The organism is Lacinutrix venerupis (assembly GCF_003663945.1).
Lineage (GTDB): Bacteria > Bacteroidota > Bacteroidia > Flavobacteriales > Flavobacteriaceae > Lacinutrix > Lacinutrix venerupis.
The window spans coordinates 57,672-173,014 of record NZ_RCCH01000005.1 but is presented as its reverse complement, the minus strand read 5'-3'; the positions used below and the strand labels follow the sequence as shown (position 1 = coordinate 173,014).

Below are 115,343 nucleotides of genomic sequence, written 5' to 3'. Positions count from 1 at the left end.
GATTGATACGATATTAGTTTTATATATTGGTTTAGGACCAGTATTCTGGATAGGCCCTATAGGTGTTCCATATTTTAAAATAATTAAGTTTCTACTTTTCTTTTTTGCACTTATATGGGTAACACTTGAAGGTGTAAATAAACAAGACCTTAAGGTAAACAATACTTTTTTAGTTTTCATTTCTCTTTTGTTTTTAACTTCTATATTTGGTTTTATACAAACAGATGTTTCTGGAATTGTGTCTGTTTCAATGTCTTATATTCTTTTGTTTTTTGTGTTTGGAGTCTTTTATCAATACTTTAAAGACAAATCATTTGAGGATATTCTTAGTATTTTTCTAAAAGCGACTTCTATTATTGCCTACCTATGTATATTTATTATTATTAACCATGTATTAAATATTGTAGATTGGAAGTATATATCTAAAATAACAGAATCTTATGCTCATATGGTTAAACTTGCAGACACAGGCTTTTCTACTGGAAGAACAGCTTGGTCAAATAGTTTAGCGCTCTATTTTACAATAGCAGTTTATGGTTTTTTTAGAAGAAAAAACAAAACCCTTTTATTATATGCACTAATCATTTTTATTGCTCAAATATTAAGTGGGGGAAGAGGTGGATTAGTGATTTCGATAACTGTGTTTCTAACATATGTTTTATCAAGAGTAAACTTTAAAGTCTTAATAGTTTTGTTTATTACCGGTTCTGTTTTAATATATTCAAATCAAGAATATTTAAAGAAAAGATTAAGGTTTAATAAGCTAGAAAGGGCAGATGACAATGCATTAGATAAATTTACAGCAGGAAGATTAGGCCATTTTGTTTTTGCTTTTAAAAGTATAGGTGAAGATTTTAATTTCATTAAAGGAAACGGTTTCTTAAAAAAAGAAAATAAAATTGATAAAGAAACTGATATACATTTTTTATGGCTAAAAAAACTATTAGAAGGAGGAGTATTTTATTTATCAATTTATGTGCTTTTTGTCGTCTTTTTTATATATAGGCTTATTAATTTATACTTAAAGGATAAAAAATACGCTTTATTTTTATATGTTTTTTTAGCAGGATTGATAACTACATTATTTGAACCTAATGCCATTTTTGGGTCTTTACAATCGTCTTTAGTCTGGTGGGCAGTTATTGCATCATCTGAATCTTTGAGAATAAGCAATAATGTTTAGAAAAATTATATCTTTTGGAGCAATAGAAGGAGGTGCCAAAATCCTTAATATTGTTATGATGTTGGTTTTGCCTTTTTTTATTTCAACAGAATTCTATGGAGAGATTAGTATTATTATCTCGATTCAAAACCTAATGGTTAGTTTAATGGTTTTTGGTCTCGATAAAGCAATTTTAAGATTATATCCAGATTTTAAAAATAATATTTTTTGGGCTAGTTTTATAAGACTCTGGGTCAAAATTATTATGATATTGTTTCCTATATATATATTAGGGTTCTTATTTTGGAAAGGAAGTATATCTTATCTTTTTATTTCATTATTACTATTTGTTACAGTTCTTTTGCAATGTACTAGACAACTAAATATCGCTTTGTTTAAGGTCAATCAAGACGTGAAAAGTTTTTTTAGGCTAAGGTTTTTAGTTCAATTTGCGATATTCGTTTTGGTGATAATCGCTTTAAAGACTAATGAATCTATAAATTCATATCTGTTTGCATATTTAATTGCCCTAATTCCTTTTATTCTGTTTCTGTATAGAGGGAAAAAAAAATCCCTATATAAGAAAGAAAAAACTTTAGAAGTTCAAATTTTTAATTTTTCTTGGCCACTAGTTTTTCATACACTAGGTACTGTAATATTAATGTCTGTAGATAGATTAATGCTTGATTATTATTTATCCAAACATGATGTTGCTGTTTATTCTTTTGGTTATACTATTGGAGCATCAATTACATTCGTATATGCTATTCTAAATGCTTACTTTGAACCAAGGCTTATTAAATCAAGTGAAGAGAAGTCGTTAAAAGAGAAAGTGCTTAATAGTTATACTAGTGTTCTTTTTATTTTTGGAATTATTTTGGCAGTAATTATTATAGGAATTGCTCCAGTAATTATAGAAAATTTTTATAATACTATTTATCTAGAGTCGATTCCTATAATATCAATTATAATTTTGACTCATCTTATAAACCCAATTTATTTACAGTCCAATTTTAGGCTAATGAATTTGAAAAAAACGAGAATCATAGCTTTTTCTACTTTTTTATCAGGATTTTTTAATATTGTTCTCAATGCATTATTTCTTGAAAATGGATATGGTATTGCTGGAGCTGCTTATGCTACTTTTATATCTTATTTATTTTTATCAATTGTTATTTATTTTCTTTCATTAAAAAATCAGAAAGGATTAAAAACGATACAATCTGTAAGCTTTGTAATTATTAGCATTTCCTTATTAACAGTAGGGCTAATTTTTGTAGACTCAAAATTAAGTTTAATACTTCTATTGCTTATTTTAGCTCTTATTCATCTATTTAATGTTAAAGGCCTAAAATATAATGATTAAAGTTTTAAATAAATTAAAAGGAGAAAAGCTATACTTCTACATTACATTACTAATTGCTTGCACATTATTTATACCAAAATATTCTATTAATAGTTTTGCGATAATACTCTTAGTATTGGTATGGATAGTTAAAAGAGATTACAGATATATTGGTAATATTTATAAAAACAAGCAATATTTAGTTGTTATACTATTTTACTTTTCTTTTATTATTGGCATATTTTACTCTAAAGATATAAATGAAGCTTTAAAAATATTAAAGCTTCGATTGCCTATTCTAATCCTTCCATTAATATATTGCTCAATCAATAGTTTTTCCAAAGAACAAATCAATTTTTTTAAAAGGTCTTTTGTAGTAGCAACGTTAGTTGCGTGTTTATATTGTCAAAGTAATATAATTTTAGTTTGGTTAGATTCTGGAGAACCATTACGTAATGTAATTAGCAGTTATAAATACACATATACTTATTTAACCGATTTTATAGACCTTCATCCAACTTACTTTTCATACTTAATAATTATAGCATTAATTTTTTTAGAAAGTATTTTAAGAAATACTCTTGATAGATTTAAAAGAGTACTTTGGGTAATATTAGGTTTATATTTTCTCTTCTTTTTAATTCTCATCGCAAGTAGAATTGCAATTATAGGATTATTAATAATAGGTATATTAAAGGTTGTTAAAATATTAAAAACTAGGAGCTTAAAAAAAATAATAATAATGTTAATTGCTTTATTAACCATCATTCCTTTGATGTCTAAATTTGATTTTGCAGTTAAAAGATATAAACAAGTAGTAAATGTTTTTGTACCTCAAAAAGGAGTAGTACACAGTAGTGGAGGCTTTAGAATATATTCTATTAGAATATTTCAAGAAGAGTTTAAAAAAGCACCTGTTTTCGGTGTGGGGTTTGGTGATGGGCAGAAGAACTTAGATAATCATTATGCAAAAATAGGCTTCCCCCATATGCAAGGCCTAGACTATCATAATCAATACATACAAACAGCTATTGAGTTGGGTTTAGTGGGCTTATTATTAATGGTTTTAAATTTTACCATTCATTTTTTATTTAGTTTAAAAAGGAATGAGAAAGAGTATCTATATTTTTTGATAATTACAATGCTTTTCCTTTTAGTTGAAAATATGTTTATTAGGCATAAAGGAATCGTTTCTTATTCCTTATTCAATGCACTATTATTATTTAATTTTTATAAAGAATCTAAAAGACTTAATAAATAGGCAATGAATACGATTAAATTCAACTTATCTATTTATTATATTTGAATAAAATAACAGTAATATTATTAAATCGTTATTAATTGTGAAGTGATTTTTCTTGAGTTATTTTTGTGCGCAAGCATATATGTCAAAAAACATGAATTGGACAATGCTTGGTTTTAGGATTTTTAGAGATGGAGGTATTGTGTTATTATTTATATATTTGGCTAATCAAAACCAATCTGGAGCCGCATCTATGATTTATTCTAACCTGATTCTTGGTGCAGTATTTATGATGATAATGATATTGTTTTATAAATTGAAAACAAATACTATTAATCATGTTAAAGAGTAGAAATAGTACATTGATTAAAACAGGAATCTATTCTTTCTATATAGTCATACTATTTGATTTTATAACTAAAATCCTATTGACATATTCTATAGATACATTTAATAGATTTAGTTTTATTCCAAAATTTATAATAATAGTGTTTCTTTTATTAATAACATTAAAATTAGGGGAAAGAAAAAAAATTAATTTACTTATTCTTTATTTAGGTATGTTTATCTTAACGTTAATAGCATTTTTTTCTTTATATAGAGATTATAATTATATAATCGTTTTCAAACATTTATATAATTTATCACTATACTCTTATCCATTTATATTAGTTACTTTTTTTAGGGTGTTAAACAAGCAAGAAAAAAAGATTATAATACAAGCAATAGAAAAACCTATTTATATTATAGGTGTAATAAGTAGCATTTTAATTATATTAGGATTAATTACTAAAATTGAATTATTCAGAGCTTATAGTTTTTCTAATAGATTTGGATATAATGGAATATTCTTAAAAACATCTGAGGCAAGCTATTATTATATTTGTCTTTTAATACTTTCAACATATTATTTTTTTATTGAAAAAAAGAAAAAAATAGTTAGTTTATTATTTTTAACAACTTCATTATTAATTGGGACAAAAATAGTATGGTTATGTATTGCCTTATTAATATTTTTTTACTTGTTTGAAAAGAATAAAAAAATCACTACTACAACTATTTTAATTTTGGTTTTAGTATATTTTCTTTTTAGAAAGACTATTGATAATTTCTTAATAGTTTTGCTCCCAAATGGAGAAAAATTGTATAAGGAAAATGGAATGTTTACTGTTCTAACATCAACAAGAGATTTGTTATTAGAACAAACTATAATTTTTTCAAATGAGAATTGGAATTTTATAAACTACCTATTCGGAGGAAACAAATATGGCCTATATAAAGTAGAATTTGAATTTTTAGACTTGTTCTTTTTATTTGGGTTTTTAGGAATCGTTATATTCTATTTTTTTCTTAAAAACAATTTCTTTAAAAAAATCAAAGGAAAATTCAGTTGTTATCTTTTAATTGTAGTATTAACATGTGCTTTTTTCGCAGGAAATTTCTTTAAGAGTTTTTTAGTTTTTTCAGTTTTTTATTTCGTATTTCAAAATCTAATTTACAAAGAAGAAGTTCTTTTAGAAAATAATGAAGCTTACTAAAAATCACTTATAAATTATTTTAGTTTTTAAATCAATAATACCTCTTTTCAAAAGATAAATAAACTAATTTTTTTTTAAGATATATAATTATATTTGTTGCATTCAATTTGTTTAGTAAAAACTAGTTATAATTGAAAAATTTAGATGTTATGAAAAATGTGAAATTAGCAATAGTTTATCAAGTAATTTTCCATTATAGAGTGCCTTTCTATAAAGAAATAGAAAATGATAGTAGTATTAGCTCTATTTTGCTGCATGGAAATGGAGTTAAAAACACTAAGCTTCAAAATGCTTCCAACAACCTTAATTCAAAAAGGAAACTATTTACTTTAAAATTTCCTTATAAAAAAAATAATGAAAAAAAATATTTTACCTTTTTTCCCTTTTTATTTTTTTCTTTAGTTCGCGTAAATCCAGATGTAATATTACTTGAAGGCGCTTCATCATTAATAAATAATATTTCTTCTATTTTATATTCTAAAATGTTTAGAAAAAAAGTTATTTATTGGTCTTTGGGTAAATTAGAAAACACAGAAGTTTCAACACAAAGAAGTAAAGTAGACAAATTAATTAACTTTATGGAAAATAAAGTGAATTCCATTTTTACATATAGTACAATTGGCAGAAGTTATTTTGAAAATAGAGTTGATGATCCTAATAAAATTTTTGTTGGGGTTAATGTGTTAGACACGAGGGAAATATTAAAAAAAGAGAGCAAAAAGGTATTAAATTTCAATCGACCATTTACTATATTATTTGTCGGTAGTATAATCCCTGCAAAAAACTTAGAATTATTAATAGAAGTTTTTTTGGAGTTTGAAAAAAAATGTACCAATAGTCGCCTTGATATAATAGGTTCTGGTGCCGAATATTATAATAATTTAAAACAAACCTATCAAAGTGCGTCAGATAACATACACTTTCACGGAAGAATAACAGAAGGATTGGAGGAGTATTATTTTAACTCAGATATATTTGTTTTACCAGGTCTTGGTGGATTAGCCATTTGTGAGTCTATGGCTTATGGTTTGCCAGTTGTTTGTTCTTCTGCGGATGGAACAGAAAAAGATTTAATAGATAATAATAGTGGTTTTATAATTAATGATATGACTAAAGAAAACCTATTAAATCTTTTAAATAAATTATCTTCAGATAGATCTATTTTACAAGAATATGGTGTAAATGCAAAACAAAGAATTAAAACAAAATATAGCTTTGAGAGTTATTATGACACATTTAAAAAATCGTTAATCTACGCTTATGAGAATTGAATTAGTTTTATATAGAATAGGTTTTTTTTTAAATAAAATTAAACTAAAACCTATAGCTAAAATGTTATCATTTTTAAACAGGTTAATTTTTTCTGCATGGATACCATCTACTGCAAAAATCGGAAAAAATGTAAAACTTGGGTATTGGGGATTAGGGGTTGTAATACATTCAAACTCGGTTATTGGAAATAATTGTTTAATTGGACAAAATGTTACCATAGGTCGAAATTTTGGAGAAAAAAAAGTTCCTGTTTTGGGAAATGATGTTTATGTTGGAGCAGGATCAGTAATTTTCGGAGAGATAGAAATAGGTAATAATGTTATTATAGGCAGTAATTCTGTAATAAATAAAAGTATACCTGATAATTCCACAGTTGTCGGAAACCCTTTTAAAATAATCAAATCAGATAGAAAAGAAAGGTATTGGGAATATGATGAATAAATTGTATATTGATAATATAAAGCATGTTTTCGATCTTTTTAAAAACATGGGATTGCGATATGTTTTATTTAGAATCTATTATGCGATTTCAACAAAATTAGGATGGCAGAAAAAAGCATTTCCTATAAATCCTGAGTTTAAAACATTTATAACTCTAGAAGAGTGGAAAAATAATTTATCTCCATTTTTCTTCTACGGAAAAGATATACATAAGCTTCCAAAAGATAGAGATGAGAAGTTAAAATCTACTTTTCAAAAGATAGAGAATGGAACCTTTACTTTTTTTAGTAAACAAGAATTAAGCTTAGGAAAACATTACGACTGGATTACAAATCCAATAACAAATCACAAGTATGATATTTCAAAGCATTGGAGTGAAATACAAGATATTTCATTAGAAGCTGGAGATATAAAGTTTGTTTGGGAGAAAGCAAGATTTTCATTTTTATATGATGTTATTAGATACGATTATCATTTTGATGAAGATCAATCGCAATTGGTTTTTAATGAAATTAAAGATTTTATAGCTAAGAATCCTATAAATCAAGGTCCAAACTATAAATGTAGCCAAGAAATAAGCTTAAGGGTTTTAAATTGGACATTTGCTCTCTATTATTACAAAGATTCAGAGAATTTAAACGAAACACTGTATCAAGAAATAATGAATTCAATATACTGGCAATTGCACCATGTATATAATAATATTCACTTTTCAAGAATTGCTGTAAGAAATAACCATGCTATAACAGAAACCTTAATGTTATATTTATCTGCCAAACTATTTCCATTCATGGCAGACACAAAAAAATGGAGCATAAAAGGAAAAAAATGGTTTGAACAAGAAGTAGAATATCAAATATATAAAGACGGTACATTTCTTCAATATTCTATGAATTATCACCGTGTGACCGTGCAGTTATTAACATGGGCAATTCAATTATCTAAGTTAAATAACGAAAAATTTAAACCAGTTGTTTACGATAGAGCAGAAAAATCATTAAGTTTTTTAGAGACTTGTTTAGATCCGGTTTTTGGAGAGTTACCAAATTATGGATCTAACGATGGCGCTTTATTTTTTAAGCTAACAAATAAAGACTATAGAAACTATAAATCGCAATTAGACGATTTACGTTTAGCTCTAGGTAATAAATATTATTACAAGTCCGAAAGCCAGTTTTGGTATGGTTTTAAAAACGAAAAACAAGCGGATAATATTCAAATTCCAGATATAAATGTTTTTGATAAGGGTGGATATTATATTATTCAAGATCAAGATGTAAAAACATTTATACGTTGTGGGAAATATAAAGATAGGCCTGCACAGTCAGACAATTTGCATTTAGATATTTGGGTGAATGGCAATAATATTTTAAGAGATTCTGGTTCTTATAAATACAATACAGAAAAAGAACTTATAAATTTCTTTAATGGTTGCGAAGGTCATAATACTGTTGGTATTGAAGGCGAAAATCAAATGCTAAAAGGCAGTCGTTTTATATGGTATAATTGGGTTAAATATGCTAAGGCAACCTTAATTAAAAAGCAGGATAATTATATATTTAATGGTGAAATTAAGGCTTTTAAAAATTTAGGAAATAATATTTTCCACAACCGAAGGGTTGAAAAACCAGTTTCTAAGAATATTTGGAGTGTTACAGATGAGTTTAAAAACACTAATAATTTCACAAAAAACCAATATTGGCATATAAATCCAGAATTTTTAGATAAAATAACTATCGAAACAACCGATGCTACTGGAAATAAATTAAATCCTTTAATAGAAGAAAAATACTTTTCTAGTTACTACGGTGTAAAAGAAAAAAGTATTAGGCTTACCTTTGCCACTAAAACAAACACCTTTAATACCGAAATTAAAATAAAGTTATAATATGAAAATATTACTCATACATCAATATTTTTTAGAAAAAGGAGACGGTGGAGGCTCACGTTTTAATGAGATGACACAGGTATGGGCAAACCAAGGTCATGAAATTACGGTTTTAGCAGGGATGGTACATTATGCAACAGGTAAAAAACCTGAAAAATATAAAGGAAAGTATTTTTTTACTGATTTAGATTTTTATAATAATGTAGATGTCATTAGATCTCATGTATCCGAGAGTTATAATACTAATTTTTTAGGAAGACTATGGGCTTATTTTTCATTTGTTTTCTCAAGCATTTACGCTGGTTTATTTAAAACTAATAAAAAATTTGATGTTATTCTTGTTACATCTCCTCCACTATTTGTAGGTATCACCGCTTATGTTTTATCAAAAATAAAAAGTGTGCCGTTTGTTTTCGAAATTAGAGATTTGTGGCCAGAATCTGCAATAGATACAGGTGTATTAAAAAATAAAATGATAATTAAATTCGCTTATTGGTTTGAGCGCTTTATTTATAAAAAAGCTGCATTAATTAATGTGTTAACACCAGCGTTTAGAGAGAAGTTAATAGTAGATAAAAAAATTGATCCCAAGAAAGTTATTTTTATACCAAATGCAGCAGATTTTTCTTTAGCAGAAAGCATTCAGGAAAATTTTGACGCTACTGCTTTTAAGAAAGAACTTAATCTTCAAGATAAGTTTGTAATAACTTATGTTGGAGCTCATGGTGTTGCTAATCATTTAATTCAATTAATAGAAACTGCAGAGAGGTTAAAAGATACCAATGTTGTATTTCAATTAATTGGAGCAGGTATGCAAAAAGACATGCTAGTTGAAGAAGCTGCTAAAAGAAAATTGAATAATATAATTTTTAGAGATTCTGTTGCTAAAAAAGAAGTGTTTAAGTATATTTTAGCTTCAGATGCTGGTGCATCTGTCTTAAAAAAAGTTGATACTTTCAAAACAATATACTCTAATAAAACATTCGATTATATGTCTTGTAAAAAGCCAATTTTACTTGCGATAGATGGTGTTTCAAGAGATTTAGTTGAGCAGGCTAAATGCGGTTATTATGTTGAGCCTGAAAATCCAGAAGAAATAGAAAAAGGAATTAGGTTAATGTTGGCTAATAAAGAGTCTCTTAATATAATGGGAGAAAATGGTTTTAACCATGCTAAAAAATATTTTGACAGAAGGGATTTAGCTTCAAAATATACTAATAAAATAAAAGAAGTTTTAGAATAATGTATATCAGGTTAATTAAACCAAGTTTAGATTTTATAGCAGCATTAATAGCTTTAGTACTATTTAGTCCTTTTTTTATATTAGTTTTAATACTATTACTTTTTAATAATAACGGTAAACCTTTTTTCTTTCAAGAAAGACCAGGAAAAAAAGGAGAAATTTTTAAAGTCATTAAATTTAAAACAATGACAGATAAAAAAGATGCTAATGGAAATCTATTACCTGATGCAAAAAGATTAACACCTGTAGGGAAATTTGTTAGAAAAACATCTTTAGACGAGTTACCGCAACTTTTAAATGTGCTTAAAGGAGATATGAGTTTAGTAGGGCCAAGGCCTTTACTTCCAGAATATCTTCCATTGTATAACGAAACACAAAAAAAGAGACACGATGTAAAACCAGGAATAACTGGTTGGGCTCAAGTTAATGGAAGAAATGCAATTACATGGAAGAAGAAATTTGAATTAGACGTTTGGTACGTAGAAAATATTAGTATTATTTTAGATTTAAAAATAATTTTAAAAACCATAGGTAAGGTTATAAAATCTGAAGATATTAATACAGAAAATCAAGCAACTACATTTAAGTTTAATGGAAACAACTAATTTAGTATGGAAAATATAGAAAAAATAGCGATTATTGGAGCTGGCGGATTTGGAAGAGAGGTAAAGTGTTTAATTGATGATATTAATAGTAAAGAAAAACAATATGAAGTTATTGGTTTTTTTGATGATAATATTGAAGTAGGAAAATCCATTAATGGCATAAAAAATCTTGGTTCAATAGAATCTATAAATAATATAGACTATAATTTAAATATAGCTTTAGGTGTAGGTGTACCAGAAATAAAAAAGAAATTAATTTCTAGTATAAATAATACTAATATTAAGTTTCCAAACTTAATTCATCCTAATGTTATTAAATCTACCGACGATGTAGCAATAGGTATCGGAAACATTATTTGTGCAGGAAATATAATTACCTGCAATATCGATATCCAAGATTTTGTAACATTAAATCTTTCTTGTACAGTTGGTCATGATACAACAATAAAAAGCTATAGTTCATTTATGCCAAGTGTAAATATTTCTGGAGAAGTTATTATCGAGGAAAATGTATATGTTGGTACAGGAGCTAAAATAATTAATAACTTAAGTATTGGAACAAATACTATTGTAGGTGCTGGTGCTGTGGTATCTAAATCTTTACCAGAAAATTGTACAGCTGTAGGTATTCCTGCAAAACCAATTAAATTCCATAATTAATATTGTTATGAATCAAAAAATATGGCTATCCTCTCCACACATGGGAGGTAATGAGCAAACGTATATAAAGGAAGCTTTCGATACTAACTGGATTGCGCCGTTAGGACCAAATGTAACAGGTTTTGAAAAAGATTTAGAATCTTATTTAAAAGAAGATGTACATGTAGCAGCATTATCTTCTGGTACTGCAGCAATACACTTGGCATTAGTGCAATTGGGAGTAGGTTTAAACGATGAGGTATTATGCCAAAGTATGACGTTTTCTGCATCAGCAAATCCAATTGTTTATCAAGGTGCAAAACCATTATTTATAGACAGTGAAGAAGATACATGGAATATGTGCCCAATTCATTTAGAAACAGCTATAAAAGATAGAATAGCAAAAGGCAAAACACCAAAAGCAATAATTATAGTACATTTATATGGCATGCCAGCCAGAATAGACGAGTTATTAGCAATAGCCAAAATGTACAATATTCCGGTAGTAGAAGATGCTGCAGAAGCATTAGGCTCAACGTTTAAAGGTAGAAAATGTGGAACTTTCGGAGATTTTTCAATTTTATCATTTAATGGAAATAAAATTATTACAACCTCTGGTGGTGGAGCAATGGTTTGTAATAACATAGAAAAGAAACAAAATACTATTTTTCTTGCAACGCAAGCCAGAGATCAAGCAACTCACTATCAGCATTCTCAAATTGGTTATAATTATAGAATGAGTAACATTAGTGCAGGAATAGGAAGAGGTCAAATGGAGATCTTAGATAAGCATATAAACTTAAGACGCGAGATGAACAGTTTTTATAAAGAATTGTTTAGTGATGTTGAAGGTGTAGATGTATTTACAGAACCTAATGAGTATTCGTATTCAAATCATTGGTTAAGTTGCATCGTTGTTAATGAAAATGCACCATTTACTAAAGAAGAACTGTTTAATAAAATGCTAGAAGCTAATATAGAAACAAGACCGCTATGGAAACCTATGCATTTGCAACCTGTATTTAAAAATGCACCATTTTATGGAACTAATATTAGTGAAACATTGTTTGAAAAAGGACTTTGCTTACCAAGTGGCTCTAACCTTACAGAACAAGATAGAGATCGAATTTCTAAAGTTGTAAAAAGCCTTAAGTAAATTTAATTCTATCTAATTTAAACTGTAAAGTACAGTTATATTTCTATATTGTAATTATAATTATGATATTTGTACACTCAAATACAACATTTTAAATGCTTAGAAAATTAAAACAAGCTGTATTTCAAGTTTTAGAGTCTAGTCGAAAAAAAATAGATTTTAAAAACATTAACTATCTGCCAAGATGGGCAATATTGTGTTTTGATAGTGTAATTTTATTAACAGCATTAGTAGTTACTAAAATCATAATTGGTAATTTAAAAAGTGGAAACGTTTATTTTTCTTATTTGCCAACAGGACAGGAGTTAATAGTTGTTCTTGTTAATATATTATTTTTTATTTTTTTTAGAACCTATGCAGGTTTAATTAGGCACTCTACATTTATAGATGCTGTAAAACTGTTTTTAGCCTCTGCTACTACATTAGTAACAACATTAGCCATACATTATGTGTATTTCCTATTTACTGAAGAAAGCATTTTTTTAGTACCAGAAATTTTAGTGTATGCAATTGTTTCTTTTTGTGGATTATTTCTTTTCAGAATTTTAGTAAAACATGTTTTCGAAGAATACTTATCATATCAATATGAAGAAGACCAAATAAACGTATTAGTTTATGGAACTGGTGAAAATGCTATAGCGATTGCTTCGGCATTAAAATCAGAAAAACCATCACGTTATAAAGTATTGGGTTTTATAGATAGAGAGGGTAAAAATAAAAGTAAAGAAATATTAGGGCTTCCAATTGTTCAATTGCATAGAAAAGTTGCCGTAACATTAAGAGCATATGGAGCTCAAGCACTTATTATTGCAGATAATAAAATAACAAAAGAAGCAAGTATAGCTATTATAGATAACTGTTTAGAATATAATTTTAAAGTATTTAGAGCACCATTAATTTCGGATATTGAAAACAATAAAAGTTTATCTAATCAAATAGAAAAAATTCAAATTGAAGATATTCTAGAAAGAGATCCAATAAAACTAGACAATAAACTTGTTGCAAAAGAAATATACAATAAGTGCATTTTAGTTACTGGAGGAGCAGGATCCATAGGTAGTGAAATAGTTAGGCAAGTAGCAAACTATAATCCTAAAAAACTATTAATTTTAGATAATGCCGAAACTCCGCTTTATCGCATTCAACATGAAATTAATCAAAATTTTCCAAATCTAGATTTTGAAGCCATTATTTCCGATGTAAGGAATAGAGAAGTAATAGACGAAGTGTTTAGTAAACATAGGCCTAACGTTGTATACCATGCGGCAGCATATAAACACGTGCCATTAATGGAAAAACATCCATCGCAAGCCGTTTTTGCAAATGTAGTAGGTTCTAAAAACGTAGCAGATATGTCTAGCAAATACGAATCTGAAAAATTTGTTATGGTCTCTACAGATAAAGCTGTAAACCCAAGTAATGTTATGGGAGCATCCAAACGCATTGCCGAAATTTATGTTCAAGCCCTTCAAAGTAAATTAAAAAAAGAAAATAAAACAACCACACAGTTTGTAACAACAAGGTTTGGTAACGTTTTAGGCTCTAACGGCTCTGTAGTGCCTTTATTTAAAAAACAAATAGAAGAAGGCGGACCATTAACTATTACGCATCCAGACATTATTAGATATTTCATGACTATTCCAGAAGCTTGCCAACTAGTAATAGAAGCTGGTGCAATGGGAAATGGAGGAGAAGTATTTATTTTCGATATGGGAGAAGCAGTAAAAATTATAGATTTAGCTAAAAAAATAATTCGTTTAGCAGGATTTGTACCATATAAGGATATAGATATAAAAGTTATTGGTTTAAGACCTGGTGAAAAGTTATATGAAGAACTTCTAAACGATAAGTCTGAAACATTACCTACATACAATGAAAAAATAATGATAGCAAAAATCGAATGCTATGATTATGCAACAATAAATAAACTAATAACAGATCTTACCGCCTCAGCAAAAGATGGTAGTAAAAACGAAATTGTACTTAAAATGAAAGATATTGTTCCAGAATTTTTAAGTATGAATTCAGACTTTGAAAGACTAGATAAAAAAATAGTCTAAAAAAATATAAATCACTTTAAAGCGTTCTTTTAAAAAGAAGCGTTTTTATAGAAACAAGCATACAATTTTTAAATGAAAATAGCAGTAATAGGCACAGGATATGTGGGTTTAGTTACAGGAACATGTCTTGCAGAAACAGGTAATGATGTCCTTTGTATAGATATAGATAAAAATAAAGTAGAACAAATGCAAAGTGGTAAAGTACCTATATACGAGCCACACTTAGATGTTTTATTCGAAAGGAATATTAAAGCAAATCGCCTAAAATTTTCAACAAGTTTAGAAGAAGGTTTAGAGCATGGCGATATTGTATTTTTAGCTTTACCAACACCAGAAGACGAAGATGGTTCTGCCGATTTAAAGTATATATTAGGAGTAGCAAACCAAATAGGAAAACTTATTAAAGGTTATAAAGTTATAGTAGATAAAAGCACTGTTCCTGTTGGTACTTCCGAAAAAGTAAAAGCAGCAATTGCTAAAAATGCAACAGTAGATTTTGATGTAGTTTCTAATCCAGAATTTTTAAGAGAAGGTTTTGCCGTAGACGATTTTTTAAAACCAGAACGTATTGTTGTAGGATCCAGCAGCGAAAAAGCAATAAAGCTTATGGAAAAACTGTACAAACCTTACGTGCGTTCAGGAAATCCAATAATAGTAATGGACGAAAAATCTGCAGAGCTTACTAAATATGCTTCAAACGCTTTTTTAGCAGCCAAAATTACATTTATGAATGAGATAGCTAACTTTTGCGAAAAAGTAGGAGCAGATGTCGATAAAGTAAGAATTGGTATGGGAACAGATTCAAGAATAGGAAAACGTTTCCTTTTTCCAGGTATTGGTTATGGAGGTTCTTGTTTTCCTAAAGATGTAAAAGCGCTTCATAAATCTGGAAAAGATTCAAATTATAATTTTCAGATATTAGATGCTGTTATCAATGTAAATGCAAGACAAAAATTAGTTTTAATTCCTAAAATAGAGAATCATTTTAATAATAATTTAAAAGGAAAAAATATTGCTGTTTGGGGATTGGCATTTAAACCAGAAACAGACGATATACGTGAAGCTCCAGCACTTTATATGATAGATAGTTTACTAGAATCTGGAGCAAATATTACAGCTTTCGATCCAGAAGCAATGCCTAACGTAAAGCGAAAACTTGGCGATAAAATAAAATATGCAGACGGTATGTATAATGCTTTAGAAAATGCCGATGCATTAGTTATTTGTACAGAGTGGAGTATTTTTAGAACACCAGATATTGATAAAATGAAGGCAAATATGCAAAACAATATTATCTTTGATGGTAGAAATTTATACGATGTAAAAGATATAGAAAACGAAGGTTTTACATATATATCAATAGGAAGGTAATGGGTTTAAAAAAAGTACTAATAACAGGAGCTGCAGGATTTTTAGGGTCTCATTTATGTGATCGTTTTATTCATGAAGGTTATCAAGTTATTGGTATGGATAATTTTATAACTGGCGATAAAAAAAACCTTGCGCATCTTAAAACTCATGAAAACTTTAGTTTTATAGAACATGATGTTACTAAGTTTATAAAAATTGAAGGTACTTTAGATTATATATTACATTTTGCATCACCAGCTAGCCCTATAGATTATCTTAAAATACCAATTCAAACATTAAAAGTAGGCTCTTTAGGTACACATAATTTGTTAGGCTTAGCTAGAGCAAAAAAAGCAAGACTTTTAATTGCATCTACTTCAGAAGTATATGGAGATCCTTTAGTGCACCCTCAAACCGAAGAATATTACGGAAATGTAAACACCATTGGACCAAGAGGTGTTTATGATGAAGCTAAACGTTTTCAAGAGTCAATTACAATGGCTTATAATAGATTTCATGGTTTAGAAACACGTATTGTTAGAATATTTAATACTTACGGTCCAAGAATGAGGCTAAACGATGGTCGTGTAATTCCAGCATTTATGGGTCAAGCGTTAAGAGGAGAAGATTTAACTGTATTTGGAGATGGTAAGCAAACGCGCTCTTTTTGTTATGTAGACGATCAAATAGAAGGTATTTATCGTTTGTTATTAAGCGATTATAGTTATCCAGTTAATATTGGAAATCCTCACGAAATTACCATTAGTGATTTTGCAGAAGAGATTATAAAACTTACCGGTACAACTCAAAAAGTTATATATAAAGATTTACCAGTAGACGATCCTATGCAAAGACAGCCAGATATTACTTTAGCAAAAAAAATATTAGGTTGGGAGCCAAAAGTAAATCGTTCAGAAGGTATGAAAATAACATTCGATTATTTTAAAAGTTTAAGTGAGGAAGAACTTAATAAAAGTGAGCATAAAGATTTTTCAAGCTATAATAACAAATAGCAAATGGAATATAAACGTGGAAGATACTCTTGGTTATTAAGACCTTTTTTGGTGCTTTTTGATTTGTTAATTATAAATCTTTTAGCGTTTTATTCCTTTAATTTTAACGAAGAACATCTTCATTTTTTTTCATCAGCCTTTTTTAATAATAAGCATTTACTTTATATAATATATTCTATTATATTTTGGATTTTGTCTACAGCTTTTATAAATTTTTATCATGTATATAGGTATACATCTGCATTAAACATTATTACATTACTAATAAAACAGTTTCTAATATTTTCAATATTAGTATATGCTTTTATTGGTGTTTTTAGGAGTGTAAATATACAAGCCTTTGTTACAATTAATTATTTATTTTCTGCATTTGCTATTATTGGTTTTGTAAAACTTTTAAGTTATTACTTACTAAAAGCCTATCGTTTAAGACTAAAAGGAAATTTAAGGCGTGTAGTTATTATTGGTGATACAAATGGAGCTAAAGAGCTTAAAACTATTTTTACTAATAAAAAAGAGCTAGGATATAACTTATTAGCACGCTTTAGTAATAATAAATCTCCAGAAATTACAGGAAGTATAAGTGACAGTTTTTTATTTTTGGAAGCTAATAGCGGAATTGATGAAATTTACTGTGCAATGGACGAGCTTACAGAAAATCAAGTTAACGATTTTGTAAAGTACGCAAACAATCATCATTGTAATATTAAATTTATTCCAGAAACTAAAAAGCTATTTACCAAACGTTTAAAAACAGATTTTTATAGTTATCTTCCAGTGTTGTCTATACAGCAAGTTGCTTTAAATCAAGATTTTAATAAGTTGGTCAAGCGTGTGTTCGATGTTGTGTTTTCATTATTCATTATTGTTTTTATACTTTCTTGGGTATCGGTTATTTTATTTATTTTAATAAAATTAGAATCTAAAGGACCGTTATTTTATAAACATAAACGTAATGGAATAAATTATAAAGTATTTACATGCTATAAATTTAGATCTTTAAGAACGGTAAAAGAAGTAAAAGGCACTTACGTTAAAGAAAACGATAATAGATTAACTAAAATAGGTAAGTTTTTAAGAAAAACTAGTATAGACGAGTTACCACAATTTCTCAATGTAATATTAGGAGATATGTCTGTGGTTGGTCCAAGACCTCATATGCTTTCTTATACAGAAGACTACTCAAAAAAAATTGATAAGTATAACTTTATATTCCGTCATCATGTAAAACCAGGTATAACAGGATTAGCGCAAATAAAAGGTTATAGAGGAGAAATTAAAAGTGATGAAGATATAATAAACCGAATTAAATTCGATAATTTTTATATTGAAAACTGGTCGTTATTATTAGATATTAAAATAATTATTCAAACTATTTTAAACATCTTTAAAGGACAAAAACAAGCCTATTAATTGTGAAAGCACTCGTTTCTATAATAACACCACTATATAATTCTGAAACCTTTATTAGCGACACAATTACCTCTGTTATAAATCAAACCTACTCTAATTGGGAATTAATTTTGATAGACGATTGCTCAACAGATAATACCATTAAAATTGTAGAAAATTTTATTTCTAAAAATCATAGAATAAAATTACTTAAAAACGAAAGCAATCAAGGAGCAGCTATATCAAGAAATAAAGGTATAATGGCTTCAAAAGGAGATTATATTGCATTTTTAGATGCAGACGACCTTTGGAAACCTATTAAACTAGAAAAACAAGTAGCTTTTATGAAAGCTAATAATTGTTATGTTTGTTTTTCTAGTTACGAGCAAATAGACGAAGAAGGAAAACCATTAAATAAAATGGTTAAAGCGTTACCAGTTTTAACGTATAACAAATTTTTAAAAAGTAACTATATAGGTAATTTAACAGGAGTTTATAATGCCAATGTATTAGGAAAAATAACTTCAGCTAATTTACGTAAACGTCAAGATTGGTTATTGTGGTTAAACGCAATAAAAGCTTCAAGAAAACCGGCTCAAGGAGTACAAGAATCTTTAGCATTTTATCGCGTTCGTGAAAACTCAATTTCATCAAACAAAGTTGCTTTGTTAAAACATAATTATTGGGTTTACAAAAAAGGTTTAGGATACTCTACAATTAAGTCAATGTATTGTATGGTAATATTTTTATGGGAGCATTTTTTTGTAAAAAGTAAACAAATAGTTTCTATTTCTTAACATAAGAAATAAACTGTTTTACTTTACCACTTTTTGCGCGTTCTAAGCTTTCTTTTCTCTCAAAAGAAACATGTAAACCAGGTTCTAAATAATCGTCTAAAGCCTTTTTTATAGTTTCTTTTTGTATTTCTGAGAGTTCTTCTTCTGCAACATAACTTACTTTAAAGGTGTCAATTTTAAATTGTTCAATCATAAACTCTTTAATTTTAGAAGCATCTTCAATAATAGTTTTTGTAACATAATACATAGTAAAACCAGCTGCAGTTTTTCCGCTTGGCAAATTTAATGTGTCATTTGTTCTTCCTGCTAAAGACTCAAGAATAGGCTTGGTAAAAGTACTTTTTTTAGAGAGCGTTCCAATATCTCCTAAATCGTATCTAATAAATGGATGTGCTTTATTGTATAATGATGTAATTACAATTCTACCTTGTTCGCCGTAAGGTAAAATATTATCATTTTCGTCTAAAATTTCAACATATAAATCATCACTATTTATTAACCATTCGTTTTTAGTATTTTGAAAAGCAATTAAGCCTAATTCTGCACAACCATATTCGTTAATTACAGGCACACCAAATTGTGTTTCAAGTATTTTCTTATCTTCTTCAAATAAAGTTTCAGAAGTTGCAATACAAGCTTTTAAACTTTTACATACGTCTTTTAAAACAATAGTTTCTCGCTTTAAATATTTTGCAAAAAGAGTTAGTGCATTAGAGTAACCGTAGAGATATTCGTAATCAAATTTGCTAAATAATGTTACGTTTTTAGCAAGTTGTTTATCACTCATATCAAAAACCGAAAATCGAAACCGGTTACTTAATTTATCTTTTAAACGTTCTTTATAATAACTTTTTTTATCTAATGGAATACCATAAAAACGAGCTTGTTTAGAGGTGTTTATGTCTAAATCATGCCAGCCATATCTATCCATAAAAATAGACCAAGTTAAAGCGTGGCAAAATTTATCTTTAGCAAACGATAACGGATAACCAGAAGAACCAGAAGTGTTATTTACTTGGCAGTTTTTGGTTGTAAAGCCTTTAGATAATCTATTGTTTAATGGTTGTTGTAAGTTTTTTTTAGTTAAAATAGGAATACTATTCCAATCGTTCACGTTTACTTTATTTGCAAACGATTTATAAAATGTGTTTTGTTGTAAATGGTAATTTATAATTTCGGTTCTTTTATCAATAATATATTGAGCTTTGTCCTCAACAGATAAGCCTTTAATACGTTTTAAAGCAAGTTTTGCTTTTTGTATAGGAAAGCCTTTTAATTTTAGAGAAAGGTTAAATAGATTCAAAAGAAAAAATTATAAATATGAATTTGTAAAGTAAATAATTATTTTTGCGGAAACAATCACAACTATGAATATTTTAATACTAGGTTCTGGAGGAAGAGAACATACAATTACATGGAAATTAGCACAAAGTAACAAATGTAGAAATTTGTTTGTTGCACCAGGAAACTCTGGGACAGCTAATATAGCTACAAATGTACCAGTAAATGTTACCGATTTTCAAGCCATAAAAGAAGTGGTGTTAAATAATAAAATAACAATGGTTGTTGTTGGTCCCGAAGATCCTTTGGTACAAGGTATTCATGATTTTTTTCTTGAAGATGAGGCGCTTAAAAATGTTGCTGTTGTTGGACCGCAAAAGGCAGCTGCGGAATTAGAAGGAAGTAAAGAGTTTGCTAAAGAGTTTTTATTTAGACACAATATTCCAACAGCAGCTTACCAGAGTTTTAATGCAGAAACAGTAGAAGATGGCTATGCTTTTTTAGACACTTTAAAACCACCTTATGTACTTAAGGCAGATGGTTTAGCAGCAGGAAAAGGTGTTGTTATACTTGAAGATTTAAACGAAGCTAAAGCAGAGTTAAAAGCAATGTTAGTAGATGCTAAGTTTGGAAATGCAAGTACAAAAGTTGTTATAGAAGAATTTTTAGATGGAATAGAATTAAGTTGTTTTGTTCTAACCGATGGTAAAAATTATAAAATTTTACCAACCGCAAAAGATTATAAACGTATTGGAGAAGGAGATACCGGTTTAAACACTGGAGGAATGGGAGCAATTTCGCCTGTGCCTTTTGCAGATGAAGAATTTATGTCTAAAATCAAGGAGCGTATTGTAATACCTACAATTAATGGTTTTAAAAAAGATAATTTACCTTATAAAGGTTTTGTTTTTATTGGTTTAATAAAAGTAGGAAATAATCCTTTTGTAATAGAGTATAATGTGCGTTTAGGTGACCCAGAAACAGAAGTAGTTTTACCTCGTTTAAAAAATGATTTAGTTGAGGTATTTCAAGCAGTTGCTAACCAAACATTAGATACAATTGAAATAGAAATAGATGAGCAAGCAGCAGCAACAGTAATGTTAGTTTCTGGTGGCTATCCTGAAGCTTATGAGAAAGGAAAAGAAATTTCTGGAATAGATAACATAGAAGGCTCTATTGCATTTCATGCAGGTGCACAATTAAAAGATAATAAAGTTGTAACTTCTGGAGGAAGAGTAATGGCTATAACAAGCTATGGAAACACGTACAAAGAGGCCATAAAAAAATCTTACCAAAATATAGAAAAACTACATTTTGATAAGATGAATTATCGAAAAGATATTGGGTTCGATTTATAAGTAAGAATGAGAAGAAATACTCTTATCTTCTTCATTATTATCGTTAAAACCTTTTAATTGTATCATCCAGTAAACCATTGCTACAGCACCTATAATCATAAATAACCAATTAACACCGTTAGCTAAAAACCAGTTTTCTAATTCTAAAAATCTTAGCATATCTAAAGGTGCAAATGCAACATCTACAAAAAAGTCTTGTATAGCGTAAAATAAATCTTTCATAATAATAGTAGTAAATTTATAAAGCAAAAATACAAAAACAGATAATGATTACAAGCATTTTTAGTAAATCTAAACCAATTAATTTTTTAATTGTTTTTTCATTGTCTCTTTTGGCATTACTTATTGCTACCAATAAGTATAGCAATATTGTGTTAAATACCACTTCTGTTTTTAAATTAATAGCAGTTTTTGCGTGCTGTTTTTTATCTATTTTATTGGTAGATTTTATTGTTACAAAAAACTCGTTATCTCAAAAAGGAAATACAGAGGTGTTGCTGTTTAGTATCTTTCTTCTTACGGTACCACAAGTATTTTTAAAATGGGAAGTTGTATTATCTAATTTTTTAGTACTACTAGCATTAAGACGAATAATTAGTTTAAGAACCCAAAAAGAACATATAAAAAAATTGTTTGATGCAGGTTTTTTAATAGGCTTAGCCAGCTTGTTTTATTTTTGGTCGCTCCTCTTTTTTCTTCTCATATTTATAGCGTTATTATTCTATTCAGAATCTGAGATAAAAAAATGGATTACTCCTTTTCTTGGTTTATTAGCAATTATAATTTTATCCATATCCACATCTATAATAATAAAAGACGATTTCTTTTCGTACTTAAATATAAATCCTAAGGTAGGTTTTAACTTTACTGTATATAATTCTATTCAGTTTATTGTTGCAATTACGGTATTGTTGTCGTTTGGTCTATGGTCATCTTTATTCTATTTAAAAGATATTAATAAAAAGAAAAAAACATTTAGGCCATCTTATAAAGTTATCTTTATGGCGTGCGTTGTAGCATCTTTAATAGTTATAATTTCTCCTAAAAAAAATGGTAGTGAGTTTCTTTTTCTGTTTGGACCTTTAACTATTATTTTTTCAAACTATATAGAAACTATAGAAGAAAAATGGTTTAAAACACTTTTTGTTGTTTTGTTATTAATAGTACCAGTTGTATTATTAATGTTGTAGTTTTTGCCCAAAAGCCAAATCTCCTGCGTCACCCAAACCAGGTACAATATAACCTTTGTTGTTAAGGTCTTTATCTACAGTTGCAATCCATAAATGCGTGTTTTCTGGAAAATGTTTTGCAGCAAAATCTACACCTTCTTGAGCTCCAATAACAGCAGCTAAATGGATTTCTTTAGGAGTTCCAAATGGTTTTAAAGCTTCATAAGTAGCTAGTAAAGATTGTCCTGTTGCTACCATTGGATCTGCAAGTACTAATGTTTTACCTTCTAAATTTGGGCAAGCTAAATACTCTACCACAATTTCAAAAGTATCAGGATTTTCTTTGTGATGTCTGTAAGCAGATATAAAAGCATTTTCTGCCTTGTCAAAATAATTTAATAAACCATTATGTAAAGGTACACCTGCTCTTAAAATAGAGCATAAAACAACATCACTATCAATAGTTTTAACAGTAGTTTTTGCTAAAGGAGTTGTAATTTCTTGATTTTTAAATTTAAAGGATTTGCTCATTTCATAACTTAAAACCTCTCCAATACGTTCTATGTTTCTTCTAAAGCGCATACTGTCCTTTTGTATATTGACATCTCGTAGTTCGGAAATAAAAGTGTTTAAAATTGAATTATCTTCAGATAAGTTATGAATATGCATTATTGTGAATCTAAGTTATTGAATGGTAAAGTTAAATATTTATCCGTAATTTTACATTTCAAAAAATTAAATCAATATGTTTTCAACTAAAGCCAACGCTATTTTTCAAGAAGTAATAGCTAAATATCACGAAATTAACACTGTAGACCAGCCGTTTACAAATAAATATGAAAAATCAGATTTATTAGAGCACTTATTATATAGAAAATGTTGGATAGATACAGTACAGTGGCATTACGAAGACATTATTAGAGATCCACAAATAGATCCTGTTGCAGCTTTAGAATTAAAGCGTAAAATTGATGCATCTAACCAAGATAGAACAGATATGGTAGAGTATATTGATAGTTATTTTTTAGAGAAATATAAAGATGTTTCTCCAAAAAGTGATGCTACAATTAATACCGAAAGTCCTGCTTGGGGAGTAGACAGGCTATCAATTTTAGCATTAAAAGTTTATCATATGGAAGAAGAAGCAACAAGAAGTGATGCTTCTGCCGAACATAGAGCTACTTGCCAGAAAAAATTAGATATTTTGTTAGAGCAACGCGTAGATTTATCTACAGCAATAGACACTTTATTAGAAGATATTAGCAAAGGAGACAAATACATGAAAGTGTATAAGCAAATGAAAATGTATAATGATGATGAGCTTAATCCTGTTTTAAGAGGACAAAAGTAATTTTTGCAGTAACAGCAAGAGTTTCCATAACAAACCTATGGCATTTTCTTAATAATAAGTAAGTAAATTCTATATGCCAAAACCAAAGCACATTTTAGTAATTCGTCTCTCTGCAATGGGAGACGTTGCTATGTCTGTTCCTGTTTTAAGGGCTTTTATACAACAATACCCAAATGTTAAGGTAACAGTTTTAACACGAGAGTTTTTTAAGCCTTTTTTTAGAGATTTAAAAAATGTAACTATTTTTTCTCCCGATTTAAACGGAAAACATAAAGGTTTTTTAGGTCTTTATAAATTGTCTAAAGAATTAAAAAGTCTAGGCATTGATGAGGTTGCAGATTTACACAATGTATTAAGAACAAAGATTATTAAGTTTTTTTTCTTCGGAAAAACCTTTAAACAAATTGATAAAGGAAGAGAGGAAAAGAAAGCATTGGTAGTAGGACAAATATTTGAACAGTTAAAAACTACACACGAGCGTTATGCCGATGTTTTTAGAAAATTAGGTTATACAATTAATCTTTCTAATTCTAATTTTCCAGAACAAAAAATACTGGATCAAAGCACACAAGATTTAATTAAAAAAGATAATAAAAATTGGATTGGTATTGCGCCTTTTGCTCAATATCAATCTAAAATGTATCCTTTAGATTTATTAGAACGTGTAATATTTGAATTATCAAAATCTAATAAAATACTCTTATTTGGTGGTGGTAAAAAAGAGATTAAAATTCTAAACGCTTTTCAGGATAAATATAGTAATGTTATAAATCTAGCAGGAAAATTATCTTTAAGTCAAGAGTTAGATGTTATTTCTAATTTAGATGTTATGTTAGCTATGGATTCTGGTAACGCACACATAGCGGCAATGTTAGGTAAAAAAGTAGTTACTATTTGGAATGTTACACATCCTTTTGCTGGATTTTCTCCATTTAATCAACCAGAAGATTATTGTTTACTATCAAATAGAAGTCAGTTTCCTTTAATACCTACTTCTATTTATGGCAATAAATTTCCAGAAAATTATAAAGAAGCTTCAAGAACCATTGCTCCAGATACGGTAATAAAAAAAATAGATTTTATTTTAGCTAATAATAAATAAAAAGCCTCACTAAAAGTGAGGCTTATAAACTTGTAACGTATTAAAAATATCTACTGTTTTATCCCTTAAACTAACAAATTTTTAGCGTTACAATAATTACAAAGCTATGCAGTTAATCGAGATAATTATAATAAAAATGTAGTAGTATTCGGTAATTCGACAAAAAACTTAAAAAACAGATTAAAAACGTTTTTGTGTTATACGTCATCATAATCTACAACAATTTTAGAACTTTTAGGATGTGCCTGACAAGTTAAAATTAAACCTTCGGCTACTTCATTATCTGTTAAAATATTGTTTTGTCTCATAGTTGCTTCGCCTTCTGTAACTCTAGCAATACAGCTACTACAAATTCCACCTTGACAAGAATAAGGTGCGTCTAAATCTTTGTCTAAAGCAGCTTCTAAAATAGTTTGCGATTGTTTCATAATAAAAGTTTCCTCTTCATCATCAACAATAACTTTAATTTCGGTTTCTCCAGTATTTACAGCATTTTCTATAATTTGCTTTGTTTTGGCAACTTTAAAAAGCTCAAAAAATACATTGTCTTTATCTACATTATTTTCTGTTAAAACATCTTTTACTGTGTGTATCATTGCTTCTGGACCACAAAGATAAAATGCATTTATAGTAGTATGTTTATATTTGTTTTTTACAATTAAGTTTACGGTACTTTTCTCAATACGTCCAAATAAAGCGTCTGGTTCTTGAGATTGGCTATACACAAACTTAACATCGAAACGGTCTTTATATTGGTGGTGAAGATTTAATATTTCATTTAAAAAAATAGTGTCTTCTGTGGTTTTATTACCATAAACTAAAACAAATGTGCTGTTAGGTTCTTCTTCTAAAACAGTTTTTGCAATACTTAATATAGGAGTAATACCACTTCCAGCAGCAAAAGCAGCAATAGTTCTTGTTTTAGAACTGTCTGGTAAAAAGATAAACCGACCTTGAGGTTCTGCAACTTCTAAAACATCATTCTCTTTTAATGTGTTATTTGCATATTTTGAAAAAGTTCCATTTTCTACTTCTTTTACAGCTACAGTAATATCTCCACTTTTTGGAGAAGAGCATAAAGAGTAATCTCTTCGTATCTCTTCACTATTTATAGAGGTTTTAAGGGTAATATATTGTCCTGCTTTAAAGTTAAAGTTTTGCTTTAAAGTATCTGGTACATTAAAACTTAATGTAACAGATTTATTTGTTTGACGTGTTATTTTTTTTATTGATAATTTATGAAAATTAGCCATGTTTTTATTTTTTGTAAAAATAGTGAACAAGAAATTAATTTCATTTTGATTGTAACAAAAACTATGTTAATATTACTAACTATTAAACCAAAATAATAACTATGCTCAAACATTTTATTAGTTTAGAATGGAAATCCTTTTTTAGATCTGCTTCTTTTAAAGTTAATTTGTTTCTTAAAATATTAATGGCTATTGCAGCATTTTTTATGCTTATTTATGCTTTAGGAATTGGAATAGGCGCTTATTTTCTTATCGAAAAGTATGTAGATCCAGATCCGTTAAAAATTGTAAATAAGTTTTTAATTTTCTATTTGGTTGCAGATTTGGTTATGCGTTATTTTTTACAAAAAATGCCTATTGTAAATATAAAACCATTACTGTATCTACCTTTAAAAAAAGATCAAGTGGTAAGTTTTGGTATTAAAAAAACAATGATATCTTTTTTTAATATTCTGCACGCTTTCTTTTTTATACCGTTTTCTTTTGTATTAATTTTTAAAGGAGGATACGACGCTTTTGGAGTTATAGGGTGGCATTTGGCAATGTTAGGTCTTTTTTACTGTAATAATTTCATAAACATTTTTGTTAATAATAAAGATGTTGTTTTTTACTCGGTAATAGGTTTAGTAATTGCTTTTGCTGCTATGTATTATTATAATATTTTTAATATTACATTATTTACACAACCAATTTTTCAGGCATTTTACAATCAGCCTTATTTAGCAATAATTCCTTTGGCCTTAGCATTTATACTTTATAAAACAGCATTTACATATTTTAGAAATAACTTTTATTTAGATGCTGGTTTAGCAAAAAAAGTAAGTATTGCCGAAACAGATAATATGGGTTGGTTAGATCGTTTTGGTAGTGTTTCTACATTTTTGAAAAACGACATTAAACTTATTAAAAGAAATAAACGCTCAAAAACAACAGTTATAATGAGTGTTATTTTTATTTTTTACGGGCTACTTTTTTTTACTAATTCTATAGAGATGTACAATGGGCCTTTTTGGCGTGTTTTTGCAGGGATTTTTGTTTCCGGAGGTTTTCTATTTAGTTTTGGACAATTAGTACCGAGTTGGGATAGCGCTTATTATCCATTAATGATGAGCCAAAATATTCGTTACAAAGAATACTTAGAATCTAAATGGTATTTAATGGTTATTGCAACCGTTATTTCTACTATAATAGCATCATTTTACTTGTATTTTGGCTGGCAAGCATATGTTGCTGTTGTAGTTGGTGCAATTTATAATATAGGTGTAAACTCTCATGTAGTACTTTGGGGAGGTGCATATATAAAAACTCCTATCGATTTAACATCTAACAAAAAGGCGTTTGGAGATAAAAAAGCATTTAACGTAAAAACTTTATTATTAACCATTCCTAAATTAATATTACCAATTGTAATTTATGCTATAGGTCACTTTGCACATAGCGACATTTTAGGTTTTGCTTTAGTTGCAGTAGCAGGTGTTTTAGGGTTTTTATTTAAAAATAAAGTATTTAAAATAATAGAAAAAATATATAAAGCAGAAAAGTATAAAACTTTAGAAGCTTATAAACAAACAAATTAAAAAAGTTATGATTACAACATCAAACCTTTCAAAAACTTACAACGGAGTAACAGTTTTAAATATTGAAAATTTAGATATTCCAAAAGGACAAAGTTTTGGATTAGTAGGAAATAATGGTGCAGGAAAAACAACATATTTTAGTTTGTTATTAGACCTTATTCAACCAAGTACAGGACATATAAAAAATAACGATGTTTTAGTTAACAAAAGTGAAGATTGGAAGCCATTTACATCGGCTTTTATAGACGAGACATTTTTAATAGGTTACTTGACACCAGAGGAGTATTTTTATTTTATTGGAGAACTACGTAATCAAACTAAAGAACAGGTCGATACACTTTTAGCTCAGTTTGAAGACTTTTTTCACGGAGAAATTTTAAATAAGAAAAAATATTTAAGAGATTTAAGTAAAGGAAACCAAAAAAAAGCAGGAATTGTTGCTGCACTTATTGGTAACCCAGAAGTTATTATTCTCGATGAACCATTTGCTAATCTCGATCCAACAACACAAATTAGATTAAAAGGAATTATTAAAGACTTAGCACAAACCAAAGGAGTTACTGTATTAGTATCAAGCCACGATTTAATGCATGTTACGGATGTTTGCGAACGTATTGTTGTGTTAGAGAAAGGTCAAATAGTTAAAGATTTAGCAACTAATCCTGCAACTTTAAAAGAATTAGAAGCTCATTTTTCTGGAACAGCAGAGGTGTGATTTTTTATAAGCTAAAGTCTAAGTATAAATGTTAATTTTAACAATTACATTTATAAATGTATTTTAGTTATAGATTATAGTTTTTAATGCGTTATGGTAATCTAACTTTTTCAACTTTCAGCATATTTTTTACTAAAAACGTAAAAAGATGCTTATTTTTACAAGCTTATGTAGATAACTATACTAATTTCAAAAGTTTTTAGTTATCTAAATTAGACTAAACACTATAGCGTTGAAAACAGTAAAATACTTCATATTACTTACAGGCATTTCGGCATTGTTAATTACAGGTTGTTCGCGTAAAAACGACAGTTTTATTAGCCGTAATTATCATGCAGTAACAACCGAATATAATATATTATACAATGGTAATATTGCTTTCGAAAAAGGTAGAAAAAGCTTAAACGAAGCTTATAGAGACAACTATTGGGAAATTTTACCAATAGAGCGCATGCAAATATTAGATGAGGTAATTTTGCCAGGCCAATCTAAAAACGCAGATTTTACTCTTGCAGAAGAAAAAGCTGTAAAAGCCGTACAAAAGCACGGTATGAATATTCAAGGCAAAGAGCATAATCCACAAATAGACGAGGCTTATTTACTGTTAGGAAAATCACGTTATTTCGATCAACGTTTTGTGCCAGCCTTAGAGGCTTTTAATTATATTTTGTATAAATATCCAGCAAGTAGCAATATAAATCAAGCAAGAATTTGGAGAGAAAAAACCAACATGCGTTTAGAAAACGACGAGTTGGCAATTAAAAATTTAAAAACACTTATAGAACAAGTAGAGCCAAAAGGTCAAGATTTAGCAGATGCCACATCTACAATGGCACAAGCCTATATAAATATAAAATCTTTAGATAGTGCTTTAACACAAATTTCTATTGCTGCCGAAGCAACTAAAAATCGTTTCGAAGAAGGAAGATACTATTTTATTAAAGGTCAATTATATAATGCATTAGAAGATAAAGATAGTGCAAACATAGCATTTGATAAGGTTATAGATTTAAACCGAAAAATCCCACGTAAATACTTAATAAGTGCTCACGTAGAAAAAGCTAAAAATTTCAATTACGAAAAAGGAAATAAACAAGAGTTTTTAGAGCATTTAAAAAAGCTAGAAAAAGATAGAGAAAATAGACCTTTTTTAGATCACATATATCACCAAGTTGCTCAGTATTATATAAACCAAAAACAAGATTCTTTAGCTACAGTTTACTATAATAAGTCTATTAGAACAAACTCTTCAGACAAAATTCTAATGTCAAGAAACTACGAAATTCTAGGAGATATGAATTTCGATGTTAATAATTATAAGTTAGCAGGAGCATACTACGATAGTACAATGACTAAAATGGTTGAAAACAGTAAACCATACAGAATTATTAAACGTAAAAGAGAAAATTTAGATGATGTTATTTATTATGAAGGCGTAGCCGAAGTAAATGATAGTATTTTAAATCTTGTTAAAATGGGTGAATTTGATAGAGCACGTTTTTTCGAAGATTATGTAGCAAAATTAAAATTAGAAAGAGAAGCAGAAGCAGAACGTTTAGCTATACAAGAACAAAAAGCCATTTTATCTCAAAACAATTCTGGTCAAGCACAAAATAATAGCTTTAAGCCTAAAGGAAATTCGGCAAATGCCTCATCATTTTATTTCTATAATGACCAAACGGTTGCTTATGGAAAAAATGAATTCTTACGCATTTGGGGAGATAGAGAAAATACAGATAATTGGAGATGGTCAGATGGGTCAAAAGCCACACAATTTGCAACAACATCTAATGCTGAGAATTTAAATCCAGAAAATAATAAACTTTTAGATGTAGATTTTTATTTAGCACAAATTCCTTCAGACGAAAAAGAAATAGACAGTATCTCTAAAGAAAGAAATTTTGCATACTACCAATTAGGATTAATTTATAAGGAAAAATTTAAAGAGTACGATTTAGCAAAATCTAGATTTACAGACTTATTAAATAATAATCCAGAAAAACGATTAATACTTCCTGCAAAATATAACTTACTTAAAATGTATGAAACTTTAGGGAGAACTGCAGAAGTAAATATTCTTAAAAACGAAATAATTACAAATTATCCAGACTCACGTTATGCACAAATTTTAAGTAATCCAGAAGCTGCATTAGCAAAAGACGAAAGTAGTCCTAAAAGTATTTATGAGAATACATATAAGCAATTTGAAGCTCAGGAATTTGAAAGCGTTATAAAAAAATGCGTAGAATACATTAATACATTTGAAGGCGATGAAATAGTGCCAAAGTTCGAATTATTAAAGGCTTTTGCTGTAGGAAGGTTACACGGTTTTGAAGCTTATAAAAAAGCAATTAATGAAGTTGCTGTTAATTATGCAAATACAGAAGAAGGTATACAAGCACAATCTATTTTAGATACCTCTATAAAAGGATTAGAAAACTCAGAATTCGAAGACGATTTAACCGCTACTAAATGTAAGGTTGTTTATCAATTCCCAAGTGCATCAAAAACTGAAATTAATACATTTAAAAAGACATTAGACGAAACCATAGAATTAGCCAAATACAATAATTTATCTACATCAATAGATGTGTATAGTAAAGATAAAACATTTGTGGTAGTGCATGGTTTAAGAAGTATAGAAGCAGCAAAAGGCTTTACAGATATATTTCCATCAGAATTAAAATATAAAATCGATCGTCCGTTTTTTGGTATTTCAACTAACAATTATAGGACAGTTCAAATTCATAAAAACTTACAAGCCTACATGGCAAATAAATAATTTAAATTAATAACCATGTTTTCTGATAATAAAAAAAACAAACAAAACGAAAACTCATCAATTCAAAACATAATAGCTAAAGGCACAAAAATAGTAGGTACTTTTAGTAGTGAAGGAGATATTAGAATAGATGGCATTATAGAGGGAGACATTATTACACCTGGAAAAGTTGTTGTTGGAAAAACAGGAGAAATACACGGTTCTCTAGAAAGTAGTAATGCTTACTTTGAAGGTAAATTAATTGGTGAATTAAAACTAACAGGTACATTAACCTTAAGGTCTTCTGCTTATATTGAAGGAAATGTAGTTACAGAGAAATTAGCCGTAGAACCTGGTGCAACATTTAATGTATCTTGTGTTATGAAATCTACAGTAAAAGATATTAAAGGTGACCAAAAAACAAAAAAAACAGCTTAATCCATATGTAAGGTTTACATCTATTGCCATTCAAATGGGATTAACCATTTATCTAGGTAATCTATTAGGCGAATGGTTAGACGAAAAATATAATACAACATATTGGGAAACCTCTATTAGCTTATTAGCTGTATTTATTGCCATATATAGTGTAATAAAGCAAGTTATTAATTTTACAAACAAACAAAAGTAAATGGTAAAGCAAGTTTTAACCGCTTTTTTTTTATGCTTAATTTTAGCAGTTATATGTATTCTAATTAATACTCAATTATTAGTTACACCATTACGTTTCTCTATAAATGCTATTTATGGTTTTCATGCAATAGCTTCTTTTATAGTATATGTGTTAGTGTTTTTTATATATCAAAAAATGCCAAACCAAGCAGGATATATATATTTAACCAGCGTATTTGTAAAAATGGGCGTGTTTGTTTTAATGTTTAAAAATACTGTTTTTTCTATAGATGAGCTTACAAAACCAGAACGTATAACCTTGTTAGTTCCCCTAATATTGTTCTTAACTTTAGAAGCTGTTTTAGTATCAAAAATATTAAGCCAAGACAATAAGTAAATTAGCCTTTTTTTAAGGTAGAAAAACTTAGTTTAAAAAAGGGTTTGGAATTTTAATTTATTGTGTACCTTTGCACAAATTTTTAAGAGAGCATAAATTTCATATTTTTAACAAGAGTTATGGTGATTGCAAAAAAATCTATTAAGTTACTAGCTGTTTTATTCATGGTTTTTGGCATGTTTACTGTTCAGGCAGAAAACGATACGCCTCAGCATGGAGACGTTTCTGGAAATCAGGTAGATACGCCGGAAGAGATTAATTCATATATCCAGCATCACTTAAAAGACTCGCACGATTTTCATTTTTATACAGATAATTCAACTGGGAAGCATTATAGTTTTCCGTTACCGGTTATTGTTTGGACTAGTGAAGGTTTAAAAACTTTTATGTCTTCAGCTTTTCATCATGATGATGCTGGGCACGAGATTGTTGATGCAGGTGGAGTTAAGTTAACAAAAATACACTCTAAAATTTACGAGTTAAATCCTGGAGAAACAGAGGTTGCTTTCGATGAAGAGCATCACGCAACAAATGCAAGTAAAGTTATAGATTTTTCTATTACTAAAAGTGTATTTGGTATGTTGGTTACAGGACTTATTATGTTATTAGGTTTCGGAGCTTTAGCACGTGGTTATAAAAAAGGAAATACAATACCAAAAGGTGTTGGTCGTGTTTTAGAACCTTTAGTATTATATGTTAGAGACGAAATAGCAAGACCAAATATTGGAGAGAAAAAATATAAAAAATTCATGAGTTTTTTATTAACAGTGTTTTTCTTTATATGGATTTTAAATTTATTAGGTTTAACACCATTAGGTTTTAATGTAACAGGACAAATTGCTGTAACAGCTGCAATGGCGATATTTACAGTAGTTATTTATATGTTTAGTGGTACAAAAGATTTTTGGGCGCATACTTTATGGATGCCTGGTGTACCAGTAATCTTACGTCCTATATTAGCAGTTATAGAGTTAGTAGGTTTTGTAATAATCAAGCCATTCTCTTTATTAATACGTTTATTTGCAAACATTACAGCAGGTCACTTTGTTGTAATGAGTTTAGTAGCGTTAATGATAACAATGAAAGCATCTTTTGGTCCAGCAGCATCAACAGGTATGTCTTTAATTTTAACCTTATTTATTATGGTTATTGAGCTTTTAGTAGCTTTTTTACAAGCATTTATTTTCACGATGTTATCATCGTTATTTATAGGTATGGCAGTCGAGGAACACGACGACCATCATTAATAAGAATTTGTTTAATTAATATTTATAAAAACCAAATTAGTATGTACAATTTAATTGGAGCAGGATTAATCGTAATCGGAGGAGGAATCGGATTAGGTCAAATTGGAGGAAAAGCAATGGAAGGTATTGCTCGTCAACCTGAAGCAGCTGGAAAAATCCAAACTGCGATGATCATCATCGGTGCCTTATTAGAAGGTTTAGCATTCGGTGCATTAATCTTAGGAAAATAATATTTCCTTTAAAAAACAAGAGCATTTCTGCAACGGTTGGTTGCAGAAATGTTTTTAAAAAAATTAAACAAACAATAATTTATAATACATCATTATGGATCAGTTATTAAACGATTTTTCGCCAGGATTGTTTTTCATGCAAATCATTATATTAATTATATTAATAGTGTTAATGCGTGCCTTTGCTTGGAAACCAATATTAGGAGCTTTAAGTACTAGAGAAGAAGGTATTCAAAATGCATTAGATTCTGCAGAAAAAGCAAAATTAGAAATGCAAAATCTTCAAGCAGATAACCAAAAGTTATTAAACGAAGCACGTGCAGAACGTGAGGCTATGCTTAAAGAAGCTCGTGAAATGAAGAACACAATGATTGACGATGCTAAAACTGAAGCAGAAGCACAAGCAAGCGCAATGATTGCACAAGCACAAGCAGCTATAGAAAGTGAAAAGAAAGCAGCAATGGCAGAATTAAAAAGTCATGTAGCTGGTTTATCTGTTGATATAGCAGAAAAAGTAGTACGTCAAGAATTATCAAATAAAGACAAGCAATTAGCATTGGTAGATTCTTTATTAGGTGAAGCAAAATTAAACTAGTCTAAAAAATGGCAGGAGCAAGAGCAGCAATACGTTACGCAAAAGCAGTGTTAAGCTTAGCACAAGATCAAAATACAGCAGAAGCTGTAAATAACGATATGAAGCTAATAGCAAACACTATTGCAGGTAGTAAAGATTTACGCGACATGCTTAATAGTCCTGTAGTAAGTCCTTCAATAAAAAAAGCATCTTTATTAGAAATTTTTAAAAACACTAATGCGTTAACAGTTAATGCAATAGATACTTTGATTGCTAATAAAAGAATTGCTATATTAAACGACGTTGTAAAACAATATTCAATATTGTTCGATCAACATAAAGGAACTCAAGTTGCTACAGTAACAACAGCATTACCTTTAACAGACGATTTAAAGTCTAAAGTTTTAGCAAAGGTTAAAGAATTAACAGGTAAAGAAGCTGAAATTAAAAATATTATAGATGAAAGCATTATTGGTGGTTTCATTCTTAGAGTAGGTGATTTACAATATAATGCAAGTATTGCAAACCAGCTAAGCAAATTAAAAAGAGAATTTACATTAAACTAAGATATTTATATCTAAATAAATAATAAGATGGCAGAAGTAAAACCGGCTGAAGTATCAGCAATCTTAAAACAACAACTTTCAGGATTTGAAGCAAGTGCTTCGTTAGACGAAGTTGGAACAGTATTAACTGTAGGTGATGGTATCGTACGTGCTTATGGATTAGCTAACGCTCAATATGGAGAATTAGTAGAATTCGAAGGAGGTGCAGAAGGAATCGTACTTAACTTAGAAGAAGATAACGTAGGTATCGTACTTTTAGGAACTTCAATAGGAGTTAGAGAAGGTTCTACGGTAAAACGTACAGAACGTATTGCTTCTATAAAAGTAGGAGAAGGTATTGTTGGTCGTGTTGTAGATACTCTAGGAAACCCTATCGATGGAAAAGGACCAATTGCTGGAGATACTTACGAGATGCCTTTAGAGCGTAAAGCACCAGGTGTTATTTATAGAGAGCCAGTAACAGAGCCATTACAAACAGGTATTAAAGCAATTGATGCTATGATTCCAGTTGGTAGAGGACAACGTGAGTTAGTTATTGGAGATCGTCAAACAGGAAAAACAACTGTTTGTATTGATGCTATCTTAAATCAAAAAGAATTTTACGATGCTGGTAATCCAGTATATTGTATATATGTTGCTGTAGGTCAAAAAGCATCAACAGTAGCAAATATTGCTAAAACTTTAGAAGAAAAAGGAGCTTTAGCTTACACAACAATAGTAGCTGCAAATGCAAGTGATCCTGCTGCAATGCAAGTTTATGCACCAATGACTGGAGCATCTATTGGAGAGTACTTTAGAGATACTGGTAGACCAGCTTTAATTGTTTTTGATGATTTATCAAAACAAGCCGTTGCTTACCGTGAAGTATCTTTATTATTAAGACGTCCACCAGGACGTGAGGCATATCCTGGAGATGTATTTTACTTACACTCTCGTTTATTAGAGCGTTCGGCAAAAATAATCAATGACGATTCTATTGCTAAAGAAATGAATGATTTACCAGAAACTTTAAAACCAATGGTTAAAGGTGGTGGTTCTCTTACAGCTTTACCAATTATCGAAACACAAGCAGGAGATGTTTCGGCTTATATTCCAACAAACGTAATTTCTATTACAGACGGACAAATTTTCTTAGATGGAGATTTATTTAACTCTGGTGTACGTCCAGCAATTAACGTAGGTATTTCTGTATCTCGTGTTGGTGGTAATGCACAAATTAAATCTATGAAAAAAGTATCTGGTACTTTAAAATTAGATCAAGCACAATTCCGTGAATTAGAAGCGTTCGCTAAGTTTGGTTCAGATTTAGATGCTGTTACTTTAAACGTAATTGAAAAAGGAAAACGTAACGTAGAGATTTTAAAGCAAGGACAAAACGATCCTTACACAGTAGAAGATCAAGTTGCAATTATATATGCTGGTTCTAAAAACTTATTAAAAGATGTACCAGTAGATAAGGTAAAAGAATTTGAAAGAGATTTCTTAGAGTTCTTAAATGCTAAACACAGAGGTGTTTTAGATACTTTAAAAGCAGGTAAATTAACTGACGAGGTTACAGATACATTATTAACTGTATGTAAAGACCTTTCAGCTAAATATAGAGCATAATTAACATTTCCACGAAGGTGGAAATCTTATTTCATATTTTAAAATATGGCAAATTTAAAAGAAATACGTAATAGAATATCTTCGGTATCTTCAACGATGCAGATTACTAGTGCCATGAAAATGGTATCTGCTGCAAAATTAAAGAAAGCTCAAGACGCTATTACAGCAATGCGACCTTATGCAGATAAGTTAACAGAGCTTTTACAAAGCTTAAGTGCAACTCTTGATGCAGATACCGGAAGTCAATATTCTGAACAAAGAGATGTTAAGAATGTGCTTATAGTTTCAGTATCTTCAAATAGAGGATTAGCAGGTGCATTTAACTCGAATATAATCAAGCAAACACAAAATTTAATTGATAATGTTTATACGGGTAAAAACGTATCTGTAATTGCAATAGGTAAGAAAATTAACGATGCCTTCTCTAAAAGAGGTATTGTAATTGCAAACCATAGTGATTTATTTGATGACTTAACTTTCGATAACGTTGCTGAAATTGCAGAAATGTTAATGGAAAAATTTGTTTCTGGCGAATTTGATAAAATTGAAATTGTTTACAACAAGTTTAAAAACGCTGCAACACAAATTGTAATGACGGAGCAGTTTTTGCCAATTGTTCCTGTAGAGGGAGGTGCAGAAATTAATGCAGATTATATATTTGAGCCTTCTAAGTTAGAAATAGTAGAGCAACTAATTCCAAAATCTCTTAAAACACAATTATATAAAGGTATTAGAGATAGTTTTGCAAGTGAGCACGGTGCACGTATGACGGCAATGCACAAAGCTACAGATAACGCTACAGAATTAAGAGATCAACTTAAATTAACTTACAATAAAGCACGTCAAGCTGCAATTACCAATGAAATTTTAGAGATTGTTGGTGGTGCAGAAGCTTTAAATAACTAAATATCATTCTAAATATATATTTAGAAATATTACAATAATTTTAAAAACCTTATTCAATTTGAATAAGGTTTTTTTATGGAACAACTTTTGATTCTTTATCTTTATAATCTTATAATACAAATACACTTATTATGAAATCGGTTAAAGCAATTACTTTATTTATATTATCTTTTGTTTTGTTTACAAGTTTTACACAATGCTCGAGCTCAAAAAACACTATGGATAAAGAAAATAAAGAAAACATAAATAGTCCAGAAGAGGAATCTAACAAAGATAAAGGAGATGTTGTAGAAGTAACAGATACTACAGGAACTATGCAAGGTAGAGGAAAAGAAATGCCACTTTTTATTAGAGATGCTTATTTTCAATCATGGTTTTCTGGCCAAAAAGCTGGAGGTTCTGGAATACATATTTATTTTCCTACCTTAATTAACAAACAAAATTATAAGCTTGAAAAAGTTTACTTTCGAGGTATGATTGGTGATATGCAAGAAGAAAATAATATGCATTTTGCAAATTTAAAATCTAATAAAAATAGGCTTGTAATGAGTAATGATGAAAATGCAGAATACGGCAATACAAAACCAGAGCCATTTCCATTCGAATTAAAACCAAACGAATGTATGATAAGTTATAAGCATGGAGACAAAATTAAATATTTTCAAGTTTATAATATTAAAGAAAAAGCATCTGTTAACTATCCATCGGCACCAATAAAACATAATTAATTCCTAATATATTAGAGATTACTATATTTAGATTAAACAATACAAAACGGCTTGAGCGGATTTAAATCTCTTTTTAAACAAACATTTATTTATGGTTTAGCAACTGTGCTGCCAAGAATGCTTAGTTTTATTTTAGTTCCGCTTTATACCAATCCAGCAGTACTATCGGTTAAAGAGTATGGTCGTGTCTCTTTTATTTTTGCATACTTTGTTCTTTTTAATGTTGTATTAGCTTACGGTATGGAAACTGCTTTTTTTCGATTTTTTAATAAAGAAAAAAGTCAAGAAAAAGTAACAAGTACAGCTACAATTTCGTTAATATTAAGCTCATTTGCATTATTAGGAATAGCTTTTTTATTTAGAAGTCAAATTTCCAGTTTAATAGATATTGAATTAAAATACCTTAATTTGGTATTTATTATTTTGCTTTTAGATGCTTTAGTAATAATACCATTTGCATGGTTACGAGCTACGGCACAACCTATGCGATATGCAATAATTAAAATTCTAAACGTAGCTATTAATTTAGGTCTTAACGTTTTTTTACTATTATATTTAAAAGAGTTGTCTTATGAGAATTCTCTCTTTTCAAGTATTTGTAAAGATAACTATGAAATTAGTTATATATTTATTTCAAACCTTATTGCAAGTAGTATAACCTTACTATTATTACTACCATTTTATTTAAAAATAAAATTAAAGTTTGATACTGTATTATGGAAAAACATGATGCGTTATGCTATGCCTGTTCTTATTGCAGGAATAGCTTATTCTATTAATGAAACTTTCGACCGCATTTTATTAGAAAAGTTATTGCCAAAAAACATAGCCGATGAGCAAATAGGTATGTATTCTGCTTGTTACAAATTAGCTTTATTTATGACCTTATTTGCAACTGCCTTTCGTTTAGGTATAGAGCCTTATTTTTTTAGTCATTCTAAATCTAAAAACCCACAAAAAAACTATGCTAAAATTTTAGAATACTTTGTTGCATTTGGATCTATAATTTTTTTAAGTGTAGTTGTTTTTGCCGATATTTTAAAACCTTACATTATTAGAAGTGAGGCCTATTATGAAGCAATGTGGATAGTTCCATTTATATTACTAGCTAATTTTTGTTTAGGAATTTATCATAATCTTTCTGTTTGGTATAAAATAACAGACCGTACAAAGTTTGGTGCTTATATTTCAATATTAGGAGCCATAATAACTTTGGTTATTAATTTTATATTAATTCCTATAATAGGCTTTAAAGGCTCTGCGATTGCTACACTCTCAGCTTATTTAGTAATGATGTTGTCCTCTTTTTTCTTCGGAAGAAAATATTACCCAATTCCATATAATTTAAAAAAAATAGCACTGTATTTTGGGTTATCAACGTTAATTTCAATGTTGTATTTCTATCAATTTAGAGGTAATTATGTTATTGGAATTGGAGCATTAATTGTATTTTTAGGCATCGTTTTTCAGCTTGAGAAAAAAGAGCTTAAAACATTGCTTAAAAAATAAAATCATGCAAATAAAAATAATTAATAAATCTACTCATGCTTTACCGCATTACGAAACTATTGCGTCTGCCGGAATGGATTTAAGAGCAAACTTAACAGAGAATGTTGTTTTAAAACCTATGGAGCGCACCATAGTTCCAACAGGCTTATTTTTAGAACTTCCAATAGGTTTAGAAGCTCAAGTAAGACCAAGAAGTGGTCTTGCAGCTAAAAAAGGTATAACAGTACTTAATGCTCCAGGTACAATAGATGCAGATTATAGAGGAGAAGTAGGTGTTATTTTGGTTAATTTGTCTACTCAAGTATTTGTAGTTGAAAATGGAGAACGCATAGCGCAATTAGTAATTGCAAAGCATGAAAGAGCAGAATGGCAAGAAGTTGAAACACTTTCTAAAACCGAACGAGGAGAAGGTGGTTTTGGCAGTACAGGAATAAAATAAAGATATCAATAAAAAAATCAAATTAAAATATAATGAAGATTATTGTACCAATGGCAGGAAGAGGTTCTCGACTGCGTCCACATAGTTTAACAGTACCAAAACCATTAATTCCAGTTGCAGGACAACCAATTGTACATCGTTTAGTAAAAGATATTGTTAAAGTTTTAAATCAACCAATAGAAGAAATAGCTTTTGTTTTAGGCGATCCAGCTTGGTTTGGAGACGACGTAGTTTCAAGTTTAGAAGATTTAGCAAAAAGCTTAGGAGCAAAAGCTTCTATTTATAGACAAGACCAACCATTAGGAACAGGTCATGCTATTATGTGTGCTAAAGAATCTTTATCTGGACCTGCAGTTATTGCTTATGCCGATACTTTAATTCGTGCCAATTTTAATTTAGATCCAGATGCCGATGCCGTTATTTGGGTAAAACAAGTCGATAAGCCAGAAGCATATGGAGTTGTTAAGTTAAATGATAATAAAGAAATAGTAGAATTAGTAGAGAAACCAGAACAGTTTGTTAGTGATTTAGCAGTAATAGGAATTTATTATTTTAAAGAAGTATCTATTTTAAAAGATGAGCTTCAAAAAGTACTCGATAATAATATTATTAATGGTGGAGAATACCAAATTAACGATGGTATTAAAGGCATGATGGCTAATAATAAAATATTTAAAACAGGAGAAGTAAGCGAATGGATGGACTGTGGAAATAAAGCAGTAACACTAGAAACCAACCAACGCATGTTAGGCTTTTTGCAAGCAGATGGAGATGAGCAATTAATAGCCTCTACAATTAAAAACGATAATTCTACTATTATAGAACCTTGTTATATTGGTGAAAATGTAATGCTTAAAAACGCAACAGTTGGTCCAAATGTTTCAATTGGAAATAATTGTGTTATAGAAAATAGCACCGTTAAAAATAGTTTAATACAAAATGAAACAACGATAAAAAACGCTAATTTAGACGAGGCTATGATTGGAAATCATGTAAAATATGATGGAAAATTTACTAAAATTAGTATAGGAGACTATTCTGTTTTGGAATAAATATTGATATTAAATAAACATGTACATTGTTCTTTATTCATTTGATATAAAACCAAACCAAGAAGACAACTTCTTAAAAGCTTGGAAAGCATTAACTAAGCTAATTGTAAAACATGAAGGAGGTTTAGGTTCTAGATTGCATTTAGAAAAGCCATTAAAGTATATTGCTTACGCACAATGGCCAGATAAAGAAACATTTACTAATGCTGGAAATAAATTACCAAAAGAAGCAGATAAGTTTCGAAATATAATGAGAGAATCTTGCGAAAAGTTTGAAATTTTAAATAAACTTAAAGTAGTAGAAGATTTACTTTTAAAATAGACATGATTAAAAAAAACCTTAAAATATTACTTTTTATTTTCGGCATTTTCCTCTTTCCGAAAGGTGTTTTTGCGCAAGTAGATTTTAACGCTGCTCCAAATGACGATTTAGGAAATGTTACAGATGAATTTCAAGAATTATTTTACGAGGCACTTAAGCAAAAAGCAATAGAAAATTACGACAAAGCCATAATTGCATTACAAAAATGTATAGATATGGACGATTCTAAATCTATATTATATTATGAATTAGGAAAGAATTACAATAAACTTAAAAATTTTGGTGCAGCAGAAGATGCTTTAAAAGAAGCTGTAAATAAAGAGCCAGATAACGAGTGGTATTTAGACGAATTATACGAAAGCTACGCACAACAAAAAGATTATGATAAAGCAATAAAAACCATAAAACAACTTGTAAAATATCATCCAGATTATAAAGAAGATTTAGCATCACTTTATGTAAGAACAAAAAAGTATAAAGATGCTATAAAAGTATTAGATGATTTAGATGATGAGTTAGGAGTTTCAGACCAAAGAGACCGTTTAAGAAACCAAATTTATAACGCGACAGGACAAAAAAAGCAACAAATTAAAAAGCTTGAAGAAAGAGTAGACGACAATCCTGAAGCAGAGAGTAATTATTTAGCTTTAATTTTTAGATATAGTGAAAATAACGATCCTAAAAGAGCTTTCGAAACAGCAAAAAAACTATTAGAAGTTCATCCAGAATCACAATTAGTCCATTTAGCATTATATAAATTTTATTTAGACGATAATAAGGCAGAAATGGCTATAGAGTCTATGAAAATAGTTTTAAACAGTAGGCAAATAAAACCAGAAGCAAAATTAAAAGTATTAACCGATTTTGTAAATTTTGTAAACAAAAATCCAAAGTACGAAAAAGATTTAGTCGAAATTACAACATTAGTAACAGAAAGCGCTGCAGACACAAAAACATTTGTAGAAATTGCACAGTATTATTTAGCTAAAAAAGATAATGTTAAAGCTATTGAATACTATAAAAAAGCACAAGACCTTGAACCTGATAACTTTGGGATATTAAGAAATATTATTTTATTACATATCGACTTAAATGAGTTTGATATTGCGAAACAAAAAAGTGCAGAAGGAATAGAAAAATATCCATCGCAGCCAGTACTTTACCTTATTAATGGTGTAGCGCTAAATCAATTAAAAGAGTACAATAATGCCATAGAAATTCTTGAAACAGGCTTAGATTATATAATAGAAGACGCAAAAATGGAAGCCGATTTTTATAAACAACTAAGTAAGTCTTTTACTGGTCTAAACAATTTAGCAAAAGCAAAAACGTTTAGTGATAAAGCTAAAGCACTAGAAATTTCTAATTAAATGATAATTAAACCTAAAATAATTTCGCTAATACTTATATTAAGTATTGGATTAATAAGTTGTAAATCTGCAAAAACTATTACAGATAATGGTACGCTAAACAGTAATCTTTCCGCAAAGCAAATTATAAAAAATAGTGATAAGAATACTTCAAAATTTAACACGTTAAGTGCGAGATTAAAAATTGAATCTAATGATGGTAAAAATTCACAGTCCACTTCTGTTTCTTTAAGAATAGAAAAGGATAAAACAATCTGGATGAGTAAATTAGGTATTGTTAAAGCTTTAATTACACCAAATAGAGTTGCATTTTATAATAAATTAGATAATACTTATTTTGATGGTGATTTTACTTATCTAAGCAGCTTGTTAGGTACGGAACTAGATTTTAATAAAATACAGGCTTTACTTTTAGGTGAGCCTATATATAAACCAAATACTAAAGATTATGAAGCTTCAGTATTCGAGAAATCTTATATGCTACAACCTAAAAATCAAAATAATTTGTTTGAGATTTTTTTATTGTTTAATCCAAAACACTTTAAAATGGATTCTCAGCAAATAGCACAATCTAAAGACAATAGACATCTTGAAATAAATTATTTAGCATATCAAGAAGTAGAAAACGAAATTCTTCCAGAAGCTATAAATATTATAGCCTTAGAGCACGAAGACCAATTAAAAATTGATTTAGAATTTAAAGGTGTAGAATTAAACCAAAAATTAAGGTTTCCATTTACAATTCCTTCAGGTTACAAAAAAATAGAACTTAAATAATGCGAGCGTTTCAATACAAAATAACACTTTTTAATATACTGTTTTTTTGCAGTTTTTTTGTTTTTTCTCAAGGAGGAAAGCAAAAAGAATTAGAAGCAAGACGTTTGGAATTATCTAGAGAAATTCAGCAAATAAATAAATTATTATCTTCAAATCAATCTAAAGAAAAGTCTCAAATTTCACAAATTGAAGACTTAAATCATAAACTTAGTGTGCGCGAAAACCTTATTAAGGTAACTAATCAGCAAGCGAATTTGTTAACACGAGAAATTAATACTAACCAAAAGCAAATAACAGCAAATAGAGAGGAATTAGAGCTTTTAAAGAAAGGATATGCCAAAATGCTACAAAAAGCCTATAAAAATAAAAATAAGCACAATCGCGTTATGTTTTTATTGTCTGCAACAAATTTTAAACAAGCGTATAAACGAATTCAATATTTAAATCAATATGCAGATTATCAAAAAGAGCAAGGAGATAAAATAAAAGAGAAAACTATAGCATTGCAAAAGGCAAATTCAAACCTTTTAATTCAAAAAGAAGCAAAAAGTAAATTAATTGCAGAAAATAAAAAAGAACAAAAAGCTTTAGAAGCAGAGCGTAAGCAGCACGAAGCTATAATGAGTGCTATAAAAAAAGACTTAAATAAATATACTGCTCAAATTAAAGCTAAAGAAAAGGAGGCAAGACGAATAGATAGAGAAATCGATAAATTAATTGCCGAAGCTATTGCTGCTTCAAACAAAAAAGCTGGAGCAAAAAGCACAACAAAATCTAAAAGTTTTGCTTTAACGGCAGAGGCAAAAGCCTTAGCTGCAGATTTTCTTGGTAATAAAGGTAAATTACCTTGGCCTGTAGAAAAAGGTGTTGTAAAATTACGATATGGAAAACAGCCATCTCCAGTAGATCGAAATTTAACAATTAACAGTAATGGTGTAAGAATTTCAACCGAAAAAGGAGCTCAAGTTAGAGCTGTGTTTAATGGTGAGGTTATGGGTATTTTAAAACCTAAAAGAAGTAATCCAATTGTAATGGTAAAGCATGGTAATTATATAACTACATATCAAAATCTTGGAAAAATTTATGTAAAAACTGGCGATAAAGTAACTACAAAACAAGATATTGGCGAGGTGTTTACAAACCCAACAACAGGAGAAACTGTATTAAAATTTAGAATAGATAAGGATAATAAAACACAAAATCCGTCGAGCTGGATTTATAAAATGTAATTTAATAAAGTAATTATTCAAATAAAGCCTTTAATTCTGTAGCATCATCTGGTTTCATTTTACCAGCCAAAACTAAGCTTAATTGTTTTCTTCTTAAAGCGCCTTCGTAACGTTCAATTTCAATTTTTGTTTCTGGAATTAATTCTGGAACTCTTACAGGTCTTCCTGTTTCATCTACAGCAACAAAAGTGTAAATAGCTTCATTGGCTTTCGATTTAACACCAGACTCTCTGTCTTCTATCCAAACGTCTATATAAATCTCCATAGAGCTTTTAAAAGCACGTGAAACTTTTGCATCTACAGTAACTACACTTCCTAAAGGAATAGCACGATTAAATGCCACATGGTTAACAGAAGCCGTTACAACAATTCTTCTAGAATGACGGCGTGCACTAATTCCAGCAGCTCTATCCATTCTGGCCAATAATTCACCACCAAAAAGATTGTTTATTGGGTTGGTTTCACCAGGTAAAACCATATCTGTCATTATCGTTCTTGAGTCCTTTGCTGTTTTAGCTTCCATAATCTTGTTTTGTCCTTTCTACAAAGGTAGAAATCTATTGTTTTTCTAGTATTATACACAGTATGTAGAATACTGCAGATAACATTTTGTGTTTTAAAAATGCAAAGGTAAGCCGATTTAAAAAGTCAGCCTTAAATTTTAGGAAATTTTATGAGAAAGTTTAATTAAGGTCCTTAACCAGTAACCAAGCAGCATCATTATTATTGTTACGAATACTGTTTAGTTCACGAAGGGCTTCATTTCTATCATTAAAACTAGCATAAGCAACTTGGTGTAAACCGTATTTGTTTACTCCTATTTTTCTTGCCTTAAAACCTTCTTGTTTAAGTTGAGCTACTTTTTTATCGCAATTTTCTTCAACTCTAAATGCTCCAGCAACAATGTGATAATTTCCAGATTGTTTACTAACATTTAATGTAGCTGCAGGTAATGGATTACTAATTACAAAGGTAGCTTCTTGAATTTTGTTTTCTAATTGATTGTTAGCCTCTTCTTGTGCAATTTGGTTATGTGTAGCAACGCTGTCTACATAATATTTAGAAGCTCCAAAACCTCCAATTGTTAACGCAATTAATGCAATAGCAGCATATTTAAAGTAAGATTTAGTTTTACGTTTTTCTGGCGTTATAGTTAATGGAATTACTTTTTCAATAGTTTCTGCTTCTTCTTTGTAAACTTCACGCGTTACAGCAGGAGATACTAATTGAGATAAGCCAAAAGCATCGGTTAAATAGTTTAAATGATAACTAGGGTTAAATTCTATTTTTCCTTCGCTATTAAGCTTTAAATCGCCTATATTTTGAAGAGATAACGTTTCACCTTCAATTAAACTAGATTTTAGAGATTTTACACGTTTTGAAATCTTTAAAGTGGCAGCTTCAAACGGTATTTTTTCAGCATCAGCAATGTAATTTGCTAATAAACCATCATTAGTCTGTATTTGTTCATTAAACGATAACTGTTTTTTTGGTGGATAAAACGCGTTTGTAGATTCATGCACAGTTGCAGGAACACGTTGTGATAAAAAAGCACCAAAGTTAGGTACAGTAACACATTCGTAACGGTATAATAAATCGCTTATGTAAGTCTCTAATTGCATAAAAACAAAGTTAGTATTTTTTGCAACCTAATAAAATGTTGGTACTATTATTTATTAACAGCATTAAAATTCTTTTATTGTAGACTCAAAATCAATTAGATAAAATGACAGAAAACGACTTAATTTACGTTTTAGCTTTACAAAATGTCATAAAAATAGGTGATGTAACAGCAAAAAAACTGATAGCTCATTGCGGTTCTGCGGAAGCTGTGCTTAAAGAAAAGAAACAAAATCTTTTAAAAATTGATGGAATTGGTAGTGTAACAATTTCTGATTTATTTAACCCTAATCATTTTAAAGCAGCTCAAGCTGAGTTAGAATTTATTAAAGCTGAAGGTTTAAAAACACACTATTTTAATTCTGAAACCTATCCTGAAAAATTAAAACATTGTATAGATAGTCCAATATTACTTTTTGAAGCTGGTAATATAAACCTAAATAAAAAACATATTATAAGTATTGTTGGAGCAAGAAAAATTACCACTTCAGGGATTGCTTTTTGCGAAAAGTTAGTAGAAGAACTTGCTATTTATGATCCTGTAATAGTTTCTGGTTTTGCCTATGGTACAGATATTACTGCGCAAAAGGCTGCTATAAAACATAATTTGCAAACCATAGGTTGTTTGGCTCATGGTTTAAATCAAATTTATCCAAAGACCCACAAAAAATATATGGCAGATGTTGAAAACAATGGTGGCTTTTTTACAGATTTTTGGAGTACTTCTAGTTTTGATAGAAATAATTTTTTAAAAAGAAACAGAATAATTGCAGGAATTAGTGAAGCAACAATTGTTATAGAAAGTGCGGAAAGAGGTGGTAGTTTAGTTACTGCAGATATTGCAAACTCATACAACCGAGATGTATTTGCTGTTCCTGGTCGAACAACAGATTCGCAAAGTACTGGATGCAATAATTTAATAAAACAGCAAAAAGCACATTTACTCTCAACACCGTTAGACGTGCCGTACTTATTAAATTGGCAATTAGAAGAAGAACAAAAGCAGCCAATACAAAAACAACTTTTTGTAGAGCTTGATGATAACGAAAAAGTAATTTACAATTACTTAAAAGTCCACGATAAACAAATGTTAGATATTATAGCTTTAAACTGTAATATGCCTACTTTTAAAGTTGCTGGTATTTTGTTGAATATGGAGTTAAAAGGAGTGGTAAGACCATTACCAGGAAAACTGTTTGAGGTTATTTAAAGCAGGTAAATTTATTCCATAAAAAAAGCCCTACATTTCTGTAAGGCTTCTGTAAACTTGCTCCTCTTCTTAGGCTCGAACTAAGGACCCTCTGATTAACAGTCAGATGCTCTAACCAACTGAGCTAAAGAGGAGTGTTTTTCGCTGTTGCGAGCGCAAATATAAAATGTTTTTTAGATACTGCAAAATATTTTTTAATTTTTTTAATTAAAAATTGCTTTGAAGATATCATTTCCGTTTGCAAAGAGCACTAAACCTATTAAAATAAAGAATCCAACTGTTTGTGCATACTCCATAAATTTATCGCTAGGCTTGCGTCCAGAGATCATTTCGTATAGTAAAAACATTACGTGTCCACCATCTAAAGCTGGTATTGGAAGTAAGTTAAGCACACCTAACATTATAGATAAAAAAGCTGTTATGCTCCAAAAGTTTTGCCAATTCCAATAATCTGGGAAAATATTTAATATAGCATAAAAACCACCAACGCCTTTATAAGCTCCAGTTTCTACATTTCCTATTTCTTTAAGTTGGCCAAAATATTTGTTTATTTGGCCTGTAAATTTATTGTAACCAGCACCAAAGCTTTCACCTAAAGTATATTCTTTAGTTTTCATTTTATAGTAACCTAGTTTCTCCATTATTTGTGGACCGGCTCCAGAATAATAAATAATACCCAAGTTAGCTTCGTCACTAACTTTTAATTTTTCGGTAATTAATTTTTCATCTCTTAAAACTGTAACATCAACTTCTTGACCTTTATAAGCGTTTAAAGCTGGTTTTAATTGGTCTATATATTTAATGTTTTTATCTCCAAAAGTTCTTAAAATATCTCCATCCTTTAAATTAACTCCTTTATTTATTGAAGAATCTGGAACTTTAGAAATCATTAATGGGTAGCGCATTTCAAATAAATCTCTACGCTTGCTATCCGAAAACTGTCCTAAAAAATCTACAGGCATTGTAATAGTTTGCTCTACACCATCTCTTTCAAAAGTTATGGTTTTTGCACCTATAAAGTTTCCTTTAATATCAGATACGTTTTCAACATCATATTCTCCAACTTTTATAATGTTATCACCAGTTTTAAAACCTAAATCTGTTAGTAGAGGATTTTCTACTAAATACCCATCTTGAATACTTGTTGCATCGATAAACTTATCTCCATAAACAAAAGATAAGAAAAAGTAAATAACGTATGCTAATATAAAATTAACCATAACACCTCCAAGCATAATAATTAAGCGTTGCCAGGCTGGTTTACTTCTAAACTCCCAAGGTTTTGGCTCTTCTTTCATGGCTTCGGTATCCATGCTTTCGTCAATCATTCCAGCAATTTTTACATATCCACCAAGCGGTAACCAACCAATACCATAAACAGTTTCACCTATTTTCTTCTTAAAAAGTGAAAATTTAACATCAAAAAACAAGTAGAATTTCTCTACTCTAGTTCCAAATAATTTTGCTGGGATAAAATGCCCTAGCTCGTGAAGTATAATTAATAGTGAAAGTCCCAGTAAAAACTGAGAGATTTGTATAATAATTCCCATGTAATTTATCTATTCATTTTTATAACGCCCAAAAGTAAGTATTTAGACTTACTTTAAAAAGCTATTATGACTTTGCTTTATGTTTTAACAGCAATTTATGAGCCAAAAAAATGGTTTAACACATGTACGCTTTGTATTTTTGTAAAATATTGACTCAATTCTATTAATATGCTTTCTTTTTTTAAAGATTATAAAAAATTCGCGATTGGTTTTTTTATCCTTTCATCAATTATAATTTTAATAATATATAATATTTTAAATGTTGAAAAACCTCTACCTGTATATCAGCCAAATAATGTTGAAACGACACTGGTTGATAGTACAATCCAACATGTGAAAAAATATCATAAAATAGCCGATTTTAGCTTAATTAATCAAAACGGAAAAACAATAACCCAAAACGATTATAAAGATAAAATTTATGTAGCCGATTTCTTTTTTACCACCTGCCAGACTATTTGTCCGATAATGACAGACCATATGTACGAAATACAAAAAGAATATAGTAACGATGATGATGTTATGTTGTTGTCGCATTCTGTAACACCAGTTATAGATAGTGTAGAACAACTTAAAAGATATGCTGTTAAAAAAGGTGTTAACGATGCTAAATGGAATTTAGTTACAGGAGATAAAAAACAAATATATGATTTGGCTAGAAAAAGCTACTTAGCAGTAAAATCTGTTGGTAATGGAGATAAGTTTGATATGATACACACCGAAAACTTTATGCTTATCGATAAGAAAAAGCAAATTCGTGGTTTTTATGATGGTACAGATCCAGAAGCCATTTCACAATTAATTTTAGACATAGAAAAGTTAAAACGCAGTGAGAAACTGTAGTTTCTTCACTACAATTTTTTAGCTTAAGTTTTTTCACTTACTTTTGCTTCTTTAAAATCAATCTAAATAAGCTTGCAACATACAATAGTACATTTAAAACGCGGAGAGAAAGGAGTTATAACAGATGTTTCTTCAGAATTAATACCTTTAAAACTTCTTGAAATGGGTTGCCTACCAGGAAACTTTGTAGAATTGGTACAAGTTGCACCATTTAGTGATCCATTATATTTAAATATAAATGGCAGTCATTTAGCTATTAGAAAGGAAACAGCTATTCATATTTTAATAGATAAAATAGATGAGTAAGCAAATAAATGTCGCTTTAATTGGGAATCCTAATACAGGAAAAACCTCTGTTTTTAATGCTCTAACAGGTTTAAATCAGCAAGTTGGTAACTATCCAGGTATAACTGTAGAAAAAAAGGAAGGTATTTGTAAATTACCAAGAGGCGTAAAAGCTCATATTATAGATTTACCAGGAACGTATAGTTTAAATGCTTCGTCTTTAGACGAAAGTGTGGTTATAGAGTTGCTTTTAAATAAAAATGATAAAGATTTTCCAGATGTTGCAGTTGTAGTTAGTGATGTCGAAAATTTAAAACGTAATCTCTTACTATTTACTCAAATAAAAGATTTAGAAATTCCATGTTTACTAGTAGTAAACATGGCAGATAGAATGCGTAGAAAAGGAATAACCTTAGATATTGGCTATTTAGAACAACAATTAGAAACTAAAATAGCTGTTATTAGTACACGTAAAAATGAAGGTATAGAAAACCTAAAACAGCAAATTTCGAATTATAAAGAACTATCTGTTAAACCATGTTTAAATGCTTCAGAAATAGATACTGAATATTTTAATAGACTACAAAAAGCATTTCCAAATCAATTATTATATAAACTTTGGTTGGTTATTACCCAAGATGTAAACTTTGGTAAAACTGATAGAAAAGATATTGATGCTATTGCTAGTTTTAAAACAAAATCTAAAGGAGATCTTAAAAGACTTCAGCAAAAAGAAACTATAAAGCGTTATCAATTTATTAATAATGTTCTAAAAAGAGGGCAGACTATAGATATAACACAAGCTACAGATGTTAGAACTAAGTTAGATCGTATACTAACCCATAAAATTTGGGGTTATGTAATTTTCTTTTTTATTTTACTTACCATTTTTCAAGCCATTTACGATTGGTCAAGTGTGCCAATGGACTGGATAGATTCTTCATTTGCATCGTTAAGTAATTGGGTAAAAGAAACTTTTCCAGGAGGAGGAAAAGTAACAGATTTAATTGCCGAAGGTATTATTTCTGGACTTGGAGGTATTGTAATTTTTATACCACAAATAGCCTTTTTATTTCTATTTATATCCATATTAGAAGAAAGTGGTTACATGAGTCGTGTAGTATTTTTAATGGATAGAATAATGCGTCGTTTTGGATTAAGCGGTAAAAGTATTGTGCCATTAATCTCTGGTACAGCATGCGCTATTCCAGCAATTATGGCCACCAGAAATATAGAAAGTTGGAAAGAACGATTAATAACTATTTTAGTAACACCATTTACAACCTGTTCTGCGCGTTTACCTGTATATTTAATTATTATCTCTTTAGTAATTCCAGAAGGCAGAATACTTGGTTTAAGCTACCAAGCATTAACTTTAATGTTATTATATTTAATTGGTTTTGGTGCAGCAGTAGGTTCTGCTTGGATTTTAAATAAAGTTTTAAAAATTAAAAGTAAAACCTTTTTTGTAGTAGAAATGCCAAACTACAAAGTGCCACTGTTTAAAAACGTAGCACTTACCGTATTAGAAAAAACAAAAGCATTTATTTTTGGTGCTGGAAAAATAATACTAGCCATATCAATTGTACTTTGGGTATTAGCATCTTATGGTCCAGGAGAACAATTTAATAATGCCGAAAACATTATTACAGAGCAGTATGCCGCACAAGATTTAACAGAAGATGAGCTACAACAAAAAATAGCATCACATAAATTAGAACACTCATTTATTGGTCTAACAGGACGCGCAATAGAACCAGCTATTAGACCGTTAGGTTACGACTGGAAAATTGGTATAGCCATAGTTAGTAGTTTTGCAGCACGAGAAGTATTTGTAGGAACTTTAGCTACTATTTACAGCGTAGGTAGTGACGACGAAGAAACTATAAAAAACCGAATGGCAGGAGAAGTAAACCCAATACTTGGCGGTCCATTATTTAACTTTGCATCTGGTATATCCTTACTATTATTTTATGCCTTTGCTATGCAATGTATGAGTACGCTTGCCATAGTTAAAAAGGAAACCAATAGCTGGAAATGGCCAACATACCAATTCGTTATCATGACAGCGATTGCTTATATTGTAGCATTATTATCATTTCAATTTCTTAAATAATGAGCACACTATTTCAAGACATAATAGTATTTACCATTTTAGCAGTCGCTTTAGTGTTTTTATTTAAAAAATACATCTGGAAAAAGAAAGCTAAAAAAGCTTGTGGCACAGACGATTGTGGCTGTCATTAAACCATAATAAAAATATTTAATTTGGGCGTTACCAAAAAATGCAAAAAGGCATTTTTTAGTCAGGCTATCACTACTCGCTCTCTGCGAGGAGCTCAAACATGCCGTTCTATCCTTAACGCAAAACAATAACGCAGTAAAAATTAGTTTTTAACAGAAAGCTGTACATAATAATCTTCAGCTTTAATTTTAGTGCCATGCTCTGGATAAGGCGCAATATTTAAACCAGAAACCTTTAGACTTTCCGAAGAAAATAAATTTCCTAAAGCATTTTGCAATTGGCTAGTAGGAGAAAAAACCAATCGTTTTTGCTCTGTTTTTTTTCCGTTTTTAAAAACATCAACCAAAACAATTGCCTCTCCTGCCCAAACACATTGTACACCTTTTGGACAGCGCGAATCGCTTTCAACTGCCACAAATTTAAACTCAATATTTTCAACCTTAATAGTACTACCGTACATTAATTTAGATACAATTTTTGGAGCATCTACTTTTACACTTGTAGAGTCTTGAGCAGAAACTAAATTAATGATTAATACAGCAAAAATTAGTAATAGTTTTTTCATGATAATTAAACAAATTAGAAAATAAATATAGCTTAAATCATACCAAAATTACAATAATTAAAATTTTTAGTTACATTTGTAAAAAATTTAAGTAAGCTTAAAAATTAATTAAAGTAATTAAAAATGTCTGTAGCAATAGAGAATTTTGTAAAAGCTATTTACAAAAACAACAATAACGATGTTAACGATACCAAACCAGGTAACATTGCAAAAAAATTAGGTATATCTAACGCAGCAGCAACAGATATGGCAAAAAAATTAGCCGCAAAAAATTTACTTAATTACGAAAAATACCAAGCCTTACAACTTACAAATAAAGGCGAGAAAATGGCATTAAATGTTATTAGAAAACACAGGTTATGGGAAGCGTTTTTACATAAAACTTTCGATATGACTTTGCATGAAATACATAGAGAAGCAGAATTTTTAGAGCACGAAACCTCAGATTTTTTAGCAAATAAAATTAGCGACTATTTAGGTAATCCAAAATTCGATCCGCATGGCGATCCAATTCCAAACGAAAAAGGAGAAATTACAACTATAGACACATCAATTAGCTTATCAAACACTCAAGAAGGCAAACAATATATTATATCACGATTAATGAGTGATGATAAAGAATTCTTTGATTTTTGCGCACAAAACGGTCTTAAATATGGTAATTCCATATTGGTAACAAAACAGTTTAGTAAAAATAAAATGACTCAAATATCAATTAACAATAACACTATTCTTTTAAACGAAGATTTTACAAACATAATTTACGTCAATGATCTTAACTAAATATTTAAAAACATTTACAACTGGATTTTTATTTTCTGTTGTATCTTTTTCATTTGCACAAGAAAACAAAACACTTGAGCCATTAATAACAGATAGACCAGACGCTACAGAATCTCCTACAGCTTTACCAAAAGGATTTCTACAAGTAGAAACAGGAGCTTTTTACGAAAGTTTTGAAGAAAACAATATTAAAACCGAAGACTTTACATACAATACTATGTTAGTACGTTATGGGTTATTAAACAATTTAGAATTACGCTTAGGCTACAATTATACAAATAGTAAAGTAAAGTTTAATGGTAGTGAAATTGCATCAACCAATAGCTTTTCTCCTTTGCTTTTAGGTTTTAAAACAACCATTACTCAAGAAAACGGCTGGATGCCAGAAATTGGTTTTCTTGGTCATTTAAACTTGCCGTTTTCTGTAAAAAAAGAATTAAGGCCAGAAAATACTGGAGTAGATTTTAGATTTTCTTTTGCACATACATTAAGCGAGAAATCTAGTTTATCTTATAATTTAGGCGCCGCTTGGGAAAACGACAATCCAGAAGCAGCTTACGTTTATACAATTGCTTACGGCTATAGCTTAACTAATAAGCTTGGTGCTTATGTAGAGTTATATGGTGATTTTCCAGAAAACAATAAAGCTAACCATCTTTGGGATGCAGGATTTACTTACTTAGTTTCAAATAATTTTCAGTTAGACGCAAACGTTGGCTCAAGCATAACAAATGGGCAAGACATATGAATAAGTGGTGGATTTAGTTTTAGAATTCCAAAGTCTTAACAAATTAACTATTAGTATATAAATACAATAAAAATGAAAAAAACAATACTACTTTTAGCAATTACACTATCTTTTTTTAATTGTAAAAATGACCCAAAAAAAGACAATACCAAACTAAATATTGTTACAACTACAACCATGATAACAGATTTGGTTAAAAATATAGGTGGCGATTTAGTTAATGTAAACGGTTTAATGGGTTCTGGTGTAGATCCGCATTTATATAAAGCCAGCGAAGGCGATGTTACCAAATTAGTAAATGCAGATGTTATTTTTTATAACGGTTTGCATTTAGAAGGAAAACTGGTAGAAGTTTTCGAAAAAATGAATACACAATCACCAATTGCTTTGGCAGATGGTTTAGATAAATCAGGCTTAATTGGTTCAGATTATTTTGCTTCAAATTACGATCCACATGTATGGTTTAATATTTCATATTTCAAACAATTTGCTAAAAAAGTAACACAAGTTTTAGTTGAAAAAGATCCTGAAAATGCTGCGCGTTTTTCTGAAAACGAAAGAAATTACCTTCAGCAATTAGAAGCTTTACAAGCAAAAGTGTCCTCAACAATAGAAACACTTCCAAAAGAAAAAAGAATACTAGTAACTGCACATGATGCCTTTAATTATTTCGGAAAAAATTACGATTTTAATGTTGTTGGTTTACAGGGATTAAGCACTGCAACCGAAGCAGGCGTGCAAGACGTTCAAAAATTAGCTACCTTTATAATAGAAAATAAAGTAAAAGCTATTTTTGTTGAAAGTTCTGTGCCAAAACGTACCATTGAAGCTTTACAAGCAGCGGTAAAATCTAAAAATCACGATGTGGTTATTGGTGGTACTTTATATTCTGATGCGCTTGGAAACGCAGGAACTGTTGAAGGTACATATATTGGTATGTTTGAATACAATGTAAATACAATTGTAAACGCTTTAAAATAATATGAAAACTAAAATAGCCGTAAAAGTAGACGACCTTACAGTAGCTTACAACTACAAGCCAGTACTTTGGGATATCGATTTAGAAATTCCAGAAGGAGTATTAATGGCTATTGTTGGACCAAATGGCGCAGGAAAATCAACACTTATAAAGTCTATTTTAGGCATATTAAAACCTATTGCAGGAAGCGTTACTATTTATGGTAAACCTTATGAAAAACAACGCAGATTAGTTGCTTATGTACCGCAAAAAGGAAGTGTAGATTGGGATTTCCCAACAACGGCACTAGATGTTGTAATGATGGGAACCTACGGTAGTTTAGGTTGGATAAAAAGACCAAGACAAAAAGAAAAAAAAGCAGCACTTGAAGCTTTAGAAAAAGTAGGAATGCTAGCCTTTAAAGGCAGACAAATTAGCCAGCTTTCTGGAGGACAACAACAGCGTATTTTTTTAGCACGTGCTTTAGTGCAAAATGCTTCAATTTATTTTATGGATGAGCCGTTTCAAGGTGTTGATGCAACAACCGAAATTGCAATTATTAATATTTTAAAAGAATTACGTAAAGCAGGAAAAACTGTTATTGTTGTGCATCACGATTTACAAACTGTACCAGAATACTTTGATTGGGTAACTTTTTTAAATGTGAAAAAAATTGCCACAGGTCCAGTAAAAGATATATTTAATGATGATAATTTAACCAAAACTTACGGTATAAACTATAAAGTAAGTATACAGGAGTAATCAATTCCTGTGAAGACAGGAATCTCATAAAATGAAATTATAAATAACAAATATTGCGAAAACAGGATGAAATTCTGCCTTCGCAGGAATTATGGACATAACAGAATATTTTTCATTAGTATTTAGTGATTATACACTACGCACAATAACACTTGGAACAGCCATTTTAGGCGCTGTAACAGGCATGCTTGGTAGTTTTGCTGTACTTAGAAAGCAAAGCCTACTTGGCGATGCTATTTCGCACGCTGCCTTACCAGGTATTGCAATTGCCTTTTTAATTACCGGTGCAAAAGACTCTAACACTTTGCTTTTGGGCGCTTTAGTTAGTGGGTTAATTGGAACCTTTTGGATTCGTGGTATTGTAAAGAAAACACATTTAAAAAGTGATACTGCTTTAGGGTTAATTTTATCTTTGTTTTTTGGTTTTGGTATGTTATTATTGACCTTTATACAAAAGCAACCCAATGCGAACCAAGCAGGATTAGATAAATATTTATTTGGTCAAGCAGCGACTTTAGTAGAAAGTGATGTTTGGTTAATGGCTATTATTACTGGCTTATGTTTGTTTGTTCTATTACTATTTTGGAAAGAATTTAAAATTTTGCTTTTTGATGCAGACTATACTAAAACACTTGGATTTAATACTAAGTTTATAGATGTTTTAATTACTAGTTTTATTGTTTTAGCCATTGTATTAGGTTTACAAACTGTTGGCGTTGTATTAATGAGTGCTATGCTGTTAGCACCAGCTGCTGCTGCACGACAATGGACTAACAGCTTGTCTACTATGGTGCTTTTAGCTGCTGTTTTTGGTGCCTTTTCCGGTGTTTTTGGTACAGCAATAAGTGCCAGCCAAACGAATTTATCTACTGGACCAGTAATTGTTTTAGTAGCTTCGGTTTTTGTGTTTTTCTCGTTTGTATTTTCACCAAGTCGTGGCTTACTATTCAAACAAATTAGAGTTATAAAAAATCGTCGTGATTTAGAGCTTCATAAAACATTGTCTTTTATGTATCATATTGCAGAAACGCATGATAATATTTCGCATCCGCATGCTATTAAATTACTAAATAACTTTCAAGGTTATACAAAATCTACATTGCAAAAATTGGTAGAAAAAGATTATGTAAAATTAGAAGGTAAAATGTGGCGATTAACCGAAACAGGTTTTAATACTGCTGCAAATTTATATACAAAACAATCTACAGACGATGAATAGCGCTCAAATTGAAATACAACTTATCGCAAGCCTAGTCGCTATTGCTTGCGCTATTCCTGGTACTTTTTTAGTGCTTAGAAAAATGGCTATGATAAGCGATGCTATAAGTCATTCTATATTACCTGGAATTGTTATTGGTTTTTTTATTACACATAACCTCAACTCACCATTACTAATTTTATTTGCTGCTTTTACAGGCATTATAACTGTAGTTTTAGTAGAGTATATTCAAAAAACTGGATTGGTAAAAGAAGACACAGCCATAGGTTTAGTGTTTCCTGCTTTATTTAGTATTGGTGTAATATTAATTGCTAAAAATGCTAACGATGTACATTTAGATGTAGATGCTGTTTTACTTGGTGAATTAGCCTTCGCACCTTTTGATAGGTTGCTAATTTCTAGTGTTGATGTTGGGCCCAAAGCACTGTGGATTATTGGTGTTATTTTATTAATTACAGTAATATTATTAATCGCTTTTTTTAAGGAGTTAAAAGTAAGTACGTTTGATGCTGGTTTAGCTGCATCGCTAGGTTTTTCGCCAGCGATAATACACTATGGATTAATGAGTGTCGCATCTGTTACTACTGTTGGTGCTTTTGATGCTGTTGGTGCTATTTTAGTTGTTGCCTTAATGATTTCTCCTGCTGCAACCGCCTATTTATTAACTACAGATTTAAAGAAAATGCTTGCTTTAGCTATTGGTTTTGGTGTGTTAAGCGCAATTTCTGGTTATTGGTTTGCACATTGGTTAGATGCCTCTATTGCTGGATCTATTACAACTATGTTGGGCTTACTTTTTTTAATTGTTTATTTATTTGCACCAAGTAAAGGTATTATTGCGGTTATGTATCGTGAAAAACAACAACGCACAGAAGTGTCTCTATTAACTTTTTTACTACATTTAAAAAATCATAATGAGCTTGAAGAACGCCATGTTAATCACTTACGAGAGCACATTAATTGGCAAAAAGTTAGAGCTAAAACAGTATTAGAACTGGCAACAAAAAACAATATGATTAGTGTTGAAAATAATATTGTATCTCTTACCGAAAAAGGAGATAAATTCACCTCTAAAGCAATTGATTACATTATAACTAACGAAGATGCGCAGATTGAGGATATGAAAGATGATTTCTTTTTGTTTAGAGGTTAGTTATTTGCATAAATAAAAAAACCAGTTACATTTTTGTAACTGGTTTCTACTTTTATATTTATTTTTAAAAATTATTATATTTCTGTAATTCTTAATGTGTTTACCATTCCTTTTTCCTGAATAGGCATTGCTGCTAAACTTACAAGCATATCTCCTTTTTCAAGGTAACCCATTTCTTGAGCCATTTTATTAACATCTTCTATAGTTTCATCTGTACTTACAAACTTATCGTAATAGAAAGCTTTAACTCCCCAAAGTAGATTAAGTTGCGTTAAAATACGTCTATTAGATGTAAATACTAATATATGAGACTTTGGTCGCCATGCTGAAATTTGAAAAGCAGTATATCCACTATTTGTTAATGTAGAAATGCCTTTTGCATCAATTTCGTTTGCCATTTGTGCTGCATGATAACAAATAGATTTTGTTATATAACGTTTTGTTCTAATAGTTGGTGGCATGTGTGGAACATTAATTAAATCACTATCCTCGACACTACGAATAATATCTGCCATTTGCTTAATAACTTGAACAGGATATTTACCTACACTAGTTTCTCCAGAGAGCATTACGGCATCTGCACCGTCCATAACAGAATTTGCTACATCGTTAACTTCTGCACGAGTTGGTGTTAAACTATCAATCATAGTTTCCATCATTTGCGTGGCAATAATTACCGGTATTCTAGCTTTTTTAGCACGTAAAACTAATTTTTTCTGTACTAAAGGCACTTCTTCGGCTGGGATTTCTACTCCTAAATCTCCACGAGCTACCATTAAACCATCACAATAAGCAACAATTTTATCGATGTTTGCTACACCTTCTGGTTTTTCAATTTTTGCTATAATTGGAATTTTATGGTCACTATGTTCTTTTATAAGTTCTTGTAATACCATTAAATCTTCTGCATGACGTACAAAAGATAGTGCTATCCAATCTACTTTTAGTTCGCAAGCAAATTTTGCATCTGCTATATCTTTTTCTGTTAAAGCAGGTTGAGATATATTTGTATTTGGAAGATTTACACCTTTTTTAGAACGTAAAGGACCTCCTTGAATAACTTTAGCTTTTACTTCTGTTTTTTTATCTGTTGAAACAACTTCGAAAATTAATTTTCCATCGTCTAAAAGAATACGCTCACCTTTTTTAGCATCTTGTGGAAACTTATCGTAAGTCATGTAAACGCGTTCTTTTGTACCTTCAAAACGTTCTCCAGTTGCAAAAATTATTTCATCTCCAGGTTTTACAAATACCTCACCTTTCATTACACCAACTCTAAGTTTTGGACCTTGTAAATCGGCAAGAATAGAAGCGTTGTAACCAAATTCATCATTAAGTTCGCGAATTATTTTTACACGTTCTTTTACATCTGCATAATCAGCGTGAGAAAAGTTTATTCTAAAAACATTAGCACCTTCGTCTAACATGCCTTTTAAAACTTTTTTTGAACTTGTTGCAGGACCTAATGTCGCTACTATTTTTGTCTTTTTTCTTTTAAACATTAGTTAAATATTAGTTGATTTTTAGATTTTAAACTTTCAGTATCTATACTGTAAGCTGTAATTACTTGATTTATTTTTAGTATTTTCTCTAAAATAATTTTCTCCTTATTTGGCGAAAAATTATTACTTATTTTAAGTAAATAGTTTGCTTTACTATATTCAGACACCAAATGATGTGTTTTTGTTATAACTTGATTTGCACTAAATAGTGAATCTAAACCGTCGTTAAAATCATTTGTAATTATTTTACAGTTATTAGATACTAGATTCCAGATTTTAAACTGTGTTTTGTCTTCCCATTCAAAAATAGAAAAGGCTGTTTTCTGGTTGTTGTTATCGACGTCTTTGTCTTGTCTCTTAAGTTTTAAGTCTAAAACTTTGTTTAATAAAAAGGCCAATCGATAATCTTCAATTGTACAATGAATACCAATAAGTGAGAAATTTTCTTCTTCTAAAAAATCATTTAAAACGAGTTTTTTTATTGCCATATTAATACTATTTGCACATAGACAGAATTGTAAATATAGTATTTAAAATGGTTTGTAGTACCTTATTTTACTGAATATTAACAAGAATATAATACGAAAACGTTGTAGTGTTTGCGTGTTTTCTTTTTAGGCTTAAAAAAACTAAAGATAATTAAGAAAAAACTTTTGATATTTGATTTTGAAAAACAAAAAAAGCACGCTTTGAGGCTTTTTCTTCAGCTTTCTTTTTTGATGTAGCTCTTCCTTTTGCAACAATTTTATTATCTATAGATAGTTTTACAGAGAAATGACGCATATTATCGTTACCTGTATCTTCATAAACATGGTAGTCGAAAGTCTTTTTTTCTTTCTGGCACCACTCAATTAATAAACTTTTATAGCTAATTACTTTGCCTTCTAGCTGTTCTATATCTACAAATGGTGTAATAACGCGTTTATAAATAAACTTTTCACATGCTTTATAGCCATCGTCTAGATATATGGCTCCAACTAAAGATTCAAACAAGTTTCCATGTATATTATCTCCAAATTGGCCTTTAGGTATTTTGCTTTCAACTAAATTTATTAGTTTTAAATTACGCCCTAATTCATTTAAATGCTCTCTACTTACTATTTTAGAACGCATTTTTGTAAGATAGCCTTCGTCTCCGCTAGGCACTTCAATATACAAGTGATGTGCAATTACTGCGCTAAGCATAGCATCGCCTAAAAACTCCAAACGCTCATAGTTAACAAGATTGCCTTTGTTGTTTTTTATATTCATAGAACGATGTGTAAACGCTGTTTTAAAGTGTTTAATCGTTTTTGGCTTGTAGCCTATAATTTCAGAAATTGTTGTAAAGAATTCTCCTTTATCTTCTTTAGACTTTGAGAATATGTTTCGAATTCTTTTCATTCAAATTCTAATCTAACTTTTTAAATAATACACAAGCATTATGTCCGCCAAAACCAAAAGTGTTACTCATTGCAACTTTTATATCACGTTTTTGAGGTTGGTTTAGCGTTAAGTTTAGATTAGGATCTATATTTTCATCAATATTTTCGTGGTTAATAGTTGGAGGAACGATACCATGTTCCATTGCTAAAATAGAAGCAATAGATTCAATAGCACCAGCAGCACCAAGTAAGTGACCAGTCATTGATTTTGTAGAATTAATATTAATTGTTTTAGCGTGGTCGCCAAAAACTTCTGTAATTGCTTTAAGTTCTGCAACATCTCCAAGTGGTGTAGATGTTCCGTGTGTATTTATGTGGTCTACGTCTTCAGGCTTTAAACCAGCATTTTCTAAACAATTTCTCATTACTGCCATAACACCTATTCCGTCTGGATGTGGTGCTGTCATATGGTGAGCGTCGCTAGACATTCCTCCACCTACAACTTCGGCATAAATTTTTGCGCCTCTAGCTTTGGCATGTTCATATTCTTCAAGAATAATAGCTCCAGCTCCTTCACCTAATACAAAGCCGTCTCTTGTGGCGTCAAAAGGTCTTGAGGCTGTTTCTGGGCTTTCATTTCTTGTAGATAATGCATGCATAGCATTAAATCCTCCCATTCCAGCGATAGTTACTGCGGCTTCACTTCCTCCTGTAACTATAACATCGCATTGTCCTAAGCGAATGTAATTTAAAGCATCTATCATAGCGTTAGCAGATGATGCACAGGCAGATACGGTTGTATAGTTAGGTCCCATAAATCCATTTTTAATAGATATGTTTCCTGGTGCTATATCTGCAATCATTTTTGGGATAAAGAAAGGATTAAATCTTGGTGTTCCATCTCCTTCAGCAAAGTTTAATACTTCGTTTTGGAAAGTTTCTAAACCTCCAATTCCGGCTCCCCAAATAACACCAACTCTAAGTTTGTTGATGGTATCTAAATTTAGGTTCGCGTCCGCAATAGCCTCATCAGATGCGACCATTGCGTACTGCGTAAACCTATCCATTTTTCGCGCCTCTTTTCTGTCTAGAAAATCGGTTGCGACAAAGTTTTTTAATTCACAAGCGAATTTTGTTTTAAACTTTTCAGTATCAAAATACGTAATAGGTGCGGCACCACTTTTACCGTTAATTAAGGCATTCCAATATTCATCTTTGGTATTACCAATTGGTGTAAGTGCTCCAAGACCCGTAACTACAACTCGCTTTAGTTCCATAAAATTCGTGCTTATTTTGCAGCTTCAATATATGATACAGCTTGACCAACTGTTGCAATGTTCTCTGCTTGGTCATCTGGAATTTGGATATCGAATTCTTTTTCGAATTCCATAATTAATTCAACAGTGTCTAACGAATCTGCTCCTAAGTCGTTTGTGAAGCTAGCTTCTGTTACAACTTCGTTTTCGTCAACACCTAATTTGTCTACGATTATCGCTTTTACTCTTGATGCAATGTCTGACATAATTTTAATTTTTTTAGTTTTAATTAAGAGGCAAAAATAAAAAACTTTATTTTAAAACCATTCTTTCTTTTAAAAAAGACTCCGAAAGTTAATAATTTATTTCGAGGAATTTTGGTTTTAGCCCGTAATTGTTAATAATTATTCTTTTTTTTGTTTGAAGATTTAACATTGAATACTAGAAAATGAAACGTGTAGTAATTTTTGCGTCCGGTAGCGGAAGTAATGCTGAAAATTTAATAAGGTTTTTTCAAAATAGAGACAATGCGTCTGTAATTCAAGTACTAACTAACAATCCGCATGCCAAAGTGCTAGATCGTTGCAAAAAATTGAAAATTAGCGCTTTGTCTTTTAATAAAATTGCTTTTACAGAGACTGAAGATGTTCTAAATATTTTAAAATCTGTAAAGCCAGACTTAATTGTTTTAGCTGGTTTTCTCTGGAAATTCCCTGAGAATATTCTAAAACATTTTAATAATAAAGTAATAAATATACATCCAGCATTATTACCAAAATTTGGAGGTAAAGGTATGTATGGTATGCATGTTCATGAAGCAGTTATAAGACAAAAAGAAACCGAAACAGGTATAACAATTCACTACGTAAATGAGAATTATGATGAAGGAGCTATCATTTTTCAGGCAAAATGCGAGGTGAAAACGTCAGATTCTGCTCAAGATGTAGCAGAAAAAATTCATGAATTAGAAATGAAACATTTTCCTGAAGTGGTTGAAAATATATTAAACTCACAATAAAAAAATTGATTTTCGCTTTCACTTAAAATTATTATGAGTAAAAAAAAGAAAAAATATTACACTGTTTGGAAAGGGCATAAAACAGGCGTTTTTGATTCTTGGAATACATGTAAATCATTAATTAAAGACTTCGAAGGAGCTCAATACAAGTCTTTTGCAACCTTTGATGCAGCAAAAGAAGCTTTAAAAGGTAATTATTTCGATTATATAGGAAAAAACAAAAGTTTTAAAAGTGAGCTTTCTGCAGAGCAACTTAAAAAAATAGGACTCCCTAATTATAATTCAATAGCTGTAGATGCAGCTTCAAGTGGTAATCCTGGTATAATGGAATATCGTGGTGTAGATACTAAAACAAAACAACAACTTTTTATACAAGGTCCGTTTGAGCAAGGCACAAATAATTTGGGAGAATTTTTAGCATTAGTTCATGGTTTAAGTTTTTTAAAAAAACATGATAGCGATCGTATTATATACACAGACTCTAAAACAGCTATGAGTTGGGTTAGAAAAAAAACATGTAATTCTAAATTAGAGCGAAACTCTAAAAATAAACCTGTTTACGATTTGGTAGACCGTGCAGTAAAATGGTTAAAAGAAAACGATTACAAAACAACTATAGTAAAATGGGAAACTAAAGCTTGGGGAGAAATACCTGCAGATTTTGGTAGAAAATAAGAATTACATTAATTAATTTAAAACTATATAAAAATCGTATATTTGCCGCTTAAATTAAAACGCTTTTATGAGCAAATTAGTAATAGTAGGTACAGTAGCTTTTGATGCTATAGAAACACCTTTTGGTAAAACCGATAAAATTCTAGGAGGAGCAGCAACTTATATAGGTTTATCTGCTTCAAATTTTGACAATGTAAATGCAGCAGCAGTATCTGTTGTTGGTGGAGATTTTCCGCAAGAATATTTAGATCTATTAACAGATAGAAATATTGATATAGAAGGTATAGAAATTGTAAAAGATGGAAAAACTTTCTTTTGGAGTGGTAAATATCATAACGATATGAACTCTAGAGATACTTTAGCAACAGAGTTAAATGTATTAGAGCATTTTACACCTGTAGTTCCAGAGAGTTATAAGGATGCAGATATTGTTATGCTTGGAAACCTACATCCACTTACACAGCAAAGTGTTTTAGACCAAATGTCTAAAAAACCAAAATTAGCAATTTTAGATACCATGAATTTCTGGATGGATATTGCTATGGATGATTTAAAAGCTGTTTTAAAAAATGTAGATGTTATTACAATTAACGATGAAGAAGCTCGCCAGTTATCTGGAGAATACTCTTTAGTAAATGCAGCTAAGAAAATTCACGAAATGGGACCACAATATGTTGTAATTAAAAAGGGAGAGCATGGCGCACTACTTTTTAATGAAGGCAATATGTTTTATGCACCAGCATTACCACTCGCAGAAGTTTTTGATCCAACAGGAGCAGGAGATACATTTGCAGGAGGTTTTTCTGGATATATTGCAAAAACAGGAAACATCTCTTTTGAAAATATGAAGAATGCTGTTATTTATGGATCTGCATTAGCATCTTTTTGTGTCGAGAAGTTTGGTACAGAGCGTATGCTTACTTTAACAGATAAAGAAATATTTGAGCGTCTACAACAATTCAAGGATTTAACACAATTCGAAATAGAATTAAAATAAATTTACGCGCTCATTATTGAGCGCGTTTTTTATTTATTAGAATTTAGTATATAATAAATAAATTTAGCGACTAAATTTGTAGCTAAAATTAAAAACAACTCACAACACAACAACAATGAGTGATGCTTTAAAACACGAGTGCGGTATTGCACATATTAGACTATTAAAACCTTTAGAATTCTATAAAGAAAAGTATGGAAGTGCATTTTATGGAGTAAATAAAATGTATTTAATGATGGAAAAGCAACATAATCGAGGTCAAGATGGTGCAGGCTTTGCTAGTATTAAATTAGACACTAAACCTGGAGAACGTTACATAAGTCGAGTTAGGTCTATACAACAACAACCTATTCAAGATATTTTTGCTCAAATTAACGAACGTATTAATAACGAGTTAGAAGCACATCCAGAGTATAATGATAATGTAGCGCTTCAAAAAAAGCATATTCCGTATATTGGAGAAGTGCTTTTAGGCCATGTACGTTATGGTACTTTTGGTAAAAACAGTGTAGAAAGTGTTCATCCATTTTTAAGGCAAAATAACTGGCAACACAGAAATTTAATTCTTGCCGGTAATTTTAATATGACCAATGTAAAAGAACTTTTTGGTAATTTAGTAGAGCTTGGTCAACATCCCAAAGAATATACAGACACTATTACCATAATGGAAAAAATAGGTCATTTTCTTGATGATGCTGTTAGTAAAATTTATAAAAAACTTAAAAAAGAAGGTTACAAAAAAAATGAATGCTCACCTTTAATAGCAGAGCGTTTAAACGTTGCAAAAATATTAAAAAGAGCTGCAAAAAACTGGGATGGAGGTTATGCCATGGCAGGATTAATGGGTCATGGAGATAGCTTTGTTTTAAGAGATCCAGCAGGAATTCGTCCAGCATATTATTACAAAGACGACGAAATAGTTGTTGTAGCTTCCGAAAGACCTGTAATACAAACTGTTTTTAATGTAGAATTTGATGATGTAAAGGAACTTGAACCAGGTCATGCTATTATTACAAAAAAGTCTGGAGAAGTTGCTATTAAGCAAATTCTAGAGCCCTTGGAACGTAAGGCTTGTTCTTTTGAACGTGTTTATTTTTCGAGAGGAAGTGACGCAGAAATTTATCAAGAACGTAAAATGTTAGGGCGTCTATTAATGCCTGAGGTTTTAAAAGCCATAGATAATGACACAGCAAACTCAGTATTTTCATATATTCCAAATACAGCTGAAACTTCTTTCTTTGGAATGATTGAAACCGTTGAAGAACACTTAAATCAAAGAAAAACTCAAGCAATTTTAGATGGAGGAGGAAAGCTGTCTAAAGAAACTGTAGTTGAAATTTTAAAAGAAAGACCTCGTATAGAGAAAATTGCAATTAAAGATGTTAAGCTAAGAACTTTTATTACTGAAGATAGTAGCCGAGATGATTTAGTAGCACATGTTTACGATGTAACCTATGGTGTTATTAAACCAACAGATAACCTTGTTATTATTGATGATAGTATTGTACGTGGTACTACTCTAAAAAAGAGTATTATTAAAATGATGGATAGATTACATCCTAAAAAAATTGTAATAGTTTCGTCTGCTCCGCAAATACGTTTTCCTGATTGCTATGGTATTGATATGGCAAATTTAGAAACATTAGTAGCATTTAATGCAACCTTAGAATTATTAAAGGAAAACAATAAGTATCATCTTGTAGAAGAGGTTTACCATAAGTGTAAAGCGCAAGAAAGTTTAGCAGATAAAGATGTAAAGAATTTTGTAAACGAAATATATAACCAGTTTACAACTGAGGAAATATCAGCTAAAATATCTCAATTGTTAAGTGATGATTCTGTAAATGCAGAAGTAGAAATTATTTTTCAATCTGTAGATAATTTACATAAAGCATGTCCTAAAAACTTAGGCGACTGGTATTTTACAGGAAATTACCCAACAGTTGGAGGAAACAGAGTAGTAAATAGAGCGTTTATTAATTTCTATGAAGGAAATAAAGAACGAGCTTATTAATTGATTATCAGTATTTTATTTCATTTTATCTAAGTTTAATGCTTTTAATCTAAAAGATTTTTTAAACGATAATTTTTAATATATTTTTATTATACCATAACATAAGTAGGTTAAGATTATGGTAGATTTGGGGCAAAAAAAGCTGAACTAAAGTTCAGCTTTTTTTATGCAAATAGTTTACTTACAAGTAATTAAGAACTTTGTATTTTGTCTAAAAGCATTCTAAAACGCTCAATACTGTCGATGAAACGTATTTTAGCAGATATATTTGCCATTTATCTAAAAAAACAATTTTATTAAAAACTCTTCTTTATATTTGAGCTTACCATAACATAAGTAGGTTAAGTTCATGGTAGATTTGGGGCAAAAAAGCTGGACTCTCGTCCGGCTTTTTTATTTTTTAAAATTTAAAATACTTCTCTTTTAAAAATTATTGGGTTGTTAATTTAACAATATACTAAGCAAAAGTTTAACCAACTAAAATTAACTTAAAACTTAAAATTTATAACTAATACCAGTATATACACCAATAATGTATGGTCTAAAATTGCCAGAGGTTTCGTTGTAAGCATTAATTTGATACTTGAAAGTTGGCTCTAAATTAAATTTAACAGTTTTACTAAATTTATAATCTATACCAATTCCAGCATTAGCACTAAAACTTAAATTATTAATATTATTTGCCTCTCCAATTTTTGTTTTTCTATTTTCAACTTCAGTGACAACTTCATTATCACTTAAAAAGAATGTGCTAAATCCGCCTATTAAGTTTAATCCAAAACGTTTTTTTATTACAGAGTATTCAAGTTCTAAAGGAACTTCTAAATAACTAAGTCTTTGGCTTAGTGCAGCATTTAAATTATCATTAACAACTTCACTAATTTGTTGAACAGAAAAACTATTAGAACTTAATACAGATATATTTTGACCACTACTTGTAGGTATAAAGTTTATATTACGTAAAGGTACATTGCTAGGTGTATTAGTAACGTTTTCATAAACAATAATGTTTGCAGTATCGTAGCTTAAATTAAGTTTATTAATTCCAGATCGTACTTTTAATTTATCGTTTAGGGCATAACCAACATTTATTCCATAGCTTGTGTTTACTTCTCCATTTTTAGGATTGTCAATAAATTGATCGTGAATGTGAGAACCTTTGCCAAGAGTATTATAATAAACAGGTGCGGCATTTGCGTTTACCGTCCACCTGTTTATTTTTTCTTCTTTTTCATCAAGATCTTCAATCTTGGCAATAGCTTCTTCTATGGCGTTAGACGAGTTTGCGCTGTCTAGCTCCATCAATTTTTCTTCTTCTTTTTCCGTTTCACTTTTAGTTGAAGTAACATTTGCATTAGTTGCTACATTGTCTTGTATAATATCTTTACTATTTATATCAATTTTATTAGAATTAATAGTTTTATTGCTAGTGTTACCATTTAAAACAGTAGCATTTTGATTTGTTTTAGTTTCGTTTAGTGTGCTATTAACAATAGAATTATTATTTGTAATTGCTTTATTCGTTAAATTATTATTAGTCGATTTTAGTGGTTTGTTTTGGTTAATAAAATCATTTTTGCTTGTTGCACTTTTTGCAACATTATATAAATTTTTATTACCTAGATTTTTTCTATTTAAACTGTTTTTAGGGTTTAAAGAATTTGAAGAAGAATTAATTTCTGAATTATTAGTTTCAATTTTATCTTTACTTGAAGCAGCTACTGGATTAGTAATTGTTTTATTTTCTTTATTTATATTTTTTTGTAAAGAATTATCATTGTTTTTAACAGAACTATTTTTAGTATTAGTAAGTGTGTTGTCTTTTTGGCTATTAGTATTTACAATAGTTGTATTGGTTTTGGTATTTTGATTACTAAATATAAAGTTTCCAACAGAAAATAGTAAAAGCAATATAGCTGCAATAGCACTTAAACGTAGCCAAAGAGGAAAAACTGTTTTAGTTTTCTCTGGTTGATGGTTTATTTTACTTTGAATATTTTCCCAAACTTTATTGCTAGGCTTGGCTTCAAAATCTTTAAACTTTTCTTGAAAAAGTCTGTCTATTTGTTTTTTATCACTCATTATAAAGATTGAGAATTTAATCTCGTTTTATATTCTATTATTTTATTTTTTAAGGTCTGTCTAGCTCTTGCTAAGTTAGATTTTGATGTTCCAGATGTAATATTTAACATTTGTGCTATGTCTTTATGAGAATAGCCATCCATAACATATAGGTTAAAAACCAAACGGTAACGGTCTGGTAATTCTTGAATAATTTTTAATAAATAATCTAAAGGGATGTTATCTTCATCTTCAATAGTAATTGCTTCATCCTCAATTAAATCTTCATTTACAATATCAAAAACACCTTGTGTTCTATAACGCTGTAATGCGGTATTAATAGTAATTCGTTTTAACCAACCTTCAAAAGAACCTTTGTTTTTATATTGTTCTATTTTTTTAAAAATAGTAATAAACGCATCTTGTAAATTATCTTCTGCTTCTGCATAGTTGCGTGAATACTTTAAGCTTAAAGAAAACAATTTGCTTGAGTAGAGCTTATATAGTTCGCTTTGTGCTTTAGCATCATTAATCTTACAATTTTGTATGAGTTTCTCTAAACTCAAATTAAATCCATGTTTTTAATTAGTAATTATCCTAATACAGGAACTTCTATTGTTAAATAAACATCTTCTCCTTCATCATTTTTGCTTTCCCAAAACTTAAATACATAAGAACCAGTTTCTGTTGCTGTAAAATTGAAACTAGCCTCAAATGGTGTATTTAACTCTTCACAGTTTGTGTTATTTTGAAAAACAGTACCAATAATAACAACTGTTCTATTATTTTGGTTTTTTTTATAAAATATATCACTAAAAGTGTGACATGAAGTTGGTTTTAAATAAGTTACTGTAATTTCATAAGTTTCATTTAAAACAAATTCATCTGGTAAAATTACCGATTCAACTGGCATTGGGTCTTGGTACATTACAAAAGAATCGTCATTTGTGCTGCAAGAGAACAATATAAGGCCAATTATTAAAACAATAATTTTTTTCATTTCTAGTTACTGTTGTACATGTATTTATAAGTAGATGTGAAAATGTTTAAAAGGTTGCGTATAAAAATAAAAAAATCCCGAAAAAATCGGGATTTAATAATTACATATCGTCTTTAATTGCTTGTTTTATTTTTTGTTCAAGCTCTTCAAATAGTTCCGGATTGTCTTTTATAATAGCTTTTACAGCGTCTCGACCTTGTCCTAATTTGGTGTCTTCATAACTAAACCAAGAACCTGCTTTTTTTACAATTTCTTTTTCTACGGCAACATCTAAAATTTCACCAACTTTGCTAACACCTTCACCATACATTATATCAAACTCAGCTAATTTAAAAGGTGGTGCTACTTTGTTTTTAACAACTTTAACTCTTGTTTTATTACCCATTACTGAACCGTCTGTACCTTTTATTTGGGTAGAGCGTCTAATGTCTAATCGTACCGAAGCATAAAATTTAAGTGCATTACCACCAGTTGTAGTTTCTGGGTTACCAAACATTACACCAATTTTTTCACGTAATTGGTTAATAAAAATTACAGTACAATTGGTTTTGCTAATAGATGCTGTTAATTTTCTTAAAGCTTGAGACATTAAACGAGCGTGTAATCCCATTTTACTATCTCCCATTTCACCTTCAATTTCACTTTTTGGTGTTAAGGCTGCAACAGAATCTACTACAACTATATCAATAGCTCCAGAACGAATTAAATTATCTGCAATTTCTAATGCTTGCTCACCATTATCTGGTTGCGAGATTATTAAATTGTCTATATCAACACCTAATTTTTCAGCATAAAAACGATCGAATGCATGTTCTGCATCAATAAATGCTGCAATACCTCCTGCTTTTTGAGCCTCTGCAATGGCGTGTAATGTTAATGTTGTTTTACCAGAAGATTCTGGACCGTAAATTTCTATTACTCTTCCTCTTGGATATCCACCAACACCTAAAGCAATATCTAAACCTAAAGAACCAGAAGGAATGGCTTCTACATCTACAACTGCAGCATCACTCATTTTCATTACAGTTCCTTTTCCGTAGGCTTTATCTAATTTATCTAAAGTTAGTTTTAGTGCTTTTAATTTTGCGTCTTTTTCACTGCTCATAATCTTTTTTTTATCTATTTGTTGTGCTAAAATACCACTTTTTTAATCTTTTTTTTAATTTCTCACGCAACCTTTTAAACATTTTTACATCTACTAATAAAGGTGGGAAAATTTTGGCTATGAAAAAGAAAAATTAACCTCACTTTTTAAACTATCATGTTCAATTTTTAAGTGTAATAACATGAGATATTTAAAAAAAATATTAACATCAAAAACATTAGGTGTTTCAGTAGCCGTTTTAGTAAACAGCAGCTGTAAAGCCGATGGAGGTTAGCTCGTTAAATTTTTTAGAAATAAAAAAAATTAATAACGAGTTAGTCTATTAAAAGTCCTTTGCAAAGTGCAAAGGACTTTTTTTTGTTTAAAACTAAAAGTAAATCAATCAAAAATTTATTTTATAAGTTTTAAATATTTTGAAGCTGCTTTTAACTTAATTACCAACATCTTTAATAAGCTCAAGCTTGCTCAGTTCATTAAATATAGTACCTTTGCAAAAATTATTCTTTAACCTTAAAAACTAGTATAGCATGCAACTGTACAACAAATTAAGCGCCAAAGAAAGAGCAGAGCTTATAGAAAAAGCAGGAAAAGATCGTTTAACATTATCGTTTTACGCTTATGCTCAAATTGGCAATCCACAACAATTACGCGATAATTTATTTATTAAATGGGACAGTTTAGACGTTTTGGGACGTATTTACATAGCTCATGAAGGTATTAATGCGCAACTTTCTTTACCAGCCGATAATTTTGAAGCTTTTAAAACACATTTAGATAGCATAGATTTTTTAAATGGTATCCGCTTAAATATTGCTATCGAGCAAGACAATATGTCTTTTTTAAAGCTAAAAGTTAAAGTGAGAGATAAAATTGTAGCCGATGGTTTAAACGACGATTCTTTTGATGTTACAAATAAAGGAATACATCTTTCAGCTAAAGATTTTAACGAGATGCTGTCTAACCCAAACACAGTTTGCGTAGATATGCGAAACCATTACGAAAGCGAAATTGGTCATTTTGATGGAGCTGTTACTCCAGATGTAGATACATTTAGAGAGAGTTTAGATATTATTGAAGCAGATTTACGAGAACATAAAGAAGACAAAAACCTTTTAATGTATTGTACTGGAGGAATACGTTGTGAAAAAGCGAGTGCTTATTATAAGCATAAAGGTTTTAAAAACGTATACCAATTAGAAGGTGGTATTATAGAATATACTAGGCAAGTAAATGCAGAAGGTATAGAGAATAAATTTATTGGAAAAAACTTTGTTTTCGATGATAGGCGTGCCGAAAAAATAAGTGACGATGTTATAGCAAAATGTCACCAGTGCGGTAGTCCTTTCGATGTGCATACCAATTGCGCAAACGATGCCTGCCATCTACTTTTTATACAGTGCGATAGTTGTAAAGAAGAAATGAATAATTGTTGTTCAACTACATGTCAAGAAATACATGCTTTACCATTTGAAGAGCAGAAAGCATTAAGAAAAGGACAAGGAAATAGTAATGATATCTTTAAAAAAGGAAGAGCAGACCACTTACCTTATAAAAAAGATTTGAGAAATATATTTGAAACCTTTAAAAAAGAATAATTGATCAATACATAAACTATATTTAACCTCGCAAATTTTAAAATCTGTGAGGTTTTTTTATAAATTTAATTGTTTTGTTTGCTTAAAAAATGGATACATTATATTTTATAAGATTTTATTTATAACAACTTAATAAACAAATATTTAAAGTGAAATTAAATAAGATTTAAAATCCAAAACATTTAAATTTTTTAGGTCATAATAATAATCTTATCTTTACCGTTAGCTTTTATATAAAGCTGAAAAGAGTTTACTTCAGTTAAAATAAAAGAATATTAATCGTCTTCTGAATTCATGTTAGAACCTTATAATTAAGTATAATATGTTCAGAATCAATATATAAATACAAATATGGCTTGCGCAAGTTGTACAACTAAAGACGGCTCACCTAAGGGCTGCAAAAATAACGGTACTTGTGGTACAGACAGCTGTAATAAACTAACCGTTTTCGATTGGTTAGCAAATATGTCTGTTCCTAATGGAGAAAAACCTTTCGATTTTGTTGAGGTTCGTTTTAAAAACGGAAGAAAACATTACTATAAAAATACAGAAAATTTAACTTTAGCAATTGGAGATATTGTTGCAACACAAGCACAAGCAGGTCATGATATTGGAATGGTAACCTTAACAGGTGAATTAGTACGCGTTCAAATGAAACGCAAAAAAATAAAAGAGAAGCCAGAAGATGTTTTAAAAATATATAGAAAAGCATCACAAAAAGATATCGATATTTGGAGCGATGCACGCGATAAAGAAGAACCTATGAAGGTTCGAGCTAGACAGTTTGCTATTGACTTAAAGCTTCAAATGAAGATTTCAGATATTGAGTTTCAAGGCGATGCAAGTAAAGCAACTTTTTATTATACTGCCGAAGAACGTGTAGATTTTAGAGAACTTATTAAGGTTTTTGCAAGAGAGTTTAGAACGCGAATAGAAATGAAACAAGTAGGTTTCAGGCAAGAAGCCTCAAGACTTGGCGGAATTGGTTCTTGTGGTCGTGAGTTATGTTGTTCTACATGGTTAACAGATTTTAGATCTGTAAGCACAAGCGCAGCTCGATATCAACAATTATCCTTAAATCCGCAAAAATTAGCAGGGCAATGTGGTAAATTAAAATGCTGTTTAAACTACGAATTAGATTCATATCAAGATGCCTTAAAAGCATTTCCAAAAACAGACACAAAATTATATACAGAAAAAGGCACCGCAGTTTGCCAGAAAACAGATATTTTTCAAGGATACATGTGGTATGCCTACGAAGGAGAGTGGATGAACTGGCACAAAATAACAACAGATCAAGCTAGAGAAATTATAGAGTTAAATAAGAAAAAACAAAAAATTGCTAGCTTAGAAGAATACGCATCAAAGTTAATAGAAGAGGCTAAAGTTGAGTTCGAAAATGTAGTAGGGCAAGATAGTTTAACACGTTTCGATAGTCCAAAAGGCAATAAAAAACGTAGAAATAACAAGAACAGAAACCGTAATAAAAAAAACAATTCAAATACAAACCCAAACAATAATACTAATAAAAGGCCTCAAAATAAAAAAACCAATAAGCCAAAACCAAAACCAAAATCTAGGCCAAGGCCACAAGGAAAGTCTCAAAACAATACCAAGAATGCAAAATAAAACGTTTTACTTTTTTTTATTTTTAAGCTTATTTTTGTGGTCTTGCGATTCTAAAAGTGTATTCGATGATTATGAAACAGTTCCAGAAGTTTGGAATAAAGATAATACTGTAAGCTTTAAAGTAAATCCACCAGACTCAACAAAAGCATATAATCTATTTGTAAATTTACGTAATACTAATGCCTACAAATACAGTAATATATTTTTAATTGTTGAAATGAATTTTCCTCATGGAAAAAGTATTGTGGATACTTTAGAATATAAAATGGCAAAACCCAATGGAGAATTTTTAGGAACAGGTTTGTCAAGCATAAAAGAAAATAAATTATGGTATAAAGAAGGTGTTATTTTTAACGAAACCGGAGAGTATACAGTAAATATAAATCACGCTATGCGTGAAAATGGAGAAGTTAATGGTATCGCTAATTTAGAAGGTATTACAGATATTGGCTTTAGAATAGAAAAAACAGAATAAATATAATTTTTGCAGCATAATTTAGTTTTGTTAATTACTGTAGAAATAAATTAAAATATTAAATATTAGGCACTTATTTATAAATGGCAAAGACAACAACAAAAGATAAACAAGAGCATCAAGGTTTCGAAAAATACGTGCGTTGGTTTTGGATGCTTTTTTTAGGAGGTATATTATCTTTCACACTACTGTTTTTATTAGCTTCTTGGAGTGTTTTTGGAGAAATGCCAGACCATACGGTATTAGAAAACCCAAAAACAAATTTAGCTACAGAAATTATTTCTAGCGATGGTAAAACAATAGGGAAATTTTATTTTGACGATAATAGAACTCCAGTAAAATACGATGAACTTCCTAAAAACTTAGTAGAAGCTTTAGTAGCAACAGAAGATGCAAGATATTACGAGCATTCAGGAATTGATGGAAGAGGAACGTTAAGAGCTATTTTAAAACCTGGAAGTGGTGGAGCTAGTACAATTTCTCAACAATTAGCAAAAAACTTGTTTCATGGAGAAGGCTCAAGAAATATTGTTATGCGTGTCCTTCAAAAAGCAAAAGAATGGATTATTGCTATTCGTCTTGAAAGACAATATACTAAAGAAGAAATTATTGCAATGTATTTAAACATTGTAGATTTTAATAATAACGCAGATGGTATTCGTTCTGCATCAAATATTTATTTCGATAAAGAACCACAAGATTTAAATGTTAAAGAATCAGCCATGATTGTTGGAATGTTAAAGAATCCTTCTTTATACAATCCAAGACCAAATCGTAATCCAGTAGGTGTAAAAAACAGAAGAAATGTTGTGTTATCCCAAATGGAGAAATATGGCTACATTTCTGAAGCAACGAAAGATTCACTTCAAAAAACAGAATTAGATTTAAAATATTCTCCACAATCTCATAGAGATGGTACAGCCACTTATTTTAGAGAATATTTAAGAGCTTTCATGAAAGATTGGGCAAACGACAAAGCAAATAGAAAGCCAGATGGAACTAAATATAATATTAATAGCGATGGTTTAAAAGTCTTTGTTACTATAGACTCTCGTATGCAAAAATATGCAGAAGAAGCAGTAGGCAGGCATATGCCAAGATTACAAGCAGAATTTTTTAATCAAAATACACCAGAAAGAAACCCAACAGCTCCATTTTTAGACCTTACTAAAGAAGAAGAAAAAGATTTAATGACAAAAGCGATGCGTCGTGGAGAGCGTTGGAGAATTCTAAAAAACCAAGGTAAAAGCAATAAAGAAATTGAAGCTTCTTTTCAAGTACCTACAAAAATGACTGTTTTTAAATGGGAAAACGGTAAAGCTAGCGAAGTGGATACCATTATGAAACCAATAGATTCAATGCGTTATTACAAGTCGTTTTTGCGTACAGGAATGATGAGTATGGATCCACAAACAGGTCATGTAAAAGCGTGGGTTGGTGGTATGAATTATAGACACTTTCAATTCGATATGGTTAAACAAGGTAAACGTCAGGTAGGTTCAACATTTAAACCGTTTGTTTATGCCACTGCAATAGACCAATTACACATGTCGCCTTGTGATAAATTACCACTATCTCAAATAACTATTGAAGCCAATAAATATGGCAATCCAGAACCTTGGTCACCAAGTAACGATGGTGGAGATTATGGTGGAGATAAAACACTTAAAGATGCACTTGCAAACTCGGTTAACACTGTTACAGCAAGATTAATGGATAAAGTAGGACCACAACCAGTTGCAGATTTAGCAAGACGTTTAGGTGTAACTTCAGAGATTCCAGAGGTGCCTTCTATTGCATTAGGAACACCAGATATTAGTGTTTACGAAATGGTTGGAGCATACTCTGCTTTTGCAAATCAAGGTGTGTATACAAAACCTGTAATGATTGAGCGTATAGAAGATAAAAACGGAACTGTTCTATTTCAATTTACACCAGAAACTAGAGATGTTTTAAGTGCAGAATCTGCTTATGTAACCGTTAAGTTAATGGAGGGTGTTGTACAATCTGGATCTGGAAGTAGATTAAGAGGTAAGTGGAGAGGAAACCAAACGGTTTATAAGGAAATTATAACAGGTTATCCATACGAATTAAATAATCCAATAGCAGGAAAAACAGGAACAACACAAAACCAGAGTGATGGTTGGTTTATGGGAATGGTGCCTAATTTGGTAACAGGAGTTTGGGTTGGAGCAGAAGATAGAGCAGCTCACTTTAAAAGTATAACTTATGGGCAAGGTGCTGCAATGGCACTACCAATTTGGGGAATGTATATGAAGAGTTGTTATGAAGATGAGGATTTAAAAATTTCAACTGGAAATTTTGAGAAACCAAAAGACTTATCTATTGAAGTAGATTGTGATAAATATCAAGCCGATAATCCAGATGGCGATAACGATACGCCAACAGATGATATACCTGATGGTTTGGAGTTGTAGAAATTAATATTATAAAACAAAAAGCCCTTAAAATAATTATTTTAAGGGCTTTTTGTTTTTAAGTGCAACATTAATTAAACATGCTTTCCAACCTCAAAACCATGTTTACCTAAATATTGGTTTCCACTATCTATAGCATCTTCTTCAAGAGTGGTTCCCATAGAATCGTTCCAACGGTTTAAGTATCCAAATAAAGAAATTACACCAAGCATTTCTACAATTTCACCTTCGGTCCAATGTGTATTTAAACGTTCTTTTATATCAGCATTAACTGCATTTGGTACTTGCGAAGCAGCTAAAGAAAAATCTAAGGCAGCACGCTCAGCCTCGTTAAAAGCAGGATGCGTTCTATACTCCCAAATATTGTCTAACTGTTCTTGTTCTGCACCATAACGCTCTGCTGCTCTAATAGCATGTGCTTGGCAATAACGGCAACCAGTAGCATTACTAGAAACCCATGCAATCATGCGTTTTAAGGCTGAGGTTACACGACCTTCATTTGCCATTACAGCTTTATTTAAATTTATAAATGCTTTAGAAATAGCAGGTCTACGTTGCATGGTTAGCACAGAGTTAGGACAAAAGCCTAAAGTTTCATTAAAGAACTCTGCTAGTTTTTTAGTTTCTAAGTCGTATTCGGCATCTAAAGGTGTAACTAATGGCATATTTTGTTTTTTTAGTAGTATTTTTGAAAGTATCTAAATTAATAAAAAAAACTTCAATTATGGCGGATAAAGTGACAACTGTTTGGAAAGAAAAAATGATTTTTGAAAGTGATAATCCTAGTGGTTATAGTTTTAACTTAGGTGTTTCAGAAGAGGAAAACGATCCTTACAAACCATTAAGACCTAAGGCAGCAATGTTATCGTCTTTAGCAGCATGTTCTGGTTTAGATGTTGTTTCTGTTGCCGAAAAAATGAAAACAGAGTTTTCAGATTTCAACATTGAAGTTTCTGGAGAACTAACAGAAGAACACCCAAAAATATACCATACAGTAACTGTAGATTATCATTTTTATGGTAAAGATTTAAACGAAAAAAAAATAAAAAAGGCTGTAGATTTATCTATTGAAAAATACTGTGGTGTAATGGAAATGTTTAGGCAATTTGCAACAGTAAAAACTAAAATTCATTACCACTCAATTTAATAAATTGTTTATAATAGCGATACTGCTTAAAACCTAAACATCATATTTTTAATGCGTTGGACTTTAAAACCTAAACCAAATCAAGAAACTGTACAATTTTTACAACATGCGTTACAAGTAGAAGAACCTGTTGCTTCACTTTTAGCACAACGCGGTATTGAAACCTACGAGCAAGCAAAAGATTTTTTTAGGCCTAATTTAAAAGATTTGCACAATCCTTTTTTAATGAAGGATATGCAAAAAGCGGTCGAGCGTATTGAAAAAGCAATAGAAAACAACGAAAACATTTTAGTGTATGGTGATTACGATGTAGATGGTACAACTGCCGTATCACTTATGTCTTCATATTTAAAAAGTGAATATTCTAACGTAGCTACATACATTCCAGACCGTTATGATGAGGGTTATGGCATTTCTTTTCAAGGTATTGATTTTGCTGAAGATAATGGCTTCTCTTTAATTATAGCATTAGATTGTGGTATAAAAGCTATAGATAAAATCGCTTACGCGGAAGAAAAAAACATCGATTTTATTATTTGCGATCACCATAGACCAGGAGAAAACGTCCCAAATGCAATAGCCGTTTTAGACCCTAAACAAAGTGATTGTAATTACCCTTATAAAGAATTATGTGGTTGTGGTGTAGGTTTTAAATTAATACAAGCTTTAGCTTCAAAAAAAGGAAAAACCGTTGAAGATTTGCAAGAATATCTAGACTTGGTGGCTACAGCAATTGGTGCAGATATTGTTCCAATAACTGGAGAAAATAGAATATTAGCTTATTTTGGTTTACAAGTAATAAATAGTGCGCCAAGAGCTGGTTTTAAGGCGATAATAAATCAAATAAAAAAAGAAACACTAACTATTACGGATGTTGTGTTTGTAATTGCACCAAGAATAAATGCTGCAGGCAGAATGAAACATGGGCAATATGCTGTAGATTTATTAACCGAAACTAATGTAGAAACAGCCCAAGTTTACGCTCAGGAAATTGAAGATTTTAATAGCGATAGGCGTGCAGCAGATAAACAAATTACAGTAGAAGCATTACAACAAATAGAAGACAATAACGAAAAAGATCGTTTAACCTCTGTTGTTTACCAGCCAGATTGGCATAAAGGCGTTATTGGTATTGTAGCTAGTAGATTAATAGAAACGTATTACAGACCAACACTAGTATTCACCAAAAGTGGAGATAAGTTAGCTGCTTCTGCACGTTCTGTAAAAGGTTTCGATGTTTATAATGCTTTAGAGGCTTGTGCCGAACATATCGAGCAATTTGGTGGTCATAAATATGCTGCTGGCTTAACACTTAAAGAAGAAAACTACGAAGCCTTTAAGCAAAAGTTTGAACAAGTGGTACAAGCGACAATAGACAAAAGATTGTTAACTCCAGAAATTACAATAGATAGACAAATTGAACTTAACGATATTTCAGATAAATTCTACAGAATATTAAGTCAGTTTGCACCTTTTGGTCCAGGAAATATGTCTCCTGTTTTTATGAGTGATAATTTACAAGATACTGGTTATGGCAAATGTGTTGGCGAAGACAATAAACACTTACGAATAACAGTAAAGCAACCCAATAGCAACCCAATAGTATGCATTGGCTTTGGTCTTGGAGATAAACTTAATTTAATTAAAAACAATAACCGTTTTAAAGCTGTTTATTCTATAGATGAAAACGAGTGGCAAGGCAATGTGAGCTTGCAGTTGAAGTTGAGAGATTTACAGGAATAATTTATATTTTTTCGTTATAACTAATATGAAATTAAAAATCACGTTACTATTTGTTTTGGTCTTTGGAATAATTAATGCTCAAAATTTAGTAATAAATCCAAGTTTTGAAGAGTATAAAAAATGCCCAAAAAACTATAGTGAGTTTAATAATAATGTTTTAAGCTGGACTACAGCAAATAAAGGTACTAGTGATTATTATAATAATTGTAATACTACTTTTGGCAGTTTTAATCCGCGAGGTTTTCAAAACCCTCAAAATGGTGATGGTTTTGCAGGAATTGTTACTTATTACGAAGACAGATACAGTGCTGTAAGACATTACAGAGAGTATGTTCAAGGTGAGTTAAAGACACCTTTATTAAAAAATAAACGTTATTCCTTAAAAATCAGGATAAGTCTTGCAGATGAGTCTAATTTTGCTATCAATCAATTATCAGCCGTTTTTTTGGAGCATCCAATTAATATAAAAACTAAATCTTTTATTGATTTAAAAAACTTGAAAAAGGACTCTGTTATTTATAGTGAGGTATCTTTTAAAAAAGACACATATTTTACTACTAAGAAAAACTGGGTGACATTAGAAAAAAACTTTATAGCAAAAGGAAATGAAAAATATATTTGCTTTGGGAATTTTAATTCAAATGAAGCAACAGAAAAAATTAAAATAGGAAAATATTTTCTTCCTATAGAATCTTATTATTTTATAGATAATATAAAAGTTTCTCCTTTAGATACACAAGATTTTTTAGCAAACAATCTTTACGCTTTTAGTAATGTTTTATTCGATTTTGATAAAGTTATATTATTAAGTTCTTCATTAAAAGAATTAGATAAATTATACATTCATTTAAAAGAAAATAAACATCTTAATATAGAAATTTATGGCCACACAGATAATGTTGGAACTTTAAACCGTAATGAAGAGTTATCACTGCAACGTGCTCAATCTGTTTCAAATTATTTAATTAATAAAGGTTTAAAAAAAGAAAGAATACAATGGTTTGGTTTTGGTAGCTCTAAACCATTAGTAGAAAATTCTTCAGAAGATAATAGAGCAAAAAACAGACGCGTTGAGTTTAAACTAATTGAAAAAAATAAAATATAAGCACGTGTTACTTTACTTTTGTAACTTTTAAAATTATAAATTTTTAATGTCTAAAAACGATCCTTACGCAGCACTTAGGTTTAAAGAGTTTAACCTTTTTTTAATTATGCGTTTTTTATTGGTTTTTGCTTGGTCTATGCAATTTATTGTTATAGAATGGCAAGTTTATGCTTTAACTAAAGATCCTTTATCGCTTGGTATTATAGGTTTAATGGAAATTATTCCAGCTTTTACAATGGCATTATTTGCAGGACATATTGTAGACCAACGCGAGAAACGAAATTTACTTGCTATTTGCTTAGCTGCATTTTCAATTATAAGTTTTGCTTTGTTTTGGTTAACGTCAGACACTGTTTCTCAAAGTTGGTCTAAAGACAGTTTGTTATATTCTATATATGCTTTAGTGTTTTTTGGTGGTTTTTTACGTTCCTTTTTTGGACCAACTATTTTTTCTTTAGTTGCTTTAATTGTGCCTAAAAAAATATACCCAAATGCCGCAACATGGAATAGCTCTACTTGGCAAATGTCTCGTGTTTTAGGTGTTGCCTTTGCTGGTTTTTCTATTGGTTGGATTGGTGTGCATTATTCACTATGTATTGTTTTTGCCTTGGTTATGGCGGCATTATTTATGGTTTTTCAAATTTCTAGAAAACCAATATTAAATCCTAAAATTGGAGAACCTGTAATGCAAAGTTTAAAAGAAGGTGTAAGCTTTGTGTTTAAAACAAAAGCCATTTTAGGAGCTATAACACTAGATATGGTTTCGGTTTTATTTGGTGGAGCAGTGGCACTTTTAGCTGTTTTTGCCGAAGATATTTTAAAAGTTGGACCACAAGGTTTTGGTATTTTAGTTGCCGCTCCATCGGTTGGTGCTTTTTTAACCATGTTAGTTACTGCATATATTCCAATAAGTAAAAATGCCGGAATGAAACTGCTAGTAGCTATTTTTGGCTTTGGAGTTTGTATTGTAGTTTTTGGTTTATCATCAACCTTTTGGATTTCTGTTGTGGCACTGTTTTTTAGTGGTGTAACAGATGGTGTTTCTATGGTAATTAGGCAAACCATTCTTCAGCTTAAAACACCAGATAATATGCGTGGTCGTGTATCGTCTGTAAATTCAATGTTTGTTGGTAGCTCTAACGAGTTAGGTGCTTTTGAAAGCGGATTAACAGCAAAACTTATGGGTACAGCTACTGCCGTTGTTTTTGGTGGAAGCATGACGCTAATTACGGTTGTTACAACTGCTATTGTATCTCCAAGTTTTAGGAAACTTGATTTAACTAAAGATTTTGAAGCAAACAATTAAAACCAAATTCCCTTATATTTGTTTAAACCTTTTAATATTAGACACCAATGAAAAAAATACTCTTCTTCATAATTGCTATTATTATTTTAATGTTTGCTTATTCAGAATATAAAGAATACCAACGTTTTCATCCAGAAAATGCAAATTTAAAGGTATCTGAAACAATAGATGTAAATTACTACAATCAAGAAGTAGTTTATAATTATTATGATGCTTTAGAAGCAGCAAATAATTATATGCAAATGCAATGGAGTGCAAACGGTATTGATGTTAGAAGTCCAGAAGATGATGATGAAGAAACTGCTTTAGCTGTAGCCGAATATGGAAAAAAAATTGCTAAATTAAATTATTTTAAAGCTGTTTTGGAGCAATCTAAAACTTTAAAAAGTGAAGGATTAAGCAACAACGATATTAAATTTTTTGAATCTGAAGGTGTTTCTATTGCAGAATACAATAAAACTAAAGCTGAAGAGGATTTTAAAAAAGAAATACTTAGTATGTTACCTCAAAAACCGTTGTATTCTGGAGAAAAAAGTGTTTTTGTATATGAAATGCAAAAGCTTTTAGTAAAAAAAGGTTTCGATATTTCTGTAGATGGTGTATATAAAAATATAACGTCTGAAGCTTTAAAAAGTTTTGAAGAAAAGCAAAATTTGTTTCCTGATGGAAAAATTGATGTAATAACGTTAAAAGCTTTGCTTAACTAGTATTCTTTTAATTCCATAGTTTCACCATCAAACACTCCATAAGTGTAATAACTTATCCAGTCTCCTAAATTTATATATCGAGATTTAGAGTTAAGAGCGATATCTAAAGGCAAATGTCTATGTCCAAACACAAAATAATCTCTGTGTTTGGTTTCTAGTTTTCTTTTACAATATTGTACTAACCACTCTTTGTCTTCACCTAAAAATATAGCATCATCATCTCCAGAAATCATTTTGTTTTTAACCGAAAGATACTGTGCTATACGCATACCAAAATCTGGATGGAGCCATCTGTATAACCATTTAGATATTGGGTTTGTAAACACTTTTTTCATGCGTTTATAACCTTTGTCTCCAGGACCTAATCCATCTCCATGGCCAATAAAAAACGTGGTATTATTGAAAGTATACTCTTGTGGGTTGTGGTAAACAGGAATGTTTAGTTCTTCTTCAAAATAACCATTCATCCATAAGTCGTGATTACCAACAAAATAATATATAGGGATTCCAGAATCACTAATTTCGGCAAGCTTACCAAGTGTTCTTGTAAATCCTTTTGGAATAACAGTTTTGTATTCCATCCACATATCAAACAAATCACCTAAAAGGAAAATTACTGCTGCATCTTTTTTTATTTCATCTAACCAGGCTACAAATTTTTGTTCGCGAGGCAAAGACTGCTCTTTTGTTGGAGCACCAAGATGATTATCTGACGCAAAATATATTTTTTTTCCTTTTGGAATTTGCATATTAATTAATTTTCACTCGCATACCACTCTGCATAAGAACTCTCTGTTTCTTGTAATTTTAGCGAGTGTAATTGAATATTTTCTGGTAAACGTTTTTTAATTTTTTTAGCAAAATCAATAACCATCATTTCACTTGTTGGTTGGTAATCTACTAAAAGTACGTTATGACCTCTGTTTTGTAGTTCTCTTGCTAAATCAACGTGTGGTGTATTTTTGTTAAAAACAGTTGCATGATCGAATACATCAACAATCTCTTCTTTAACTATTTTTTTTAAATCTGAAAAATCAATAACCATCCCAAACTTAACATTAGTATTATCGGAAATTGGCTGCCCAAAAACAGTAACAGACAGTTTGTAGCTGTGACCGTGAACATTTTTACATTTTCCATCGTACCCGTAAAGCGCGTGGCCTGTTTCAAAAGTAAAAAGTTTAGTTATTCGAATGTTTCCCATTATCTGCGGTTTTTATATCTATTATAAACGTAAATTATAATGATAATAAAGGCTAGTACAGCAAAAAAACCACTACCTCCTAAAAAGTTTAATATTTCCATGTTATTTTTTTTAATAAGCCTAAGGCTCGCGTCAAAGTTAATTCTTTTGTGATTGCGGTAAAAATTCTTTTCTAAATTTTATGATTAAAGGAAATCCGCGAGCTATAATCCACAGTGTTAAGGCAATAAAAATACCATTTAATTTAAAGTTGTAATAATCTAAAATAAATAACGCAGGTAGGAAAATAGCAAAAGTTGATATTAATAATAGATTTCTTAAATCTGCCATTTTGCCTAAACCCTTAAACATACCATCAAAAATAAAAGCTAACGCACATAAAGGTTGCATGGCTAATACAATCCAAAAAATACTATAAAACTGTTTTAAAACTTCTGGTTCCTTTATAAATATATTACCTATTGAATAATAAAAAAGTGCTCCCAATACTGCCATAAATAACCCAATTAGAATACCATATTTTATTAATCGATTACTTAAAGAAATAAGTTTTCCATATGCTTTTGCGCCTAATAATTTACCAGAAAGAATATTTCCTGCACTTGCGTAACCATCTATTAAAAATGCACCCAAAAACCATATGTTTATTGCTATTGTGTATGCTGCAATATATTCTTTACCATAGCTCGTGGCATATTTTGTTGCAAAATATAAAGTAACGTTTAAAGCTATAGTTCTAACAATTAAATTTCCAATCATTAATAAAAAACGATTCATTTCTTTATTTAAAGGTAAACGAGCAATTAAAGGAATGTTTGTTTTTTTAATTAAATATAAAGCCGAAAGTACAGCCATTATCAATTGAGATATTACGCTAGCATAAGCAGCTCCATGAATATGCATAGCAGGAACGATATTAGCCACACCGTAAACTAAAACATAGTCTAATATAATATTAGAGCTTGCTCCAATTATTGCTATTACCATTGGATAAAAAGTGTTTTGAAGGCCTCTAAAAGTGCCAAAAACAGCAATGGTAAATAGAGTAAAAGGAAATCCGAAAACACGAATTCTATAATAGTCTATGGAATATTCTAAAATTAGATTTTCTGCATTGTAAAGCTTAAATATAGCTTCTGCAAATGGATAGGTTGTAATAATAATTATTATACTTAACAATGTAATTATAAAAATTGCCTGAGCAGGAAGATTTTTAATTTCATTTAATTTATTAGCTCCCAAATATTGAGAAACAATAGAGGAAATTGCACTACGTGTTTGGCCAAAAACCCAAATTAACATAGATAAAAAAGTAGATACAATACCAACAGCAGCAAGAGACTCTGTAGCATTAAATTCTATATTTCCAACAATTGCCGCATCTGTTAAAGACAATATAGGCTCTGATATACCTGCTATAAGAGCAGGAATTGCAAGCTTATTAATGTGTTTAATACTAATATTAGAACTCAAATTAATCTTAATTTAATGACCATGCTAATGTCGGAAGATTTACAACAAAAATAGTGCTTTGGTAGACTAAAAAAATTTATTTAAAAGGTTATAAAATGTCCTGTATTAATACTTAATAGACTTAAAATAATATTATTTGTTACTTTTGCTGCAAGAAAAACATTTAATTATATGTTTTATATTAAAATAAATCATATTTTTTAAAACCAATTTATATTAGACTACGTATGTACGTAGCATGTTCAGCTTTAACAATCCCTCTACACATAAGTTGCACTTTATTTTTTTGATTACTAACCCAAATCAACTGGAAAATGTGTCGAGTAATATTACTTATTTTTTGCTTGTTTTCGAGTGCGCTATTCGCTCAAAACACGCCATTTAATCCTATAGAAAGTAAAGGTAAACTTTACGAATACGCTTTGTTTGCTAAAGCTGAAAATCCAAATTTAACTATTGAGGATATAATTAGTAACCAAAGTGATATTGTATATAATCCTCTAACTAGCGAAAACCAAAGTGTTGGCTTCTCTTCAGACGATTACTGGTTAACTTTTAGTTTAGAAAATACAACTAATCAAGAAAACACTTACTATTTAGAAACAGCTAGACCTGCTACAGATATCGCTAATCTATATCAAATAAATAATAACGACATAAAACATTTTAGTAGTGGAGATGCAATACCATTTAAAGATAGGCAAGTTAAACACCGTAAAACTATTTTTAAAATAATTTTACCTAAGAATAGCGAACAAAAGTTTTACATACATTTAAAGAGCGATGGAGAAACTTTAAATTTACCTCTTACTCTTTATTCACCAAATGAATTTTGGAAAGTAAACTATGCAGAACAATTATTTTTAGGTTTCTTTTATGGATTATTATTTTTAGCCTCATTAATTTATTTGTTTTTCTTTACAAGCTTATCTAACAAAACATTTGTTTATTATAGTATATATGTTTTTTCTATTGCTTTAATGCAAACAGCGTTAGATGGTATTATTTTTCAATATCTATTGCCGTTTGGAGGTTATTTAAACGATAGAGCAGTTTTAATAGCAGCCCTTTTTTCTAACTTTTTTCTATTAAAATATTGTGAGCATTTTTTAAAGGTTAAGTCTAGAACTAAACTAATAAAATACGCTTTTAAAGTACTTTATGTAGTAGTTATTGCATTAGGTTTATTGTTATTTATTAACGACAAGACAAAGGAATTGGTTTACCCAATTAGTAATGTAAATGGTTTATTAAGTTTAATATTAATACTTGTAACATTATTTTATTTACGTTATAAAAAATATAAAATAGATTCATTTTTTTCAATAGGTATTTTTTTCTTAGTTATCGGTTTAATGGGATTTGTAATGAATAATTTGAGTTTATTACCTAATAACTTTATTACAATGAACAGTGCAAAATTTGGTATCTCATTTGAGGTAATATTTCTATCACTTTCTATGACTAATTTAATTAGAGACTTGAGGTTAGAAAAGGAATCTTCTCAAATTGATGCTCTTAATAAATCTGAAGAAATTAGCGAACTTAAAAGTTATTTTATGTCTAATATTAGCCATGAGTTACGTACTCCAATTAATGCAATTATGGGTATTGCTGCAGATGAAATGGATAAAAATTTAGATAATGAAAGTCAGAAAAATTTTGAAATTATTAAGCATGCCTCTTTAAGTTTACTAAGTAATATAAACGATATTTTAGATTTTGAAAAAATTGAAAAAAAAGAATTACAATTAAGACCCAATCCTTTTAATCCTAAAGAAGCTATAGAGCAGATCAGTAATAATTGGCAACGTATGGCAGAGCAAAAAGGATTAAAATATAATATTAATGTTAGCGAATCTATTCCTTATAGTGTTTTAGGCGATTCAGAACGTTTTGTACAGGTTATTAATAATGTTTTAAGTAATGCGGTTAAGTTTACTAGTTATGGTACTATTAACTGTTCTGTTATAACAACTAATACACCAAACGGAAATACCAATTTTAAAATTGATATTTCAGACACTGGTGTTGGAATTGATGTCGATAAAAAAAATCATTTGTTTAATAGTTTTGGACAAATGCGACTAAATAATAAGCGACGATTTGGTGGTGTAGGTTTAGGGTTAAGTATTGTTAAACATTTAATAGGTTTATTTGAAGGAGAAATTAATATTGATAGCGAACTTGGAAGAGGAACAAAGGTTTCTATTTCAATCGACTTTAAAACATTAGAGGAAAGCCAACCAATAAAAGAACCTGTTCAAGCTAAAACAAAAGGAAATGAACTAAAAGTTTTAATAGTTGAAGATAATGAGTTAAACCAAATGATAATGAAAAAGATTCTTACAAAATTATCTATAACCGATTTTAAACTAGCGGCAAACGGAAAAGAAGCTTTAGAGTTATTAAAAAATAATGTATTCGATATTATTTTAATGGATTTACAAATGCCAGTTATGGATGGTTATGAAACTACAACCATTATTAGAAATAATCCTCCATTTAGCATTATTAAAGATATCCCAATTATTGCTGTTACTGCTGACGCAACAGAAACTGCCAGACAAAAAGTTATTGCTGTTGGGATGAACGATTATATAACAAAACCTGTTAATAGAGAATTGTTATTTAGAAAAATAAATATGCATAAAAGCAGTGTATTAAAAATTGCTTAATTGTTTATAAAATTAATACTCTTATCTACTACTTGTTTTAACTCTTTTGGCATTGTACTATTTAACCAAGGATGTTTAGTACTAAAAACATGATCGCTGTTTTCTACAGGAAACAATTCGCTATGTTTACTCCAATTATGTAACATTTCTGCCTCATTGTACTTTATAGACTTATCATTTTTAGCATGAATTATAAGGTGTTTTATTTGTAGCGATTTTTCAGATTTTTCAATATTTAATCGTTCCTCGTTTGCTTTAAAGTTTTTGTAAAACTGATAATTATGAGGCATTTGCTGTTTTGTCCTTCCGTTTAAAACATATTTTACACCTAGTTTCTTCCATTCTTCTAAGTCTCCAATGGTAGAAGTTCTTTTGCCAAAATCACTTACACTTGCAAATGTTATAAGTTTTTTTATTCTGGCATCTTCAGCAGATTTAATTATGGCAATGCCACCACCTCGCGAATGACCTATAACTACAATATTATTAATGTTAATTTCATTTTTATATTCGTAATCATTGGCTAAAAAATAATTTAATATAGCGTCTAAATCGTCTAATTCTTTAGTGTAATTATTTTCAGCAAATGCATTTAAATCTGGAAAATCTATTGGGTTTTCTATAGTTCCTCCATTATGCGAAAAGTTGAACTTTACAAAAAATAGGTTAGCATTCATAAAGGCCTCTGCCATTAAATTCCAGCATCCCCAATCTTTAAAACCTTTATAACCATGACAAAAAACTACAAGAGGTTTTTGTTTTTCTGTTTTATTAAAAAAAGTGTCAAAAACAATTGGTTTTTGATTGTTTCTGTTTAAAATTTGATTTTTTTTAATCATTATACTTCTTTTTCAACAAAATTAATTTCTGGATTACATATCTCTATTATTAATTTTTTTAACTCATTAAAGTAGCTATTTAAGGTTTCTTGAGTAATTAATGAGTTTTTTTTGCCACCTTTTTGTGTAAATTTTATAAAACCAGAATTAAGGTTTTTAAAAGAAATTATTCCTGCTTCAACAGGAAAATTTAGAGGCTTTAAAGCGTTCATCATATAAGCATAAGCTAAAATTTGAAAACTTTTACTGTATTTTTTATAGTCTAAATTTATGTCTTCCCAGTTTGTTATAGATACTTGATTGTTGTTTACTTTACCAGTTTTATAATCTATAATTCTTGTAATACCATTATATAAATCTACACGGTCTACTGTTCCTTTTAATTTAACATTAAAATTTAATTCCGGAATATTTAATGGGACTTCTGTTTTTTGTTCTAAAGCTAGAATTTTAATGGTATTTCCTGCTTTTAAATCTTCTATTTCTAAATTTAAAAAATTTTGAACATAGCGTTTTGCAATTTCGAATATAATTAGGTTTTTACCTTTGCTCATATCGCCTTCAGCATAAGTTTTTTTAAAGAACATTTCAATATTAGACTCTATTTTAGGCATCATATCTTTAATATCTTCAATCTTTAGTTCCATATTAATATATGGCTTGTAAAGTGCTTCTAATGTATCATGAACAACTGTACCCATGGTATTTGCGGCTACGGTTTCTTCTACTTCTTCTATATTTTTTATACCTAATAAACTCTGGTAATAAAAGTCTAATGGGTTTCGTATATAATTTGTTAAAGATGAAGGTGAAAACCCTCTTTGTGCAACTTCTTTAAGTTGATTTATTACAGTTTTTGTTTTTACTATTTCCTTTAGTTTATTATTAAATCCTGGAACTTTAGGAGTAATAATTTTATGATTAATTTCATGAATGTTTTCAAGTTCTAATTGGTTAATAAATCTACTTTTTTCTCCACCGGTTAATACATCAACTTCAGTGTTGTAGAGAATAAATATATTTTTTGCACGTTGCAATAACCTGTAAAAATGATAGGTGTATACAGCATCTTTTTCTTTATATGTTGGTAGTTTATTTTCAATTTTAATATCAAAAGGAATAAAAGAGTTATTTGTTTTACCTGATGGTAACACACCCTCATTTACACTCGAAATAATTACGGTTTCAAAATCAAGAACACGAGATTCTAACATTCCCATTACTTGTAAGCCTTGTAAAGGCTCACCTTTAAAGTCTAATGTTTCGCTACTTAAAAGTTCGGTATAGATACTAAATAGAGCAGAAATATCTTGTATATGTTTATAGGTATTATTTAGCCTAAAAAGCTCGTTAAAGAGTTTGTTAAAACGAAATAAATATTCTAAAGATATTAAGTTGTCTTCCTTATTAGTAGATAGGTATTCTTTTACTTTGTTAATTATTTTAAAACAATTTTCAATTGCTTTGTTTGCATCATCTTTCCAAGGATTAAAAATAAGCTCTATAAGGCTAGCGTTGTTTTTAGCATATTGTTTAATTTCTGAAACATTTAAGTATACGAGGTTATTTTTTTTTATAGTATCTATTACTATTGAGGCTGTATTTATTGTTCCGTTTAAAAATAAGGGATTAATAAATTGATGAGATAGCAGACCAATAATGTCTTTATAATAATATTTTTCTGATGCTTTTTTGTGTACACTAAATAATTGTTCGAATAGCGATGCTAATGGTATGGAACTTAATGGAAAGCCCATGGTAATATTTAATTTAGAAATAGATTTTGGGACAGAATTTAGTATTGGAATTAATAAATTTTCATCACCAAGTACTACAGCAGTACTTTTTAAATTTGGATTTTTAGTTTCTAATTTTTTTAAAATAGAGCCAATGGCTTTTGCTTGTCCTATGTTTTTTGGGACACCTAATACCTCTATATTTTTATTGTTTTTGTAGTGTTTGGTAACCCAATTAAAAGGATGTTTTTCAAAATGTTTCCATTTGGTCTTGTGAGCTCTAGTAAATAATCCTGCATCGTGAATTTTGTTTTCTATAAAGGTTTCATCTATATCCCAAAATATCTCTGCTAAATTATTTTTTAAAAGTTCTTGAATTATAGTTTCTTCTGCAGTATTTAAAGCATTAAAACCTAAAAATATATGCTTACGCTTTGTTGAGGTACAGTAATTTTGAATATTTTCAACGGCTTCTCTGTATATTAAACCTTGGTAGCCAGTTTTTTTAGCAATTAAATTTTGGGTGTAATGTTTATAGTAGAGTTTTAATTTGTTCCAAAATTTTAAATAGTTTTTTATAACTTCTGTTTTGTCGTTTCCTACAGACCAATGATCCAATTCTTTTACTGCAGCTAAGTAATCGAATATTTGGTTTTGTGGTATAAGATAACGGTCAATTTCATTAAAGTCTTGAAGTAGTATTTGTGCCCATTTAGAAAATACTTCAAAGCTTTCTTGCTCTTGTTTTGGAGTTAAAGCTAAATAAGTATTGTAAAACTCAAATAATAACTCTGTATTGTTAATAGTTGTAAGTTCTGCTAATTCTTCAACAAACTCTTCAATACTAATAATAGTAGGAGAGAATATTGTTTTTTTTACAACAGCAGATAGTTCTTGCCTTAAAAAAACTCCTGCACGTTTACTGGGTAAAATAAAGTAAAGGGTAGATAAATCTTCTCCTTTATCTTTAAGACTTTCTAATACATCGAAAATAAAACTCTTCATTGTATAAAAATAAAAAACGCTTCGGATAACCGAAGCGTTTTTAATAACTTATTTAAAAGTATTGAGAAACTTATTTTTTAAGTTTAATCTCAGTACGTCTGTTGTTAGCTCTACCGTTTCTTGTAGCGTTAGAATCTACTGGGTAATCTTCACCAAAACCGTAAGCAGTTAATCTATCTTTAGAGATACCGTTAGCAATTAAGTAATCTCTTACTGCGTTAGCTCTTCTTTCAGATAATAATTGGTTAGAAGATTTAGCTCCTACACTATCAGTATGACCTTCTAATGTAAAGTTAGAATCTGGGTATTCTTTTAAAATAGCTGTAATATCTTGTAATGCAGAGTAAGCTGATTTTTGGAAGCTTGATTTTCCTGTATCGAATAAGATAGTTCTAGCATAGCTATTTAATTTGTCCATAACTTCTTGAGTTGGTTGAACAACTACTTCAGGACAACCATCGTTAGCAGCAGTACCTACTTCTTTAGGACATTTGTCAACATTATCAGTTATACCATCTCCGTCTGTATCTGGCCAAGGGCATCCGTTGTTTGCAGCTGGTCCAGCTTCGTTAGGACATTTATCTTTAGCATCTGTTACACCATCAGCATCAGCATCTGGACAACCATTTAAGCTCTTAAGACCTTTAACAGTAGGACAATCATCACTACCATCTACAACACCGTCACCATCAGTATCAGGACATCCGTTAAACTCAGCTAAACCAGCTTCGTTAGGACAAGAATCTTTAGAATCTTCGATTCCATCACCATCAGTATCAGGACATCCGTTGAAAGCTTCTAAACCAGCAACTTCTGGACATGCATCGTTTTTATCAAATATACCGTCACCATCAGTATCAGTTCCTCCAAACTTAACAGTAAATCCTGCAGTATGTTGGAAGTGAGTATCTAAATAATCTTCAAAAGAATGCTTGTACTTAGACTCTACAGAGAAACCAACGTTATCTGTAAACCAGTATGTTAATCCTAAAGAACCGTTTAAAGTTCCAGCACCATTATTATTGTTTCCACTAATTCCATTGTTGTTATAAGGACCTTCTTCAACCCAAGTATAACCACCACCAACTCCAACAGTTGGATCTAATCTTCCACTATTAATTAAGTTTGATAAGTGATATCTTACGTTACCATCTAAAGCATAGTAATTTAAGTCTCCTACAGGTGCGTCTCCATAATTCTCTATTTTGTTGATAGAACCACCAACTTGTAAAGAAAAGTTGTTACCCATATACTTAGATACAGATATTGTAGATAAAGATGGAAGAACGTTCCAATGATCTCCTACGTTAAAAAATTCGTCGAATGTAGCATCTGCAGAAGGGAAACCTTCGTTAGTTGGGTAGAAATCTACTGCGTTAATTCCAAAATTAATAGCCCAAGGATTGTCTTGGTCTTGTGCATTCACATTACTAAAACTTACTACAAGTACTAGAGTGAATAATAATCTGCTAAGATTTTTCATATTCAAAAATTTAATTTTTAAGTGTTAATTAAAAGCAAAAATAAGTTGTTAAACATTATTAACAAAGACAAATATATAAAAATATTGATTATTGTACTAAAATGTTAAAATTAATAATGGTTATTTAATAACCTCAAGAGTTTTTCCAACCTTTATAAAAGCTTCTATAGCCTTATCTAAATGGCTTATTTCGTGAGCTGCAGATAGTTGAACTCTAATTCTTGCTTTTTCTTTAGGAACGACTGGAAAAAAGAAGCCAATTACGTAAATTCCTTCATTTAATAACATATTTGCCATTGTTTGAGATAATTTAGCATCGTAAAGCATTACTGGAACTATTGCTGAGTCTCCATCTATAATATCGAATCCAGCAGCTTTCATTTTTTCTTTAAAATAATTGGTGTTTTTTTCTAATTTGTCTCTTAACGAAGTGTCATTTTTAAGCATATCGAATACTTTAATAGATGCACCAACAATTGCGGGAGCTAATGAGTTAGAAAATAAATATGGTCTAGATCGCTGGCGTAAAATATCGATAACTTCTTTTTTAGCTGTAGTATATCCACCCATTGCACCTCCCATTGCTTTGCCTAAGGTTCCTGTAATTATATCGATTCTGCCTAAAACACCTTTATCTTCTAATGTTCCAATGCCTGTTTCGCCTATAAAGCCTGTGGCGTGACACTCGTCAATCATAACTAATGCATCATACTTATCTGCTAAATCACATATTTTATCTAATGGTGCAACTAGTCCATCCATAGAGAAAACACCATCTGTTACTATTATTTTGTGTCTTGCTCCGTTTTCGTTAGCTGCAATAAGTTGTTTTTCTAAATCTGCCATATCGTTATTTTGGTAACGATAACGAGCTGCTTTACATAAACGAACTCCATCTATAATGGAAGCATGATTTAAAGAGTCTGAAATAATAGCGTCTTCTTTACCTAATAATGGCTCAAAAACACCACCGTTAGCATCGAAGGCTGCAGCATATAAAATAGTGTCTTCTGTACCGTAAAAATCTGCTATTTTTTGCTCTAATTCTTTATGTATGTCTTGAGTTCCACATATAAAACGAACAGAGCTCATACCAAATCCATGAGTGTCCATAGCGTCTTTTGCAGCTTGTATTACTTCGGGATGTGAAGATAAACCTAAGTAGTTATTAGCACAAAAATTTAAAACAGTTTCACCTGTGTTTAAAGTAATTTCGGCACCTTGTGGAGAAGTTATTATACGTTCTTCTTTATAGAGACCATTGTCTTTAATGTCTTGAATTTCTTGTTGTAAATGTTGTTGTATTTTACCGTACATTTTTTTAGTTTTTTAGATGATTTTTCAAAGTTATAAAGAATTAATTATAACTTTTAATGGTTATGTTTTTATTAATGTAAAGAAGTATTTTTTTAGTTACTTTAAAATTCATTTCCTCTAAAACATCTTGGTAGTCCTGTAGTTGATGTTGATATTTAGGGTTGTGCAATCCTGTTTTGTAGTCTATAATTATAACTTCGTTTTTACTATTTATTACTAGTCTGTCTGGCCTATATAATTTACCTGTTTTAGAAATAATGTCTCTTTCGTTATAAACAGTATTGTTTCCAGAAAAATAACTTTTTAAATCTGGATGATTTATAATATTAAGTATGGAAATTTTTAAATGTTTTGCCTGAGTGTTATCTATTATACCATCGTTTTCAAAATTTTTAATTGCAGAATCTACATCGCTTTCAGTTTTAATATGTTCCATTATATCATGGACTAAATTTCCTTTTTCTAATGCATCTTCTTGTTTGGTGTCCCATAAGTAACCTGAATTGGCAATTACTTTAATATTATGGTCCTCTTTAGCTGTAGAAATAAATTCTTGCTGCTCTATAGTTTTTATATCTTGTTCTTTTTTTATGGTTTTGGGTTTTAAAGGTGAGCCAAAACTATAAATGGTTTCATTCTCATTCCATTTATTAATATGCATTAAATAGTCTATTAATAATCCTGAATACGATTTTAAGTTTAAATCTCCTTTTGCATTAACATCTTTTTTGCCAATTATATATAGTTGTTCTACTGGTCTTGTTAATGCAACATATAATAAATTTAAACTGTCTAATTCTAATTCAGCTTGATGTCTAGTGTAAATGGCATTGCCTTCCTCACCGTAATCTTCAAAGGCTTTGCTATAATTTAATAAAGCGTATTTAAAACCGTTGTAATTTTCAGGATTTAATGCAAACCATTCTTTAGGTTCAATATCTTCATAAATATTAATATCTGCATAAGGAAATATAACAACTGGAAATTCCAAACCTTTAGATTTGTGAATGGTCATTATTTGTATGGCATCTTGTTCTTGAGGAGATACGATACTTAGTTTGTCTTTTTTTAAATTGAAATATTCTAAAAAGGAACTTAAATCTGATATGTTTTTTTGTGAGTATTCTAAAACGGTATCTAAATAAAATTGAACATGAGCGTTAGAAGTTTCTACTAAATTGAAGTGCCTAACCACTGTTTCTGCTAAATCGAATAAGCCTTGTTGTATTAACTCTTTCGGGTTTATAAAGATATTAAACGCTTCAAAACTTTTAAAAAAGAGGTCTAATTCTAAAAATAAATGATTTTTAAAAAACTCATGTTTGTCTTCTACATTAAATTTTTCAGCTAAAAAATCTAAAATATTTACTTTGCATTCTGTATCGTTTGGGTTTATTAAAACCGTGAGGACATTGTTAATAAGCTGTACTTCTGGCGAAATATTAATTAACATAGTGTCGCTAGATGTAATTTTTAAATTTTCGCTACTTAAAAATTCTGCAATAGCAATACCATGTTTTTTCTTTCTAACAAGAATACAAATGTCCTTTAAGGTATATCCTTTTTCTAGACAAGAGTTTACAGTGTCGAGAACATGTTGTGTGTAAACAGTGTCCTTATCATCATCTTCATCTTTAAAGTCTATAAAACTTAAATTTACATAACCTTGTTCTTTTTTAGATGGTTTTTGGTATGATTGTGCATACAAATTAGCATAATCTTCTTTACTAAGTGTTGCTTGCGAAGAAATATGTTTAAATAAACTATTATTAAAATTTACAATTGTTTCTAGACTTCTGTAATTATAATCTAAGTTTTTAACGTCTTGCTCAATATGAAAAGGTTTAGCGTTTTTGTTAAATAGGTCCATAAATTGTTCAGCTTTTCCGCCTCGCCATCTATAGATTGCTTGTTTAGCATCACCAACAATCATAGCAGTGCCTTTTTCTGCTTTAATATTTTCGCCAGATAAAGTATTATCTATCAACGGTGTTAAATTTTCCCATTGCATTTGCGAGGTGTCCTGAAATTCGTCTATAAAATAATGTTTAAATTTCTCACCCATACGCTCATAAATAAAAGGTGTGGGCTGTCCTTTTATTTCTTTACTAATAATGGCGTTAAATTCGCTAATTAGCATTTTATTTTCTTCAGTTTTAATGTCTAATAACTCTTTGTTAATAAAGGTTAAAACAGAAAGAGGCGTTAGGTTTTTGTAAAATGCTTTTAAAAATTTATGTTGATATACTGATTTTTTTATAATATGAAAAAGTATTTCAATTTCTGGTAATATTCTATCGATTACAGATGATTTAGATAAGTCTAATTTTTTATTATAAATACCTTTATTTATGGCTAAGTTGGTTTCTAGTTTATTATCATATATTCTATTGAAATTTAAAGTTTTAACTTTAATAAAATGATTAGGTAGTGTATTTCTTGTAAAATCTGAATGCTCCAATCCATTATCTGCTATAAGCTGAAGTGCCAAATCAGCAGACTCAATAATTTTTTTTTCAGTTATTTTTATTTCAGAAAACAATGTTTTCTTCAAAATTGAAAAATCTTCTAATTTTTTGTCATTTAAAGTTTTTACAAATTCTAAATCACTTTCTTTAGTTAATAATTTAGCAATTTTATTAAAGTCTAAGGCAACGTCCCAACTTTTATCGTCGTCTGCTTTTTCAATAGCAAAATCAATTAATATTTTAGTTAATTCTTTATTTGTTCCAGCTTTAGCAATTAAACGGTCTACAGCTTCATTTAATAAGGATTCTGTGTCTAATTCTACTTCAAAATTAAGAGGTAATTTTAAATCGTGAGCAAAAGTTCTTATTAATCTGTGGTTAAAACCATCTATAGTTGCAATATCGAACGCAGCATAATTATGCATAATTGTGTTTAATATTGTTTCAGATTTTTCTTGAAGTTCCTCAGGCTTCAATTTTAAATCGTTAACAATGTCTGTAAACATTGGATGCGGTTGTTTTAAATTTTCAATTTCAGAAAAATGTTTTAACATTTCTAAAATACGTGCTTTCATTTCACCAACCGCTTTATTGGTAAACGTTATGGAAAGAATATTTCTAAACTGATAATTTCCAGAAGCTGAAAATAAAATTTTAAGATATTCTTTAACTAGAGTAAAGGTTTTTCCGCTTCCAGCAGAAGCATTATATACTTGAAAAGAGGAGTTTGAAGACATTAGTTAAATTTGTTTACAAGATAAAAACATTTCTTGTCAAGACTGTTTAAATATCTTTTTTTTCGAGAAGAAAATAAATCAATTTAAACTATGTTGTTAAAGTATTATTAAAAGAGCCGAGTTAATTTGCCTTAAATTTTTAATTGATTTGTTAAAGTGTTAAATTTACATACAAAAGATTATTAACAAAAAACAAATAAAATTATGGCTTTCGAATTACCGAAATTAGGATACGCATACGACGCTTTAGAACCAAATATCGACGCTCGTACAATGGAAATACATCACACTAAACACCACAACGGATATACAACTAAGTTAAATGCTGCAATTGAAGGTACAGATTTAGAAGGAAAATCTATAGAGAACATATTAAGTAATCTTGATATGGATAATAAAGCAGTTAGAAATAATGGTGGAGGTTTTTATAACCACTCATTATTTTGGGAAATAATGAATCCAGAAGATAAAGGACGTTTATCTGGTGAATTAAAGGATGCTATTGAGGCTGCTTTTGATTCTGTAGATGCTTTTAAAGATGCATTTAGTAAAGCTGCGGCTACACAGTTTGGTTCTGGATGGGCTTGGCTTTGTGTACATAAAGGTGGTAAAGTAGAAGTTTGCTCTACTCCAAACCAAGATAACCCACTAATGCCAGGTGTAACTTGTGGAGGTACACCAATTTTAGGATTAGATGTTTGGGAGCACGCTTATTATTTAAACTACCAAAACAGAAGACCAGATTATATTGATGCTTTTTTTAAAGTAATTAACTGGAACGAAGTAGAGAGACGTTATGCTTTAGCTAAATAAGCAAAACATATTATATAATAAAAAAAGAGCTAGTTTAAACTAGCTCTTTTTTTATATTCTTAAATTTAATTATTTACTTTTTAGATACAATTAAATAAACAGGAAAGTGGTCGCTATAACCACCTTTATAGCGTTTACCAACATAGGTTCTGTATGGAGAACCTTTATATTTTCCATCATATTCTTTTAAATAATCTTCATCAAAAATATTTGCTTTAACATAGCGAAGAGCATTTTTCTTGCGTTCGAAAAAATTATGGGTAATTAAAAACTGGTCGAATAAATTCCATCTATGGTTATGGCTAGTTGTACCGCGATCTAAAGATAGTAACGTGCGCATTGGATTAAAAAGACCATGACTTTTTTCTAAAGTTTTTACGCTTTCACTTTCAGGATCATCATTAAAGTCTCCCATTATAACAACCTTAGCATTTGGACTTTTTAGTTTTAACTCATCAATAATTTCTGTTACTTTTTTAGCGGCTTTTAAGCGTTTGTGTTTTGTTTCTACATCTCCAGTTCTTCTCGAAGGCCAGTGATTTACAATTAAATGTAATTCTAAACCTTCAAACAAGCCACTTACTAGTAAAATATCTCTAGTTAAATCCTCTACACCAAATTCATCAATAAGTTCTAATTTATAGCTTTTAGAATAGGCTACGTTAAATACAGTATCGTCATATAATAGTGCTACATCAATACCACGCTCATCTGGCGAGTCGTAATGTACAAATTTGTAATTATAATCTTCTAAATGCTTAGAGTTTACTAAGTCTTGTAAAACAGCTTCATTTTCAACTTCGGCTAATCCAACAATTGCAGGATGCCTTTTTACATCGTCTTTTCCAATATTAGAAATTACATAACCTATTTTTCTAAGTTTATTTTTATAGCGTTTTATACTCCATTTTTTTTCAGAACTTGGAGTCATATCACTATCTCGAGTTAGCTCATCATCATAAACATCAAAAAGATTTTCAATGTTATAAAAAGCTATAGTGTGGCGTTTTTCTTTAGATTTAAAGAAGTTTAGTATCAAATTAAAAAAATTTATAGAGTTAAAAATAGAAAAATTATTCTGCTTTCATTTATGTAACTTTGTGTTTTAAAATTATTTATGCTAGAAAAAAAAGATATAGAACTAGAAAGCGCTGTAATTATAGGTGTTGTTACTAAAATTCAAGACGAAGACAAATCTAAAGAATATTTAGATGAATTAGAATTTTTAACATTCACAGCAGGCGGAGATGTTAAAAAACGATTTACCCAGAAAATGGAAATGCCAAATCCTAAAACCTATATTGGTACTGGTAAAATGGAGGAGGTTAGAAAATATATTCACGATAATAATATTGGTACCGCTATTTTTGATGACGAATTATCTGCATCACAAGAGCGAAATATTAGTAAAATTTTAGAATGTAAAGTTTTAGATAGAACCAACCTTATTCTAGATATTTTTGCACAACGCGCGCAAACAAGTTATGCAAGAACTCAAGTAGAATTAGCACAATGCGAATATTTATTACCACGATTAAAAGGAATGTGGACTCACCTCGAAAGACAAAAAGGTGGAATTGGAATGCGTGGACCTGGTGAAACAGAAATTGAAACAGATAGACGTATAGTTCGTGACCGTATCTCTTTACTTAAAGATAAAATTAAGGTTATAGATAAGCAAATGTCTGTGCAACGTGGTAATAGAGGTAAAATGGTGCGTGTAGCTTTAGTTGGTTATACCAATGTTGGGAAATCAACCTTGATGAATACTATTAGTAAAAGTAAAGTATTTGCAGAAAATAAGCTTTTTGCAACTTTAGATACTACAGTTAGAAAAGTAGTTATTCAAAACCTACCATTTTTATTAAGTGATACAGTAGGTTTTATAAGAAAACTACCAACGCAATTAGTAGAAAGTTTTAAAAGTACTTTAGATGAGGTTCGTGAAGCAGATTTGCTCCTTCATGTTGTAGATATTTCTCATCCAAATTTTGAAGAGCATATTGCTTCTGTAAATAAGGTTTTAGGAGAAATAGACAGTAGTAATAAACCTACTATTATGGTATTTAATAAAATTGATGCCTATAAAGCAAAACCTTTTGATGATACAGATTTAATAGCAGAAAGAACCGAAGAGCATTACAGCCTTGCCGAATGGAAAAAAACATGGATGAGTAGAGTAGGCGAAGATAACGCCTTATTTATCTCAGCATTAAACAAGAAAAATTTAGAAGACTTTAAAAAACGTGTTTACGACGAGGTTAGAGATATACACGTTACACGTTTTCCATACAATCATTTTCTATATCCAGATTATGATTATGACAATATGGGAGAAGAAGAATAAATTAATAAGGGCGTTACCTAAAGGTCAGGCTATCCGTTATATCTTTTTTTTGCCATATATGGCAGCAAAAAAAAGGATGCCACTACTATCCTTAACGCAAAAAACAAAAGCACTTCTTCCTATTAGAAGTGCTTTTATTTTTAACACAATTACAACCAACACAAACCCTAATACCGTATCTAAATAAAGCAACACATTTTCACGTAATAACCATACATGATAAAACAAAAAATAAAAGCATTACTAAAAAAGAAATGGGTAAAAAAAAGCCTTTTAACAGGAGTAATAGTACTAACTTTAAGCATAATTTTTTACCTAAGTATCTATTTTGGAGCCTTTGGAAAACTACCAAATACTGCAGAATTAACAAACTTAAAACAAGCCGAAGCCACCCAAATTTTAGATAAAGACAGCACACTTATTGGTAAATATTATATTTACGATAGGCAGCCATTAACATACCAAGAATTTCCTAAACACCTTCTAAATGCTTTAATAGCAACAGAAGATGTTAGGTTTTACGAGCATGATGGCGTAGATAATGTAAGTTTATTACGTGTGTTTTTTAAAACTATTCTATTTCAAGACCAATCGTCTGGAGGCGGCAGTACAATAACATTACAGTTAGCAAAAAATTTATTTGGAAGAGAAAATCACTTTGCTTTTAGTACAGTAATTAATAAAATAAAAGAGTCTATTGTTGCAAAACGAATAGAGAAAATTTACACCAAAAAAGAAATACTAACACTTTACCTTAACACAGTACCGTTTCCAGATAATACATATGGTATAGAAAGTGCATCGCGTAAATTTTTTAACGTTTCTACAAGTAATTTAACGGTATCGCAAGCAGCAACATTAATAGGAAGTTTAAAAGCAAATAGTTATTATAATCCTAGACGAAATTTAGCAAATAGCCAGAAACGTCGTGATGTTGTACTACAGCAAATGTTCAAATACAATTTTTTAAAAGAAACAGAATTAGAAAAAGCAAAACAAGACTCTTTAAAATTAGATTACCAATCTTTTAATCACGATTTAGGATTAGCACCTTATTTTAGAGCACAATTAAAAAAGGAATTAAGCACCATTTTAGCCAATTATAAAAAGCCAAATGGCGAACCTTACGATTTGTATAACGATGGTTTAATAGTACACACCACATTAGACCAGCAAATGCAAGAGTATGCAGAAGAAGCTATGCAATCTCACTTAGCAAAATTGCAAAAAGCTTACGAAGCTTCTTACGGTAAAAATGCACCTTGGAAAACTAATAAAAAGTTAATTGAGAGTGCTTTAAAAACATTACAAGAATATAAAAAACATAAAGCTTCAGGTCTAAATCATGATCAAATTATAGATTCACTTTCTGTAAAACATGAAGTAGAATTATTTAATTGGGATGGTGTTACAAAAGCACAATTATCTACAATAGATAGTTTACGACATTACTTAAAGTTTTTAAATACAGGCATGATAGCTTTAGATCCTAAAACAGGAGCAGTAAGAACTTATGTTGGCGGTGCAGATTATAGATTTTTTAAATACGATCATGTTTCGCAAAGCGAGCGTCAAGTAGGTTCAACCTTTAAACCTTTTGTGTATACCGCAGCTATAGAAAATGGTATGAAACCATGTACTTATTTTTCGCCAAAAGCCATTACTTATACAGATTATAAAAACTGGACACCAACCAACTCTGGAAGTAAAGCCGAAGATCCACATATTAACTACAATTTAGAAACAGCTTTAAGCCAATCTATGAATACTATTGCAGTTAAGGTTTTAAATGAAGTAGGAATAGATAATGTTTTGCAGCAAGCTAAAAAATTAGGTATTACAAAAGAATTGCCTAAAGAACCATCTTTAGCTTTGGGTGTAGCAGAAATTAATATAAAAGAACTTGCTGGCGCTTATGCCAGTTATGTAAACAATAGTAAACCGGTTAAGCCTTATTTTATTACTAAAATTGAAGATAAAAACGGAGTAGAAATTGTGTCTTTTAAACCAGAAGAAAATACAACTAAAGCTTATAGCGACGATACTAGACAAGTAATGCTACAAATAATGAAAGCTACTGTAAACTCTGGAACTGCAGCAAGACTTCGCTCTACTTATAATCTTAAAAATAATATTGCAGGAAAAACAGGTACAACTCAAAATAATAAAGATGGTTGGTTTGTAGGTGTAACACCAAATTTGGTTACTGTAAATTGGGTTGGTAACGATAATTATAATATTGGTTTTAAAACCACAGGATTAGGGCAAGGTGCAAATTCAGCACTACCAATTTTTGCTAAATTTTATCAGAAATTAAATTTAGATTCAAATTATAATTCAATAACAAAAAGTAATTTCGAAAATCCTTCAGCTAGCGTTATCGATGCTTTAAATTGTGAAGATGAAAAGCGAGATGGTTTCTTAAAAAGACTATTTGGTAAAAAGAAAAGCGAACGTAAGTTCAATAAAAAGCATTAGATTTTTATAAATTCTTTTTATTCTGCTCTTTTGTAATAAAAATCTACTTTTACTTGTTCATTATCCATGTTACCTTCAATCCAAGCATGTATTGAATCTTTTACTGGATTTGAATATGATATTTTTGACGGAAAATCATGTTTTAAATTCTCGAAAGTAGAAATATTATTATTAGTAGGTTTAAGTATAAAAGTTACTGGCTTATTGTCATTTTCATTATAAGCCACAACCGTAAAAGCTACTGTGGTATCAATTTGTTGTAGTGTAATGCGCTCTGCAAAAACGGTGTCGTTTTCTACAATAGTATAGCTATGTGCTTTTAAAGTACTATCATTTGCTTTTTGCCAGTTTTCGAAAGATTGTTTTTTTTCAGTAATATTAGTCCAGTTTCCAACTAGCCATTGTAGTTGTTCAATTTTTTCATAATTTTTTTTTAATACTTCTGTTTGTTTTACTTCTTTTTTACAAGAAAAAAAAGTTAGGATTAAACATGATATAAGTGCTTTTTTCATTTTAAAAGTTTTAAAAACAGAAAGATACAAAAAAACGCGTTTCTTTTAAGAAACGCGTTTTTTAAAAATGTTATAGTATATAATCTATAGGTTATAGCTTAAACCTAATAGCCAGTAAGACTGTAATTTGTTATCTACATTGTCAAATGTTGGAACTGCTTGAGCAGGAATTGCTAAAGGATCGAACTGTCCTAATGCATAGTTAAGTGCTTCTTGTTTGTTGCTTCTTAAACCAAAATCAAAACCAACACCAATCATTTTCCATAAAGTATAGCTAAATGAGTTTGTCCAAGTTACATTAGATAAGTCTCCGCTTTTATAGCTCTGGAAAGTAGATAAGTTAGACTTAAAGCTAATTGCACCAATTTGTCTTGTATAATCTGCAACAATTTTTGCGCCTAAAGAAGAATCAAAAATAGCGTCATTATCTGCAAATACAAAGTTGTAGTTTAATGGGTGTACAACAACAATTAAATTTTCTAAAGGTGTCCAAGTTCCACCAACACCAACGTCTAAGTATCCTGGGTCGTTAAAGTTGTCTAATAATGTTGTTCTATATTCTGCTAAACCAGAAACAGCAAAGTTTTTAGTAAGGTTTCTTCCGTATAAAGAAGAAATGTTAAAAACATCTGTAGTTGGGTTAAAATTGTCATCATCTGTAGGGTCATTTTTATCGTCTAACTTAACCCAATTTAAGTTAGTTGTTAAAGAGTTTCTCCAGAAAAATTTATCTTCAATTAAATTAGCAAAACCATTAATAGAAACACCAATGTTTCCAGAAGCATTATCTGGAGTACCTTGAGAGTACCAATTGCTAAAGTTAGAAATAGTACCACCTACAGTACCAAAAAGACCTTTTCTCCATCCTGGAAGTGCATCTATTTGTGCTTGTATTGCATTCGCTTCGGCTTGAAACTTGTCTGCCTCAGCTTGTTTTTCTGCTTTTTGAGTTTTTAACTCTTCTTTTGTCTGTGCGTTAATTGAAAATGTTCCAATAGATAACGCTAATAATAATAAAAGTTTTTTCATTTTGAATATTAAAATTTTATGTTGCAAAAGTATAGCAATTAGAAGTAATTGCTAAAATTATAACGACTATTTAGTGTAAAATATAGATTAAGTGATTGGTTTAAACGACAACTAACGTTTAAATAATGGCACAGATGAGCAAGCTTCACCAAATAATATGGATTTTACAACTGGTTTTAACTTGTTACTTACCATAATTAATGCGCTATCTGGTACTGGTTTTTTAGAGCAACCTTTAATAATAACAGGTTTGTCTTTATAAATTTTAGTGTCTAAATTGGCTATTATTTCTTGGTAAATTTCTGTTTCTAGTGCTTCTAAATTGCCTAAAACTGTTTTTTTTGTATAAGGTTGAAGTTGTAGTGTAATTAACATAAATGCCCAAGCTGGTACAATAGCATCGGTAGAGCAGGTAAGTGCTACGTATTGGTCTTGGTGTTGCGACCAATTGTAATTTTTTACTTTTTCACGAAAATCTTTTTCACGTAAAACAAAACCTTCATACAACCAGTCTTTAATATCAAAAACAATGCGTTTACCTTCAGGATAAAAATCCTCAAGATCAAAAACAACTAATTTGCTGTTTGCTACGCGATTTATAATTTCTTCTGCCATAATACAAATTTAAATATTTATTGGTATCCTTCTGCTTGTAGTGTAAATAATTCTGCGTACAATAATTTGTTTTGCATTAATTCTTCGTGCGTTCCAATTTCTAGTACGCGTCCTTCTTCTAGCACTAAAATTCTATCGGCTTGCCTAACGGTACTAAATCTATGAGAAATAATAATACTTGTTTTGCCTTGTGTTAAGCCAATAAAACGGTCAAACACTTCGCTTTCTGCTTTGGCATCTAGTGCAGAGGTTGGCTCATCTAATATCATTACTTTAGCATCTTTCATGTAGGCTCTTGCTAATGCTACTTTTTGCCATTGACCTCCAGAAAGTTCTTGTCCTTTTGCAAAACGTTTTCCTAATTGTTGGTTGTAACCAAACTTTAAATCTTGTACTACTTCGTTGGCTAAACTAAGTGCTGCTGCGTTTTCAATTTTAGTTTGGTTATCTATTTCATCTATATCACCAATGGCAATGTTTTCTTTAACTGTAAACTCGTATTTAAAGAAATCTTGAAAAATGACACCAAAATATTCTTGATAGTCTGCTTTGTTGAACCTGTTAATATTAATACCGTCTAGTAATATTTCTCCCGAGGTTGGTTCGTAAAAACGTAATATAAGTTTAGTTAAGGTTGTTTTTCCTGCTCCATTTTGTCCTACAAAGGCTAGTTTTTCGCCAGCTTTCATTGTAAAACTAATACCTTTTAATATTTCGTTATCTGATCCTGGGTAGGCAAACCTAACGTTTTTAAATTCGAATCCCTTTTTTATGGTTTCTGGAAGTGGAGTATCTTCTTTATGGTTAGGTTCTATAGATATGTCTAAAAAATCGAAATAGTCTTTTAAATATAAAGCGCTTTCTGTAATTCTTGTAAATTTTGAAAAGAAGTCTTGTAAATTTTTGGTAAGCCTGTTAAATGATCCTGATAGGAAAGTTAATTCGCCTAAGGTAATAGCTCCAGAAATTACTCTATAAATAATAAATACATAAGCACCATAATAGCTTAAAGTACCTAAAACATTAAATAAAAAACCTAAAGCCGATCGTTTTACTGCGAGCTTTTTGTTTAAATCGTAATATTCTTGAGAGAGGTTTTTAAACCTATTAACTACAAAATCTGTTAGTCCAAAGAGTTTTATTTCTTTTGCTGTTTTATCGTTAGCGCCAATAAAACGTAAGTAATCGAGTTCTCTACGCTCTGCAGTCCAACCGCGTGCTAAAGAATATTGCTGCTGGCTAAACCATATTTCGTTTATAAACGATGGTATAATGCTTAATACTAAAAGAATAATTAAGTAAGGTTCAAAATAAACTAAACCGGCAACCAAGGTGAGTATAGAAATAAGGCTTTGTACTTCTCCTAAGGCGTTAGACATTAAACCAACGCGGCCAGTTGTTTGTGTTCTGGCGCGCTCTAATTTATCGTAAAACTCAGAGTCTTCTAAAAGACTTATGTTTATTTGATTTGTTTTTTTTATAATTCTTACTGAAGAGTCTATAGAATAAGAATCGCCTAGTAAACCATCTGTTAGCGAAATAGCTCTGCTTACTAAGTCTGATAGTATAATTAATCCAAATTCTACGGCAACATAGGTCCAGAGTAGTGTTAAATCTGAAACATCTGCTTTAGATTGTAAGATAATTTCATCAATAATAATTTTACCAATCCAAAGTATAATAACTGGTAAAAGAGCACCAATAAGCCTACAAAAAGCAGAAAGTAAAAACAGTTTTTTATTAGTTTTCCAAATTTCTTTGAAAAATCTAGGAATGAAAACCAGTGCACTAAAAGACTGTTTTAAACTTGTTTTTTTATTGTCTTTAAGTGATGTTAGTTTACGTTTAGGCATTTAAAATTATTTATAACATGCCTAGTTCTAGTTTTGCTTCTTCGCTCATTAATTCTTGACTCCATGGCGGATCGAAAGTAATTTCAACTTCAGCATCATTAACGTCTTTAATTGATTTTACTTTTTCTTCTACCTCTAAAGGAAGTGTTTCTGCCACTGGACAATTAGGTGTTGTTAATGTCATTAAAATTTTAACATCGTAGTCTTCGTTTACAAAAACGTCGTAAATTAAACCTAATTCGTATATATCTACAGGAATTTCTGGGTCATAGATGGTTTTTATAACGGCAACTATTTTTTCTCCTAATGCTGTGGTGTCTATTGTTGTATCACTCATAATTTACTGTTTTTTGTTAATGTGTTTTTTTGTTGTTATAAAATTATTTTTATAAAAAACCACTTAACTTAATTGAGTTTGGTACGCAATGGCATACATTTTAATTTGTTTTATCATGCTAACCAAACCATTTGCTCTTGTTGGAGACAAATGCTCTTTTAAACCAATTTTGTCTATAAAATCTGTGTTAGCTTCAATTATATCTTTTGGATGTTGATTAGAGAATGCTCTAATTAAGATAGCAATAATACCTTTTGTAATTATAGCATCACTATCTGCTGTAAATTCCAATGCATTATTTTTTAATTCTGCATGTACCCAAACTTTACTTTGGCATCCTTTAATAATATTGTCTTCGGTTTTAAATTGTTCATCAATTAAAGGTAGGTCTTTACCTAAATCTATCATATATTGATAGCGTTCCTCCCAATCTTCAAACATTGAAAACTCGTCTATAATTTCGTCTTGTATCTCTTTAATACTTTGCATTTATCAAGTTAATTTTTCTACTACAAATTTACTAAATTCTTTAGTTCTTTTCTGTTGTAGACTTGGCAATATTTATTAGCATACTAACCAAAGGTTCAATTTCTTTATTAGGTTTTCCGGCATCAAAAGCTGGAGTTTTATATGTTTCTCCATCTTTTGTGATAGAAAAATATGCTAATGGAGCACCATCGTATTGGTGAGCTTTGCTTGGAGGCTCTAAAGTTGTAAGAGTTTTTAAATTTAAATTTGAAACCATAGCCATTACTTTAGCCCAATTCTCGTTTGAACAATTAGTTGTCTTAGGTGTATTGTCGTTTCTATTTTGTACACTTACTGTTTTATCTTCTAAAGTTATTTTTTTTGACGCAGCTCTAGTTGAAGTACTATATTCTATACTAATATTATGGTCTTGCATTATTTTGGCATCTGTATTTTTTATAGCAGAAAGTAGTTCTTTTTCTGCTTTTTTAAATATGATTTTATTGTCTTTAATTTCAAAACTAGTAGTTTCGTTTAAAGCAGTTATCATCTGTTGTTCAGCTAAATTATTTTGCTCTTCGCACATTTTTCTAGTTAAACCTAAACCGCTAAAAACAAGACTGTTTTTATTTAAAGTATAATTTCCAAAAAAATTATTGCAACCTGAAAAACCAGAGACACGATTGGTTGTTTCATCAAAAGTAATCGTAAGATTTTTTGAGTTTGTATTTATAACATTAAATGTGCCATTTAATGTTTGTTGGGTTTTATTTGTGTCACTATCTACTAAATTTGTAGTGGCTTTATTACTGGCTCCACAAGCATTTAATATAATAGCAAAGAGTAACATTGTAATTGTTTTCATAATATAATAGTTAATTATTTATAGTATAATATTACAAAAAAGAAGCCAAAGTAATTATGACAACATCATTTTTGCTTTTTTAACACCTTCTATTAAGGTATCTATTTCTGCTTTAGTGTTGTAAAAAGCAAAAGAAGCGCGTATAGTTCCTGGAATTTTATAATAATCCATAATTGGTTGTGCGCAGTGGTGTCCTGTTCTTACGGCAATTCCCATTTTGTCTAATAGTGTACCAACATCGTATGGATGAATACCTTTAAGATTAAAACTAATAACAGATGTTTTGTTTATTGAAGTGCCATATATTTTTAAACCTTCAATTTCTAAAAGTCTTTTAGTTCCATAATCTAAAAGTTCTTTTTCGTAAGCAGCAATATTATTAAACCCAATAGCATTCATATAATTTAATGCAGCTCCAAAAGCTATACCGCCGCAAATATTTGGCGTTCCTGCTTCAAATTTATGCGGTAAACCTGCATAAGTTGTTTTTGTAAAACTTACTTGGTCTATCATTTCTCCGCCACCTTGATAAGGCGGTAGTTTATTAAGCCACTCTTCTTTTCCGTATAACATGCCAACACCTGTTGGACCACACATTTTATGTGCCGAAGCAACGTAAAAGTCTACATTTAATGCTTGCACGTCTGGTTTTACATGTGGGCAAGATTGTGCTCCATCTATTAAAACTGCAGCACCAACATTATGCGCTTGCTCTATAATTTTTTCGATAGGATTTATAGTACCTAATGCATTAGAAATATGATTGACAAATACTAGTTTTGTTTTATTTGAAAGCAATTTAGAGTAGCTATCCATTTCCAACTCACCATTTTGGTTCATTGGTATAACTTTTAAAATGGCTCCAGTTTTTTCGCATAGCATTTGCCAAGGCACAATATTACTATGATGCTCTAAAGCCGATACGATAACTTCATCGTCTTTTTCTAAGAGTGAAGCAAAGCCATGAGCTACTAAATTAATACTTTCTGTTGTGCCAGAAGTTAATATAATCTCGTAAGCATGTTTTGCATTAAAATGATGCTGAATAGTGTGTCTTGCAGCTTCATATTTATCTGTAGCTTCTTGACTTAATGAATGCACACCTCTGTGAATATTAGCATTATAATTACTGTAATAATCCACAATAACATCAATTACTTGTTTTGGAGTTTGCGAGGTTGCAGCATTGTCAAAATACACCAAAGGTTTACCATTTACTTTACGATTAAGTATTGGGAAATCTGCTCTTATTTTTTTCCAATCTAACATAATACAAATTTAAGGTTTGTTTGATAAAAACAAGTGTAAAGAAAAATATAAATGATAAAAATATTTAAATTTTATACAAATGCATTTAAATAAAATGTATATTTGAAATATGTATAGTAAAGAATTAACAAAAGGAACGTTGCAACCTATTATTTTAAAGCTTATAAGTGAGCGTAACCAAATGTATGGTTATGAAATAACACAAGAGGTAAAAAAAATAACTCTTAATAAGATTGATATTTCTGAAGGAGCACTGTATCCAATTTTACATAAATTAGAAGCTAAAGGGACATTAAAAACTGAAAAAGTATTTATTGGTAAACGAGTAAGAAAGTATTATAAAGTAACTCCTGAAGGAAAAAAAGTTGTAGAGGAAGTGACTGAAGAGATTAATAATTTTATAGCAACATTAAATTTAATATTTAACCCAAAACCTATTGTATAATGCAAATTGAAGAGGAACATATAAGATTTATAGAAAACAGTTTAAAACTTTATGGTATTAATTCTCAAGATTTAAAAGAAGATTTAGTAGACCATATTTGTAGTTATGTTGAAAGTAGAGAGTCTAATAATTTTAATGAATTATATAAAGAAGCAATACAAAAATTTGGTGGTTATTCTAGTTTTCAAAACTTACAATTAGAAACTAATTTTCAAAAATTTTCTAAAAAAGCTAAAGTTGTTAATATCTTAAAGTTTATAGTAGGCTTAACAATGGTTATCTTGCTGGTAATTGGTTTTCTTTTTAAGATAATGCATTGGCCTTATGCAAATGCAATGTTAATTGTTGCAATATTACTATTTGCGTTTCTATTAATACCACTTTTGTTTTACTCTAAACATAAAAAAATACGCTACAAATTCTCTTAATAACTTTTAGTATGAAAAAATCATTTTATGTTATTGGCTTTTTAACCTTTTTTACTTTAGGAATAGGAGCTATGTTCGAATTTTTAACTTGGCCTTATAGAGGTATTATAGTTTTCATTGGTTTTATATTTTTAAATTTTGGTTTAATACCAATGTATTTTTATCAAAAATATAAACTCGCTAGGAACTAAAATATAAAAGCCTCAAACACATATTAAGTTTGAGGCTTTTTATCTAATATAAAGCTTTTTGTAGTCTACAAATCGAAACCTATATTAACACCTAACTTGTTTGCTATTATTTTAGTAATACGTTGTTTTAATTCTGGAATTTTTACAGAACTTAAAACGTTATTACTAAAAGCAAACATTAATAAGGCTCTTGCCTCTTTCTCTGGAATACCACGTTGTTTCATGTAAAACAGTGCACTTTCATCTAATTGTCCAATGGTACAACCGTGAGAACATTTAACATCATCAGCAAAAATCTCTAATTGAGGTTTTGTGTTTATCGATGCTTTATCGCTTAATAAAATATTATTATTAGACTGGAATGCGTTAGTTTTTTGCGCTTCTTTTTCAACAACTACTTTACCATTAAAAACACCAGTTGCACTGTCTGCAAAAATACCTTTATAATCTTGGTGACTTTCGCAATTTGGCTCAATATGATGTACTAATGTGTTGTGGTCTACATGTTGCTTATCTCCAATAATGGTAATACCTTTCATGGTAGAGTCCATACGTTCACCATTTTGGTAAAAGTTAAGGTTGTTACGTGTTAATTTACCTCCAAAAGAAAAAGTATGGACAAAACAGTTAGTTTGGTCTTTTTGGTTTACAAAAGTGCTATCTATTAAAGAAGCATTTTTATTATCGTTTTGGATTTTGTAGTAATCTACAATTGCACGCTTATTAGCAAAAATTTCTGTAACACTATTGGTTAAAACAGGATTATCTGTTAAACTTTGGTGACGCTCAATTATTTGTACATGAGAATTCTCGTCTACAACAATTAAATTTCTAGGTTGAAGCAATAATGCAGCCTCGTTTCCTGTAGAAAAGTGTATAATTTGAATTGGTTTTTCTACCAATTTGTTTTTTGGAATATGTATGTAAGCTCCTTCGTTAGAAAATGCTGTGTTTAGTGAAGATAAGCTATCTTTAGTTGCAATTTTATTAAAATAATTTTCGATAACTAATCTATACTTTGGCTTATTTAAAGCAGCAGACATTAAGCATACATCTATACCATCGTGTGTTACTTGTGATAAATGAGAAGAATATTTTCCATCGATAAATACAATTTTATAAGTATCTATATCGTGAATAAAATACTTTTTTATGTCTTTATAATCTATAGCATTCTCTTGCTTCGGGAATACACTATAATCGTGTTTTAAAACACTATTAAGCGATGTGTACTTCCATGCTTCTTCTTTTTTTGATGGAAAACCTTTGGCTTCAAATGTTTTAATAGCTTCATTTCGAATATTGTGTATATGCGAATCAACATCGACTTCATTTTCGAATGCTAAAAAGGATGATACTAATTTTTCTTTTAAACTCATTATTTTTAAGTCTTCAGTACTCAGTTTTCAGTTTTCAGTTTACTTTTTGGTATACTGTTTCTGTTTTCTGCCTACTTATAATTAAACATGGGTAATCAAATTTTAGTAAGTAACTGCCTACTTAATTTGATTACTGCTTACTATTTTATGCGTTCACTTCTTCTTTAATCCAGTCGTAACCTTTTTCTTCAAGTTCGTGCGCTAATTCTTTTCCACCAGATTTAACAATACGTCCATCTAATAAAACATGTACAAAATCTGGAACTATATAATCTAATAAACGCTGGTAATGTGTAATTACTACAACAGCATTGTCTTTAGATTTTAATTTGTTTACTCCATTGGCAACAATACGAAGTGCATCAATATCTAAACCAGAATCTGTTTCGTCTAAGATGGCTAACTTTGGCTCAAGCATTGCCATTTGGAAAATTTCGTTACGTTTCTTTTCTCCTCCAGAAAAACCTTCGTTTAAAGAACGCGATAAGAATTTTCTATCTATTTCTAATAATTCGGATTTTTCACGAATAAGTTTAAGCATATCTTTTGCAGGCATATCTTCTAAGCCTTTTGCTTTACGAGTTTCGTTTATTGCTGTTTTTATAAAGTTTGTTACAGAGACTCCAGGTATTTCTACAGGATATTGAAATGATAAGAAAATACCTTTGTGTGCACGTTCTTCGGCAGCTAAGTCTTCTAAATCTTCTCCATTTAAAACAATTTGTCCTTTCTCGACTTCGTATTCTTCTTTTCCAGCTATTACAGAAGCTAAAGTGCTTTTACCTGAACCATTAGGTCCCATAATTGCATGAACTTCGCCTGCTTTTACTTCAAGGTTAATACCTCTTAAAATAGATTTGTCGTCAACACTTGCGTGTAAATCATTTATTTGTAACATAGTTTTATTTTCCAATTTTAATCACTTCTTTTTTTACAGATGGTTCTTTAACACTAATAATTTCTTTAATATCAATACTATATGGCCATCCTTCTTCACCTTCTGGTTTTGGTATTATTTT

Annotated in this window: 110 protein-coding genes and 1 tRNA gene (2 of these 111 cut by a window edge); 72 read left to right on the top strand and 39 right to left on the bottom strand. The window is 30.0% G+C overall.

Going from position 1 to position 115,343, the window contains the following annotated elements; genetic code table 11:
- The 17 genes from CLV86_RS09010 to CLV86_RS08930 form a co-directional block, all read left to right on the top strand.
- Positions 1–1,183 carry the 3' portion of a hypothetical protein gene (locus tag CLV86_RS09010; protein ID WP_121051755.1) on the top strand. It extends 20 nt beyond the left edge of the window, so the window shows 1,183 of its 1,203 coding nt (coding positions 21–1,203); the start codon falls outside the window, past its left edge; the stop codon is at positions 1,181–1,183.
- Complete coding sequence (locus CLV86_RS09005; RefSeq protein ID WP_121051754.1) at positions 1,176–2,528, top strand: oligosaccharide flippase family protein; 1,353 nt, start codon at positions 1,176–1,178, stop codon at positions 2,526–2,528. Before CLV86_RS09010 ends, CLV86_RS09005 begins: the two co-directional genes overlap by 8 nt.
- Positions 2,521–3,768 (top strand): O-antigen ligase family protein, encoded by a 1,248-nt coding sequence (locus CLV86_RS09000; RefSeq protein ID WP_121051752.1) that lies wholly within the window; start codon positions 2,521–2,523, stop codon positions 3,766–3,768. The genes CLV86_RS09005 and CLV86_RS09000 overlap by 8 nt, the downstream gene beginning before the upstream one ends.
- 136 nt (positions 3,769–3,904) lie before the next feature.
- Positions 3,905–4,102 (top strand): hypothetical protein, encoded by a 198-nt coding sequence (locus CLV86_RS08995; protein ID WP_121051750.1) that lies wholly within the window; start codon positions 3,905–3,907, stop codon positions 4,100–4,102.
- Between the two features lie 10 nt (positions 4,103–4,112).
- Positions 4,113–5,288: a hypothetical protein gene (locus CLV86_RS08990; protein ID WP_147427026.1), complete on the top strand. Its 1,176-nt coding sequence runs from the start codon at positions 4,113–4,115 to the stop codon at positions 5,286–5,288.
- Between the two features lie 131 nt (positions 5,289–5,419).
- Positions 5,420–6,559, top strand: coding sequence for a glycosyltransferase family 4 protein (locus CLV86_RS08985; protein WP_121051746.1), 1,140 nt, complete (start codon positions 5,420–5,422; stop codon positions 6,557–6,559).
- Positions 6,549–7,001: a serine O-acetyltransferase gene (locus CLV86_RS08980; protein ID WP_121051744.1), complete on the top strand. Its 453-nt coding sequence runs from the start codon at positions 6,549–6,551 to the stop codon at positions 6,999–7,001. The genes CLV86_RS08985 and CLV86_RS08980 overlap by 11 nt, the downstream gene beginning before the upstream one ends.
- Positions 6,991–8,889 (top strand): heparinase II/III domain-containing protein, encoded by a 1,899-nt coding sequence (locus tag CLV86_RS08975; RefSeq protein ID WP_249037468.1) that lies wholly within the window; start codon positions 6,991–6,993, stop codon positions 8,887–8,889. The genes CLV86_RS08980 and CLV86_RS08975 overlap by 11 nt, the downstream gene beginning before the upstream one ends.
- Position 8,890: 1 nt before the next feature.
- Positions 8,891–10,132, top strand: a complete 1,242-nt coding sequence (locus CLV86_RS08970; protein ID WP_121051742.1) for a glycosyltransferase family 4 protein — start codon at positions 8,891–8,893, stop codon at positions 10,130–10,132.
- Positions 10,132–10,737, top strand: a complete 606-nt coding sequence (locus tag CLV86_RS08965) for a sugar transferase (protein WP_121051740.1) — start codon at positions 10,132–10,134, stop codon at positions 10,735–10,737. Before CLV86_RS08970 ends, CLV86_RS08965 begins: the two co-directional genes overlap by 1 nt.
- 6 nt (positions 10,738–10,743) lie before the next feature.
- Positions 10,744–11,397 (top strand): NeuD/PglB/VioB family sugar acetyltransferase, encoded by a 654-nt coding sequence (locus tag CLV86_RS08960; RefSeq protein WP_121051738.1) that lies wholly within the window; start codon positions 10,744–10,746, stop codon positions 11,395–11,397.
- Positions 11,398–11,404: 7 nt separating this feature from the next.
- Positions 11,405–12,532 carry a DegT/DnrJ/EryC1/StrS family aminotransferase gene (locus CLV86_RS08955; protein WP_121051736.1) on the top strand — a complete coding sequence of 376 codons (1,128 nt, stop codon included), beginning with the start codon at positions 11,405–11,407 and terminating at the stop codon, positions 12,530–12,532.
- Between the two features lie 95 nt (positions 12,533–12,627).
- Entirely contained in the window at positions 12,628–14,592 is a 1,965-nt protein-coding gene (locus CLV86_RS08950; RefSeq protein ID WP_121051734.1) for a polysaccharide biosynthesis protein, read from the top strand.
- A 72-nt stretch (positions 14,593–14,664) separates the two neighbouring features.
- Entirely contained in the window at positions 14,665–15,963 is a 1,299-nt protein-coding gene (locus tag CLV86_RS08945; RefSeq protein WP_076731534.1) for a UDP-glucose dehydrogenase family protein, read from the top strand.
- On the top strand, positions 15,963–16,955 hold the full coding sequence (locus CLV86_RS08940) for a UDP-glucuronic acid decarboxylase family protein (RefSeq protein WP_121051732.1): 993 nt from the start codon (positions 15,963–15,965) through the stop codon (positions 16,953–16,955). Before CLV86_RS08945 ends, CLV86_RS08940 begins: the two co-directional genes overlap by 1 nt.
- Before the next feature lie 3 nt (positions 16,956–16,958).
- Positions 16,959–18,368 carry an exopolysaccharide biosynthesis polyprenyl glycosylphosphotransferase gene (locus tag CLV86_RS08935; protein ID WP_121051730.1) on the top strand — a complete coding sequence of 470 codons (1,410 nt, stop codon included), beginning with the start codon at positions 16,959–16,961 and terminating at the stop codon, positions 18,366–18,368.
- Positions 18,369–18,370: 2 nt separating this feature from the next.
- Positions 18,371–19,144 carry a glycosyltransferase family 2 protein gene (locus tag CLV86_RS08930; protein WP_121051728.1) on the top strand — a complete coding sequence of 258 codons (774 nt, stop codon included), beginning with the start codon at positions 18,371–18,373 and terminating at the stop codon, positions 19,142–19,144.
- On the opposite strand, the gene CLV86_RS08925 is transcribed toward CLV86_RS08930, so the two are convergent.
- A complete protein-coding gene (locus CLV86_RS08925; protein ID WP_121051726.1) occupies positions 19,134–20,447 on the bottom strand; it encodes a phenylacetate--CoA ligase family protein in 1,314 nt (437 codons plus the stop codon). The two genes, CLV86_RS08930 and CLV86_RS08925, sit on opposite strands and share 11 nt — an antisense overlap.
- A 64-nt stretch (positions 20,448–20,511) precedes the next feature.
- On the opposite strand from CLV86_RS08925, the gene purD reads away from it, so the two are divergent.
- A complete protein-coding gene (purD, locus tag CLV86_RS08920) occupies positions 20,512–21,783 on the top strand; it encodes a phosphoribosylamine--glycine ligase (RefSeq protein WP_121051724.1) in 1,272 nt (423 codons plus the stop codon).
- Here the strand turns inward: purD and CLV86_RS08915 are convergent.
- Positions 21,778–22,005, bottom strand: coding sequence for a DUF6341 family protein (locus CLV86_RS08915; protein WP_121051722.1), 228 nt, complete (start codon positions 22,003–22,005; stop codon positions 21,778–21,780). The two genes, purD and CLV86_RS08915, sit on opposite strands and share 6 nt — an antisense overlap.
- A gap of 44 nt (positions 22,006–22,049) precedes the next feature.
- Here CLV86_RS08915 and CLV86_RS08910 point away from each other — a divergent pair, with 44 nt between their 5' ends.
- Positions 22,050–22,973: a DUF6427 family protein gene (locus tag CLV86_RS08910; protein ID WP_121051720.1), complete on the top strand. Its 924-nt coding sequence runs from the start codon at positions 22,050–22,052 to the stop codon at positions 22,971–22,973.
- Here CLV86_RS08910 and upp read toward each other — a convergent pair.
- Positions 22,962–23,621 carry a uracil phosphoribosyltransferase gene (upp, locus tag CLV86_RS08905; protein WP_121051718.1) on the bottom strand — a complete coding sequence of 220 codons (660 nt, stop codon included), beginning with the start codon at positions 23,619–23,621 and terminating at the stop codon, positions 22,962–22,964. The genes CLV86_RS08910 and upp overlap by 12 nt on opposite strands.
- Positions 23,622–23,697: 76 nt before the next feature.
- Between upp and CLV86_RS08900 the strand changes: the two genes are divergently transcribed.
- Both CLV86_RS08900 and CLV86_RS08895 read left to right on the top strand, forming a co-directional pair.
- The gene (locus CLV86_RS08900; RefSeq protein ID WP_121051716.1) at positions 23,698–24,303 is read left to right on the top strand and encodes a DUF4254 domain-containing protein; all 606 of its coding nucleotides are present in this window, start codon (positions 23,698–23,700) and stop codon (positions 24,301–24,303) included.
- Between the two features lie 73 nt (positions 24,304–24,376).
- On the top strand, positions 24,377–25,405 hold the full coding sequence (locus CLV86_RS08895) for a glycosyltransferase family 9 protein (protein ID WP_121051714.1): 1,029 nt from the start codon (positions 24,377–24,379) through the stop codon (positions 25,403–25,405).
- Positions 25,406–25,602: 197 nt separating this feature from the next.
- On the opposite strand, the gene CLV86_RS08890 is transcribed toward CLV86_RS08895, so the two are convergent.
- Complete coding sequence (locus CLV86_RS08890) at positions 25,603–26,658, bottom strand: ferredoxin--NADP reductase (RefSeq protein ID WP_121051712.1); 1,056 nt, start codon at positions 26,656–26,658, stop codon at positions 25,603–25,605.
- A 101-nt stretch (positions 26,659–26,759) separates the two neighbouring features.
- Here CLV86_RS08890 and CLV86_RS08885 point away from each other — a divergent pair, with 101 nt between their 5' ends.
- The 20 genes from CLV86_RS08885 to CLV86_RS08790 all read left to right on the top strand — a co-directional run bounded on the left by CLV86_RS08885 (position 26,760) and on the right by CLV86_RS08790 (position 45,277).
- A complete protein-coding gene (locus CLV86_RS08885) occupies positions 26,760–28,235 on the top strand; it encodes a DUF5687 family protein (protein ID WP_121051711.1) in 1,476 nt (491 codons plus the stop codon).
- 7 nt (positions 28,236–28,242) lie between these two features.
- A complete protein-coding gene (locus tag CLV86_RS08880) occupies positions 28,243–28,950 on the top strand; it encodes an ABC transporter ATP-binding protein (protein ID WP_121051709.1) in 708 nt (235 codons plus the stop codon).
- Between the two features lie 232 nt (positions 28,951–29,182).
- Entirely contained in the window at positions 29,183–31,732 is a 2,550-nt protein-coding gene (porW, locus tag CLV86_RS08875) for a type IX secretion system periplasmic lipoprotein PorW/SprE (RefSeq protein WP_121051707.1), read from the top strand.
- A 15-nt stretch (positions 31,733–31,747) separates the two neighbouring features.
- Positions 31,748–32,149, top strand: a complete 402-nt coding sequence (locus tag CLV86_RS08870; protein WP_121051705.1) for a bactofilin family protein — start codon at positions 31,748–31,750, stop codon at positions 32,147–32,149.
- Positions 32,121–32,342, top strand: coding sequence for an AtpZ/AtpI family protein (locus CLV86_RS08865; RefSeq protein WP_249037467.1), 222 nt, complete (start codon positions 32,121–32,123; stop codon positions 32,340–32,342). The genes CLV86_RS08870 and CLV86_RS08865 overlap by 29 nt, the downstream gene beginning before the upstream one ends.
- On the top strand, positions 32,343–32,720 hold the full coding sequence (locus CLV86_RS08860) for a DUF6168 family protein (protein WP_121051701.1): 378 nt from the start codon (positions 32,343–32,345) through the stop codon (positions 32,718–32,720). It begins immediately after the preceding gene.
- A 119-nt stretch (positions 32,721–32,839) separates the two neighbouring features.
- On the top strand, positions 32,840–33,967 hold the full coding sequence (atpB, locus tag CLV86_RS08855; protein WP_121051699.1) for a F0F1 ATP synthase subunit A: 1,128 nt from the start codon (positions 32,840–32,842) through the stop codon (positions 33,965–33,967).
- A 41-nt stretch (positions 33,968–34,008) separates the two neighbouring features.
- Positions 34,009–34,197, top strand: a complete 189-nt coding sequence (gene atpE / locus CLV86_RS08850; RefSeq protein ID WP_004569351.1) for an ATP synthase F0 subunit C — start codon at positions 34,009–34,011, stop codon at positions 34,195–34,197.
- A 94-nt stretch (positions 34,198–34,291) separates the two neighbouring features.
- Positions 34,292–34,792 carry a F0F1 ATP synthase subunit B gene (locus CLV86_RS08845; RefSeq protein WP_076731516.1) on the top strand — a complete coding sequence of 167 codons (501 nt, stop codon included), beginning with the start codon at positions 34,292–34,294 and terminating at the stop codon, positions 34,790–34,792.
- 8 nt (positions 34,793–34,800) lie between these two features.
- Positions 34,801–35,337 (top strand): ATP synthase F1 subunit delta, encoded by a 537-nt coding sequence (gene atpH / locus CLV86_RS08840; RefSeq protein WP_076731515.1) that lies wholly within the window; start codon positions 34,801–34,803, stop codon positions 35,335–35,337.
- 27 nt (positions 35,338–35,364) lie between these two features.
- Positions 35,365–36,945, top strand: coding sequence for a F0F1 ATP synthase subunit alpha (gene atpA / locus CLV86_RS08835; protein ID WP_121051697.1), 1,581 nt, complete (start codon positions 35,365–35,367; stop codon positions 36,943–36,945).
- A gap of 45 nt (positions 36,946–36,990) precedes the next feature.
- Positions 36,991–37,851, top strand: coding sequence for an ATP synthase F1 subunit gamma (gene atpG / locus CLV86_RS08830; RefSeq protein WP_121051695.1), 861 nt, complete (start codon positions 36,991–36,993; stop codon positions 37,849–37,851).
- Between the two features lie 218 nt (positions 37,852–38,069).
- Positions 38,070–38,579 (top strand): hypothetical protein, encoded by a 510-nt coding sequence (locus CLV86_RS08825; protein ID WP_147427025.1) that lies wholly within the window; start codon positions 38,070–38,072, stop codon positions 38,577–38,579.
- Between the two features lie 51 nt (positions 38,580–38,630).
- Positions 38,631–40,088: an oligosaccharide flippase family protein gene (locus tag CLV86_RS08820; protein ID WP_121051691.1), complete on the top strand. Its 1,458-nt coding sequence runs from the start codon at positions 38,631–38,633 to the stop codon at positions 40,086–40,088.
- Positions 40,089–40,092: 4 nt separating this feature from the next.
- On the top strand, positions 40,093–40,527 hold the full coding sequence (gene dut, locus CLV86_RS08815) for a dUTP diphosphatase (protein ID WP_121051963.1): 435 nt from the start codon (positions 40,093–40,095) through the stop codon (positions 40,525–40,527).
- 32 nt (positions 40,528–40,559) lie between these two features.
- On the top strand, positions 40,560–41,579 hold the full coding sequence (locus CLV86_RS08810) for a sugar phosphate nucleotidyltransferase (RefSeq protein ID WP_121051689.1): 1,020 nt from the start codon (positions 40,560–40,562) through the stop codon (positions 41,577–41,579).
- A 19-nt stretch (positions 41,580–41,598) separates the two neighbouring features.
- On the top strand, positions 41,599–41,901 hold the full coding sequence (locus tag CLV86_RS08805) for an antibiotic biosynthesis monooxygenase family protein (RefSeq protein ID WP_076731509.1): 303 nt from the start codon (positions 41,599–41,601) through the stop codon (positions 41,899–41,901).
- A gap of 2 nt (positions 41,902–41,903) precedes the next feature.
- On the top strand, positions 41,904–43,271 hold the full coding sequence (locus tag CLV86_RS08800) for a tetratricopeptide repeat protein (RefSeq protein WP_121051687.1): 1,368 nt from the start codon (positions 41,904–41,906) through the stop codon (positions 43,269–43,271).
- Positions 43,272–44,048 carry a lipoprotein insertase outer membrane protein LolB1 gene (gene lolB1, locus CLV86_RS08795; protein WP_121051685.1) on the top strand — a complete coding sequence of 259 codons (777 nt, stop codon included), beginning with the start codon at positions 43,272–43,274 and terminating at the stop codon, positions 44,046–44,048.
- Entirely contained in the window at positions 44,048–45,277 is a 1,230-nt protein-coding gene (locus CLV86_RS08790) for a murein hydrolase activator EnvC family protein (protein WP_121051683.1), read from the top strand. Before lolB1 ends, CLV86_RS08790 begins: the two co-directional genes overlap by 1 nt.
- A gap of 13 nt (positions 45,278–45,290) precedes the next feature.
- On the opposite strand, the gene CLV86_RS08785 is transcribed toward CLV86_RS08790, so the two are convergent.
- Both CLV86_RS08785 and CLV86_RS08780 read right to left on the bottom strand, forming a co-directional pair.
- Positions 45,291–45,800, bottom strand: a complete 510-nt coding sequence (locus CLV86_RS08785) for an acyl-CoA thioesterase (protein ID WP_076731506.1) — start codon at positions 45,798–45,800, stop codon at positions 45,291–45,293.
- 160 nt (positions 45,801–45,960) lie between these two features.
- On the bottom strand, positions 45,961–46,899 hold the full coding sequence (locus CLV86_RS08780; protein WP_121051680.1) for an HU domain-containing protein: 939 nt from the start codon (positions 46,897–46,899) through the stop codon (positions 45,961–45,963).
- Positions 46,900–47,003: 104 nt separating this feature from the next.
- Here CLV86_RS08780 and dprA point away from each other — a divergent pair, with 104 nt between their 5' ends.
- Positions 47,004–48,107: a DNA-processing protein DprA gene (gene dprA / locus CLV86_RS08775; RefSeq protein ID WP_121051678.1), complete on the top strand. Its 1,104-nt coding sequence runs from the start codon at positions 47,004–47,006 to the stop codon at positions 48,105–48,107.
- A 60-nt stretch (positions 48,108–48,167) separates the two neighbouring features.
- Here the strand turns inward: dprA and CLV86_RS08770 are convergent.
- Positions 48,168–48,241: transfer RNA gene (locus CLV86_RS08770), tRNA-Asn, on the bottom strand.
- Between the two features lie 69 nt (positions 48,242–48,310).
- Complete coding sequence (rseP, locus tag CLV86_RS08765) at positions 48,311–49,657, bottom strand: RIP metalloprotease RseP (protein ID WP_121051676.1); 1,347 nt, start codon at positions 49,655–49,657, stop codon at positions 48,311–48,313.
- Positions 49,658–49,825: 168 nt separating this feature from the next.
- Here rseP and CLV86_RS08760 point away from each other — a divergent pair, with 168 nt between their 5' ends.
- From CLV86_RS08760 to CLV86_RS08745, 4 genes are all read left to right on the top strand, one after another.
- Complete coding sequence (locus CLV86_RS08760; protein WP_121051674.1) at positions 49,826–50,500, top strand: SCO family protein; 675 nt, start codon at positions 49,826–49,828, stop codon at positions 50,498–50,500.
- 72 nt (positions 50,501–50,572) lie between these two features.
- Positions 50,573–50,806, top strand: coding sequence for a FeoA family protein (locus CLV86_RS08755; protein ID WP_076731501.1), 234 nt, complete (start codon positions 50,573–50,575; stop codon positions 50,804–50,806).
- Positions 50,799–52,901, top strand: a complete 2,103-nt coding sequence (gene feoB, locus CLV86_RS08750) for a ferrous iron transport protein B (protein WP_076731500.1) — start codon at positions 50,799–50,801, stop codon at positions 52,899–52,901. Before CLV86_RS08755 ends, feoB begins: the two co-directional genes overlap by 8 nt.
- Positions 52,901–53,032 (top strand): FeoB-associated Cys-rich membrane protein, encoded by a 132-nt coding sequence (locus CLV86_RS08745; RefSeq protein WP_121051673.1) that lies wholly within the window; start codon positions 52,901–52,903, stop codon positions 53,030–53,032. Before feoB ends, CLV86_RS08745 begins: the two co-directional genes overlap by 1 nt.
- Positions 53,033–53,172: 140 nt before the next feature.
- Here CLV86_RS08745 and CLV86_RS08740 read toward each other — a convergent pair whose 3' ends face one another.
- On the bottom strand, positions 53,173–53,595 hold the full coding sequence (locus CLV86_RS08740) for a hypothetical protein (protein ID WP_121051671.1): 423 nt from the start codon (positions 53,593–53,595) through the stop codon (positions 53,173–53,175).
- A 123-nt stretch (positions 53,596–53,718) separates the two neighbouring features.
- Between CLV86_RS08740 and CLV86_RS08735 the strand changes: the two genes are divergently transcribed.
- From CLV86_RS08735 to CLV86_RS08710, 6 genes are all read left to right on the top strand, one after another.
- Positions 53,719–54,378 (top strand): metal-dependent transcriptional regulator, encoded by a 660-nt coding sequence (locus tag CLV86_RS08735; RefSeq protein ID WP_076731497.1) that lies wholly within the window; start codon positions 53,719–53,721, stop codon positions 54,376–54,378.
- Positions 54,365–55,126, top strand: coding sequence for a transporter (locus tag CLV86_RS08730; protein ID WP_121051669.1), 762 nt, complete (start codon positions 54,365–54,367; stop codon positions 55,124–55,126). The genes CLV86_RS08735 and CLV86_RS08730 overlap by 14 nt, the downstream gene beginning before the upstream one ends.
- 72 nt (positions 55,127–55,198) lie before the next feature.
- Positions 55,199–56,107 (top strand): metal ABC transporter solute-binding protein, Zn/Mn family, encoded by a 909-nt coding sequence (locus CLV86_RS08725; protein WP_121051668.1) that lies wholly within the window; start codon positions 55,199–55,201, stop codon positions 56,105–56,107.
- Position 56,108: 1 nt separating this feature from the next.
- Positions 56,109–56,846, top strand: a complete 738-nt coding sequence (locus CLV86_RS08720) for a metal ABC transporter ATP-binding protein (protein ID WP_076731494.1) — start codon at positions 56,109–56,111, stop codon at positions 56,844–56,846.
- Positions 56,847–56,937: 91 nt separating this feature from the next.
- Positions 56,938–58,065: a metal ABC transporter permease gene (locus CLV86_RS08715; RefSeq protein ID WP_121051666.1), complete on the top strand. Its 1,128-nt coding sequence runs from the start codon at positions 56,938–56,940 to the stop codon at positions 58,063–58,065.
- Complete coding sequence (locus CLV86_RS08710; protein ID WP_121051664.1) at positions 58,058–59,218, top strand: metal ABC transporter permease; 1,161 nt, start codon at positions 58,058–58,060, stop codon at positions 59,216–59,218. The genes CLV86_RS08715 and CLV86_RS08710 overlap by 8 nt, the downstream gene beginning before the upstream one ends.
- A 74-nt stretch (positions 59,219–59,292) precedes the next feature.
- Here CLV86_RS08710 and pyk read toward each other — a convergent pair whose 3' ends face one another.
- The 5 genes from pyk to CLV86_RS08685 form a co-directional block, all read right to left on the bottom strand.
- Positions 59,293–60,720 (bottom strand): pyruvate kinase, encoded by a 1,428-nt coding sequence (gene pyk, locus CLV86_RS08705; RefSeq protein WP_121051662.1) that lies wholly within the window; start codon positions 60,718–60,720, stop codon positions 59,293–59,295.
- The gene (locus tag CLV86_RS08700; RefSeq protein WP_121051659.1) at positions 60,720–61,208 is read right to left on the bottom strand and encodes an IPExxxVDY family protein; all 489 of its coding nucleotides are present in this window, start codon (positions 61,206–61,208) and stop codon (positions 60,720–60,722) included. Before CLV86_RS08700 ends, pyk begins: the two co-directional genes overlap by 1 nt.
- Positions 61,209–61,359: 151 nt before the next feature.
- Entirely contained in the window at positions 61,360–62,103 is a 744-nt protein-coding gene (gene rnc / locus CLV86_RS08695) for a ribonuclease III (protein ID WP_121051657.1), read from the bottom strand.
- A 7-nt stretch (positions 62,104–62,110) separates the two neighbouring features.
- On the bottom strand, positions 62,111–63,361 hold the full coding sequence (gene fabF / locus CLV86_RS08690; protein WP_076731488.1) for a beta-ketoacyl-ACP synthase II: 1,251 nt from the start codon (positions 63,359–63,361) through the stop codon (positions 62,111–62,113).
- An 11-nt stretch (positions 63,362–63,372) separates the two neighbouring features.
- Positions 63,373–63,606, bottom strand: coding sequence for an acyl carrier protein (locus CLV86_RS08685; RefSeq protein ID WP_013869581.1), 234 nt, complete (start codon positions 63,604–63,606; stop codon positions 63,373–63,375).
- Positions 63,607–63,788: 182 nt separating this feature from the next.
- Here CLV86_RS08685 and purN point away from each other — a divergent pair, with 182 nt between their 5' ends.
- The 4 genes from purN to CLV86_RS08665 all read left to right on the top strand — a co-directional run bounded on the left by purN (position 63,789) and on the right by CLV86_RS08665 (position 68,044).
- Positions 63,789–64,358, top strand: coding sequence for a phosphoribosylglycinamide formyltransferase (gene purN, locus CLV86_RS08680; protein WP_121051655.1), 570 nt, complete (start codon positions 63,789–63,791; stop codon positions 64,356–64,358).
- 33 nt (positions 64,359–64,391) lie between these two features.
- Entirely contained in the window at positions 64,392–65,033 is a 642-nt protein-coding gene (locus CLV86_RS08675) for a ribonuclease H1 domain-containing protein (RefSeq protein ID WP_121051653.1), read from the top strand.
- A gap of 67 nt (positions 65,034–65,100) precedes the next feature.
- Positions 65,101–66,030 (top strand): PfkB family carbohydrate kinase, encoded by a 930-nt coding sequence (locus tag CLV86_RS08670; protein ID WP_121051651.1) that lies wholly within the window; start codon positions 65,101–65,103, stop codon positions 66,028–66,030.
- 115 nt (positions 66,031–66,145) lie between these two features.
- Entirely contained in the window at positions 66,146–68,044 is a 1,899-nt protein-coding gene (locus tag CLV86_RS08665; protein WP_076731484.1) for an amidophosphoribosyltransferase, read from the top strand.
- Between the two features lie 495 nt (positions 68,045–68,539).
- Here the strand turns inward: CLV86_RS08665 and CLV86_RS08660 are convergent, their stop codons facing one another.
- The 4 genes from CLV86_RS08660 to recA form a co-directional block, all read right to left on the bottom strand.
- Positions 68,540–70,126, bottom strand: a complete 1,587-nt coding sequence (locus tag CLV86_RS08660; protein ID WP_121051649.1) for a hypothetical protein — start codon at positions 70,124–70,126, stop codon at positions 68,540–68,542.
- On the bottom strand, positions 70,126–70,671 hold the full coding sequence (locus CLV86_RS08655) for an RNA polymerase sigma factor (RefSeq protein ID WP_121051648.1): 546 nt from the start codon (positions 70,669–70,671) through the stop codon (positions 70,126–70,128). Before CLV86_RS08655 ends, CLV86_RS08660 begins: the two co-directional genes overlap by 1 nt.
- Before the next feature lie 26 nt (positions 70,672–70,697).
- Positions 70,698–71,105 (bottom strand): hypothetical protein, encoded by a 408-nt coding sequence (locus tag CLV86_RS08650; RefSeq protein WP_076731481.1) that lies wholly within the window; start codon positions 71,103–71,105, stop codon positions 70,698–70,700.
- Between the two features lie 100 nt (positions 71,106–71,205).
- Positions 71,206–72,210, bottom strand: coding sequence for a recombinase RecA (recA, locus tag CLV86_RS08645; RefSeq protein WP_076731480.1), 1,005 nt, complete (start codon positions 72,208–72,210; stop codon positions 71,206–71,208).
- Between the two features lie 527 nt (positions 72,211–72,737).
- Between recA and trhO the strand changes: the two genes are divergently transcribed.
- From trhO to CLV86_RS08625, 4 genes are all read left to right on the top strand, one after another.
- Positions 72,738–73,805, top strand: a complete 1,068-nt coding sequence (gene trhO, locus CLV86_RS08640; protein WP_076731479.1) for an oxygen-dependent tRNA uridine(34) hydroxylase TrhO — start codon at positions 72,738–72,740, stop codon at positions 73,803–73,805.
- 351 nt (positions 73,806–74,156) lie between these two features.
- Entirely contained in the window at positions 74,157–75,434 is a 1,278-nt protein-coding gene (locus tag CLV86_RS08635) for a PSP1 domain-containing protein (protein ID WP_121051647.1), read from the top strand.
- On the top strand, positions 75,424–75,909 hold the full coding sequence (locus CLV86_RS08630; protein ID WP_076731477.1) for a gliding motility lipoprotein GldH: 486 nt from the start codon (positions 75,424–75,426) through the stop codon (positions 75,907–75,909). Before CLV86_RS08635 ends, CLV86_RS08630 begins: the two co-directional genes overlap by 11 nt.
- An 83-nt stretch (positions 75,910–75,992) precedes the next feature.
- Positions 75,993–78,347, top strand: coding sequence for a penicillin-binding protein 1A (locus tag CLV86_RS08625; protein ID WP_121051645.1), 2,355 nt, complete (start codon positions 75,993–75,995; stop codon positions 78,345–78,347).
- A gap of 74 nt (positions 78,348–78,421) precedes the next feature.
- On the opposite strand, the gene CLV86_RS08620 is transcribed toward CLV86_RS08625, so the two are convergent.
- The gene (locus CLV86_RS08620) at positions 78,422–79,012 is read right to left on the bottom strand and encodes a carboxymuconolactone decarboxylase family protein (RefSeq protein ID WP_121051643.1); all 591 of its coding nucleotides are present in this window, start codon (positions 79,010–79,012) and stop codon (positions 78,422–78,424) included.
- 59 nt (positions 79,013–79,071) lie between these two features.
- On the opposite strand from CLV86_RS08620, the gene CLV86_RS08615 reads away from it, so the two are divergent.
- From CLV86_RS08615 to CLV86_RS08595, 5 genes are read left to right on the top strand one after another with little or no spacing between them, the layout of a single operon-like run.
- Entirely contained in the window at positions 79,072–79,494 is a 423-nt protein-coding gene (locus tag CLV86_RS08615; protein WP_121051961.1) for an OsmC family protein, read from the top strand.
- Positions 79,495–79,545: 51 nt separating this feature from the next.
- Entirely contained in the window at positions 79,546–81,237 is a 1,692-nt protein-coding gene (gene recJ / locus CLV86_RS08610) for a single-stranded-DNA-specific exonuclease RecJ (protein WP_121051640.1), read from the top strand.
- A 25-nt stretch (positions 81,238–81,262) separates the two neighbouring features.
- A complete protein-coding gene (locus tag CLV86_RS08605; protein ID WP_121051638.1) occupies positions 81,263–82,342 on the top strand; it encodes an OmpA family protein in 1,080 nt (359 codons plus the stop codon).
- A 46-nt stretch (positions 82,343–82,388) separates the two neighbouring features.
- The gene (locus CLV86_RS08600) at positions 82,389–83,648 is read left to right on the top strand and encodes an MFS transporter (protein WP_076731472.1); all 1,260 of its coding nucleotides are present in this window, start codon (positions 82,389–82,391) and stop codon (positions 83,646–83,648) included.
- Positions 83,649–83,695: 47 nt separating this feature from the next.
- Positions 83,696–84,355 carry a peptidoglycan-binding domain-containing protein gene (locus CLV86_RS08595; protein ID WP_121051636.1) on the top strand — a complete coding sequence of 220 codons (660 nt, stop codon included), beginning with the start codon at positions 83,696–83,698 and terminating at the stop codon, positions 84,353–84,355.
- Here the strand turns inward: CLV86_RS08595 and CLV86_RS08590 are convergent.
- The 3 genes from CLV86_RS08590 to CLV86_RS08580 form a co-directional block, all read right to left on the bottom strand.
- Positions 84,352–85,104: a UDP-2,3-diacylglucosamine diphosphatase gene (locus tag CLV86_RS08590; protein ID WP_121051634.1), complete on the bottom strand. Its 753-nt coding sequence runs from the start codon at positions 85,102–85,104 to the stop codon at positions 84,352–84,354. The two genes, CLV86_RS08595 and CLV86_RS08590, sit on opposite strands and share 4 nt — an antisense overlap.
- Before the next feature lie 5 nt (positions 85,105–85,109).
- Entirely contained in the window at positions 85,110–85,559 is a 450-nt protein-coding gene (locus CLV86_RS08585) for a 6-pyruvoyl trahydropterin synthase family protein (protein WP_076731469.1), read from the bottom strand.
- 138 nt (positions 85,560–85,697) lie between these two features.
- Positions 85,698–87,032 (bottom strand): MATE family efflux transporter, encoded by a 1,335-nt coding sequence (locus CLV86_RS08580; RefSeq protein WP_121051632.1) that lies wholly within the window; start codon positions 87,030–87,032, stop codon positions 85,698–85,700.
- Positions 87,033–87,346: 314 nt separating this feature from the next.
- On the opposite strand from CLV86_RS08580, the gene CLV86_RS08575 reads away from it, so the two are divergent.
- The gene (locus CLV86_RS08575) at positions 87,347–89,710 is read left to right on the top strand and encodes a hybrid sensor histidine kinase/response regulator (RefSeq protein WP_121051630.1); all 2,364 of its coding nucleotides are present in this window, start codon (positions 87,347–87,349) and stop codon (positions 89,708–89,710) included.
- On the opposite strand, the gene CLV86_RS08570 is transcribed toward CLV86_RS08575, so the two are convergent.
- From CLV86_RS08570 to CLV86_RS08550, 5 genes are all read right to left on the bottom strand, one after another.
- On the bottom strand, positions 89,707–90,549 hold the full coding sequence (locus CLV86_RS08570; protein WP_121051628.1) for an alpha/beta hydrolase family protein: 843 nt from the start codon (positions 90,547–90,549) through the stop codon (positions 89,707–89,709). The genes CLV86_RS08575 and CLV86_RS08570 overlap by 4 nt on opposite strands.
- Positions 90,549–93,290, bottom strand: coding sequence for a PD-(D/E)XK nuclease family protein (locus CLV86_RS08565; RefSeq protein WP_121051626.1), 2,742 nt, complete (start codon positions 93,288–93,290; stop codon positions 90,549–90,551). Before CLV86_RS08565 ends, CLV86_RS08570 begins: the two co-directional genes overlap by 1 nt.
- 70 nt (positions 93,291–93,360) lie before the next feature.
- A complete protein-coding gene (locus CLV86_RS08560; RefSeq protein ID WP_076731464.1) occupies positions 93,361–94,773 on the bottom strand; it encodes an OmpA family protein in 1,413 nt (470 codons plus the stop codon).
- Positions 94,774–94,893: 120 nt separating this feature from the next.
- Positions 94,894–96,090 (bottom strand): glycine C-acetyltransferase, encoded by a 1,197-nt coding sequence (gene kbl / locus CLV86_RS08555; RefSeq protein ID WP_121051624.1) that lies wholly within the window; start codon positions 96,088–96,090, stop codon positions 94,894–94,896.
- Between the two features lie 40 nt (positions 96,091–96,130).
- A complete protein-coding gene (locus CLV86_RS08550; protein WP_121051622.1) occupies positions 96,131–99,295 on the bottom strand; it encodes a UvrD-helicase domain-containing protein in 3,165 nt (1,054 codons plus the stop codon).
- A gap of 204 nt (positions 99,296–99,499) precedes the next feature.
- On the opposite strand from CLV86_RS08550, the gene CLV86_RS08545 reads away from it, so the two are divergent.
- A complete protein-coding gene (locus CLV86_RS08545) occupies positions 99,500–100,108 on the top strand; it encodes a superoxide dismutase (RefSeq protein ID WP_076731461.1) in 609 nt (202 codons plus the stop codon).
- A 73-nt stretch (positions 100,109–100,181) separates the two neighbouring features.
- Here CLV86_RS08545 and CLV86_RS08540 read toward each other — a convergent pair whose 3' ends face one another.
- Positions 100,182–101,147, bottom strand: a complete 966-nt coding sequence (locus tag CLV86_RS08540; protein WP_121051620.1) for an endonuclease/exonuclease/phosphatase family protein — start codon at positions 101,145–101,147, stop codon at positions 100,182–100,184.
- Positions 101,148–101,225: 78 nt separating this feature from the next.
- On the opposite strand from CLV86_RS08540, the gene hflX reads away from it, so the two are divergent.
- The 3 genes from hflX to CLV86_RS08530 are packed head-to-tail and all read left to right on the top strand — an operon-like array spanning position 101,226 to position 104,933.
- On the top strand, positions 101,226–102,455 hold the full coding sequence (hflX, locus tag CLV86_RS08535; protein WP_076731459.1) for a GTPase HflX: 1,230 nt from the start codon (positions 101,226–101,228) through the stop codon (positions 102,453–102,455).
- Positions 102,456–102,513: 58 nt separating this feature from the next.
- Positions 102,514–102,642, top strand: coding sequence for a hypothetical protein (locus CLV86_RS14415; protein ID WP_282956982.1), 129 nt, complete (start codon positions 102,514–102,516; stop codon positions 102,640–102,642).
- Between the two features lie 29 nt (positions 102,643–102,671).
- Positions 102,672–104,933, top strand: coding sequence for a transglycosylase domain-containing protein (locus CLV86_RS08530; protein ID WP_121051618.1), 2,262 nt, complete (start codon positions 102,672–102,674; stop codon positions 104,931–104,933).
- Positions 104,934–104,950: 17 nt separating this feature from the next.
- Here CLV86_RS08530 and CLV86_RS08525 read toward each other — a convergent pair whose 3' ends face one another.
- The 8 genes from CLV86_RS08525 to CLV86_RS08490 all read right to left on the bottom strand — a co-directional run bounded on the left by CLV86_RS08525 (position 104,951) and on the right by CLV86_RS08490 (position 111,881).
- Positions 104,951–105,445, bottom strand: coding sequence for a DUF6265 family protein (locus CLV86_RS08525; protein WP_121051616.1), 495 nt, complete (start codon positions 105,443–105,445; stop codon positions 104,951–104,953).
- An 84-nt stretch (positions 105,446–105,529) separates the two neighbouring features.
- On the bottom strand, positions 105,530–106,474 hold the full coding sequence (locus CLV86_RS08520) for a DUF3078 domain-containing protein (RefSeq protein WP_076731455.1): 945 nt from the start codon (positions 106,472–106,474) through the stop codon (positions 105,530–105,532).
- A gap of 111 nt (positions 106,475–106,585) precedes the next feature.
- Complete coding sequence (locus CLV86_RS08515) at positions 106,586–107,089, bottom strand: DUF2480 family protein (protein WP_121051614.1); 504 nt, start codon at positions 107,087–107,089, stop codon at positions 106,586–106,588.
- A gap of 17 nt (positions 107,090–107,106) precedes the next feature.
- Positions 107,107–108,942 carry an ABC transporter ATP-binding protein gene (locus CLV86_RS08510; protein WP_121051612.1) on the bottom strand — a complete coding sequence of 612 codons (1,836 nt, stop codon included), beginning with the start codon at positions 108,940–108,942 and terminating at the stop codon, positions 107,107–107,109.
- A gap of 10 nt (positions 108,943–108,952) precedes the next feature.
- On the bottom strand, positions 108,953–109,279 hold the full coding sequence (locus tag CLV86_RS08505; protein ID WP_121051610.1) for an SUF system Fe-S cluster assembly protein: 327 nt from the start codon (positions 109,277–109,279) through the stop codon (positions 108,953–108,955).
- Positions 109,280–109,342: 63 nt separating this feature from the next.
- Positions 109,343–109,768 (bottom strand): SufE family protein, encoded by a 426-nt coding sequence (locus CLV86_RS08500; RefSeq protein ID WP_076731451.1) that lies wholly within the window; start codon positions 109,766–109,768, stop codon positions 109,343–109,345.
- 40 nt (positions 109,769–109,808) lie between these two features.
- Entirely contained in the window at positions 109,809–110,612 is an 804-nt protein-coding gene (locus CLV86_RS08495) for an META domain-containing protein (RefSeq protein WP_121051608.1), read from the bottom strand.
- Between the two features lie 54 nt (positions 110,613–110,666).
- Positions 110,667–111,881, bottom strand: a complete 1,215-nt coding sequence (locus CLV86_RS08490; RefSeq protein WP_121051606.1) for an aminotransferase class V-fold PLP-dependent enzyme — start codon at positions 111,879–111,881, stop codon at positions 110,667–110,669.
- 109 nt (positions 111,882–111,990) lie between these two features.
- Here CLV86_RS08490 and CLV86_RS08485 point away from each other — a divergent pair, with 109 nt between their 5' ends.
- Positions 111,991–112,326, top strand: coding sequence for a PadR family transcriptional regulator (locus tag CLV86_RS08485; protein WP_076731449.1), 336 nt, complete (start codon positions 111,991–111,993; stop codon positions 112,324–112,326).
- Positions 112,326–112,754 (top strand): GldL-related protein, encoded by a 429-nt coding sequence (locus CLV86_RS08480; protein WP_121051604.1) that lies wholly within the window; start codon positions 112,326–112,328, stop codon positions 112,752–112,754. Before CLV86_RS08485 ends, CLV86_RS08480 begins: the two co-directional genes overlap by 1 nt.
- A 256-nt stretch (positions 112,755–113,010) precedes the next feature.
- Here CLV86_RS08480 and sufD read toward each other — a convergent pair whose 3' ends face one another.
- From sufD to CLV86_RS08460, 3 genes are all read right to left on the bottom strand, one after another.
- The gene (gene sufD, locus CLV86_RS08470; RefSeq protein WP_076731446.1) at positions 113,011–114,324 is read right to left on the bottom strand and encodes a Fe-S cluster assembly protein SufD; all 1,314 of its coding nucleotides are present in this window, start codon (positions 114,322–114,324) and stop codon (positions 113,011–113,013) included.
- Between the two features lie 145 nt (positions 114,325–114,469).
- A complete protein-coding gene (gene sufC, locus CLV86_RS08465) occupies positions 114,470–115,222 on the bottom strand; it encodes a Fe-S cluster assembly ATPase SufC (RefSeq protein WP_076734326.1) in 753 nt (250 codons plus the stop codon).
- A 4-nt stretch (positions 115,223–115,226) separates the two neighbouring features.
- A protein-coding gene (locus CLV86_RS08460; RefSeq protein WP_076731445.1) for a hypothetical protein crosses the window boundary here: on the bottom strand, positions 115,227–115,343 show its final stretch. Its footprint extends 288 nt past the window's final position; only the last 117 of its 405 coding nucleotides appear in the window; its start codon lies off the right edge, out of view; it ends in the stop codon at positions 115,227–115,229.

What these genes read in the sequence shown, in the direction of transcription:
- CLV86_RS09005 (WP_121051754.1), top strand. Translation starts at nt 1,176, where the DNA reads ATGTTTAGAAAAATTATATCTTTTGGAGCAATAGAAGGAGGTGCCAAA.
- CLV86_RS09000 (WP_121051752.1), top strand. Translation starts at nt 2,521, where the DNA reads ATGATTAAAGTTTTAAATAAATTAAAAGGAGAAAAGCTATACTTCTAC.
- CLV86_RS08995 (WP_121051750.1), top strand. Translation starts at nt 3,905, where the DNA reads ATGAATTGGACAATGCTTGGTTTTAGGATTTTTAGAGATGGAGGTATT.
- CLV86_RS08980 (WP_121051744.1), top strand. Translation starts at nt 6,549, where the DNA reads ATGAGAATTGAATTAGTTTTATATAGAATAGGTTTTTTTTTAAATAAA.
- CLV86_RS08975 (WP_249037468.1), top strand. Translation starts at nt 6,991, where the DNA reads ATGATGAATAAATTGTATATTGATAATATAAAGCATGTTTTCGATCTT.
- CLV86_RS08970 (WP_121051742.1), top strand. Translation starts at nt 8,891, where the DNA reads ATGAAAATATTACTCATACATCAATATTTTTTAGAAAAAGGAGACGGT.
- CLV86_RS08965 (WP_121051740.1), top strand. Translation starts at nt 10,132, where the DNA reads ATGTATATCAGGTTAATTAAACCAAGTTTAGATTTTATAGCAGCATTA.
- CLV86_RS08960 (WP_121051738.1), top strand. Translation starts at nt 10,744, where the DNA reads ATGGAAAATATAGAAAAAATAGCGATTATTGGAGCTGGCGGATTTGGA.
- CLV86_RS08955 (WP_121051736.1), top strand. Translation starts at nt 11,405, where the DNA reads ATGAATCAAAAAATATGGCTATCCTCTCCACACATGGGAGGTAATGAG.
- CLV86_RS08950 (WP_121051734.1), top strand. Translation starts at nt 12,628, where the DNA reads ATGCTTAGAAAATTAAAACAAGCTGTATTTCAAGTTTTAGAGTCTAGT.
- CLV86_RS08945 (WP_076731534.1), top strand. Translation starts at nt 14,665, where the DNA reads ATGAAAATAGCAGTAATAGGCACAGGATATGTGGGTTTAGTTACAGGA.
- CLV86_RS08940 (WP_121051732.1), top strand. Translation starts at nt 15,963, where the DNA reads ATGGGTTTAAAAAAAGTACTAATAACAGGAGCTGCAGGATTTTTAGGG.
- CLV86_RS08935 (WP_121051730.1), top strand. Translation starts at nt 16,959, where the DNA reads ATGGAATATAAACGTGGAAGATACTCTTGGTTATTAAGACCTTTTTTG.
- purD (WP_121051724.1), top strand. Translation starts at nt 20,512, where the DNA reads ATGAATATTTTAATACTAGGTTCTGGAGGAAGAGAACATACAATTACA.
- CLV86_RS08915 (WP_121051722.1), bottom strand. Translation starts at nt 22,005, where the DNA reads ATGAAAGATTTATTTTACGCTATACAAGACTTTTTTGTAGATGTTGCA.
- CLV86_RS08910 (WP_121051720.1), top strand. Translation starts at nt 22,050, where the DNA reads ATGATTACAAGCATTTTTAGTAAATCTAAACCAATTAATTTTTTAATT.
- upp (WP_121051718.1), bottom strand. Translation starts at nt 23,621, where the DNA reads ATGCATATTCATAACTTATCTGAAGATAATTCAATTTTAAACACTTTT.
- CLV86_RS08900 (WP_121051716.1), top strand. Translation starts at nt 23,698, where the DNA reads ATGTTTTCAACTAAAGCCAACGCTATTTTTCAAGAAGTAATAGCTAAA.
- CLV86_RS08895 (WP_121051714.1), top strand. Translation starts at nt 24,377, where the DNA reads ATGCCAAAACCAAAGCACATTTTAGTAATTCGTCTCTCTGCAATGGGA.
- CLV86_RS08890 (WP_121051712.1), bottom strand. Translation starts at nt 26,658, where the DNA reads ATGGCTAATTTTCATAAATTATCAATAAAAAAAATAACACGTCAAACA.
- CLV86_RS08885 (WP_121051711.1), top strand. Translation starts at nt 26,760, where the DNA reads ATGCTCAAACATTTTATTAGTTTAGAATGGAAATCCTTTTTTAGATCT.
- CLV86_RS08880 (WP_121051709.1), top strand. Translation starts at nt 28,243, where the DNA reads ATGATTACAACATCAAACCTTTCAAAAACTTACAACGGAGTAACAGTT.
- CLV86_RS08870 (WP_121051705.1), top strand. Translation starts at nt 31,748, where the DNA reads ATGTTTTCTGATAATAAAAAAAACAAACAAAACGAAAACTCATCAATT.
- CLV86_RS08860 (WP_121051701.1), top strand. Translation starts at nt 32,343, where the DNA reads ATGGTAAAGCAAGTTTTAACCGCTTTTTTTTTATGCTTAATTTTAGCA.
- atpB (WP_121051699.1), top strand. Translation starts at nt 32,840, where the DNA reads ATGGTGATTGCAAAAAAATCTATTAAGTTACTAGCTGTTTTATTCATG.
- atpE (WP_004569351.1), top strand. Translation starts at nt 34,009, where the DNA reads ATGTACAATTTAATTGGAGCAGGATTAATCGTAATCGGAGGAGGAATC.
- CLV86_RS08845 (WP_076731516.1), top strand. Translation starts at nt 34,292, where the DNA reads ATGGATCAGTTATTAAACGATTTTTCGCCAGGATTGTTTTTCATGCAA.
- atpH (WP_076731515.1), top strand. Translation starts at nt 34,801, where the DNA reads ATGGCAGGAGCAAGAGCAGCAATACGTTACGCAAAAGCAGTGTTAAGC.
- atpA (WP_121051697.1), top strand. Translation starts at nt 35,365, where the DNA reads ATGGCAGAAGTAAAACCGGCTGAAGTATCAGCAATCTTAAAACAACAA.
- atpG (WP_121051695.1), top strand. Translation starts at nt 36,991, where the DNA reads ATGGCAAATTTAAAAGAAATACGTAATAGAATATCTTCGGTATCTTCA.
- CLV86_RS08825 (WP_147427025.1), top strand. Translation starts at nt 38,070, where the DNA reads ATGGATAAAGAAAATAAAGAAAACATAAATAGTCCAGAAGAGGAATCT.
- dut (WP_121051963.1), top strand. Translation starts at nt 40,093, where the DNA reads ATGCAAATAAAAATAATTAATAAATCTACTCATGCTTTACCGCATTAC.
- CLV86_RS08810 (WP_121051689.1), top strand. Translation starts at nt 40,560, where the DNA reads ATGAAGATTATTGTACCAATGGCAGGAAGAGGTTCTCGACTGCGTCCA.
- CLV86_RS08805 (WP_076731509.1), top strand. Translation starts at nt 41,599, where the DNA reads ATGTACATTGTTCTTTATTCATTTGATATAAAACCAAACCAAGAAGAC.
- CLV86_RS08800 (WP_121051687.1), top strand. Translation starts at nt 41,904, where the DNA reads ATGATTAAAAAAAACCTTAAAATATTACTTTTTATTTTCGGCATTTTC.
- lolB1 (WP_121051685.1), top strand. Translation starts at nt 43,272, where the DNA reads ATGATAATTAAACCTAAAATAATTTCGCTAATACTTATATTAAGTATT.
- CLV86_RS08790 (WP_121051683.1), top strand. Translation starts at nt 44,048, where the DNA reads ATGCGAGCGTTTCAATACAAAATAACACTTTTTAATATACTGTTTTTT.
- CLV86_RS08785 (WP_076731506.1), bottom strand. Translation starts at nt 45,800, where the DNA reads ATGGAAGCTAAAACAGCAAAGGACTCAAGAACGATAATGACAGATATG.
- CLV86_RS08780 (WP_121051680.1), bottom strand. Translation starts at nt 46,899, where the DNA reads ATGCAATTAGAGACTTACATAAGCGATTTATTATACCGTTACGAATGT.
- dprA (WP_121051678.1), top strand. Translation starts at nt 47,004, where the DNA reads ATGACAGAAAACGACTTAATTTACGTTTTAGCTTTACAAAATGTCATA.
- rseP (WP_121051676.1), bottom strand. Translation starts at nt 49,657, where the DNA reads ATGGGAATTATTATACAAATCTCTCAGTTTTTACTGGGACTTTCACTA.
- CLV86_RS08760 (WP_121051674.1), top strand. Translation starts at nt 49,826, where the DNA reads ATGCTTTCTTTTTTTAAAGATTATAAAAAATTCGCGATTGGTTTTTTT.
- feoB (WP_076731500.1), top strand. Translation starts at nt 50,799, where the DNA reads ATGAGTAAGCAAATAAATGTCGCTTTAATTGGGAATCCTAATACAGGA.
- CLV86_RS08745 (WP_121051673.1), top strand. Translation starts at nt 52,901, where the DNA reads ATGAGCACACTATTTCAAGACATAATAGTATTTACCATTTTAGCAGTC.
- CLV86_RS08740 (WP_121051671.1), bottom strand. Translation starts at nt 53,595, where the DNA reads ATGAAAAAACTATTACTAATTTTTGCTGTATTAATCATTAATTTAGTT.
- CLV86_RS08735 (WP_076731497.1), top strand. Translation starts at nt 53,719, where the DNA reads ATGTCTGTAGCAATAGAGAATTTTGTAAAAGCTATTTACAAAAACAAC.
- CLV86_RS08730 (WP_121051669.1), top strand. Translation starts at nt 54,365, where the DNA reads ATGATCTTAACTAAATATTTAAAAACATTTACAACTGGATTTTTATTT.
- CLV86_RS08725 (WP_121051668.1), top strand. Translation starts at nt 55,199, where the DNA reads ATGAAAAAAACAATACTACTTTTAGCAATTACACTATCTTTTTTTAAT.
- CLV86_RS08720 (WP_076731494.1), top strand. Translation starts at nt 56,109, where the DNA reads ATGAAAACTAAAATAGCCGTAAAAGTAGACGACCTTACAGTAGCTTAC.
- CLV86_RS08715 (WP_121051666.1), top strand. Translation starts at nt 56,938, where the DNA reads ATGGACATAACAGAATATTTTTCATTAGTATTTAGTGATTATACACTA.
- CLV86_RS08710 (WP_121051664.1), top strand. Translation starts at nt 58,058, where the DNA reads ATGAATAGCGCTCAAATTGAAATACAACTTATCGCAAGCCTAGTCGCT.
- pyk (WP_121051662.1), bottom strand. Translation starts at nt 60,720, where the DNA reads ATGTTTAAAAGAAAAAAGACAAAAATAGTAGCGACATTAGGTCCTGCA.
- CLV86_RS08700 (WP_121051659.1), bottom strand. Translation starts at nt 61,208, where the DNA reads ATGGCAATAAAAAAACTCGTTTTAAATGATTTTTTAGAAGAAGAAAAT.
- rnc (WP_121051657.1), bottom strand. Translation starts at nt 62,103, where the DNA reads ATGAAAAGAATTCGAAACATATTCTCAAAGTCTAAAGAAGATAAAGGA.
- fabF (WP_076731488.1), bottom strand. Translation starts at nt 63,361, where the DNA reads ATGGAACTAAAGCGAGTTGTAGTTACGGGTCTTGGAGCACTTACACCA.
- CLV86_RS08685 (WP_013869581.1), bottom strand. Translation starts at nt 63,606, where the DNA reads ATGTCAGACATTGCATCAAGAGTAAAAGCGATAATCGTAGACAAATTA.
- purN (WP_121051655.1), top strand. Translation starts at nt 63,789, where the DNA reads ATGAAACGTGTAGTAATTTTTGCGTCCGGTAGCGGAAGTAATGCTGAA.
- CLV86_RS08675 (WP_121051653.1), top strand. Translation starts at nt 64,392, where the DNA reads ATGAGTAAAAAAAAGAAAAAATATTACACTGTTTGGAAAGGGCATAAA.
- CLV86_RS08670 (WP_121051651.1), top strand. Translation starts at nt 65,101, where the DNA reads ATGAGCAAATTAGTAATAGTAGGTACAGTAGCTTTTGATGCTATAGAA.
- CLV86_RS08665 (WP_076731484.1), top strand. Translation starts at nt 66,146, where the DNA reads ATGAGTGATGCTTTAAAACACGAGTGCGGTATTGCACATATTAGACTA.
- CLV86_RS08660 (WP_121051649.1), bottom strand. Translation starts at nt 70,126, where the DNA reads ATGAGTGATAAAAAACAAATAGACAGACTTTTTCAAGAAAAGTTTAAA.
- CLV86_RS08650 (WP_076731481.1), bottom strand. Translation starts at nt 71,105, where the DNA reads ATGAAAAAAATTATTGTTTTAATAATTGGCCTTATATTGTTCTCTTGC.
- recA (WP_076731480.1), bottom strand. Translation starts at nt 72,210, where the DNA reads ATGAGCAGTGAAAAAGACGCAAAATTAAAAGCACTAAAACTAACTTTA.
- trhO (WP_076731479.1), top strand. Translation starts at nt 72,738, where the DNA reads ATGCAACTGTACAACAAATTAAGCGCCAAAGAAAGAGCAGAGCTTATA.
- CLV86_RS08635 (WP_121051647.1), top strand. Translation starts at nt 74,157, where the DNA reads ATGGCTTGCGCAAGTTGTACAACTAAAGACGGCTCACCTAAGGGCTGC.
- CLV86_RS08630 (WP_076731477.1), top strand. Translation starts at nt 75,424, where the DNA reads ATGCAAAATAAAACGTTTTACTTTTTTTTATTTTTAAGCTTATTTTTG.
- CLV86_RS08625 (WP_121051645.1), top strand. Translation starts at nt 75,993, where the DNA reads ATGGCAAAGACAACAACAAAAGATAAACAAGAGCATCAAGGTTTCGAA.
- CLV86_RS08620 (WP_121051643.1), bottom strand. Translation starts at nt 79,012, where the DNA reads ATGCCATTAGTTACACCTTTAGATGCCGAATACGACTTAGAAACTAAA.
- CLV86_RS08615 (WP_121051961.1), top strand. Translation starts at nt 79,072, where the DNA reads ATGGCGGATAAAGTGACAACTGTTTGGAAAGAAAAAATGATTTTTGAA.
- recJ (WP_121051640.1), top strand. Translation starts at nt 79,546, where the DNA reads ATGCGTTGGACTTTAAAACCTAAACCAAATCAAGAAACTGTACAATTT.
- CLV86_RS08605 (WP_121051638.1), top strand. Translation starts at nt 81,263, where the DNA reads ATGAAATTAAAAATCACGTTACTATTTGTTTTGGTCTTTGGAATAATT.
- CLV86_RS08600 (WP_076731472.1), top strand. Translation starts at nt 82,389, where the DNA reads ATGTCTAAAAACGATCCTTACGCAGCACTTAGGTTTAAAGAGTTTAAC.
- CLV86_RS08595 (WP_121051636.1), top strand. Translation starts at nt 83,696, where the DNA reads ATGAAAAAAATACTCTTCTTCATAATTGCTATTATTATTTTAATGTTT.
- CLV86_RS08590 (WP_121051634.1), bottom strand. Translation starts at nt 85,104, where the DNA reads ATGCAAATTCCAAAAGGAAAAAAAATATATTTTGCGTCAGATAATCAT.
- CLV86_RS08585 (WP_076731469.1), bottom strand. Translation starts at nt 85,559, where the DNA reads ATGGGAAACATTCGAATAACTAAACTTTTTACTTTTGAAACAGGCCAC.
- CLV86_RS08575 (WP_121051630.1), top strand. Translation starts at nt 87,347, where the DNA reads ATGTGTCGAGTAATATTACTTATTTTTTGCTTGTTTTCGAGTGCGCTA.
- CLV86_RS08570 (WP_121051628.1), bottom strand. Translation starts at nt 90,549, where the DNA reads ATGATTAAAAAAAATCAAATTTTAAACAGAAACAATCAAAAACCAATT.
- CLV86_RS08565 (WP_121051626.1), bottom strand. Translation starts at nt 93,290, where the DNA reads ATGAAGAGTTTTATTTTCGATGTATTAGAAAGTCTTAAAGATAAAGGA.
- CLV86_RS08560 (WP_076731464.1), bottom strand. Translation starts at nt 94,773, where the DNA reads ATGAAAAATCTTAGCAGATTATTATTCACTCTAGTACTTGTAGTAAGT.
- kbl (WP_121051624.1), bottom strand. Translation starts at nt 96,090, where the DNA reads ATGTACGGTAAAATACAACAACATTTACAACAAGAAATTCAAGACATT.
- CLV86_RS08550 (WP_121051622.1), bottom strand. Translation starts at nt 99,295, where the DNA reads ATGTCTTCAAACTCCTCTTTTCAAGTATATAATGCTTCTGCTGGAAGC.
- CLV86_RS08545 (WP_076731461.1), top strand. Translation starts at nt 99,500, where the DNA reads ATGGCTTTCGAATTACCGAAATTAGGATACGCATACGACGCTTTAGAA.
- hflX (WP_076731459.1), top strand. Translation starts at nt 101,226, where the DNA reads ATGCTAGAAAAAAAAGATATAGAACTAGAAAGCGCTGTAATTATAGGT.
- CLV86_RS14415 (WP_282956982.1), top strand. Translation starts at nt 102,514, where the DNA reads ATGGCAGCAAAAAAAAGGATGCCACTACTATCCTTAACGCAAAAAACA.
- CLV86_RS08530 (WP_121051618.1), top strand. Translation starts at nt 102,672, where the DNA reads ATGATAAAACAAAAAATAAAAGCATTACTAAAAAAGAAATGGGTAAAA.
- CLV86_RS08525 (WP_121051616.1), bottom strand. Translation starts at nt 105,445, where the DNA reads ATGAAAAAAGCACTTATATCATGTTTAATCCTAACTTTTTTTTCTTGT.
- CLV86_RS08520 (WP_076731455.1), bottom strand. Translation starts at nt 106,474, where the DNA reads ATGAAAAAACTTTTATTATTATTAGCGTTATCTATTGGAACATTTTCA.
- CLV86_RS08515 (WP_121051614.1), bottom strand. Translation starts at nt 107,089, where the DNA reads ATGGCAGAAGAAATTATAAATCGCGTAGCAAACAGCAAATTAGTTGTT.
- CLV86_RS08510 (WP_121051612.1), bottom strand. Translation starts at nt 108,942, where the DNA reads ATGCCTAAACGTAAACTAACATCACTTAAAGACAATAAAAAAACAAGT.
- CLV86_RS08505 (WP_121051610.1), bottom strand. Translation starts at nt 109,279, where the DNA reads ATGAGTGATACAACAATAGACACCACAGCATTAGGAGAAAAAATAGTT.
- CLV86_RS08500 (WP_076731451.1), bottom strand. Translation starts at nt 109,768, where the DNA reads ATGCAAAGTATTAAAGAGATACAAGACGAAATTATAGACGAGTTTTCA.
- CLV86_RS08495 (WP_121051608.1), bottom strand. Translation starts at nt 110,612, where the DNA reads ATGAAAACAATTACAATGTTACTCTTTGCTATTATATTAAATGCTTGT.
- CLV86_RS08490 (WP_121051606.1), bottom strand. Translation starts at nt 111,881, where the DNA reads ATGTTAGATTGGAAAAAAATAAGAGCAGATTTCCCAATACTTAATCGT.
- CLV86_RS08485 (WP_076731449.1), top strand. Translation starts at nt 111,991, where the DNA reads ATGTATAGTAAAGAATTAACAAAAGGAACGTTGCAACCTATTATTTTA.
- CLV86_RS08480 (WP_121051604.1), top strand. Translation starts at nt 112,326, where the DNA reads ATGCAAATTGAAGAGGAACATATAAGATTTATAGAAAACAGTTTAAAA.
- sufD (WP_076731446.1), bottom strand. Translation starts at nt 114,324, where the DNA reads ATGAGTTTAAAAGAAAAATTAGTATCATCCTTTTTAGCATTCGAAAAT.
- sufC (WP_076734326.1), bottom strand. Translation starts at nt 115,222, where the DNA reads ATGTTACAAATAAATGATTTACACGCAAGTGTTGACGACAAATCTATT.